Origin of the sequence: Pseudofrankia sp. DC12 (assembly GCF_000966285.1) — a bacterium.
In the GTDB taxonomy this organism is placed as follows: Bacteria; Actinomycetota; Actinomycetes; order Frankiales; family Frankiaceae; genus Pseudofrankia.
In genome coordinates this window covers 708,625-823,967 of record NZ_KQ031391.1, presented here as the reverse complement: position 1 = coordinate 823,967, position 115,343 = coordinate 708,625, and the positions used below count along the sequence as shown (strand labels likewise).

The window sequence follows — 115,343 nt, the reverse complement described above, 5'->3', positions numbered from 1 at the left end:
TCCGCGACGAGCCCGTGCTCGGGGGCGGTGACGACGATCCGGGCGACCCGCATCGGTTCGACGATCTCGATGGAGATCGGGCCGATCCTCGTCTGGGTGCGGTCCAGCGGGATGCGCCCGGAGGCGAAGACTGACCGCTGGACGCCGTCGTGGACGACGCTGAACGCGGCGTCGATGATGCCGCGGTTCGGGTAGAGGCCGAGCGCCACGGCGAAGTACATGTTCTCGTCGTAGCCGTTGAACCAGAACCGGTCGTACTGGTCCGGGTGGCCGTCGCCGGCGTGCGCGAGCGGGAGCGCCGTCTGGTGCACCGGGTAGTCGTCAAAGGGGATGAGCACCAGGGTTCCTCTCAGCGTGCGGGCGCGACGAGCGGCGGCGCCGCGACGGCCTCAGCCGGTCGGCGCTTCGAGTGTCGGCTCCCGGCCAGCGGGCTCCTGGCTACCGGAGACCTCTTCCTGAGCGCGCTCGCTTCCGGGGGCATCGCCGTCGGGGGCATCGCCGTCGGGGGCGCTGCCGTTGGCGGTGGTGCCGTTGGCGGTGGTGAAGAGGGGTTCGTCGGTGACGGTGAAGTGGTGGTCGCGGAGCTGGAAGGCGCGTTTGGTGCCGTGTTGGGCGCGGGTTTTGACGAAGTTGTATTCGTCGTCTTCGAAGCGGAGGTTGGTGCCGTAGGCGTGGAGGAGGTAGCTGGTGGTTTCTTCGCCTTGGTAGTTCTGGAGCTGTTCGATGAGGCGGAAGGCTTCTTTGGCGATGGTGATGCCGTCGGCGGGCATTTTGGCGGCTTTGCGGGCCCAGTGTTCGGCGCGGGTGGTGGCGTCGGTGGTGGTGCCGACGGTTTCGGTGAAGATGCCGAGGTGGGCGAGTTCGGCGGCTTGGATGATGTCGCCGGTGAGCAGGAGGCGGCGGGCGAGGACGGGGCCGAGTCGGTAGAAGAACATGTGCAGGGAGCCGAGGGCGGGGCCGAGGAAGCGGGTGGCGGGCATGCCGATGCGGGTTTCGGCACTGATGACGGCGATGTCGGCCATGAGGGCGAGTTCGAAGCCGCCGCCGAGGGCGTAGCCGTTGACTTCGGCGACGGTGACTTTGGGGTAGCCGAGGAACTGGTGGTAGAAGTCGAAGGTGTGGCGGTCGACGGTGAGGCGGCGGCGTTGGCTGGGCCGTCGGGCGCGGTGTGTCTCGTTGTCCGCGCTGGTGTCGTTGCTGTACCAGGCGTAGGCGTTTCCCATGTCGGCGCCGGAGGAGAAGATGTTGTCGCTGCCGCGCAGGATGACGACTTTGATGGTGTCGTCGTCGGCGAGGGTGTCGAGGTGGGTGGCGAGCTGGGCGCGCATCGCGGGGCCGTAGGCGTTGCGCCGGGCGGGGTTGTCCAGGGTGAGCCGGGCGATGCCGCAGGAGTCGTCCCGCTCCAGCAGGACGCGGCCGTCCCGCGGCTGACCTTCACCCATCGCACGCACTCCTCGTCGCCGCCGTCCACCGGCAGGATGCCCTGCCGCCGGTCCATCGTATATATCTAGACATTACTGCGCCCGCTGGCTAGCATCGCCGCAATGCGAAGCGCTCAGGCCCGACGGGCCGCGGCGCGCCCGGCCTCGATCGGCCCTCGGCGCGGCGTCGCGGCGGCACCAGGCCGGCTCGCGGCGCGCGGATCTCCCGACTGCTTGCGCGGCGTCGTACCCATCGGCGTCAATCGAGGCAACGCCGTGCTCGAGGAGTCCTGGAGGCCGGTCGTGACGAAGACGTTCATCGACTACGAGGTCAGCGACGCGATCGCGACCATCACCCTGGACCGGCCGGAGGCCGCCAACGCCCAGACGCTGGAGCTGCTCGACGAGCTCGACGCGGCGTGGCGGCGGGCCGCGGACGACCCCGAGGCCCGGGTCATCGTCCTGCGTGCCAACGGCAAGCACTTCTCCGCCGGCCATGACATCAAGGGCGTGGGCGGCTCCAACGGCGCGCCGCCGAAGTGGACGCTGGAGGGCATCTACGAGATCGAGTCCCGGCGGTTCCTGGAGTACAGCCTGCGGTGGCGCAACGTGCCGAAGCCGTCGATCGCCGCCGTCCAGGGCGTCTGCATCTCCGGCGGCCTGCTGCTCGCCTGGCCGTGCGACCTGATCATCGCCGCGGACAACGCCACGTTCTCCGACCCGGTCGTGAACATGGGCATCGGCGGCGTCGAGTACCACGGCCACACCTGGGAGATGGGCCCGCGCAAGGCCAAGGAGCTGCTGTTCACCGGCCGCAAGATGGACGCCTACGAGGCCGAGCGGGTCGGCATGGTCAACCGGGTCGTGCCGCTTGCGGACCTGCGCGACGTGACCAGGGCGCTGGCGGCCGAGATCGCCACCAAGCACCCGTTCGCGCTGCGCCAGGCCAAGCGGGCCGTCAACCAGACGCTCGACGTGCAGGGCTTCTACGCGGCGGTCCAGTCGGTCTTCGACATCCACCAGACCGGCCACGGCCACGCGCTGTCCGAGAGCGGCATGCCGATCCTCATGCTGCTCGACGGCATGAAGGAGCAGCTCGCGAAGCCTTCGTCCAACGGCCGCTGACGAGCGCCTCGTGGGAGAGAGCGTGACGACGCAGCTCGAGCATCCGAAGTGGCTCGCCGCCGTGGCGCCGGACCGGCCCGCGGTGATCGCCGATGACGTCACGATCACCTACGCGGAGCTGGAGGCGAGGTCGAACCGGCTCGCGCACGCGCTGCGCGCGGCCGGGCTGGGCATCGGCGCCAACGTCGCGGTGCTGATGGAGAACCGGGCCGAGTACTTCGAGGTCACCTGGGCGGGGCTGCGCGCCGGCCTGCTGGTCACGCCGATCAACTGGCACCTGTCCGCCGCCGAGGCCCGGTACATCGTCGAGGACTGCGGCGCCGACGCGCTGATCGCGTCGGCGTCCTGCGCCGACATCGTGGCCGAGCTGGCCGGCGCCGGCCCGACGATCCGGCTGTCCGTCGGCGGGCCGGTCGACGGGTTCGAGCCGTACGAGCAGGCCGTCGCCGGTTTCGCGCCGACGCCGATCGACGACGAGGCCGACGGCGCGTGGATGTTCTACTCGTCGGGCACCACCGGCCGCCCCAAGGGGATCAAGCCGCCCGCGGTCGGCGGCCCCCTCGGCGCGCCGAGGGGGTTCACGGCGATGGTCCGGTTCCTGTTCGGCGGCGACGAGACCACCCGCTACCTGAGCCCTGCCCCGCTCTACCACGCGGCCCCGTCTGGCTGGACCAACGCGATCCACCGGATCGGCGGGACGGTCGTGCTCACCGAGCGGTTCGAGCCCGTCGAGTTCCTCCAGGCGATCGAGCGGCACCGGGTCACGATGGCGCAGGTCGTCCCGACCCACCTCGTCAGGCTGTTGAAGCTGCCCGAGCAGGAGCGCCTGGGCCACGACCTGTCCAGCCTGAAGACGCTCGTCCACGCCGCCGCGCCGTGCCCGGCCGACGTCAAGCGGGCCGTGCTGGAGTGGCTCGGCCCGGTTGTCTACGAGTACTACGCAGGCAGCGAGGGCGTCGGGTTCTGCTTCATCGGGCCGCAGGAGTGGCTCGCCCACCCGGGCTCCGTCGGGCGCTCCATGCAGGGCGCGGTCCACATCGTCGACGAGGCCGGGAACGAGCTGCCGGCCGGCGCCGACGGGCGGGTCTTCTTCGAGGCGGCGCCCCGCTTCGAGTACCACGGCGACGCGGAGAAGACCGCCTCCATGTTCGACGACCGTGGCTGGGCCACCTACGGCGAGATCGGCCATGTCGACGCCGACGGCTACCTCTACCTGACCGACCGTGCCACCAACATGATCGTCTCGGGTGGCGTCAACATCTACCCGCGCGAGCTGGAGGACGTCCTGATCCGGCATCCCCAGGTCGCGGACGTCGTCGTGATCGGCGTCCCCGACCCGGAGATGGGCGAGTCGGTGCGGGCGGTCGTCCGGCCCGCGAGCCCGCCGGCCGATCCGGCCGCGCTGGAGGCCGAGCTCATCGCGTACTCCCGCGCTCGCCTCGCCCGCTTCAAGGCGCCCCGGTCGGTCCGGTTCCTCGACGAGTTCCCCCGCCTGCCCACCGGCAAGGCCGCCCGCCGCCTGTTGCCGCCGGACGTCCTGGGCTGACCGTCCTGGGCTGACCGTCCTGGTCTGGCCGGTCCTGGTCTGGCCGGTCCGGGTCTGGCCGGTCCGGGCCTGTCCGGTCCGGGCCTGGCCGGGCCTGGCCGGTCCTGGTCTGGCCGGTCCGGGCCTGTCCGCGTCGTGGCGTGCCCCGAGGCCGCCTGCCCCGAGCTGGCGTGGCCACGGCCGGCCCGGGGCGGCCGGTGGCGCCGGGCGACGCGGGGGAATATGACGGAGCCATGCTCCCGGTGACCTGTCGTCGGCGTGTCCGCCGTGACGTCAATACATATAGACATTTAAGCGCAGCCTCGATACGATCGCCCCGGTGAACGGCATGGGATCCGCCACGGGCGCTGGCGTCGTCGTCGAACGCGACGGCGGCGTGCTGCGGATCGGCCTGAACCGCCCGGAGCGCCGCAACGCCCTCGGCCCGGCCGCGGTGCGGCGGCTGATCGAGACGCTGGAGGACGCGGCCGTCGACGACGGCCTGCGCGTCGTCGTCCTGGCCAGCCTCGGGCCCGACTTCTGCTCTGGCGCCGACTGGGCCGCGTCGAACACCAAGGGCGGCGAGCGGCCGCGGACGGGCAGCGTGCAGCGGCGCACGGCCCTGCAGGCGCACCGGCTCGTCCAGCTCATCACCGAGATCCAGCTGCCCGTCGTCTGCGCGGTGCGCGGGCACGCGGCCGGGCTCGGGTTCCAGCTGGCGCTGGCCGCGGACTTCACCGTGGCCGCCGAGACCAGCCGTTTCTGGGAGCCCTTCCTGGCCCGGGGCTTCAGCCCGGACAGCGGCGCCACCTGGCTGCTGCCCCGGCTGGTCGGTGTGGCCCGGGCGAAGGAACTGCTCATCCTGGGGCGCCGGCTGTCCGGTGCCGAGGCCGCGGCCTGGGGCCTGATCTACCGGGCCGTGCCCGACGCCGAGCTCGGCGACGCCACCGCCGCCCTGGTCGCCGAGCTCGGCCAGGCCGCGACCGTCGCCGTCGGGCTGACCAAGCGGTCGGTCAACCGGGGCTTGGAGCTCGGGCTGGCCGAGGCGATGGAGCAGGAGGCCTACGCGTTGGAGCTGTCGTCCCGCACCGGCGACTTCCGGGAGGGGCTCGCGGCCTTCCAGGAACGGCGCGCCCCGAACTTCGGCGGCCGCTAGTGGCGATCGAGACCACGATCGAGGCCGGCGACGGCTTACCGCTGACGGCCGCGGCCCTGCTGCGGGAGCGGGCCGCCCAGTACGGCCCGCGGGTCCTGCTGGTGACCGACGACGACGTCCTCACCTACGCCGAAGCCGACCGGCGGTCGCGGGAGCTGGCCCGGGGCCTGCTGGCGCTCGGCGTCGGCCGGGGCACCCACGTCGGGCTGCTGTTCCCGAACGGGAGCGACTTCGTCGTCGGGTGGCTGGCCGCCGCCCGGGCCGGCGCGGTCACGGTCCCGCTGAGCACGTTCTCGACCAGCGCGGAGCTGCGCGGGCTGCTGTACAACGCGGACGTCGGGGTGCTGCTCGCGGCCCGCGGCTTCCGCGGCCATGATTACGTCGCCGCGCTCGGGGCGGCCGTCGACGATCTTGATCTCCAGGCCGGGCAGCCGCTGCTGGCCGCGTCGATGCCGGTGCTGCGGCGCGTGTTCTTCGCCGCCGGCGCGGACGCCGTCGACGACGGCCGGGTCGGGCCGGCGTGGACGCTGGCCGCGCTGGCGCGCCACGGCGTCGCGGTGGACGACGACCTGGCGCTGGCGGTCGAACAGTCCCTGGCGCCGAGTGACCGTCATGTCATCGTCCACACGTCCGGGTCGACAAGCGCGCCGAAAGGCGTGGTCCACACCCAGGGCGCGCTGATCCGCCATCTGGCGAACCTGAACGACATCCGCCGCTACACCCCCGAGGAGGCGCTCTTCTCGAACTCGCCGTTCTTCTGGGTCGGTGGGTTCGCCTACGCGCTGCTCGGGACCCTGGTGGCCGGTGGCCGGCTGGTCTGCTCGAACGCGTCCGATCCGGCGGATGTGCTCGACGTCCTGGAACGTGAGCGCCCGACCATGGTGAACGGCTACGCGCAGTCGGTGGCGGGCCTGCGGGCCGACCCGACGTTCGCCCGCCGGGACCTGTCCTCGATCCGCCGCGGCAACCTCTACTCGATCATGCGCGCCGACGTCCGGCCCGTCGACCCGCTGCTGCGCCACCAGATGCTCGGGATGACCGAGGCCGGCAGCGTCTGCCTGGTCAGCGCGGACGAGGGCGACCAGCCGGAGCGGCGCCGCGGCTCGTTCGGGCGCCCGGCGCCGGGCTTCGAGGCCCGGGTCGCCGAGCCGGATGGCTCGGAATGTGGCGTCGGCGAGGTGGGGGAGCTGTGGCTGCGGGGCCCGTTCCTGATGGAGGGCTACTACAGCCGGGAACGCCACGAGGTGTTCGACCCCGACGGGTGGTTCCACACCGGCGACCTGTTCGCCGTCGACGACGAGGGCCTCTTCTACTTCCACGGCCGGCGCGGCGACCTGATCAAGACCGGCGGCGCGAACGTGTCGCCGAGCGAGGTCGAGGCGGCGATCCGCGACGTCGCGGGGCTCACAGCGCACGTCGTCGGCCTCGACGACCCGGCGCGTGGGCAGATCGTCGCGGCGGCGGTCCGGGTGCCGTCCGGGGGCGACGTCGACGCCGGCGACCTGCGCCGCCAGCTGGCCGGGCGGCTGTCCTCCTACAAGGTGCCGCGCAGGTTCGTCCTGCTCGCCGACGACGAGGTGCCGACGATGTCCAGCGGCAAGATCGACATGCCCGCCCTCAGGGAGCTGCTGCGTGCCGCCCGCTGAGCCCGCGGCGCTGACGATCTCCGGGCTGCTCGCAGTCCGCCGGCGCGAGGACGGCGGCCTCGGGGCGCTGGTCGGCGACGACGAGGCGGTCACCTACCACCAGCTCGACGACGCGAGCCGGGCGCTCGCGGCCCGGCTGGTGGCCGCCGGGGTCGGCAAGGGCAGCCGGGTCGGATCGGTGATGCCGAACGGCGTCGGCTGGGCGGTGCTCGCGCTCGCCGTGACCAGGATCGGCGCGGTCCTCGTCCCACTGTCGACGCTGCTGCGCCCGCCGGAGCTGATCGCCCAGCTGCGGGCCGCGGCCGTCACCTACCTCGTCGCCGTGCCGGCCTTCCGCGGCCGTGACTACCTCGCCGACCTGGAGGCCGAGGTGCCGGGCCTGGCCGGGCGCCTGCGGGCCGGCCGCCGGCATCCGGGCGTGCCGTCGCTGTGCCAGGCCTGGACCTCGGCCGACCTGCCGACGGCCGCGGTGGCGGCGGCGCTGGTCGACGCCCACGAACGGGCCGTGCGGCCCGCCGACGACCTCGTCGTCCTGTTCACGTCCGGCAGCTCGGGCGAGCCGAAGGGCGTGCTGCACACGCACGGCAACGCGCTGCGCGCCGTCGTCAGCAGCCTGGGCGCCCGGCGCGTCGGCCACGGTGAGCGGCTCTACATCCCGATGCCGTTCTTCTGGACCGGCGGGTTCGGCGCCGGCCTGCTCTCGGTGCTCGTCGCCGGTGCCACGCTGCTCACCGAGGCGGAGCCGGAGCCGGGCCGCACGCTGCGCTTCCTCGAACGGGAGCGGGTCACGCTGTTCCGCGGCTGGCCCGACCAGGCGGCGTGGCTCGCGGCGCACCCGGACTTCCCGGCCGTCGACCTGTCGTCGCTGCGGCCGGGCAGCCTCGGCGCGGTCCTGCCCGCGGCGCAGCGGCCCGCCGCGGGGGCGCGGGCGAGCCTTTTCGGGATGACCGAGTCGTTCGGCCCGTACTGCGGCTCCCGGCTCGACACCGACCTTCCCGAGGACAAGCGCGGCAGCTGCGGCCAGCCCTTCGCGGGCGTCGAGGTCCGCGTCGTCGACCCGGTCACCGGCCGGCCGCTCCCGCCTGGCGCCGAGGGGGAGATCCGGCTGCGCGGGCCGCACCTGATGCGCGGCATCTGCGGGCGCCACCGGGCGGACGTGTTCGACCGCGACGGCTTCTACCCGACCGCCGACGCCGGTGTGCTCGATGCCGAGGGCTTCCTGTGGTACCGGGGCCGGCTCGACGACATGTTCAAGGTCAGCGGCGCGACCGTGTACCCGCTCGAGGTCGAGACGGCGTTGCGCGCCCTGCCCGGGGCGCGCGAGGCCTTCGTCACCGACGTCGCCGACGAGGCGGGTGACCCGCAGGTCGCCGCGCTGGTCGTCGTGTCCCCGGACGCGGCCGGCGGTGCCGGCGACCTGGCCGAGGCGGTCAGGTCCCGGCTGAGCAGCTTCAAGGTCCCGACGCGGTGGCTCGTGGTTACCGACCCGGCCACGGTGCCGCGGCTGGCCAGCGGGAAGGCCGACGTGGGTGCGCTGCGCCGGCTGCTGCGGGACAAGGGTGTCGCCAGATCCCGGAAGGTGAGGCCGACATGAAGGCCATCGACTGCCTGGTCAACGTCCACCTGGGCGACGACAAGCAGCCCGAGTGGATGGTGCGGGTCAAGGAGGACTACTTCAAGGGTGGCGAGTCCTTCTTCCACAGCCCCGAGCTGCCCGAGCTGATCGACGCCATGGACGCCGCCGGCGTCGAGCGGGCGATCCTGATCTCGCGGACCAGCAAGGGGCCGGACCGGGCCGCGAGGTACGCCGAGGCGCGCCCCGACCGGTTCGCGCTCGCCGTCGGCGGCTTCAACCTGCTGCGCCCGATGGCGGCCCTGCGCACGCTGGAGTCCTACGTCCGGGACTACCCCGTCGCGTCCGCCACGGTGGGGCCGAGCTTCTGGGGCGACGGGATGTACCCGCCCACCGACGCGGTCTACTACCCGCTCTACACGAAGTGCTGCGAGCTCGACCTGCCGCTGTGCATGAACACCGGCATCCCCGGGCCGCCGATCCCCGGCGAGGTCCAGAACCCGATCTACCTCGACCGGGTCTGCGTCCGGTTCCCCGAGCTGAGGCTCTGCATGATCCACGGGGCCGACCCCTGGTGGGACACCGCGATCCGGCTGATGATCAAGTACAGGAACCTGCGGCTGATGACGTCGGCCTGGTCGCCCAGGCGGCTGCCCGCCTCGCTGCTGCACTACATGTCGACCCGGGGCCGCGACCGGGTCATCTTCGCCTCCGACCACCCGGTGCTCTCGTTCGAGCGCTGCCTCGCGGAGGCCACGAACCTGGGCCTCACCGACGAGGTCCGCCAGGCCTGGCTCTACGACAACGCCCTGTCCTTCTTCTTCGCCGACCGCGCCAAGGCCAAGTAACCCCCGAACCGGGGAAAACATCTATACATAAGGGGCGGCGGCCGGCTGGTCGGGCGTGCGCGACGACGGAAGGCGATGGGGATGGCCGGGAAGCCGTTTGCCTTTACCGAGGAGCAGCGGGAGCTGCGCCGGACGGTACGCGCGTTCCTGGAGCACGCGGCCCCGGAGCCGGAGGTGCGCCGCCTGATGGAGACCTCGGACGGCTATGACCCGGCGGTCTGGGCGCAGCTGGCCGGCGAGCTGGGCCTGGTAGGCCTCGCGATCCCGGAGGAGCTGGGCGGCTCCGGCGCTACGTTCGTCGAGGTCGCGATCGTCGCCGAGGAGATGGGGCGCCGCCTGCTGTGTGCGCCGTACCTGTCGACGGCGGTGCTCGCCGTCGGGACGCTGCTGCGCTCGGGGGATGCCGGGGCGCAGAAGGCCTGGCTGCCGGGCATCGCGGCCGGCGAGACCATCGCGACGCTGGCCTTCGCCGAGGAGAACGGGCGCTGGGACGCCAGCGGCGTCGCCGCCGTCGCGGCGCAGGCGGGTGACGGCTGGACGCTGGCCGGCACCAAGTCCTTTGTGCTCGACGGCCACACTGCCGACCTGTTGCTGGTCGCCGCGCGCAGTGCGGCCGGCGTGTCCCTGTTCGCCGTCCCCGGCGACGCCCCGGGCCTGACCCGGGCGCCGCTGTCGACGCTCGACCAGACCCGCCGGCTGGCCAGGGTCGAGCTCGCGGGCGCGCCGGCCACCCTGCTCGGTGAGGACGGCGCGGGCTGGCCGGTGATCGAGCACGTGCTGAACCTGGCGACCGTGGCGCTGGCCGCCGAGCAGGCCGGCGGCGCCGAGGCCGTCCTGGACATGGCGGTCCAGTACGCCAAGGACCGGGTCCAGTTCGGCCGCCAGATCGGCAGCTTCCAGGCCGTGAAGCACCGCTGCGCCGACATGCTGCTGGAGGTGGAGTCCGCGCGGTCGGCCGCCTACTACGCGGCCTGGTGCGCGGCCGGCGCCACGGCGGCCGATGGCGGCGACGACGAGCTGGCCAGGATCGCCGCCGTCGCGAAGGCCTACTGCTCGGAGGCCTACACCCAGGTCGCCGCCGACAACATCCAGGTCCACGGCGGCATCGGCTTCACCTGGGAGCACTCGGCCCACCTGTACTTCCGCCGGGCCAAGTCCGACGAACTGCTCTTCGGCGCCCCAGCCACCTGGCGCGACCGGCTGGCCACCAGCATCGGCGTATAGCCGATCATGTCGACGAGGTAGAGCTCGTCACGCCGTATACAGAACCCGAGCCTCCGCAAGCACCCGATCCCGGATGACCCATTTCAGCCGGGACCTGGGTACCAGGTCGACGTGCCGTCAACGATCTTTTCGAGATCGTCCTGGAGGTCGACGATCTCGTAGCCGAGCTTGGAGCCGGGCGCCAACACGTACAGGAGATCGACGTCCGACTCGTCGGTGTCGTCGCCGCAGGCAACTGAGCCGAAGACGGACAGCTCGGCGACGCCGTACCGGCGGCACGCCTCGGCGATCCGGGCATCGCGAAGATCGACGGCCACGTGGTCATGGTCTTCCGCGGCCGGTGCTGTGGGCTGCCTGCCGTCGGCGCGGCTCGCCGCTCAGCCGGCCGGGGCGGCGTCCTCGCGGCCCGCTCGGCCGCGCAGGACCTCGCGGTAGGGGCGGCCGCGGTCGGGGCTGGGCTCGCGGGGGAGGCCCAGGACGCGTTCGGCGGCGATGTTGCGCTGGATCTCGTCGGTGCCGCCGTAGATCGAGGAGGCTCGGGCGAACAGGAACGCCTTGCCGAACCTGCCGCCCTCGGCGGCGTCGTCCCCGGCGAGCAGGCCGCCCGCGTCGAGGATGTCCAGGCCGATCTCGGCGGCGAGCTTGGTGATCCGGGTCTGGGCGATCTTGCCGGTGCTGGCGATGGACGTGCCCGCCGCCGCGTCGCCCGCCGCGGTCTCGGCCTTGGCCCGGGCGGCGTTCCACTGGCCGACCTGCTGGTAGGAGTACAGGCGGGCCAGCTTCTGGCGGATGGCCGGGTCGGCGTCCCGGCCGTGCGCGTGGGCCAGCGCCACCAGGTCGGCGAGGGTGACGGTCAGCCCCTCGGGCGCGCGCAGCTTCGCGGCCTCGCCGGCCGTCATCCCGAGGACGCCGCCGTTCGGGCCGGGCGGGGGGAAGCCGGCGTGCGCGCCGCCGGCGCCGATCCCGGTCCGCTCGAAGTGCAGGGTCGTGTTCGCGGCCATCCAGCCCTTGCCCTCGCCGCCGACCAGGTCCGCGTCGAGGGCCACCGCGTCGTCGAGGAAGACCTCGTTGAACACGGCGTCACCGGTCATCTCCCGCAGTGGGCGGATCGTGACGCCCGGCTGGTCGAGCTTGAAGGCGAACCAGGAGATCCCGGCGTGCTTGGGGACGTCGAAGCTGGTCCTGGCCAGCAGCATGCCGTAGTCGGCCTCGCGGGCCTGGCTGCTCCAGACCTTCTGGCCGTTGATCACCCACCGGTCGCCGTCGCGCTCGGCCCGGGTGGTGAGCCCGGCGAGGTCGGACCCGGCGCCCGGCTCGGAGAACAGCTGGCACCAGCCGAGCCGGCCCTCCAGGATCGGCGGCACGTGCCGGGCGATCTGCTCGGGCGTGCCCAGGGTGAGGATGGTCGGGGCGGCCATCAGCAGGCCCAGGCCGCCAGGGGGCTGCAGGGCGCCGTGCGCGAGGAACGCGGCGCGCACCGCCCGCCCGGCCCGCTGCGGCAGGCCGCGGCCGCCCTGCTCGACGCTGAGGTGCGGGGCCGTCCAGCCGGCCGCGGCGACCACGCTCCACCACCGCTCGACGGTCAGCTCGGGGTCCCAGTGCTCCTGGAGCCAGGCGGTGACCTCGGCCCGCAGGGCCGCTCCCGAGCCTGCGTCGTCCGCCGCGCTGCTGGAGAAAGCCGTGCTCATCGGCGCCAACCCCTTGCGCGTGATCTTTGAAATATCTAGATACTAAGAGAACGGCCTCGATAGTATCGCCGCGGTCCGCGCGGCGCGGCCGATCCAGGAGGAGGCCCGATGGCGGCCATGTTCGTCGAACGCCAGGACGGTCTGGTCACCGTCACGTTCAACCGCCCGGAGAAGAAGAACGCGCTGAACGCCGAGAGCTGGGCCGACCTCGACCGGGTGCTGACCGAGGTCACGACCAATCCGGACGACCGCGCGCTGGTCCTGACCGGCGCGGGCGGGAACTTCTCCTCGGGCGCCGACCTGTCCGGCAGCGGCGACGCCGCCAGCGGGCTGACCGGCCGTGGCCGCCAGGCGATCCTGCACGAGATGCGGGTCGTCGGCGACATCATCAACCGGCTGCACCGGCTGCCCAAGCCGACCCTGGCCGTCGTCGACGGCGTCTGCGTCGGCGTTGCCCTCGGGATCGCGCTGGCCTGCGACCTGGTGCTCGCCAGCGACCGGGCCCGGTTCTGCGAGGTGTTCGCGCGCCGTGGGCTCGCGCTCGACGGGGGCACGTCCTGGACGCTGCCCCGCCACGTCGGCCTGCGCCGGGCCAAGCAGCTCGCGTTCTTCGGCGACATCCTCGGGGCCGAGGACGCGCTGGACTGGGGCCTGATCAACGAGGTCGTGCCGGCCGGCGAGCTGCCGAAGACGGCCGGAGCCTGGGGCCGCCGGCTCGCGGCCGGGCCGACCACCACGCTCAGCCTGATCAAGCGCCAGCTCGACGCCGCCGGCTCGCTCACCTTCGAGCAGGCGCTCGAGGACGAGGCCCGTTCCCAGCACATCGCTTACACGACCAAGGACATGGCCGAGGGCATCCGCTCGTTCCTGGAGCGGCGCGAGCCCCGCTTCACCGGCCGCTGACCGCTCTCGCCCCGGCCCGTCCACGCCGATGATCGCGATCTCGGCTCTCCGGTGGCCGTGAAAAGTGCCTGGTCACGACCACCGGAGAGCGAAACGGCGATCACCAGCCGGCGAGCGGCACCTCCGGGCGGCGCCGGGGTGGTCAGGTGGTCGCCGGCACGGCCTCCAGGGCGGCCGTCCTGGCCCAGGTGTAGTCGGCCTTGCCGGTGGCGTGGCGGCCGATCGTCCCGCACAGCAGCACCGCGCGCGGCGCCTTGAACCGGGCGACGGTCCGGCTGGCGTACTCGCGTACCTCGCTGGGAGACAGCGAGGCCCCTGGCCGGGGCTGGACGAGGGCGACGACCTCCTCGCCGAACCGCTCGCTGGGCCGGCCGACGACGAGGGCGTCGAGGATGTCCGGGTGGCGCCGCAGCGCCTCCTCGACCTCCTCGACGAACACCTTCTCCCCGCCGGTGTTGACGACCATCGCGTCGCGGCCGAGCATGACGATCTTCCCGGAGCCGTCCGGGTCATAGCGGGCCCGGTCGCCGGGGACGGTGATCCGCCGGCCGTCGACGATCGGGAACGTCTGCTCGGTCCGTTCCGAGTCGTTCAGGTAGCCGAGTGGCACCCGTCCGACACGGGCGGTCCAGCCGATCTCGTCCTCGTCGGTGCGCAGGAACCGCGACCGGTCGGCGGACAGCACGGCGCCGCCCGGCCCGAGGGTGAACTGGCGGGTCTGCGCGTTCTTCGTCGAGGCGCCGAACGCCATCCCGCCGGTCTCGGACGCGCCGTAGCCGTCGACGATCGTCAGGTGGGGCAGCAGCTCCAGCAGCGCCTGCTTGAGCGCCGCGCTGGTCGTCGCCCCGCCCGTGCTCAGGCTGGTCAGCGCGGAGAGCTCGTAGGTGCTGGCCCGCAGCTTCTCGACGAGCGGGCGGGCGTAGGCGTCGCCGACGATCGTCATCATCGTGACCCGCTCACGCGCGGCGACGGCGAGGACCGCGCCGGGGTCGAACGGCGTGCTGTCGTCGTGCAGGACCAGCGTGACACCGAGGGCGAGGCCGGCGAAAGCCGTCCACTGCGCGGCGCTGTGCATGAGCGGTGGCACGGCGAACCAGGCACCGCCGCGTGACCTCGCCCCAGCGGGACCGCCGGGCACGGCCACGAGCGCGGCGACCCGCTCGGCCGTGGCGCCCTCGAAGCCACCCATCGCGGCGACGTAGACGTCACCCTGGCGCCACAGCACCCCCTTGGGCTTGCCGGTGGTGCCGCCGGTGCAGACCAGGTAGAGGTCGTCGGGCGAGGGTGCCGGCAGGGCATCGGCCTCGGCGTCGCTCACCGCCGCGAGCGCCTGCTCGTACGGGGTGGAGGCGGGCAGTGGCGCGACTCCCGAGCCGTCGTCGACGTCGAGCAGCAGCCGGCCGCCGAGCGGGGTGGCGGCGGCGAGCAGCGGGCCCAGCCGGCGGTGGTAGACGACCGCCTCGGCGCCGACGGCCGCCAGCAGGGCGCCGATCTCGTGGGAGTTGTAGTGGTGGTTGACGTTGAACGGTACGGCCCGCGCCCGGTAGGCGCCGATCATCGCCTCGACGTACTCGGGGCAGTTGGACAGCAGGACCGCGACCGGGCTCTGGCCGCACTCCCAGCGCTCCAGACCGGCCCGCTCGCGGCGGGCGCCCAGCCCTGCGCGGGCGAGGAAGGCGCCGAGGCGACGGGTGCGGCCGCGCACCTCGGCGTAGGTGCGCCGGACGTCCCCCCAGACCAGCATCTCCCGGTCGGGCGCCGCCGCCGTGATCACGTCCAGCAGCGCGGGGAGTGACCAGTCCGCCGGCGGGGCCGGCTCGTCGGGCGTCGTCCGGGTCTGGCCGGGCGCGGTCACGCCGCGGCTCCGGCTAAGTGGCGCGGGCCGGGGACAAGCTCGTGCTGGGGGCTGCCGGCGTCGAGGGGCGCTGGGTCGGCCATGGTCACCTCCGTGCTGGTGGCCGCCGGCGGGGCAGCCAGGCTGCTGGGGTTCCGGACGCTGACGTCGAGGATGCGTTGACGTTCAAGGGCGGGCTGAGATTCAGGGCGCTGAGATTCAGGGCGCGCTGCCGCCCGGGGCCGCCGGCGCGGCTCAGGACGCCCGGGGCATGCCGAGGATGCGCTCCGCGACGAGGTTGCGCTGGATCTGCGAGGTCCCGGCCGCGCCGCGGCCGCCCTGCTCGACGCTGAGGTGCGGGGCCGTCCAGCCGGCCGCCGGCCTCGGGCCGGCCCCCGGTCACTGGCATTTCCAGACCGGCTGGCGCTTCTGCAGGAAGGCCGCCGGGCCCTCCTTGGCGTCGTCGGTGCGCACGACCCGCTCGCGGAACGTCTCCGCCATCACCTCGGCGTCGTGCGTCGGCAGGTCCAGCCCGCGGCGGATCGCCAGCCGGGTGCCGCGCACCGCCAGCGGGGCGTTGCGGTTGACGGTGGCCGCGATCTCGTAGGCCCGCTCCAACAGCCGGTCGTGCTCGACGACCTCGGAGACGAGCCCCAGCTCGTAGGCGCGCTGCGCGGGCATCCGCTCGTGGCGGCCCATCAGCGCCATCCGCAGCGCGACGGTGGTCGGCAGCGCCCGGGCCAGCCGGACGGTCTCGCGGCCCGCGACCAGCCCGATGCTCACGTGCGGGTCGAAGAACTCGGCCCGGTCGGAGGCGATCACGATGTCGCCGGTGGTGACGAGATCCAGGCCGGCGCCGCAGCACAACCCGTTGACGGCGGTCAGGATCGGCTTCGTCATCGACCGGAACGGCGGGGTGCCCTCCTGTGGCGCCTCCCACTGCGGGAACGTCGACAGGTAGGGCTCGTCGTAGATCACCCGGCCGTCGGCGGGGATCTCGCCGACGTCGGCGCCCGTGCAGAACGCCCGGCCGTTGCCGGTCACCAGCAGCAGCCAGACGTCGTCGTCGGCCTCAGCGTCGGCGTACGCCTGGCGCAGCTCGCGGATCATGGCCGGGCTCAGCGCGTTGAGCCGGTCCGGCCGGTCGAAGGTGATCGTCGCGACGCGGTCGGCGACCTCGTACTGGATCGTCTCGAATCCCATACCGGGAACCTCCCGCTGTGAAGGGGTGGGGCTTCGCGGGCCGCGCCGCCGCTGGGCGCGGCGCCGGGCGCGGTCAGGCCTTCCCGGCTGCCGGGGCCGACCGGGTCACGCCGAGCAGGTCGGCGAGGTTCGTCCAGCTTCTTGCGGCCGTTCAGCTCGACGAACCGGAACAGGTCACGGTGGGCCGCCGGCAGGTGCCGGGTCAGCGCGTCCTCGGTCTCGTACAGGTGGTTGTCCACGTCGAACACAGGGAAGCTGGGCGCCGGTAAGCCGGCTCCCGGGGAGCCCACGTCAATGGTCATGATCGGCCGCACCTCCGCCGTCAGCAGCCCACGGCCCGCCCGCGGGCGCCATCCAGTCGGTCCGCAATATATCTAGATTTATCGCGGACCTGCTACGGGTTGCGCCGAAGGCGCCGGGGGTGCCGCTCAGTAGTGCTGCATGAGGTCGATCACGGTCTTCGCCCGCTGCGCGACCAGGACCCGCCCGACGACCTTCATGTGCTCGGCCCAGTGGGCCTCGGCGGCCGCGGCGTCGCCGGCCTCGACGAGGACGGCCAGCCGGGCCTGCGAGCGCAGGCCGCGGGCGCGGGTCGCGGCGGCGTCCTTGCCGTCGTCCGGCTGGCTGGCGGCGGCGACGGCGCGCGCGACGATCTCGCTCAGCATCTCGGCGACGATGCTCAGGGTCTGGTTCCCGGCAAGCTCGACGAGCTGGGCGTGGAAGGCGGAGTTGGCCCGGCCGAAGGCGTCCGGGTCGTCGATGACCTCGAGCTGCTCGGCGGTGAGCCGCCGCAGCTCAGCCGCCGCCGACCGGCGGGACCGGGACTGGGCGAGCAGCCGGGCGGCGACAGGCTCGATCAGGCCGCGGGCGTCGTAGACGTCGGCGAGCGGCACGTTGCGCGCCTGCAGCAGCAGCGCCGCGGTGCGCGCGGTCATTCGGCCGTTGGGCTGGTGGGCGACGATGCCGCCGAGCACGCCGCGCCTCACGGTGATCAGGCCTTCGGCCTCCAGGATGCGCAGCGCCTCGCGCAGCGACGGGCGGGAGACGCCGAAGCGCTCGACGAGGTCGGGCTCGTGCCCGAGGGACTCGCCGTCGGCCAGCTCGCCGGTGACGATGAGCCGCCGGAGCTCATCGGCGATCTGCTGCGGCTTCTCGCGAAGCCCGGGGCGCTCGCTGCCGCGGGCTCCCTGGCGCTCGGCCACCATGCTCGACCCTTTCTCCATCGGCTGCTTCTCCGTCGGCCGCTCCCGGCCGGCACCGGAAGCAGGACGATCGCCTCAGGGTACCGGCCGGTGCCAGCCGCCTCGGCGCCCGCGGCCGGACCTGCCGACAGTCGGTGGCTCTACGTGACTGAAGAAGATATATCTATGAATAGAGGTGACTATGAGTGGAGGTCGGTCGATGAAGATGACCGCGGCGGTGCTGCGCCAGGCTGACGGGCCGTACGTGCTGGAGGAGGTCGAGCTCGACCCGCCGGGGGCGGGCGAGCTGCTGGTCCGCGTGGTCGGGGCGGGCCTCTGCCACACGGACGTCGTGCCGCGCGGAACCGCGTCGTTCTCGCCACCCCCGATCATCACCGGGCACGAGGGCGCCGGGGTGGTCGAGGCTGTCGGCGCCGGCGTGGACCGGGTGGCGGTCGGCGACCACGTCGTGCTGTCGTTCGACACCTGCGGCGACTGCGCGAAATGCCGCGGCGGCCGACCGCCCTACTGCGACCAGTTCCTGCTCCGCAACCTGCTGGGGCGCCGGGTCGACGGCAGCACGGGGGTCCGGGACGCGGCCGGTGGTGAGATCGCCTCCCGCTGGTTCGGCCAGTCCTCGTTCGCGACCTACTGCGTCGCGGCGGAACGCAACGTCGTGGTGGTCGACAAGGCCCTGCCGCTGGAGAAGCTGGGGCCGCTCGGCTGCGGCATCCTGACCGGCGCGGGCTCGGTGCTGGTCCAGCTGGCCGTGCCGGCCGGCGCGAGCCTCGTGGTGTTCGGCGCGGGGGCGGTGGGGCTGTCCGCCATCATGGCGGCCAAGGCCGTCGGCGCGGCCACGATCATCGCGGTCGACCTGCACGCCCACCGGCTGGAGCTGGCCACCGAGCTCGGCGCCACCCACGTGCTCGACGGGGCCGCGGCCGACCTCGTCCAGCAGGTCCAGGCGCTGACCGGCGGCGGCGCCGAGTTCGGCTTCGACACCACCGGCAACGTCGCCGTCATCGGCAACGCGATCGGAGCGCTGCGCCAGGGCGGCCACTGCGGCCTGGTCGGCATCCAGACCGAGCCGATCACCCTCGACCCGGTCGCGCTGATCGGCAAGACCGTGTCGGGCATCCTGGAGGGCGGCGCCGACCCGAGGGTCGTCATCCCCATGCTGATCGACTGGTGGCGGGCCGGCGAGTTCCCGTTCGACCGGCTGATCGAGACCTTCCCGCTCGACGAGATCAACGCCGCCGAGGAGGCGTCGCTGTCAGGCAAGGTCGTCAAGCCCGTACTGCTCCCGCCCGCGCCGCCGGCCTAGGCCGAGGGCCCGTCGGCCAAGCGGGCCCGGCCCCGGCGCCGAGGCGCGGTCCGCCAGGCCCGCCAGGCCCTCAGCCGTGCGTGGTGAACAGGGCGTGGACCGCGCCGAGGTCGGGCTTGCCGGACGGGGTCCGCGGCAGCGCGTCGAGGATGCGCAGCTCGTCGGGCAGCTCGTAGCGGGCGAGCACGGTCGCTGCCTGGGCGAGCAGCTCGTCCGCGCTGACCGCACCCGCCCCGGGGCGCAGCTCGACCGCGGCGACCGGGACGGCACCGAGCCGGGGGTCGGGCCGGGCGACCACGGCGGCGCCGCGCACCCGGGGGTCGCGTTCGAGCGCCGCCCGGACGTCGCCCGGGTGCACCTTGAAGCCGCCGCGGATGATGGCCTGGTCGGCGCGCCCGAGAATCCACAGGAAGCCGTCGGCGTCGAGGCGGGCGAGGTCGGTGGTCCGGACCCACCCGGCGCCGTCGCCGAGCTGGTGCGCCTGGATCTCCAGCAGGCCGGGGGAGCCGGGCCCGAGCTCGGCCCCGGTGTCGGCGTCGACGACGCGCAGCCGGCAGCCCGCGTGCGCCCGCCCGACGCTGCCGCGCTTGGTCGCCCAGTACCGCTCGTGGTCGGCGAGGTTCCAGCCGGCGACCCCGCCGCCGAACTCGGTCGCGGCATAGGAGGTCAGCACCGGTATGCCGTACCGCTCCTGGAAGGCGTCGGCGTCCTCGGGCGCCAGCGGCGCGGTGCCGGAGATGACCGAGCGGACCGAGGCGAGGTCGGCGCGGTCGAGGCCTGCGTCGAGGACCATCCGCAGCGCGGCCGGCACCAGGCTGACGGTCGCCGGCCGGTGGCGGCGGACCGCGTCCAGCCACTCGTCGACGCGGAACCGTTCGAGCAGGCAGAACGCCCGGCCGTCGTTGACGCACTGCAGCACCCGGAACAGGCCGCCGAGATGCACCAGCGGCGCGTTGACGATGACGGCCCCGGTGCGCAGCCGGACCCGGGTGTCGGTGCCGCGCTCGTAGTGCTTGGCGCCGGCGAGCACGCGGGCGAACGTCTCGTAGCTCAGCGGCACTCGCTTGGGCGGCCCGGTCGTGCCGCTGGTGAGCATCTCGACGGCGACGCCGGGGCGCAGGTCCGCCTCAGCCGTCGCCGCGGGCCCGCCGGTGACGCTGACGGTGCCGAGGGCGCCGCTGGCGAACCAGCGCACCCGAGGGGCGAAGGTCTCAAGGTCCTCGGGTGCGCCCGCGACGGTCGCGACGGCGAGGCCGTCGAGGTCGGCGCGGACCCGGTCGACGCCGCGTCCCGGGCTGGCCGCGACGACGCAGGCCCCGGCCCGCAGCAGGCCGAGCAGCAGGCCGAGCTGGGCGGGCCGGTTGCGCAGCAGCAGCGCGACGCGCTCGCCGGCCGCCACGTGCGGCTCGACCGCGTCCGCGGTGGCGGCCAGCTCGCCCCAGCTGTGCCAGTGACGCTCGAACTCGACCGCGGGAGCCGCCGGGTCCAGTGCGAACACCTGGCCGAGGCGGCCGCTGAGCGCGGGATTCGGGTCGCCCATCAGCGGGACCCCGCTCCGGTCGCCGCGGCGGTACGACTGACGAGACCCGTCACGTTCTGCTCCTTGAGACGATCGATGCAGACGCCGGCGCCGGCCGCACTCACGATCATGGCGCCGCGATCTCGGCCGCCAGGGACTCGGCGAGCCGGGCGGCGTGCCACGACGTGGTGCCGAACTGGTGCTCCAGCACCCAGGCCCGCTTGAGGAAGTAGTGGGGAAGCATCTCCCAGGTGAAGCCCATCCCGCCGAGGATCTGCACGGCGGCCCGGCCCCCGGCGAGGCCGGCCTCGCCAGCCAGCAGCTTGGCCGTGCTGGCGGCCTGGGCGGCCTCGTCCACCGCGGCGCTCTCGGGTGACGCGTCCCCGGGGACGCATCCCCGGGTGACGCGTCCCCGGTCCCGGCGCCGGCGCCGAACGCGCCCACGGCGTCGCGGACCGCCAGCTGGCCCTCGTCGAAGCTGAACCGCATCGGAACGCCGCCACCCACCGTCGACTCGACCGAAACATCTAGAGGTAACAGCGTATCGACGGCCGTTCGGCGGGCGCAACGGACCGGCTGCCGCCACGGCGGCGCCGCCGGCCGTCCCACCGTCGTCGCCGCGTTCGCCGACGGCCAGCTGGACCCGTCGCCGCTGCTGGCCCGCCGGGTCCGCCTCGACCACGTGAACGAGGCGTACGACGACCTGGCCCACGCCAACGCGGGCGCGAAGATCCTGGTCGAGCCCGCCGGGAACCCCTAGGACTCACCGGCTGGCGAGGACCAGCCGAGGTGACGGCCGGGCCAGGTGGAAGCCCTGCGCGTACCGGATGCCGACCCTGGAGACGCGGTCGAGCTGTGCCGCGGTCTCGATCCCCTCGGCGATGACCAACGCCCCGATCTCCCGGCTCAGCGTGACCACCGCGCGGGCCAGCACCTCGTACGCGGGGTCGACGTCGATCCTGGAGATCAGCGCCCGGTCGATCTTGACGTAGTCCGGCCGCAGCTCCAGCATCCGCTGCAGGCCGCAGTAGCCGGCGCCGAAGTCGTCCAGGGCGATCCGGATGCCCTGGCCGCGCAGCTCCTCCCGGATCGTGCGGACCGTGGCGTAGTCGTCGATGCGGGCGTGCTCGGTCACCTCGACGGCCAGGTGCCCGGCGGGGACGGCCGCGAACAGGTCGGCCAGGCCGCGCGAGGTGATCACGGACGGGGAGGCGTTGACCGACAGCACCGCCGGCGCCGGCAGGTCGGGCAGCACGCGCAGGGCGTTGCGGACGGCGGCCGTCTCCAGCTCGCGGCCGAGGCCGACCGACTCGGCGTCGAGGAACCATTGCTCGGGACCGCCGGAGCCGGCCGGGAAGCGGGAGAGCGCCTCGACGACCGCGACGGAGCCGTCGATGACGTCGTAGACCGGCTGGTAGACGATGTCCGGGCCGCCGTCGTCTATCAGCGTCTGGACCCGCAGCCACACCTGGTCCCGGGTCTGGGCGGTCGCGGGGCTTGGCCACAGGCAGTCGGCGAGGACACCGGCGAGCAGGGCGAGAAGATGCGCGTCACGGTCACGCGGGACGGGCAGGTGCGACCGGCTGGCGCAGCCGAGGATCCCGTAGACCGAGCCGTTGCACAGCACCACCGGGGCGCCGGCATACGCACGCGCGCCGTTGCGGCTGGCCAGCTCCCGCACGTCCGGCCAGGCGCACCGGTCGGCCATCGCGACGACGAAGGGCTCGCGGTGGTGCATCGCGTTCCCGGCGGTCGTCCCGGGTGAGCAGTCGGCGAACCCGGGGATGATTCCGGGCGGCGGGCCTGGGGCGTCGACGAGGTCGGTGACGAGGCCGTGGTCCTGGGTCCGCCGGTCCAGCCAGGAGACCTCCATGCCGAGCCGGTGGCGCGCCACGGAAAGCAGGGCCAGCACGCTCTGCTCCGTGCCCGAGCCTTCGGTGGGCCGCGGCGAGATATCAGAATCCATCGTCCTCATGCCCATTTCTTCCCGAGCGGCCCGTCGGGCCGAGGCGGCCTTTTCCTGAATGTCCTCGATATCGTGTTGTCCCGAATGCGACGGGAGCTGTTGTTGATTTCCTCGGAGGTTGACGGCCAATCGGCGGCCAGCCGGCCCGCGTCACCGTTATGCCCGCCCGCTGGCCCCGCTCACTCAAACGTTCAGTTGGCCCCGGGACGCTCGCCGGCTTTGTCGGGCTCATCCGGGTCGTCGCCCGGATTCTCGGGCTCGTCGCCGGCCGGCCGGGCCGCGGCGTCGATCGGCCGGACGGACCCGTCCGCGCCGCCGAGGGCGACGCGGACCCGGCCGTGCCGCTTGGCGTCGTACATCGCCAGGTCGGCGGCCCGGACCGTCCGCAGCGGGCCGGGGTAGGCGGTGGAGACCGCCGCCCCGACCGTCAGCGTGCCCGCCTGGGCCCGCAGCGGCCGGTCCAGCGCGGCGACGATCCGACCGGCCGAGCCGAGCCAGCCGGTCCCGGAGGCCGCCACCATGGCGCGCCTGCCGGCGCCCGACTCGGTGGCGACGATAGCGGGCGTGCTGATCGGCTCCCTGCTCTACCGCGTCCTGAGCCGGCAGGCACCGCCAACCGCCGACGACGCCGACCTGGTCGTGCGTCTCGTGCTCGCCGGCACGGGTGGCGGGCCGGGGTCAGCAGTCGTTGGCCTGGAGCTCCAGGTTGACCGGGTCGGTGGCTGTCTGGGTGGTGCCGGGGGCGGGGGACTGGCGGACGACGACGCCGAGGTCCGTTGAGCCCAGGCACTCGTAGACGTACGGGATGTTGCTGAGGCCGCGGGCCTTGAGGGCGGCGGCCGCGCCGTCGAGCGTCAGGCCGCGGACGTCGGGCACCGTCCCGCAGTTGTTCGCCTCCAGGTAGAGGTGGACGGGGTCGGTGCGCGCCGCGCGGGCGCCGGACGCCGGATCCTGGCGGACGACGGTGCCGGCGGGGCTGTCCGAGTAGCAGCCGTACAGGTAGGGAATGTTGTCGAACCCGGCCTGTTTCAGGGTGGCCGCCGCCTGGTCGAGGGCCAGCTTGCGCACGTCGGGCACGGTGGCGCGGCTGTCGTCGGCCGGCTGGACCTGGCCGGGCGCTGAGGCGCCGGCGGCCGGCGCGTCGTTGGGCCGGTCGGTGGGACTGGCGGCGACCGAGGCGCTCGGCCCAACGGCTGGCACCGCGGCGCCAGCCGAGGCCGCCGTCGGCGGGCTCGTCGTGGCGGCGCGCGTGGCGGCAAGGGGAGTGGTGCCGCCCGAGCCGTGGCGGCTGCCGACGGCCGCCGCGAGGGCCCACGAACCGGCGGTGAGCAGGACGGCCGCCGCGACGACCGCGACCGCGGTCAGCCGGGCGGGGCGCTTCGGGCCGGGTCGCCGCGCGGCCGCGGGGCCGGCCTCGGCGTCGAGGGCCGCGGGTGCCATCGACGCGAACTCGGTCCGCGACGTGACCTCGCCGAGCGGCGGCGGGAACCCGTCGGGCCGGGGCGAGAGGATCGTCTCGTCGTGCTGGGGTGTCAGGCCGGGGGTGTCCTGCACCGCCGTGTCGCGCCGCGGGGCGGATCTCGCGGCCGGGTCGGCCGCGGAGGCGGCGCGGCCGGGGCTGGGGGTCGCGGTGAGCGCGGTCGTGAGCTCGGCGCGGGCGTCGCCGGCCGTCGCCGGGCGGTCGGCCGGCGACTTGGCGAGCAGCCGCGCGAGCGTCGGCCACAGCGTCCCGGGCAGGCCGTCGAGCGGCTCGGGCGCCTGCTCCAGGTGTGCCCGCAGGATCGCGACCGGGTGGTCGGCGTCGAAAGGCGCCCGGCCGCTGAGCAGCTCGTAGAGGACGATGCCGAGGCTGTACAGGTCGGCGGCGGGGGTGGCCCGCGTCTGCCCGGACAGCTCCGGGGCCATGTACCGCGGGGTACCGATCAGGCCGGTGCGCCGGGTGATCGCGGCGCCGTAGGTGAGCCTGGCGATCCCGAAGTCGGTGAGCATCGCCTGGGGGCGGCCCGGGTCGGTCGTGTCGACGAGGATGTTCTCCGGCTTGACGTCCCGGTGGACCACGCCCTGGCCGTGCACGACGGTGAGCGCGTCCAGCACCTGGTCGGTCAGCGTGACCGCGGCCACCGGGTCGAGCGGCCCGGACGCGCGCAGGTAGCGGCGCAGGTCGGTGCCCTCGACCAGGTCCATGACGATCGCCAGGGTGCCACCCTCGGCGACCAGGTCGCGGACCCTGACGAGGTGCGGGTGCTCGAAGCCGAGCAGCACCCGGCGTTCGCGCAGGAACCGGTCGACGACGTCGGCGTCCTCGGTGAGCTCCGCGCGTAAGATCTTGACGGCGACCGGGCTGCCGTCCGCCTCACGGCTGCCACGCCAGACCTCGCCACTGGCGCCCCGGCCCAACGGCGTGTGCAGGACGTACTGGGAACCAAGCCGGCGCACAGGCGACACCCCCGCTGTCTCTGGTGGCCGGGGACAGTCTACGAGGGGTGGCGCAGGCCGGGGCAGGTGGTGTCAAGCCGGCTCCTACAGGCCCGGCTCCCACAGGCCCGGCTCCCACAGGCCCGGCCGTGAGTATCGACGGGACGGTCCGGCGCGCAGGGGCTGGCGCCGCGAGCTGGCAGCGTCGCGGCGGCGCGCGGCCGCGGCGGCCCGGTCGTTCTGTCTCCCAGGCCCGGGCCTGGGCCGACCGCCCGGCGCCGCGCCCGTCTGGGGCTGGGTGCCAGCGAGCACGCGTGGCCGTCAGGAGCTCCAGCGTCTGCGGCGGCCCGATCAGGCTGCCCTGCCCGAAGCCGCAGCCGGCCGCGCGCAGGGCGTCCAGCTGCGAGGACATCTCGATGCCGCCGGCGCCCACCTTCAGCCCGGTCGCGATGGCGAAGTCGATGACGGCGGCGCGGGCACACGGCAGGCTGGGCCAGTGCGCCCGCCGCGGGGCCACCAGGTCGGCGGACAGGATCGCGTCCAGTTTCAGGAGGCGGACCGGCAGCTGGTAGAGCGCGGCGAGCGACGTGTCGGCGACGCCGACCTCGTCCAGCGCGACGTCGACGCCGGCGTCGGCGAGCTGGCGCAGCGTCGTCCCGGCGGCGGCCAGGTCCGGGATGTGGGCGGTGCCTGCGACCTCCAGGACCAGCGCGGCGGCGTCCAGGCCGTGGCGGCGCAGCGCGCGCTCGACGTGATCCGCGAGCTCCCGGTTGCCCACCCGGCTCGGGGACACGTTGACGTGCATCCGGACCGGGGCCCCCAGGCGGTCGCGGACCGCGGGCAGATCTCGGCAGGCCCGTTCGAGCAGATGGGTGTTCAGCTCGTCGATGGAGCCGTCCCGCTCGGCGGCAGTGAGCAGCTCGTGGGCCGGCATGGGGTACCCGGAGGGCCGCACCCTGCACAGCAGCGCCTCGACCCCGAAGTCCTGGCCGTCGCAGAGGCTGCTGATCGGCTGGTAGCAGACGGCGAGCTCACCGGCCGTGGCATCGGTGGCCAGCCTGAGCGTGAGCGACGGCCCGCTCGTGGCCACGGTCCTGCCGCCACGCGACAGGACGAGACCGCCATGGTGGCCGTGCTTCGCGGTGTACATCGCGGTGTCCGCGCGGTGGAGCAGCTGCTCGGCGTCGTCCACTGGCTCCTGGCTGTCGGCGACCGCGAGGCCGATGCTGATCCGCAAAAGGCGCCGGTTCCCGCGGACGGTGAACGGCTGGCGCATGGCGGCGAGGATCCGCTGTCCGGTGCGCTCGCCGGCGATCCGCGGTTCGCCCGCGCCGGCCAGGTCGGTGAGCAGGACGGCGAACTCGTCGCCGCCGAGCCGGGCCGCGAGGTCCTTGTCCCGGACCGCGCCGTGCAGCCGGCCGGCGACGGCCCGCAGCAGGTCGTCGCCGGCGGCGTGCCCCAGGGTGTCGTTGATGTTCTTGAAGCCGTCGAGGTCGCAGAACAGCACGGTCACCGCCCGCCGGTCGGCGCGGTGGGCCTCGACGGCGCGCTCGAGCTCGCCGGTGAACAGCGCGCGGTTCGGCAGGCTGGTGAGCTGGTCATGGAACGCCTGGTAGCGCAGCCGCTCGTGCGCCGTCTGCAGGGTGGCAAGCAGCCGGACGTTCTCGGCCATCGTGACAAGCTGGCGGAGCGTGACCAGCGTCGCCAGCAGCAGGGCCAGGTAGAGGGAGGCGCCGCCGAGCGCCGTTCCGCTGACCGCCAGCCCGACGATGAGCAGCGCGGCGGCGCCGAGCGGGAGGTACGGCACGTAGACATGGGCCCAGGGCCAGGCCAGGCCTCGCCGCAACGGCGTCGTCGCGGTGCTCTCCTCGTCACCGGCCCGTCCGCGGCGCTCCGGAACGACGACCGCCAGCGCGACCAGGGGCAGTCCGACGGCCACGCCGATCCAGTAGGGTGCCGTCCGCGCGAGGCTCTCCGTACTGCCGAGGGTCAGGGCGACCACGGCGGTGTCCGGGGCGACCAGCACGGCGAGCCCCGCGATGAGCAGTGCCATCGACCGCCCGTTGCGCGGCCGGCGGAAGGCCGCCAGCAGCAGCGCCAGCACCACGATGAGCATTCCCCACAGTGGGAGGGCCATGGCGAGGAAGAACGCCATCCCGCCGACGTCGCTGGCGACGATCCTGCTGAGCGTGGTGGTCCAGATGATCAACAGCGTGGAGACCACGACCACCAGGCCGTCCAGCGCGACGAGAGCGTTCGAGTACCGCGGCCGGCTGCCGGGATCGCGGGCCAGGCCCCGCTTGTCGCGGTCCGGCTCCATCGGGATCAGCAGCAGCGCGACGGAGAGGATAAGGAAGGGCACCAGATAGAGGATGTCGGCCGGGCCTAGCGCGACCCGCCGGAGATGGTGTACCGAATAGTGGCCGATCCAGTCGGCGGCTGCGCCGAGCTGGCACACCAGCGTCACCCAGGTCAGCAGCCGCCAGCGCTGATCGGCGCCCCTGGTGCGGACCACGCCCACGCCGGCGATCACCGCCGCGGCGAGGCTGGACGCCGCCACCGAGACCGCCTGGGCGATCAGCCGCTGCTGTCCGTCCAACAGCAGCGGCACGAAGGCCAGCACGATCAGCGCCGCGACGCCGGCCGCCACCATTCGGAATGCACCCTCCGAAATCGGGCGAACCTCCTGCGTGTCCAGACTCCCGGGGTCGACGTTGCTGGATCGCATGGGCGGCCCCCCCTCCGGGCCAGTATTGCCGGCGGCGTGACAGGTCACACGCCACCGGCGCCTGGCGCCCGCCCGGGCTACCCGGCCGTGACCCCGCTGCTGGCCCGCCGCTGGCTGGGCAGCCCCGCGTCGGTCCCAGGCCCCGCCGGCTCTTGGGCGGTGCCGTCGGCCTGGGCGGCGCGCCCGTGCGGCCCGGCGGCCCCGGACGGCTGGTCGACCCCCGCGGTGGCGGGTCCCGTCACGCCGACCAGACGCTTGCCCTCGACGTCGATGTCCGGCAGCAGCCGGTCCAGCCAGCGTGGCAGCCACCAGGCGCGCCGGCCGAGCAGCGCCATCACGGCCGGCACGAGGGTCATCCGGACCACGAAGGCGTCGACGAGCACACCGAAGGCGAGCGCGAAGCCGATGGACTGGATGATCGCCTCGCTGGACAGGATGAAGCCGGCGAACACGCTGATCATGATGATCGCGGCCGCCGTCACGACCCGGGCGCCGTGCCGGAAGCCCAGGGTCACCGCGTCGTCCGGGCCTCGCCCGTGCATGTACTCCTCACGCATCCTGGTGACCAGGAAGACCTCGTAGTCCATGGCGAGACCGAACAGGACGCCGACGAGGAAGATCGGCAGCATGCTCACGATCGGGCCGGTGGAGCTGACCCCGAACAGGTCCTTCAGCCAGCCCCACTGGAAGACGGCGACGACGGCGCCAAACGTCGCGACCACGCTCAGCAGGAACCCGAGGGTCGCCTTGAGCGGTACCAGGACGCTGCGAAAGACCAGCAGGAGCAGCACGAAGGCGAGGCCGACGACCACCGTGAGGTAGGGGATGAGCGCGGCCGAGAGCTTCTCGGAGATGTCGATGTTGACCGCGGTCGCTCCCGTCACCATGGTGATGGCCCCGGTGGTGGCCGCGAGCGTGCCGGCCTGCGCCCGGATGTTGTGCACCAGGTGCTCGGTCGCGGCCTCGCTGGGACCGCTGCCGGGGGTGACGGAGAACGTCGCCGTGTCCCGCGCCGCGTCGAAGCTCGCGGGCCCGACCGACGTGACGTCCGGCAGCGCTCGGATGGTCGCGGCCACCTGGGCCACGGCCGCGGTGCGGTCGCCGGCGTGGGTCAGGTCGACGACGAGCAGCAGCGGCCCGTTGAACCCGGCGCCGAAACCGGAGCTGAGCTGGTCGTAGGCGACCCGCTGGGTGCTGGCCGGCGCCGCCGTGCTGTCGTCGGGCAGGCCGAGGCGCAGGCTGGTGACCGGGGCCGCGACGAGCCCGAGCGCGAGTACCGCGGTCGCGACCACCCAGCCACGGTGCCGTACCGCGAGCCGGGCCCACCTCTCGCCCATCGTCGGCCGGTTTCCGTCGGTCTCCGGGTCCCGGGACCGCAGGCCGGCGAAACGGCGGGACAGGTGGCGCCCGCGCCGCCGGGTGCCCTTCGTCGTGTCGTTCGCCGGCTGTGCGGGCGCGAGCCGCCGGCCCGCGAACCCGAAGACGGCCGGCAGCAGGGTCAGCGCGATCGCGACGGCGACGGCGACGGTCGCCGCGGCGGCGAGCCCCATCTCGGTGAGGAAGGGAATGCCCGCCACCGTGAGCGCGGCCAGCGCGATGACGACGGTGAGGCCGGCGAAGACCACGGCCGACCCGGCGGTGCCGGCCGCGCGCCCGGCGGCCTGCTCACCGTCCTGACCCGCCGCGAGCTCGTCGCGGAACCGCGAGGTGATGAACAGGGCGTAGTCGATGCCGACGGCCAGGCCGATCATCAGGGCGAGCGTCGACGTGCTGGCGCTCAGGTGCAGGAACCCGGTGGCGATCGCGATCCCGCAGACGCCGATCGCCACGCCCAGCAGTGCGGTCAGCAGTGGCAGGCCGGCGGCGACGAACGACCCGAACGTGACCAGCAGGACGACCGCGGCGACGGCGATGCCGATCACCTCGGTCGCGCTCTGGGCCGCCGAGCCCTGCGTGGCCGTGCCGCCGAACTCGACGCCGACGCCGGCTGCCCGCACCGGGCCGGCCGCCGCGAACAGCGCGTTGCGGGCGGCGTCGGTGACGTCGCGCTGCTGGACGGTGTAGCTCACTCTCGCGTAGGCGGTCCGGCCGTCGGGGGACACGGCCGCCCACTTCCCGCCGACGGCCGTGAACGGGTCGGTGACCCGGCCGACCTGCGGCGCGTGGGACAGCTCTTGGACCGCGTGCTCGATCGCCCGCTGCCGGGTGGGCTCGGCCAGCGTGCCGGTCGAGCCAGCCGGGACGGTGAAGACGACCCGGGCCGCGGCGGTGTCCGCGCCGGCGCCGGGCATCCGCTCGTTGAGCAGGTCGATGGCCTTCTGGGACTCGGTCCCCGGGATGGACAGCGCGTCCGAGGTGGGCCCGGACAGCGTCGCGGCGCCGACCCCCGCGAGGGCGAGAAGCAGGACCCACAGCGCGACCACCAGGCGCCGGCGCCGGTACGCCGCTCGCCCTAGCCGGTACAGGTAGGTGGCCAACGGATGTCTCCTCGGGTCGGCGGCGAACAGCCGGTGGGTAGTAGTCCTTCGTCCCGCCCAACGCTAGCCGATCGACTAGGAGTTGACCAGCCGACCGGCTAGGATCTGCCTTGTCGTTCGGCTAACACTCGGAGGCGGGATCAAATGCCCGGTCCGCGGCGTTCCGCGCTCGCCTGAGGCCGGTGGCCCTCGTCACGTAGGCTGCCGTGACCGGTGACACGACAGCGGAGGCGCGCATCGGTCCGGCCTTCCGCCATGGCCCGCCAGCCGATCCGCGGTGGTGAGCGAGGGGGAACGCGATGACCACGCAGCTGGACGCCACGACGCACCGCGCCGGCGCCGGCCGCGAGAAGGTGGTGGCCGCGGCCCTCGACCTGTTCGCGGAACGCGGCGTCAGCGGCACCTCGCTCCAGATGATCGCGGATCGCCTGGGTGTCACGAAGGCCGCCGTGTACTACCACTTCAAGGCCAAGCGGGACATCGTCCTCGCCGTCGTGCGGCCCGCGCTCGCGGAGCTCGCGACGGTCGTCGAGGACGCCGAGCGGGAGCGGTCCCAGGCCGTGCGGACCGAGTTGCTGCTCGTCGGCCTCGTCGACCTGCTGATCCGCAACCGGCGGCTCTACGCGATCCTCGAGGGCGACCTCGCCGTGGCGCAGATCCTCGCTACCGACCCCTTGCTCGCCCCGCTGGGCGAGCGGCTCGTCGAAGCGCTCGTCGGCCCGGGCCCCGATCCCGGCCAGGTCGTGGCCGCCAACCTGTTCCTCGCCGGCCTCAAGAGCGTCGGCTCGGGCGGGGCGGCGGGCATCGCCGACGCCGAGCTGCGCACCTACATCCTCGACTGTGCGCACCGGCTGCTGCGCCGCCGCCGCCAGCCCACTGGCCGTCCTGCGCGGTCCTGAGCGCCTGCGCGGTCCCGGCGCTGCCGCTGTGAGGCGGTTCGTCGCGAGTGGGCGGCCGTGGTGCGGGCCGGCCGGCCAGGGCCGGCCCGCCAACGGCTAGAACCACTGCTGGATGTTTCGCAGCCAGCTCATCGGGTTCCAGAACGAGGTAGCCGGGTCCCCCTGGCCGGAGAGCCAGCCTGGCAGGCCTGACCAGGGCAGGGCCTGGCCGGTCGGGTCGCTCTGGTCGGTCGGGCCGCCGGCCATGCTGGAGGTGGGCGCCTCCGGGTCGGTCTGGTCCGTGGACGAGTCGCTGGAGTTCGACGACGGGACGCTCGTGTCTGTCTGATCCGTCGACGTGCCCGTCGAGCCCGTGTCCGTCGGGTCAGTGCCGGTTGAGTCGGTCTCGGTCGAGCCGGTGTTCGTCGGGTCAGTCGCCGGTGTGCCGGTGCCGGTCTGGCTGGTGGGCCAGCCGGTGCCGTAGGGCCACTGTGTCGAGGCCGGATCCATCGCGGTCGGGTCGGTGGGCCAGCCTGTGTTGTACGGCCACGAGGTGGATGCCGGGTCCGTGCCGGTCTGGCCGGTGGGCCAGTTGCTGTACGGCCAGGTCGTGGTCGACGGGTCCGTGCCGGTCTGGGCGGTGGGCCAGCTGGTGTACGGCCAGGTCGTGGATGACGGGTCCGTGGCGGTCTGGCTGCTCGGCCAGCTCGAGGCGTACGGCCACGTCGACGACGGGTCCGTGCCGGTCACGCCGCTGGGCCAGGCCGTGCTGTACGGCCAGGCCGTGGACGAGGTGTCCAGCCCGGTCTGACCGATGGGCCAGCCGGTGTCATACGGCCATCCCAGCGACGACGCTCCCGCGCCGGGCACGGTCCTGGGCCAGCTGTCCAGCCCTACCGGCGATCCGGCGGCGAGCGCGGGCGTCGCGAGCGGGATGATCGTCCCGCAGGCCAGAAGTACTCCGCCAACGGCGGTCGCAAATCTTGCCGGTCGCATTCCCTCCACACCCCTTCGAATTGCGTAGAAACATTGATGGTGTCCGCCACGGCGAGCTCCGGCGGTCGATATTCGCGCCGAGCCTCACATGGGCGGGCGATCGACTGTCGCAGCGACACAGCCGAAACAGGTCCCGGTGAATCGTGTTGCCGGCCCAGGCCGCTCGGCCGATAGTTCCGCCGCGGCCGGCGGTCCGATGTCCGCGGCCTGTCCGCGGTCATGCGGGATGCTCGCGTGATGGCGCCGCGCCGTGGTGCCTGGGAATGGTGAATGCCATCGCGCATTGCGGCACAGCGCCATCGAGTCCTACGCGGTGGTCGCGAGATCGCCTGGTACAGCCACCACGAGGCAGGACTCGATGGGAGATGGCGGAGGTGCCCGGCGTGGTGCCCCTGGCCTTGGAGGTGACGCGCTTGGCCGCGGCGGGGGCGAGCCGTCAGACCAGCGGGGAACCGGTCTGTGCGGACCGGCTTCCCGGCCCCGCTGCCGCCGTCCTGGCGAGCAGCCGTCCTGGCCGCTGAAGGCGATCGTTCGCGGCCGATGGGGATCCCGGCCGGGTTCGCGCCGGTCTGGCGACCCTTGCCCCAGGGCTGTTCGGCCGGGGTGGCTGGAACGGTACTGTTCGGTCGCATGGTGGACGATCGGGAGATTCTCGACTGGCGAACCTTCGGCGACGCCTCGCGGCAGCTGGCCCGGACGGTGGCCGCCGACGGGTACCGGCCGGACCTGATCCTGGCGATCGCGCGGGGTGGCCTGTTCGTGGCCGGCGCGCTCGGCTACGCACTGGCGGTGAAGAACCTGCACGTGATGAACGTCGAGTTCTACAACGGAGTAGGTGCGACCCTGGATATGCCGGTGATGCTGCCACCGGTGCCCAGCACGGTGGACTTCTCGGCGAAGAAGGTGCTGATCGCCGACGACGTCGCGGACACCGGCAAGACCATCGAGCTTGTACAGGACTTCATCCAGGACCAGGTGGCCGAGGTGCGTACGGCGGTCATCTACGAGAAGCCGCGTTCCCTGGTGAAGTGCCAGTACGTGTGGCGGCGGACCGACCGGTGGATCAACTTTCCGTGGAGCACCGAGCCGCCGGTCGTCGACCTGTGAGCCGGCCTCGGCCCCGGCCTGTGCCCGCTTGACCGGGTGAACCCAACGGTGCTGTTCATGTGCCAGCATCCTGCTGGGCGGCCGCACAGTGTCGGCGGCTTGCTGTCGCCTGACTGAGCGTCTGGGCGGCATAGCTGCCAGGCGGCTTAGGTGCGACAACTGAGGCGTGGGGCTGCCGCGGCGCCGGTGAACTGATGTGCCGAGTGGCTAGCTTGCTGATTGACTAACACGCCAACACGCCAGGCAACTGGCGGGCCGGGCAACGAATGCGCTGGATAGCCGAGCCGGATAGCATGTAGAGGTAGCGAGCAGCTAAGACCGTGGTACCCAGAGCGTGAAGTAACCGAGACATACAGTGACTGGCGCGTGTCGCGCCCGAGGACGCGGGCCCACCCGGACGCGCGTTTTCGCCGGCCTGCGGTCGTCCCGACATATCGCGCCTTTCTGCGTCCAATCTTTTGGCGCAGAGCAGCCAGGCAGAACAATATATCCGGCCGGTCGTCCGGGTGCTTTGGAGTGCCGTCCCGCCGGGGCTCCGAACATTCGGCATGGTTTGGGATCTGCGGCGCCCGCGAGCCTGGTCTGGGCTCGCCGAGCGACGAGGTGGGGCCGGGGCTGCGCCGATGGGTCCGGCAGTCGTCCGCGCGGCCGCCAGAGGGCACTTCTGGCACGGTCGGCCGCGCGCGGTGAAGCCCTTTGCTGGCCCGCGCCGACCCGCGCCGCGCCGGTACCGGCCGTCATCCCCGCCGACCGCCCGCTCCGCCCTTCGCCGTACTCCGAAGCAATGCACTTCTGGGCAACGCGGAACCTCGCACCAGCCCGCCGCGTCCAGCCCGCGGCGGGCGAGCCTGGGCCCGCGCGCCTGATGACCTGAGGGAGGTACCAGCTGAGCCCGCCAGACCAGCTGTTCGCCGTCGTCGCCCTCGCCGAGGACGATCAACCCGAGGCCGCGAGGGTGATCGTCGCGTTCGAGTCCGCCGAGGCCGCCGCCGCCTTTGTGTACCGACATGAGCTCGGCCGCCACGTCATCAGCCCGATCGTCTTCGACACCGGCTGCCCGGCCGACCCCGCCAGCCGTACCCCGCTTGCCGGCGCCGGGCTGGCCGCCGGTGCGGGCCCGGCCTGGGGCGGGCGCCGTCCCGTCGCCGTGCCCGGCCCACCGCGAGTGGGCGAGTGCCCGGTGGCCGGCGGCGCGACCGGGCCCGCCGGGCCGGACCGACGTGGCCGTCCCGTCGCCGCGCCCCCGTCCGGGCCGGCTGGCCCTGCTCAGGGCGACACCCAGCACGCGGACGTCGCGGCCGGCGAACGGGCCAGACTGCTGGCCGAGTACCGGCGCGCGATCATCGCGCTGCTCGCGCTGGAGCCCGTACCCCTCACCGGGCTGCACGGCGGCGGGGTGACGCCGGGGGAGGCCCGGGCCTACGAGCTCGGCCAGCTCCGGCACGCCCAGGCCGTGCTCGCCGAGCTTGCCCGGGCCTGGTCTCCCGTGCCGGATCGAGGTCAGCGCATCGCCCAGTGAACCCCGACGGGAGCGACGGCCGGGTGAGCGCCGGGGTTCCGGCACGGCCTGGGTGGTTGCCGGAGTTGCACAAGACTTGCGGCGACACATAGCCTTTGGCGTCCAATGCGTGGGATTGCTCGGGTCTACTGGCGGTTACTGGGGGCCGGGTTCCGGCGCCAGTCCACCTATCGGCTCGCGGCGGTCGGCGGGGTGGTGGCGAACGCGACGTTCGGCCTGCTGAAGGTGGCGGTGCTCGTCGCGACGGTGCACGCGGCAGGCGGTGAGCTGGCCGGGTACGACGTCGGGCGGATGAGCACCTACATCTGGCTCTCCCAGGCGATGCTCGGCTCACTCAACCTCAACGGCCGCACGGACATCGCCGAACGGATCAAGGATGGTCGGGTCGCGGTCGACTTCCTGCGCCCGCTCGACGTGCGGGCCGCCGAGATCGTGACCGAGGTCGGGCGATCCATGTTCGCGCTGATTCCGCGCGGGATCCCGATGCTCGTGATCGGCGTCTTCGTCGGCATGGTGCCGCCGGGCTCGCTCGCGGCCTATCCACTCGGTGCCGGCAGCCTGCTGCTCGGGATCGTGATCTCCGTGGGGACTGCCTACCTGGTCGGGGTCGCTGGGTTCTGGCTGGTGGAGACCCGGGGCCTGCAGGTCTTCTACATGGTCATCTCGGGATTTCTGGCCGGGCTGTTCGTTCCCATCGGGCTGTTTCCGCGCTGGCTGTTGGTCATCGCCGAGGCCACGCCGTTCCCGTCGATGATGATGTACCCCATCGACGTCCTCGCGGGTCGGGTCGATCTCGCCGGCGCGCTGGGGCTGCTCGCGGTACAGGTCGGCTGGCTGGTCGGCGTCGCCGGACTCGGCCAGGTGCTGACCCGGGCCGGCCGGCGCCGCCTGGAGGTGCAGGGTGGCTGCGGCGCAGACAGCCGACCTTCCGCGGACCCGGCTACGGCCCTATCGGATGGTGCTCGCCTCCCGGGTGCGGTCCCAGACGTCCTACCGGTCGAACTTCGCGCTCGACCTGGTGAGCTCGCTGCTGGCGGCGTTGGTCGAGCTGGCCGAGGTCTGGGTGCTCTTCCACGCGGTGACCCGGCTCGGCGGTCTGGAGTTCCACCAGATCCTGCTCGTGTTCGGCCTGGCCGACCTGGCCTTCTCGGTCGCCGACCTGGCCGTCGGTCATTGTGACAACCTGCCCGTCTACCTGCGCGCCGGCACCCTGGACGGCGGAATCAAGCGGTCATGGCGACACATGACTTTCCAGCAGCTCGGTAAAGACCTCGAGCGGCGTCGCCCATTTGAGCGTCTGCCGTGGCCGCCCATTCAGCTGCGTGGCCACCATATCAAGTTCTTCCTGCGTGTGCAAGGACAGGTCTGTGCCCTTCGGGAAGTACTGGCGCAGCAACCCGTTGGTGTTCTCGTTCGAGCCGCGCTGCCACGGTGAGTGCGGGTCGCAGAAATACACGGGAATACCGGTGCGGACGGTGAAATCGGCGTGCCGGGCCATCTCCTTTCCCTGGTCCCAGGTCACCGAGTTCCGCATGAACTCGGGCAGGGTCTCCATCTTCTTGCCCAGCAGGTAGGCGACCTTGTCGGCGTTACGGTCGTACGGTATTCGCACCAACATCACGAACCGGGTCGTGCGCTCGACCAGCGTGGCGATCTGCGACTCGTTGCCCTTCCCGATGATCAGGTCGCCCTCCCAGAAACCGGGGACGGCGCGGTCCTCGGCCTCCTTCGGCCGCTCGCTGATGTTGACCATGCCGACGATCCCGCCCCTGGTCAGGGTGCTGCGCGACCGGTTGACCCGCCTGGCCCGGCCCTTACGCAGCGCGATCTTCAGTTCCGTCCGCAGCTCGCCGCGCGCCTGGAGGTAGAGGCACTCGTAGATTGTTTCGTGGCTCACGCGCATGCTCTCGTCGTCGGGAAAGTCCGTGCGCAGTCTCTCGCTGATCTGCTTCGGCGACCACTTCTCGACCAGGCCGGTGTTCACCGCGTCGTGCAGCTCCTTCGACGCGACGAGTTTCCGTTCCTTCGGGCGGGCGCACATCAGATCACACCGTGCCTGCGCATCCACCGCCCGATACGCCGCGGCACCGCCGTTACGCTCGATCTCCCGGGAGATCCCCGAATGATGACGACCGAGCACAGCGGCGATATACCGAGCCGAACGCTCCTGACTCAACTCCCGCGAGATGACCTCGCGGTCCTCCACCGTCAACCGCTCCCGTACGCCCATCCACCATCCAGCCCCTCGACACCATCGCGATCATCCTATCGGGGCGTCGCTACGACCGTTTGATGCCGCCGCTTCGCTGCAGACGCGCGGTATCGACCCAGCCATAAATCGTCACAGACTGGTTGATGTGCGCGGCCAGATCACGCACTAGCGTTCGCGCCACTTACGGTGTCCTCTCCAAGGAACGATGTGACCATCGCAGTCTGACATCAGCCACAGCCTTCGCCAGGCCCGCTTCACCGGTGATGTCGGGGTACCTAGAGTGCACAGCTTAGCCCAGGGCGGCCCGGCCAATCATGATCATGGACGGCGCGCTGGCGGAGGTGTCGGCCGCCTTTGCTGAAGGTGAGTCGACACCGCCACCTGTTGTTGTTGCCGAGCGGCGGGAGAACGGGCGCGACCGGCCGTGGTCAGGGTGGCGCAACGGCATGCACGCGGTCGTGCCGGCACAGCCTTTGGGGGTCGTGTTCGGGCAGCGGTCCCAGCTGTGGTGGGACCTTCCGGCGCGCGAGTCGTTCCGCATCCTGGCCGCCATCCACAGCCTGACCGCCGCTACCGAGCGGGCCCGGACCGACGAGCTGGTCGAGTGCCTGGAGCTGGCCGACTTCCTCGCCACCCCGGTCCGTCAGCTCTCCCTGGGCCAGCGGATGCGTGCCGAGGTCGCGGCCGCGCTGCTGCACGCTCCCCGGCTGGTCATCCTCGACGAGCCCACGATCGGCCTCGACGTCCTGTCCAAGCAGCGGCTGCGGGAGTTCCTCATCGCCGAACGGCGCACCCACGGTACGACGCTGCTGCTGACCACCCACGACATGGGCGACGTCGAGCGGCTGTGCGACCGGGTTCTCGTCATCGACCGCGGCCGGCTGGCGTACGACGGTGACCTGGCTGGCCTCGGGCGGACCACCGGCGCCGAGCGGGTACTCGTCCTCGACCTCTCAGAGCCATCGCCGGATCTGGCCGGGATCCCCGCGACCCGCCATCTGTCCAGCGAGGCGCACGGCCTGCGCCAGCGGCTCGCGTTCGACGCGGAGGCGACCACCGCCGCCAGGGTCTTCGCGGCGGTCGCCGAGCGGGCCGAGGTCCTCGACTTCACCGTCGAGGAACCTGACATCGAGGACGTCGTCCGCCGGATCTACGCCGCCCGCCGCTGACCACCGGACCGGCCGCCGGCACACAGATCAGTCGGTCGCCGGGCTGGGCGGGAAGGGGTGGTAGACCACCAGACGGGAGCGGTCGACGAAGCTGAGATCGCCGACGAGGTGGACGAATCGCTCGAGAAGCCGGTCCGACGCGGTCCGCTGCCCGTTCGGCAGCACCGCCGCCACGGCCGCCGAGGGATAGAGCGTGAGGATCTCGATCGCGAGCGTCCGGATGTTCTCGCGGCTCATGCGGTCCAGCCTCGCCAGAGCGTTGCGGACGACCGGTCGCGCCGGGCTCGTCGCGGCGAGCTGGGTCCCGGCATCGGCGAACCGGCGCAGTACGCCAACCAGGACCAGGGCGATCTCCTCGATGCTCATGGAGCGGACCAGCTCCACGAGCAGCGCCGAGGTCCGGGAGACCCCACGCCCGAGCAGCCGTCCCTGCGGGCTGACGATGTCCACCACGTCGCCGGGCCGGAAGGTGCCGCGGACCCGTTTGATCCCGGAGGCGAACAGGCTCGACCCCCAGCCGATGCCGGTCTCGGCCGCGAGGTTCACGACGAGCGCGCCGTGACTGACCGCCACGCCGGCGATCCACCGCCTGTCGGCGTCGAACCTTTTGTTGGTCGGCCGCACCCGCGTCCCACGCGGTTCGTCCTTGATGAAGTCGATGACCGCGCTCGGTCGGCGCGCGCTGGCGATCATGGTTTCGATCCCGTTGTGGGCGGCCAGCTCGGCGGCCCGGACCTTGGAGCGCATGCCGCCCCGTCCGGTGCCGCCGCGGTAGGTGGTCACCTCATGGATCTCATGGGCATTGATCTCGGGGATCGGCGCCCCGTCGACCGCCGGCGAGTGCTCGTAGACCCCGTCCACGTCCGTGAGCAGCAGGAGCTTGTCCGCGCCCGTCATCACCGCGACACCGGCCGCGATCGCGTCGTTGTCCGAGGCGGCCTCGTCGGTCGCGTCGTTCCCGTTGACGATCGGGATGACGCCGTTCTCGACGGACTCACGCAGCACCTGTGCGATGACGGCCATCTTGCGCGGATTGCGCAGGTCCTGGTCGGCCAGCAGGATCTGCGCGACGTTGCGCCCGGACATGTCGGCGACGGACCGGTAGATCGCGAGCAGATAGGGCTGCCCGACCGCCGCCGCGAGCCGGCCGCTGAACTCCGGTACCCCGGTCCTGGCCAGATGGGCCGTGCCGGACGACACGGCCCCGGACGAGACGATCACGACACCCCAGCCGAGGCCGTGCGCCTCCAGAGCGGAATCGAGCGTGTTCGTGAGCAGCCGGGGGTCCGGGCCGCTCGCGCGCGTGACAGAGCTCGAACCCAGCTTGACGACCAGGATCTTCATCCTCGGCTGCTCCTCGTGGCCTGACGGTCTCCATCAAACCCGGCGTGCGAGCGACCATTGGTGGCCAGCCCGTCATGACAGATACGGAGTGAGATGAAAGACGGAGTGAGATGAAAGATCGTCTGGTGGACGTGGCGGGGGCCGGCGGTCTCGGTCTCGGGACCGGGGCTCCGGCCGGCTCGGGCGGGCGGCCGATCGTCGTGCTGCGGCCCGCGCCGCGTCGCCACGACGAGCTGTTCGACGCCGCTGCGCGCGCCGAGCTGGATCAGGTCTTCCAGATCGTCGATCTCCCGGGGATCGATCGCGTCGCGGACGAGGAGCTGCTCGACGTGGCACTGCCGGAGGTGTTCGCGATCGTGGGGCAGCCGGCGCTGCCAAGGGAGCGGATCGCGCGGGCGCCCCGGCTGCGGGCGGTGCTCAACGTCGAGGGCAACTTCCTGCCGAACGTCGACTACCGGGCCTGTTTCGAGCGAGGGATCCACGTCCTGTCCGCCGGCCCGGCGTTCGCGCAACCGGTCGCCGAGTACGCCCTCGGGCTCGCGCTCGACCTTGCCCGCGGCATCAGCCGGGAGGACCGGGCCTTCCGGGCAGGCGAGGAGGGCCGGGTGACGTACGGCGGGTCGAGGGGAGTGCTGCTGCGCGGCGCCGATATCGGCCTCCTCGGGTTCGGCAGCCTGGGACGTGCGCTGCACCCGCTGCTCGCTCCGTTCCGACCGACGATTCGGGTGTACGACCCGTGGCTGCCGGCCTCGGTGCTGCGCGAGCGCGGCCTGGCGCCGGCGAGCCTGGACGAGACGGTGAGCCGGAGCCAGTTCCTGTTCGTGCTCGCGGCGGCGACAACGGAGAACAGGCACCTGCTCGGGGCCGCCGAGCTGGCCCTGGCGCCGCTCGGCGCCCGGCTCGTCCTGGTCAGCCGAGCCCCGGTGGTCGATTACGAGGCCCTGCTCGAACGTGTGGCGGGAGGTCACCTGATGGCGGCGGTCGACGTCTGGCCCGAGGAACCACTCGCTCTGGACCATCCGGCCCGGGCGCTCGACGGACTCGTGCTGTCCGGGCATCGGGCCGGCGGCATTCCGGCCGCGTTCCGGGAGATCGGCGAGATGGTCCGCGACGACCTCCTGCTGCTCGCGCGCGGTCTCCCGCCAGTGCGGATGCAGCCCGGCGCCCGTGAGCTGGTCGAGCGCTACCGTAACCGGCCGGTGACCGGCCAGGCCGGCTGACGCCGGTCCCCGCCGTCCAGCCACCAGCCACGCCGCCGCAGGTCGCCGGGACGCCAGACCGCTGGTCCCTTTGGGGCCCGGTCGCGCACCGTCACCTTCGTGCGGGTGACCGTCGTCTTGGCCTTCGGGTGGTTTCAGGCACGCCCTGATCACGACCACGCCAGGGCCAGATCGGCGACCGGCATCCTGGGCACGGGCGGGCGCGCCTGACGCGGGACCGTCTGTCCGCGGGGACTGGGTTATGTGGGCCGGGGCGGTCTGCGACGCTTGCGGCTATGAGGCGGTTCGGCGCGCTGGTGCGGGCCTGTCATCCGGAGCCGACCGTCGCGGTGACGTTGTTCGCCACGGCGCTGGCGATCTCCGTCGGGCGGGCCGCCGTGGGTGTGGTGGCGGTCGCCGCGGCGGTCCTGGCGGGCCAGCTGTCGGTCGGCTGGAGCAACGACTTCATCGACCGTCGGCGGGACGAGACCGGCGGGCGGGCCGAGAAGCCGATCGTCGCCGGCGGCGTGCGGCCCGCGCTGGTCGCCCGCGGCGCCGCGGGCGCGTTCCTCGCGTGCGTGCCGCTTTCCTTCTGGTCGGGCTCACCGGCGGGCTGGGCCCACCTCGCGGCGGTCGCGAGCGCCTGGGCGTACAACCTCGGGCTCAAGGCCACGCCGCTGTCGGTGCTGCCCTATGCGGTCTCGTTCGGGCTGCTGCCCACCTTCGTCGTGCTCGGGCTGGCGGGCCACCCGCTGCCGCCCTGGTGGCTGCCGCTCGCCGGGGCCCTGCTCGGGTGCGGCGCGCACTTCGCGAACACGCTGCCCGACCTGGCGACGGACGAGTGGACCGGGATTCAGGGGCTGCCGCACCGCGTCGGAGTCGGTGGGGCGCGCTGGTCGGCCGTGCTGCTGCTCGTGGCGGGCTCGGTCGTCGCCCTGCTCGGCCCCGCGGGCGTCAGCGCCTGGCGGGTGGCCGTGCTGGTCGCCGTGGCCGCGCTGACCGTGGCCTTCGGCCTGCGGCCGAACGACCGCCAGGCCTTCCGTGTCGCGATGGCGATCGCCGCCGCGGACGTGATCGCGGTCGTCATCAGCGGCACGCGCCTGCGCTAGCCGCCGCGGCCCGGCCGGCGGCGCCGCGCGCCCCGCGGCCGTGGGGCCCGGCGGCGGATCAGCTCAGGGGGTCGCGGCGTTGGTGCCGTCGGCGCGCAGCACGCCGCGCCGGGTCAGCTCGCGGATCAGCGCTTCGGCGGCGGCCCGGGCATCCGCGAGCCTGGCCGTGGAGGCCCGCTGGTCTCGCCGGCGGCGATGGCGTCGATGACGCGCCGGTGGGCGTCGACGAGGTCGCTATGGCCGCGCCGGTCGCTCTGACGGGCCGCCCACTCCAGGAAGCCGCCCAGCCCGCGCAGCTCGGCGAGCAGGCGGGGCGTCGCGCCGGCCTCGTGCTGGACGCGGACGATCTCGGCGGCCAGGTCGTGGCTTCGATCGGGCGTGGGGTCGCCGGCCGCCAGCTCATCGAGGAGGCCCCGCAGTTGGGCGAGGACGACCGGGTCACGGTTCATCGCGGCTCGCGCGGCCGCCACGCCGCCGAGCAGGCCGAGGACGTGGAAGTCCGCGCGCAGCGTGCGGGCGTCGAAATGCTGCACGGACGCCGCGCGGTGCACCCGGGTCGCGACCAGGCCGTCGCGTTCGAGCAGACGAGGGCCTCGCGGACCGGGGTGGGGCTCACGTCGAGGGCAGCGCCGATCCGTTCGACGTCGACCCGGTCGCCGGCGCGCAGCCGCCCGTCGAAGATCTCGCGGTGGACGTACTCGACGACGACCGCGCTTGTCTTCGTCCGTCGCACCATGGGCTCGGCCAGCACGTCGCCCATCGTGGCGACAACGGCCTTCTTTCGTCAATGAGAACCATTCCCGGCTGCTGCTCAACAGCGCGTACTCCCGGATGTTCGACCGGTTCCCCAACCTGAAATTGGTCTCCGTCGAGAGCGGCGCCGGTCCGGCGACATCGGCCGGTCCCAGAAGCGGGCCTGGCCACGCGACAGCGGCCGGTTCCAGGCCGATGGCCGGTCCCGTGCCGATGGCCGGTTCCAGGCCGACGGCCGGTCCCGTGCCGCCAGTACGGGACCGGCCCTGCTGTTTCCAGCCGAGGCCGGCCGCGCTGGACGCGGCCTCCTCCGATCCGTGCGACGCCGGGCCCGGCCTCGCTACCGTGAGGCAATGCTGCCTTTCCGCCAGGTCGATGTGTTCTCCCGCGAGCGGCTCCTGGGCAACCCGGTGGCGGTGGTGCATGACGCAGGCGAGCTGACCGACGCGGAACTGGCCACGTTCGCGCGCTGGACCAACCTGAGCGAGACGACCTTCCTGCTCACGCCGACCGTTCCCACGGCCGACTACCGGCTGCGGATCTTCACTCCAGGCGGCGAGCTGCCGTTCGCCGGGCACCCGACCATCGGCAGCGCCCACGCCTGGCTGGAGGCCGGCGGCGTGCCCCGCGGCGAGTACGTCGTCCAGGAGTGCGCCGCCGGGCTGGTGCCGCTGCGCCGGCTCGCAGCCGACCCGGCCGGCGGAACGCAGCCGGCCTCGCCGCCCGGTGGCACGACCCCGGTGCCCGGCGGAGTCAGCCGGCTCGCGTTCGCCGCGCCGCCGCTGCTGCGGGACGGTCCGGTCGACGACGATCTTCTCGCCCGGCTGACCGCTCCGCTCGGCATTGAGCCCGCCGACGTCGTCGACGCGAAATGGTGCGACAACGGCCCCGGCTGGGTCGGACTGAGGCTGGCCTCCGCCCGCCAGGTCCTCGCCCTGGCTCCCGACTTCGCGGCGATCGAGCAGGACACCGGGGTGGTCGGGCCCTACCCGGAAGGCGGCGAGTGCGCCGTCGAGGTACGGGCGTTCTGCGCGCCGCACCTGGGCATCACCGAGGACCCGGTGACCGGGAGCCTCAACGCGAGCCTGGGCCAGTGGCTCGCGGGCGACGTGCTGCCCACGTCCTACGTCGCCTCGCAGGGCACCGCCCTCGGCCGCCGCGGCCGGGTCCATGTCGAGAAGGCCGAGGACGGCACCATCTGGGTCGGCGGCGACGCCCACACCACGATCGCCGGCACCGTCAGGATCTAGCCCAGCGCCCAGTCCCGCCCGGCACCGTCCGGGTCCTACGCCGTGGTTGCGGCGGCGCTTCGCATCGCGACCAGGAGGTAGGTCTCCGTCGGGGACAGCGGGGTGTCAGGCCAGGCGAGGCCCGACTCGGGCGTGTGGGGCTCGAGTCCCACGTCGTGGTTGTGGCATGGCTTGGTCCCGCGGCCGCAAAGCAGGACGAGGCCGGGGCCAGTGAAGTTGCCGCGTCAGGCCAGGCTGGCCTCGGGGGTGGCGGGCTCGGCCAGCTCGGCCTCGGTCGCGGACTGTGCGAGGTCGGGGTCGGGGGTTCTGCTGGCGGCTCGGGGGAGGAGCAGACCGAGCAGGGTCGTGGCGATGGCGCACGCGGCGCCACCGGCGAAGGCCCAGCGCAGCCCACCCACCGTGGCCTCGGCGGACGCCACGCCCGCGTGGATCAGGCTGCTTTGGCGGGCCTGGGAGATGACGACCAGCAGGGCCGTGCCGATGGCGCCCGAGACCTGCATGATCGTGCCGAACAGCGAGCTGCCGTGGGCGTAGAGGTCGGCCGGCAGGTCTCCGAGGCCGACCGAGAAGACCGGCGTCATGACCGCGGCCAGCGAGGCCATCAGCACGATGTGCGCGGCCAGCACCAGCAGGTACGGCGTGTGGGTGCCGATCTGGCTGAGTGTGCCGAGCGCGACGACCGAGCAGGCGGCGCCGGGGATGACCAGTGGCCGGGCGCCATACCGGTCGTAGAGGCGACCGACCGGAGGGCCGAGCACACCCATCGCCAGGCCGCCGGGCATCACCAGCAGGCCGGTCTCCAGCGAGCTGAGGTGGCGAGTGTCCTGCAGGTACAGCGGCAGCAGGAACATCGACCCGAGGAACGCCATGTCCACGGCGGCCAGCAGCAGCAGCGAGGCGCTGAACGTGCGGTGTTTCAACGTGCGCAGGTCCAGCAGCGGGCTGCCGACCCGCTGCAGGCGCAGCTGCTTGCCGATGAACGCCGCGACCAGCGCGAGCCCGCCCGCGATGATCAGGCCGACGTAGACGCTGTTGAGGGCGCCGGCCTCGCTGAGCCCGAACAGGAAGCCGCCGAAGCCGGCCGCCGCGAGCACGACGCTGACCCAGCTGACCGGGGTGGCCTGGGTCTCGCCGATGTTCTCCAGCAGGCGCAGCCCGACGAGGCCGACGACGGCCGCGATCGGCAGCATGAAGACGAAGATCAGCCGCCACGACCCGAGCTGCAGGATGACGCCGGACACGGCCGGGCCGAGCGCGGGGGCGCAGGACATCGCCATGGTCACGGTGCCCATCACCCGGCCGCGGTCGCGCTCGGGGACGACGGTCATCAGCGTCGTCATGAGCAGCGGCATCATCACGGCGGTGCCGGCGGCCTGCACGACCCGGCCGACCAGCAGGACCGCGTAGATGGGCGCGGTCGCGCCGATCACCGTCCCGGCGCAGAAGGTCGCCATCGCGACGCCGTACGCCATCCGGGTGGTGACCCGCTGCAGGAACCAGCCGGTCACCGGGATGAGCGCGGCCAGGGTCAGCATGAAGACGGTCGAGAGCCACTGCGCGGCCCGCGGGCTGATGTCGAAGTCGACCATCAGTCGCGGCACGGCGTTCGTCATGATCGTCTCGTTGAGGATGACCGTGAACGTGGCGCCGACCAGGAGCTTGATCACGAGCGGGGTGCGACCGCGGGCGTCATCAAGACCGGCGGCCGGCGCGGCCGGCGCGAGGCCGCCGGCGGAGCTGGTGGGGCCGTCGGTGTCCAGGGAAGCGGTCAACTCGGGTCCTTCAGATCGGAGGGCTCGGATGGCGCTGCGAGGACGAACGGCCCCACAAGAGCCGCCGCAAACTCCGGTGGAACGCTCGACCTGTGCCGATGTATTCCACACATCGTTTGTTTTCCGCACATCGTCGTCCGGCGGCCGCGTGGCGGTCAGAGCGAGTCGGCGACGCGGCCGGCGCGCCGCACGTGTACGGCCCCGCCGACGCGGGTCGCGATACCGCGGGTGGTCCGGGCCGCGGTCGCCCGCACCGTCGACGGATGGCCGAGCGCGTCGCCCTGGTCGACGGTGACGGCCGGGCCGCGGCCGGTGGCGAGGAGATGGGCGGCGAGGCAGCCGGTGCTGTTCGCGTTCGCGACGTCCTCGGGCACCCCGATCGCGGGGGCGAACATGCGCGCCGCCGCCGGCTGCCCGGCGGAGGGCGGGACGTAGACGAAACAGCCGAGCTGGCCGTGACGGCGGCTCGCGGCGGCCAGCCGGTCCTGATCGGGACGCAGGGCGGCCAGGGTGGCGCGACCGGCGGCCGGGACCATCAGGCGTTCCCGGCCGGGGGAGGCGACCGACACCTCGTCGTCGGGATGCAGCGCGTCGGGGGACAGCCCGAGTGCGGCCAGGAACGCGTCGCGTTCCGGCGCCGTCGCGGCACGGGTCTCCACCGCGCCCTGGTCGAACCAGGCGTCGACCAGGAGCGGGCCGTCACCCCCGGGCGGCGGTCGGACGGTGCCGGCCGCCTCGAACTCCCGACCGGCCGCGCGTAGCGGGCCGTCGAAACCGTCGCGCGGGTCGGCGAGAGCCAGCACGGCGACCGCGGCGATCGTGCCGTGCCCGCAGTTGGGCAGCTCGCCGGCCGTGGTGAAGAAGCGGAGCTCCCGGACGCCGTCACCCGGGCGGACGACGGCGAGGTGTGAGGCGCCCAGCCGGGCCGGAATGCGCGCGAGGTCCGCGTCGCCCAGGTCGTGGCTGCCGGTGAGGACCGCCGTCGGGCTGCCGCCGGCGCCGTCGCGGACGCAGGCGGCGGCAGTCAGGACGTCAAGGGTCTTCGCCACTGGCCCATCGTGCGGCATCCGCGCCCATCCGTGTAGTCCTATTGCGCCATGGGTCGGCGCAGGACGGCCTGGACCTGCTCGCCCACCGCCGGGTCGGTGCCGGGCTCCGACATCCGGCTCAGCGACACGTTGTGCGCCCAGAGGATCTGGAGGATCTCCATGATCGGGCCGGTCTGGCCGGTCAGGTCGCGGACCCCGCCGCCGGACAAGGCGAACCGCGCGGGCACCAGCCCGTTCACGAGGGCGCTGCGGTCCCAGTCGATCTGGTACCCGCGGCTGGCCGGGTCAACGAGAACGACAAGCTGCCCGGCGTCCACGTTGGCCCGCCGGGCGCCCCCGACGGCGACGCGGGCCGCGGTGGCGAAGGTGAGGCCCGGCCCGGTCACCTGGAGGCTGAGCCTGACCTCCGGCTGGTCGTTGAGGACCGTGCCGGTCTCGGCTAACTCCGCGATCCGGGCGAGGCCCAGCACGCCTTTTCTCCTGGCCGCGGTCCCGGCGGTCGCGTCTCGCCGCTGCTCAAGCGCGATCATCAGCCTGCTCCTGTCCCGCGCGGGCGTACCGCCGACCGTGACCCGGCCGGCCTGCGCCGCCTCGATCCGACTGCCATCTCGATCCGACCGGACCGAGGTTAGCTACGTCACACGACATCTATAACCGGATCGGCCCCGCGGGCAAGAACAAGTTCCTGCGCAGGTCAGCCGTGGTGCGTGGGGGTGCCCCGCAGCGCGCGCGGGAAGTACGCGGCACCCGGGCCGTTGCCGGCCATGATGTCGCCCGGGTTCGAGATCGCGCACCGGTCCAGGGACAGGCAGCCGCAGCCGATGCACGACTCCAGGCCGTCGCGCAGCTTGCGCAGGGCGACGATCTGGTCGTCGAGCCGCTGGTGCCAGGCCCGGGAGAGCCGGGCCCAGTCGTCCCGGGTCGGGGTGCGGCCGTCCGGCAGCGCCGCCAGCGCGGACCTGATCTCCTCCAGCGACAGGCCGACGTTCTGCGCCGCCCGGATGAACGACAGCCGGCGCAGCACATGGCGCGGGTAGCGCCGCTGGTTGCCGGTCGTCCTGGTCGCCGCCAGCAGGCCCTGGGCCTCGTAGTAGCGCAGGGCGGACGCCGCGACGCCGCTGCGCTCGGACACCTCGCCGACGGTCAGCAGATCGGCCGCCTGCATGCCATCTCCTCGCCTCCGACGGAGCCGCCCCGCCCGCTTGACTTCAAGTTAACTTTAAGAATGACGATCGCGGCATGCCAACCAACCCAGTAGCACTGATCACCGGAGGTTCCCGGGGGCTCGGCCGCGCGCTGGCCGGCGCGCTCGCCGACGGCGGCTGGCGGGTCGTCATCGACGGCCGGGACGCCACGCGGCTCGACGAGGCGGTCCGCGCGCGACCCTCCCTCGTGGCGGTCGCCGGCGACGTGGCCGACCCGGCGCACCGGCAGGCCGTCGTCGACGCGACGACCGGCCTCGGCCGCCTCGACCTCGTCGTCGCCAACGCCAGCGACCTGGGCCCGAGCCCGCTGCCGGCGCTCGCGGCCGCGCCGCTGGAGGCGGTCCGGGCCGTCTACGAGACCAACGTCCTCGCCGCGCTAGCGCTGGCCCAGCTGACGCTGCCGGCGCTGCGCGCGAGTGGTGGGACGTGGCTCGCGATCAGCTCGGACGCCGCGGTCGAGGCCTTTCCCGGCTGGGGCGTGTACGGGCCGTCGAAGGCCGCGCTCGACCACCTCACCGCCGTCCTCGGCCAGGAGGAGCCGGCGATACGCGCCTACGCCGTCGACCCCGGCGACATGCGGACCGAGATGTACCAGCGGGCCTTCCCAGGCGAGGACATCTCCGACCGGCCGCGCCCGGAGCAGGTCGTGCCGGCCATCCTGCGCCTGCTGGAGACCCGCCCACCCAGCGGCCGCTACCGCGCCGGGGCCCCCGCGGAACTGGAGCCGATGGGGGCGGACCGATGACCGGCCCGCGCACGCCCGCGGTCGCCAGGACGCCGCGGGACCGGGCTGAGCACGACGTGGCCGAGCAGGCCCGGGACGCGGCGAGCGCGGTGGTGTTCGAGCTGCCCGCGGGCCTGGAGGCGGCCGCTCCGCCGCCCCGGCGGGACGGCGTTCGGCTGCTCGCCGCCCGGCCAGGCGACCTTCGGCACGCCCGGTTCAGCGAGCTCGGCGACCACCTCGCCCCGGGCGACCTGGTGGTCGTCAACACCTCGGGGACGCTGCCCGCGGCGGTCACCGGCGTTCGCGCGGGCGGCCAGACGGTGGCCGTCCATTTCGCCACGGCCCTGGACGACGGCGACTGGGTCGTCGAGGTGCGCCCGGCGGGCGAGGCGGTCACCGGCCCGGTCACCGACCTGCGCCCGGGGGAGCAGCTCGCGCTGCCGGCCGGTGTCCGGCTGACGGCCGTGGCCCAGCACCCGGCCGGCCAGCGCCGGCTGTGGCAGGCGCACGTCCCGGTCGAGGGTGGTGTGGTCGCCTACCTGGCCCGGGTGGGCCGGCCGATCCGCTACTCCTACGTTCCCGAGCCGCAGCCGATCGAGGCCTACCGCACGGTGTTCGGCCGCGACCCGGGCAGTGCGGAGATGCCGAGCGCCGGGCGCCCGTTCTCCGCCGAGCTGGTGACCGACCTCGTCAGCCGGGGCATCGGTGTGGCGCCGGTCCTGCTGCACACCGGCATCTCCTCGCAGGAGCCCGGCGAGCCACCGCAGCCGGAGCGGTTCCAGGTCGGCCCGCACACCGCGCGGCTGGTGAACGCGGCCCGCCGGTGGGGCGGCCGGGTGGTCGCGGTCGGCACCACCGTCACCCGTGCGCTGGAGTCGGCGGCCGGGCCGGACGGGTCGGTGCGCCCGGCGGCCGGCTGGACCGGCCTCGTCCTCGGGCCGGACCGGCCCGCCCGCGCCGTCACCGGGCTGGTCACCGGCTGGCACGTGCCCGGAGCGTCGCACCTGGAGCTGCTCGTCGCCGTCGCCGGCCGGGACCTGGTCGCCGACGCCTACCGGGAGGCGGTACGGGCCCGCTACCTCTGGCACGAGTTCGGCGACAGCTGCCTGTTGCTGCCCTGATCCCGCGCGAGGCGCGGCAGGCACGGCGCCGGGGTGGCCGGTCAGCCGGGAGCGTCGGCCTCGCCGGGTGGCGTCGCCGGCATCGGGTGGGCTCTGGTCCGCCGGGCCGGGTCGGCCTTCTCCCGGACCCGGCCGGCGGGGAGAAGGGCCACGGCCCCGACCGCGCCCAGCAGGAGGACCACCATGGCCGCGTCGGCGACCACGGTCAGGCCCAGCGGCCGCACGGCGACGCTGGACAGGGTGGCACCCAGCAGCGCCGCGATCATCTGGCCGGCCGCGAACGCCGAGCTGATCCGCCCGAGCAGCGCCGACGGCGTTCCGCGCTGCAGCTCGACCTGGACGACCAGGGCGAACGCGCCGCCCGGCACGCCCACGATCCCCATCGCGACGAGCGCGACGACGAACGCGTGGGTGTGGAAGAACACCGCGAGGCACGCATCGATCACGGCGAGGCACCCGGCCAGGCCGACCCGCAGCCGCCGGGCCTCGGCCACCCGCCGCCCCACCGGGGCGCTCAGCAGGAAGCCGACGCCCAGCGCGGCGAACAGCAGGCCGACTCCGCCGGAACCGCTGCCCAGGGTGTGGACCGCGTAAGGCACGAACAGGACGTTGAGCGCGCCGTCCACCCCTTCGAAGACGGCCGAGACGAGCAGCAGCCCCGACAGGACGCGGTGGCCGCGCAGGAAGTCGACCGCCTCGCGCAGGTACACCGCTGCCTGGCCGGGGCCGGGCGCCGGCGCGACGGGGCCGGGCCCTGGGCACCCTGGGCGCCGGCTCAGCGCGCGCACCCCGACGAGCGTCGACGCGGAGATGGCGTAGGTCGTGCTGTCGGCGAGCACGGCGGCGTGGAAGCCGGCCGCCGCGTAGACCAGGCCGCCCAGCGGGGCGCCGGCGAGCCGCATGAGCCCGCTGGACAGGGAGAACCACGCGTTCGCGCGTTCGAGCTCCCGGCCGCGCCCGACGACCTCCGGGATGACGGCCTGGCGGGCCGGCAGGAAGAACTGCGCGAACGACGCCTGTACGAGCAGCACGACGTAGACCAGCCAGAGCCGGTCCCCGTCGGCGAGGACCAGCAGGGGCATGATCCCGGCGCGGGCCACGTCGGCGACGATCATCACGGTGAACCGGTCCATCCGGTCCACCAGGACGCCCGCGACCGGCGGCCAGATGAGGGCCGGCAGCATCTGGGTGACGAAGGCGAGCCCGGTGCCCAGCGTCGAGCCGGTCAGCCCGAACACGTACACCGGGACGGCGACGAGGAGGAACCAGTCGCCGATGTTCGACAGCAGCTGGCCCGACCACAGGAGCCGGAACCTGCGGTCGCGCAGCAGCGTCACACCGGCCCCCGGGGTCCGGTCACGCCCTGGCCGTTCGGCCCCGGCGCGCCACTACGGGCGTCGAGCCGGCGACGTAACCGTGGGGATCGTGCCTTTACCAGACCGCAAGCGGCAACAAGAACGGCGAAGACCGCCCCTACGGACGGTTAGCGTCAGGAGGGCTCGGTCCGCTTGTCCTCGGTGCTGGCGCGGCGGAACCGGGCGGCGCGGGAGCCGCCGAAGTAGTCGGCGTCGGTCTCCCACCAGGGCCGGGTCCGCTCGGCCTCCTGGGCCGCGGCAGCGCTGACGGTCTCGCCGTCGCCCGAGAAGGGCGACCCGGTGGAGGCGGGCCGGGCCAGCGCCAGGGCGTCGAGCTCCCGGTCGACGCGGGCCGCCTCCTCGGCGTCCACCTTGATCCAGCGCCGGACCAGCAGGACGAGGAAGGGCAGGTCGACGACCTCGGCGACCGTCCAGAGGATCGTCCCGCCGACATGCTGGTCGTTCAGCGGCGACGGTCCCCAGGGCCGGTGCACGGAGGCGTAGTAGCCGGGCGCGAGCAGCCCATGGCGCAGTCGCACGAAGATGCCCGGGGCGGCGTCCAGCAGCAGCTCCAGCACCCCGAAGAACATGCCGCCGGCGATCGCCAGGCTGGTCGTCGAGGTCGCCAGGTCGTCACCGGCCAGCGGCAGCGCGACGACGAAACCCACGAGGACAAGGGCGATCTGGACGGTCTCCCCGACCGCGACGTCCCGCTGCGCCGCCGTGAACAGCCCGGTGAAGTACACGGCGAACACGACGATCGGGACCAGCAGCGGCCCGAACGCCGGATGGGACGCCACCCGGAACGGGCCACTCGCGCGCACCCGGCCGACGAACCGGCCCGGCCGGCCGCCGGCCGCGTACACGAGCGACAGGGGCCGGCCGAACGCGAGGAAGATCGGCGCGACCAGCAGAAGCAGCAGGACCTGCACGGTGAAGTCCCAGAACAGCACCTGCGCGTACGCGCCGACCCACCACACCCCGGCGAGCGCGGCCAGGCCGACTCCCGGCACGAGGAAACTGACCGTGCGGGCCACCGGCCAGCGCCCACCCGCCCGGTGGACCCGCGCGACGGCGAGCAGGTAGCCCGTCGCGGCGGCCGCGGCGAACACCACCAGCGCCGGGTCGAACGTCCACCGGCCCGCCGCCGACGGCCAGCCGAAGGCCGGCGGCCCGTGGTACGCGGCGAGGGCGGCCGGCAACGGGACGCTCGGCGTGACGGGCATGTCCGTAACTCTCACACAGCCCACCCCGCCGCGACGCGGCCCCGCCCATGCCCCCGCCCATGGCCCCGCCCATGCCGGCTGCCGGCGGTCAGGCCTCGGCCGGCGGGGGCTCCCGGTAGAGCTGTACCTGCTTCTCGGTGTCGGTGAAGCCGAGCGCCCGGTAGAGGCGGAGCGCGTGGTATTCGGGGTCGGCGACGATGACCAGCGTGCGGGCGCCCAGCTCGGTGCGGCCCCAGCCGCCCAGGCGGTGGACCAGGGCCGAGGCGAGGCCACGGCGGCGGTGCTCGGGATGGGTCTCGACGCTCTGGAAGCGGCCCAGGCCGTCGGCGTCGGCGAACAGCCCGGCGCTGGCGCCGAGCCGGCCGTCGACGAACACCCCGAACCAGACGCCGTGGCCGGCGTCGCAGAGCGCGCGTTCCTCGGCGAGCTTGCGCCGCACGTACTGGCGCTGGTCAGCGGGTGCGTCCTGTTCGCCGTGGGCGGCCAGCCGCAGCTCGAAGGCCGCTCCCCAGTCGTCGTCACCGGCCAGCGGCCGGATCGTGGCGCCGGCCGGCGGCCTGGCGGGCGGGGTCAGCCGGGTGGCGGTCAGAACCGTGTCCACCTCGACGGTCACCCCGAGCCGGGCCAGCTCGGCGGCGTCGCCCGCGTCGCCTTCGGTGCCGTCCACGCCCAGCGTGAGGTGGGTGGCGCCGGGGATCTCGCGGGCGAAGACGTCCGCCCAGCGGTCCGCGTCGCCCGGCCCGAACGGCCGGTCGACCAGCACGAAGTTGCCCCACCAGAAGCCGGGATTGGCCGGGGTGCGGACTGCCAGGTAGGACGGCTGCTCGGTGATGACGGCGCCGGCCAGCCGGCGCAGCATCAGGTCGGTACGAAATCCGAGCGAGACCACATGCACCGGGCGGATTCTACGGGCGCGGCTCGTCCCATCCCGGACTACGGATGTCCAAGATTCGATGACAGACAGTAGTCTGCCGGCATGGATGGTCGCCACCGCAGTGAGCCCGGCACGCTTGGCGCCGTGACCTGCACGGTTACCGACGAGGTCGCGACGCTCACGATGACCACGCCCTCCCTTACGGGCGCCGCGAGGATCGCGCTGCGCGAGGCGGTCGAGCGGGTCGCCCAGGACGACGCGGTGCGCGCCGTCCTGCTCACCGGCACCGGCGGGGTCTTCTCGGCGGGACGGGACCTGCGTGAGCACACCGCCGCCGTGCGCGCCGAGGGCCGCGACGCCTTCGACACCACCGCCGACCACTACGGCACGGTGGTCGCGGCCCTCGCGACGATGCCGAAACCGGTGGTCGCGGCGGTCAACGGCACGTGCGCGGGCGCGGGCCTGGGCCTCGCCCTGTCCTGCGACGTCCGCCTGGCCGCGGCCGGCGCCCGGTTCACCACCGCGTTCACCGGCAGCGGCCTCACCCCGGACACAGGCCTGTCTGCGAGCCTGGTCAAGGTGGTCGGCGCCGCCCGGGCCAGCGAGCTGGTGCTGCTGGCCGAGCCGTTCACCGCCGACGACGCGCTCGGCTGGGGGCTGGTCGGGCGGGTCCTGCCCGCCGAGGAGCTGCTGCCCGCCGCGGCTGCTCTGGCTCGGCGGCTGGCCGGCGGCCCCGCCCGTGCCTACGCGATCGCCAAGCACGCCATGCGGCAGGCCTGGGCCGCCTCGTTGGCGCAGGTCCTGGCCGCCGAGGGCCGGGACCCCGCGGCGCAGGGCGAGGCCGATGACCACCGGGCCGCCGTCGAGGCCTTCCTCGCCAAGCAGCCGCCCCGGTTCACCGGGCGCTAGGCCCGTTCGCGCCGTCCCCTGAGTTCTCTGCGCCCTGACAACTAGCGGACACGATCCACCCGCACGGCGACCGGAAGGTATGGTTCGCCACGAAGTTGGCGCCACAGGTGGTGTGGCGACAGGCGCCGAAGGCTCCGGGGGTGGTGCGAACGTGGATATCATGGGCCGGATCCGCGGCGAGTTCGTCGACATCATTGAATGGACCGACGACAGCCGGGATACCATTGTGTGGCGTTTCCCGCGCTATGAGAACGAAATCAAGATGGGCGCCAAGCTCACCGTGCGGGAGTCGCAGGCGGCCGTCTTCGTCAACGAGGGCCAGATAGCCGACGCGTACCCGCCCGGCATGTACACCCTCGAGACGCAGAACATGCCGGTCCTGTCGACCCTCAAGGGCTGGAAGTACGGCTTCAACTCGCCTTTCAAGGCCGAGGTCTACTTCGTCACGACACGGCAGTTCACCGACCTGAAGTGGGGCACCCAGAACCCGGTGATCGTCCGGGACCCCGAGTTCGGCATGGTCCGGCTGCGGGCGTTCGGGGCCTTCGCGATGCGGGTGGTGAGCCCTTCGCTGCTCCTCAAGGAACTGGCCGGCACCGACCCGCAGTTCCGCACCGAAGAGGTTTCCGAGTTCCTGCGCCAGCTGATTGTCGGCCGGCTCGGCGGCGCGCTCGCGAACGCCCACGTGCCGATGCTCGACCTGGCCACCCGGCAGGACCAGCTCGGCGGGACGCTCGCGAAGGCGCTGACGGAGGAGCTCGCTCCGTACGGCATCGCCATTCCCAAGTTCGTCATCGAGAACATCTCGCTGCCGCCCGAGGTCGAGGAGGCCATCGACAAGCGCAGCCAGATGGGCATTCTCGGGAATCTCGACCAGTACACCCAGTTCCAGACCGCGAACGCCATCGAGGCCGCGGCGCAGAACCAGGGCGGCGCCGGCGAGGGCCTCGGGATCGGGCTCGGGATGGCGCTGGGCCAGCGCGCCGCGGGCGGCGTCGGCCAGCCCGGGTTCCAGCAGCCCGGGTTCCAGCAGCCCGGTTACCAGCAGCCTGGTCAGCCGCAGGCGCCGTCGGCGCCGCCGCCGCTGCCGACGCCCGAGCAGTGGTTCCTCGGCGTCGGTGGCCAGCAGCTCGGCCCGTTCGACCGCGCCCAGCTCGCGCTTCAGGTCTCCGGTGGCCAGCTGCGGCCCGACACGCTGGTCTGGAAGAACGGCATGGCGGCCTGGACGGCGGCGGCGCAGGTCGCCGAGCTCGCGCCGCTGTTCGGCAGCGTCCCCCCGCCGCTCCCGCCGCAGGCCTGAGCGCGTCACCACAGCTGAGGAAGCAATGACCGATCAAGGGTTCCAGCAGGCATCGGTCGCGTCGGCGACCTATCCCTGCGGTGGGTGTGGCGCGCGGCTCGAGTTCGCGCCGGGCTCGACGTCGATGCAGTGCCCGTACTGCGGTTTCCGCCAGGAGATCGCCGCGGGTGACCGGGAGATCCACGAGATCGCGATCGAGAACCTGGCGACGCTGCCCCGCAAGCCGGTCGGCAGCATCGGCGCCTACGTCTACGTCTGCCAGCGCTGCGCGGCCCGCAGCGAGTCGAACGAGACGGCGACGCTCTGCCAGTTCTGCGGCTCGCCACTGGTGATCGACCCGGCCGCGACCGGGCAGATCGTGCCCGAGGGCGTGCTGCCGTTCGGCCTGGACCGAAGCGCCGTCCGCGACGCCGTCCGCAAGTGGACGTCGTCCCGGTGGTTCGCGCCGAAGGCGCTGAAGAAGGTCACCGAGACCGAGTCGATGAAGAGCACGTACGTCCCGCACTGGACGTTCGACTCGCAGACCTTCTCCGGCTACGACGGCGAACGCGGCGATCACTACTGGGTCACCGAGTCCTACACCGACAGCGAGGGCAGGCAGCAGACCCGCCAGGTGCAGAAGACCCGCTGGCACCACGCGCAGGGCAACGTCGACCGGGTCTTCGACGACGTGCTGGTGCCCGGCAGCTCGGTGCTGCCGCCGAAAAAGGTCGACGACCTGGCGCCCTGGCCGCTGGACGCCGCCCAGCCGTTCCAGCAGCAGTTCCTCGCCGGGCATTTCGCGCTGCGCTACGACCTCGAGCCGGAGTCCGGCTTCGAGGAGGCGAAGAACCGGATGGCCAAGGTCATCGCCGACGACGTCAGGCACGACATCGGCGGCGACGAGCAGCGGATTCACCGCGTGAACACGCAGCACAACAACGTCACGTTCAAGCTGATGCTGCTGCCGCTGTGGATCGCCACGTTCCTCTACGCGGGGCGCAGCTGGCAGATCCTCGTCAACGGCATGACCGGGGAGATCCAGGGCGAGCGGCCGTACAGCAAGCTGAAGATCTTCTTCGCGGTGGTCGCCGCGCTGGTCGTCATCGGCGTGATCGGTTTCCTCGTCGCCGGCCACGGCGGTCACCACACGGGCACCACGAAAAGACACTGAGAACGTTCGGGAGGGCATTCGGGAACGTTCGGGAGGGCATTCGGCGCGGGCCGGCGAGGTACGCCCGCCCGCGCCGAGACGCCCCTTCTCGGACCGGGCGCCAGCCTCAGGCGCGGGCGCCGGTCTTCGCTATCCGGGCGTACTCCTCCTCGAGGACCTGCTTGGTGAGCACCTCGTCGGACACGTCGAGTGCCTCCGGGCCCGCGTCGGCCAGGTCGCTGCGGCGGGCGTACGCGTCGAACTCGACCCGCTTCGCGGCCAGGATCTCGACGAGCCGCTGGTCGACACTGTCGGTCGTCAGCAGCCGGTGCACCTGCACGGTGCGGATCTGGCCCATCCGGTGCAGGCGGGCGATCGCCTGCTCCTCCAGGGTCGGCTTCACCTGCGGCTCGCACAGGATGACCACCGACGCCGCCTGCATGTTCAGCCCGGTCCCGCCGGCGGCGATCTGGCTGAGCAGCACGGCCGGCGCGGGCTGGGCGCCGAAGTCGTCCACCAGCTGCTGGCGTTCCTCGGCGGGGACCGAGCCGGTGATCGGCCCGAACACCGCGCCGCAGCCCGGGTCCGCGCGCAGCCGCCGGCCGACGACGTCCAGCACGTCGAGGAAGAACGAGAAGACGACCACCCGCTGGGCGTTCTCCGCCGCCTCCCTGGCGATGTCGACCAGCCGGTCGAGCTTCGCCGAGTGCTCCGGGTCGCCGGTGAACGCGACCCGGCGCATCGCCATGAACTGCCGGTCGAGCACCGCCTTGCGGTACGCGGCCTGCTCGGCGCGTGAGCCAAGCTCGACCCACTCGTCGGTCGCCACCCGTTCGGGCAGCTCGGACAGCACGTCCTGGGTGTTGCGGCGCAGGTAGACCGGCGCGACCAGGGTCCGGAACCGGGCGGGGGACAGCTCGGGGGCGTCCCGCGGCCGGCGGGTGGCGGGGTTGACGGGCAGCAGGCTCGGCTGCAGGTAGCCGACCAGCCGGCGGAACTCCTCGACGCGGTTCTCCATCGGCGTGCCGGTCAGGAACAGCACCCGGTCCACGAGGTCGGCCCGGTTGACCAGCGCCCGCAGTGCCTCGGCCCGCTTCGTCGCCGGGTTCTTCACATAGTGGGCCTCGTCGGCGACCAGCATGGCGATCCGCGGCCCGGCCGGCCCGGCGGCGACGGTCCGCCTGCGGCGCACCCGGTCCCGCTGCGTCGGCACCTCGACGCGGGACCGCAGCGCCGTCGGGAGCGCGAGCGCGGCCAGGGTGTCGAACGTGGTGACGCCGACACCGCCCTCGGCCACCCAGCGCCGCACAGCGTCGGCGCGGTCCGGGCCGTGCAGGCGGTGCGCGGTCAGGGTGCTGTGCCGGGCGGTCTCGCGCAGCCAGTTGACCAGCACCGACGTCGGGCAGACGACCAGGAAGTGGGTCTGGTCGAGCGCGCGCAGGTGGGCGAGCGCGGCGATCGCCTGGACGGTCTTGCCCAGGCCCATCTCGTCGCCGAGGATCACCCGGCGTTGCGCGAGCGCGAACTTCGCGCCGAAGGCCTGGTAGCCACGCAGCGACACGGTCCGGAACTCGCCGTCGAGGCGCTGCTCCCGGACCCGGGCCGCGATGTCCTCCGGCAGCTGCCCGGCGGCCGCGTCGGCGGTGTCCCGGATGCCGACGATCTCGCCCAGCAGCCCGTAGTACCGGACCGCCGCCCGCTCGAAGCCGCCCCAGACGCCGGTGTCACCCGGGGCCGAACTGGCCAGCCGGTCCGCCGCCGTCAGCCGCTCGGCGATCCCGCCGGCCGTGGCGTCGGCCAGCAGCCGCTGGACCCGGTCGAGGGCCTGGCGGGCCGCGACACGGCGGCGCTCACCGGCCAGCAGCATCCGGGTCCAGCCGCGGGCCGGCGCCGCCGCCGCGAGCAGGGGTGGCAGACCGTTCGCCAGCACCCCGGCCGGGCCGCGCACGTCGTCGAGCGCGTCCGCGAGCGCCACCACGCGGCGCAGCCAGCGCAGCAGGTCGGTGGCCCGCTCGTCGCTCGGGTCCAGCGCGACCCGCAGGCCGAGCCGTTCCCGTGCGGCCGCCTCGAGCGCTCGCGCGGCGCCGATCGCCCGGGTCGCCGACAGCCCGCCGACGCCCGGATGCGTCGCAAGAGCCTCCGGCCGCTCGTCGACGAGGTCGGCCACCGTCCGGTAGCCGGCCCGGCGCAGCGCCGGGAACGGCAGCCTGTCGCTGGCGGTGTCCTTCAGCCGCTCGACGTCCATGGTCGCCAGGTCGCGCCGCGCGAGCGACGCGCGCACCGCCTGGAAGCGCCGCGCGACCTCGGCGCGGGCGTCCTCCTCCTGGGCCAGGGCCTCGTCCGCCAGGACCCGCAGCGCGGCGGCGTCGTCCAGCAGCCGCCGCGCCTCCGCGCTTCCGGGCGGTACCGGGCCCGGAGCGTCGGCCGGCGCCGGGCCGCCGGCGGACGGGTCGTCGTCCGGCGGCGTCGGTACGGCCGAGTCCGGTCTTTGTCCGGCGTCCTGGCGCGTCGGCGCCGTACGCAAGGGCAGTCGAAACGCCATCCCCAAAACCCACCTCATGTGCTCAGGACCGACCGCACCGCGACTCCCCTGCGGCGCGCCGTCGACATACCCACCGAAGACCGCTTTTCCCGCACTTCCGTTGAAATTCGGTCTTCGCGCGGGTCGCGATCCCGAATTATCCTCGAACACCCGTTCGCTCGCCGAGGCGCCCCCGGGCGCGGCTGGAGGAGGCGATCGCTGATCCGCCGGAACCGGTGCCGCGTGGGCGGCCGCTGATCGTCAGACGGGCCCGCCGAGCGTCACGCCCTGAGCGCCCCGCCGCACAGCCCTCCCCGCGGGCCGCGCTGCTTCACTCATCCCGCCATGACTGTGGTGCGTGATCGGTGACCAGACGGTATGAGCCGAGGCTGGGTCCGTTCCAGGGCACGTGGAACGTGCGGGGCGAGCTCCGGGCGACGCCTGATTTCCGTGTGTCCTGTGCCGCCCTCGGCTCGCCCACACACCGTGGCCACGGGCTGGCCCAAACTAGCGACCACGAGGCCTGAACGGACGGCGGGCCCGTCAGGCCGACGCACTCTCAGAGACGGGCGCTCAGGAGGACGTGAGACTGGTCATCGACGGCCCCGGCCGCGGCCGGCCGGAGGCAGGCTCGCGGTGTGGAGCTGGCAGATGACACGTCGCCGGCGCGGGAGGCCGGGCAGGAGGCCGGGCCGGACCCGCGGCTGGATCAGGCGATCTTGCGGCTGGCGCTGCCTGCGTTGGGCGCGCTGGTCGCCGAGCCGCTGTTTCTGCTGGCCGACACCGCGATGGTCGGGCATCTGGGAACCGCGCCGTTGGCCGGGCTGAGCCTCGCGTCATCGGTCCTCGGGACGGCCGTCGGCCTGATGGTCTTCCTCGCCTACGCGACCACGCCGACGGTCGCCCGGCTGCGCGGCGCCGGTGACGAGCAGGCCGCGGTCACGGCCGGGCTGGACGGGCTGTGGCTTGCGGCCGGGCTGGGCACGGTGCTGGCGCTGGTGGGCTGGTGGGTGACGCCAGCGCTGGTCGGTGCCTTCGGCGCGGACCAGGCGGTCGAGGCGCAGGCCGCCCGCTACCTGTCGATCTCGATGGCGGGCCTGCCGGCGATGCTGCTCGTCTACGCCGCGGCCGGCCTGCTGCGCGGCCTGCACGACACCCGCACGCCGCTCGTCGTGGCGGCCCTCGGTTTCGGCGCGAACGCCGCGCTGAACGCGGCCCTCATCTACGGCGCGGGCTGGGGGATCGCGGGCTCGGCGACCGGGACGGTGCTCGCCCAGTGGGCGATGGCCGCCGCCTACCTGGGGGTGGTCGCCGGCCACGCGCGCCGGGTCGGCGCGAGCGGCCGCCCGCGCGGGGCCGGGGTGCTGCGCGGTGCGCGGGCCGGCTGCTGGCTGCTGTTGCGGACGGCGAGCCTGCGGGCCGGGCTGCTGCTGGTCACGTACACGGCGGCCGCGCTCGGGTCGGACGAGCTCGCCGCGATCCAGGTCGCGATGACGCTGTTCACCACCACCGCGTTTGCGCTCGACGCGCTGGCGATCGCGGCGCAGGTGCTCGTCGGCGACCGGCTGGGTGCCGGTGATGTCGCCGGTGTGCGGGTGGTGCTGCGCCGCTGCGTCGCCTGGGGGGTGGGCAGCGGCGTCGTCCTGGGCGCGGTCCTCGCGAGCCTGGCCTGGGTGCTCGGGCCGGCGTTCACCAGCTCGGCCGCGGTCGCCCGGCTCATCGTTCCCGCGGTGCTGGTGCTCGCCGCGGCCCAGCCGCTGGGCGGCCTGGTCTTCGTACTGGACGGCGTGCTCATCGGCGCCGGTGACAACCGCTACCTCGCTTGGACGAGCCTGACCAACCTGGCCGCGTTCGGGGTGCTGGCCGGCGCGGTCCTGCGTTGGGCGCCGCACGGCCAGTGGGGCGTGATCTGCCTGATGGGCGCCAACGCGGCCGGCTTCCTCGCGGCCCGCGCCGGCACGCTCTCACTGCGCGCCTTCGGCTCCCGCTGGCTCGTGGCCGGTGAGGCCAGCGTCTGACGCCGTTCCCCGGCCGTGGCGGGCGGCCACGGCCGCGGCATGGCGGCGGAAGCTGGCGAGAACGCGCCGGACGGCGAGGCGCTCGGCCCGGTCCGGGCGCAGCAGCGCGAGCAGGTGGCGGCCGGTGTCCAGCCCGGCGAGCTCCCGCAGCGCGAGGCCGGCGCCGGTCGGCGTCGTGAACCGGGGGAGGACCGCGACCCGGTCGCCGTGGGCGACCAGCGCCTCGACCAGCCGGTTGTCCCGCAGCCGCTGGACGACCGTGACCGGCCTCCCGGCTGCCGCCTCGACCGCCAGGCGAACGACGTCGAAGGGGTAGCCAAGCGGCACGCCGTACCACTCGACGTCGACCAGCTGGCCGGCCGTCACCGTGGGTCCGCCGGCGAGCGGATGGCCGGCCCGCATGGCGATGTCGAGCGGCTCCCTGGCCAGCGGCTCGGTGACCAGGCCGCCCGCGCCGGGCGGCGGGCCCGCGCGCAGGCTGTGCCCGATCACGATGTCGTAGTCGGTCACCAGCCGGCCGTACTCCTGCTCCGGCAGGTCGACGTCGTCACACTCCAGCCGGATCGCCGTCGTCTCCAGCTCGGCCAGCACCCCCGGCAGCAGCAGCGTCGCGGCGCTCGGCAGGGCGGCCACCCGCACCAGCCCGGCCGGCTCGCCGCAGAACTCGTCGAACTGGGCCTGCACCTCGGCGAGCACCCGGGCGACGCCCCGGCCGGCCTCGGCGAGCAGCCGGCCGGCCTCCGTCAGCCGGACTCCGCGCCCGTGCGGCTCGACCAGCCCGACGCCGAACTCGCGCTGGGCGGTGCGCAGCTGCTGGGAGACCGCCGACGGCGTGCGATGGGTCGCGGCGGCGACGGCGGTGACGCTGCCGCGTTCGGCCAGGTCGCGCAGAAGCTCCAGGTGACGGACGTCCATGTAGGCAGCCTACAGAGACGATGAACTATATTTCAATTGTCCTAATATGAGGGCTTCGGGGACAGTCGCGGTATGCCGCCGCGCCACCGCCTGCTCGCCGTCGTCGTCGCTATTGCCTGGGGCCTGAACTTCCTCGCCATCGACGCCTCACTCCGGCACTTCCCGCCGTTCTTGTTGGCGGCGGTGCGATTCACCGTCATCGCCATCCCGACGCTGCTCCTGGTGCCCCGGCCCGCCGTCCCGGCGCGCCTGCTGCTCGGCTATGGAATCGGCTTCGGGACGCTGCAGTTCCTCTTCCTCTACTGGGCCATGCACACCGGCATCCAGCCGGGGCTCGCGTCCCTGGTACTGCAATCCTCGGCGCCGTTCACCGTGCTGCTCGGGGCGGTCGGGTTCCGCGAGCGGATCACCCCTCGCCGGCTGGCCGGGCTGCTCGTGGCCGCCCTCGGCCTCGGCGTCGTCGGCTGGACCCGGGCGCACGACTCGGCTGCGCTCGGCCCGTTCCTGCTGGTGCTCGCCGGCGGCTTCGGCTGGGCCATCGGGAACGTCTGCAATGCCCGGGCGCACGCGCCGAACCCGTTCCACCTCACCTTGTGGATGTCGGTTGTCCCGCCGGTGCCGATGCTGGCGCTGTCCCTGGTCGTCGAGGGGCCGCAGCGGGTCGCCGGCGCGTTCACCACGGCCGGCCACCTCTGGAGCTCCCTCGCCGGCCTCGCCTACACGGTCCTGATCGGCACGTTGCTGGGCTCGGGCATCTGGAGCTGGCTGATGGCCCGCCACCCCGCCGGCCTGGTCGCGCCGTTCTCGATGCTCGTGCCCGTCGTCGGGCTGTCCGCCTCGGCGGTCCTGGTCGGCGAGCGGCTGTCGGCCGTCGAGATCGCCGGTGCTGTCCTCGTCGTGGGTGGTGTGCTCTACGGCGCGACCTCGAGGTCTGGCGCGCTGTCGGCCGATGGGGCCCGGCGTTCCGCCGGCCGCGAGAGCGGTCCCGCGGCGGCGCCCGGCGAGCTGGCCTAAGCGGGAGGCCCCTCCCGGACCTACCTTGCTCCCTCGCGGGCCGTGTCCGTGCCGCCGGCCGCACAGCGGCGCCGCCCGAACGCTTCGGATGGCGGATGTTCCGGACCACGGGAAAGCCGCTGTCGGCTTCCGGACATTGGCGTGACCTGGGTTCGCGCTCTGAAAGTCTCACCCCAACCGCACGAGAAATGCCCGTTTGGTACGTTGTGGCGCTCTCGTTCATGGGGGCGGGCTTGGGGGGGGCAGGACGCGGCACGGACCGGTCCTGGCGGGCTGGCCATGGGCCGAGCGAGCACGCCCACATCGTTCGTCGCTAGTGAAGAGGGGTTTTCACGTTATGGCACGCATCGGAGGTCGCGATGTCGCGACCTACGACATCGGGGTTCTAGGGGCTGGCCTCGTCGTCTTCATCTCGAGCTTCCTGCCGTGGTACGGCGTGAAGATCGACCACCACAACTTCACCGCGAGCGGCTGGCACTCCGGCTTCCTCGCGTGGTTCCCCATCCTGCTGTGCCTCGCGATCGCGGGGCTGGTCGCCGCCCAGGCCCTCGGGCGCTTCCGGATGCCGGCCGTGGGACCGATCCCGCCGGCGCTCGTGTTCACGATTGCCAGCGCGTTCGCGCTGCTGCTGATCGTGATCCGTTGGGCCACGCTGCCGGATGTGCCGAACTTTCTCGACTCCGACGTCAAGTCGGGCGCGCGCGCCGGGCTGTTCCTCGGACTGTTCGCGGCGCTCGCGCTGACCGCGTTCACCGCGCTGCGCCACGTGTCCGGCGCCGGCCAGACCCCACCCGCCGGCCCGCCCGGGTACCCGTACGGCCCGCCGCAGCCCGGTTGGCCGCAGGGCCAGCAGCCGGGAGCCCCGCAGCCGGGAGCCTGGCAGCAGCCGCCGCAGGGTGGGTGGCAGCAGGGGCAGCCGCAGGGCCAGGCGCCCGCTGGCTGGCAGCAGGGCCAGCCGCAGGGCGGCGACCCGCAGACCGGCTGGCAGCAGTACCCGCCGCAGCAGGGCCAGCAGCAGGGCGGCTGGCCGCAGTACCCGCAGGGCTGAGGTCCGCTGGCCGCGGTCCCGCTCAGGCGGGACCGCGGCGGCGGCATGCACCGCGCGACAGCAACGCCGGGTGCTGCACCCGTGCCGGCTCCGACGCGCGATGTCCGGCCTCCGGGGCGCGGTGTCTGTCGTCACAGTGACCGACGTTGGGTGAGCGTCTCGTCGCCGGGGCGTGCCCGGTGCAGGCGGCCTGGTCACGCCCCGGTGCGTCCGTCGGCCTGGGTGCCGGGCCGGTGGCGGTGAGTGGCGAGGGCGGCGGACCGTGTCGGGATTTGTCCGGCCGCTGATTCCCCGGTTCTGGTCTGTGAGCCGGGTTACCGGGATTTTCGGGGTTTGCCAGGGCTGGGTTCTGGCTGCCATGGTGGTTCTCGTGCCGCGCTGGACGGTGGGGCACACGCCGGGCGGGACGCCTTTCTTTGCCCCCGCGTTACGGCGTTTTTCTTCGGACCTGTTTGGCAGGGACCGGGAAGCTGTACTCCATGTCCGGCACCAGCCCGTGGTACGCCTCGAAGGGCTGCTGGGGCCACAAGATCTGAGCCTCGCGCCTAGTCGGCGCCGACCGGACATTCACGAAGCCCCGCGTCTCCCGACGCGGGGCTTCGTGCCGTGCTGGGCGGCCTGCCGTGCCGGGCGGGCTGACTCAGCCGCCGACGACCGGCAGGACCGGGACGCAGATCAGCGGCTTGGGGTGTTGGGGATCGAGCGCGTTCTCGACGAAGCGCAGGGCCACGCGGTCATAGGCGATCGAGATGTGGTCGGAGCCGTCGAGGATGCAGGTGTCCTGCAGGGTGATGTTCTTGACGTTGGAACCGGACAGGAACGCCGAGGTATAGGGCGTGACGATCTCGTCGTACCTGGTCTCGATGACGGTGTAGTGGACGCTGGCCCGGGTGCCGCCGTCGGCGTTGAGCGCCGTGAGGAACTGTGATCCGATGATCTGTTCCGCGCACGAGGCGCAGGCCGAGGCGACGGTGCTGGACAGGCCGAGGGCCTGGGCGATCTGGGCCAGGCCGTTGAGGGTCGTGCCGTGGTTGGAGGGTGCGAGGCCGATCAACGAGTTGGCCTTCGCGTCGCCGCCGAGGTTGTTGATGTAGTAGCGCGGCAGCATGCCGCCCTGGGAGTGGCCGACGAGGTCGACTTTGGAGGCGCCGGTGGCGGCGAGCACCTGGTCGACGAAGGTGGCGAGCTGGGCCGAGCTCTGTTCGATCGGGGCGGCCGCCTGGATGTAGGCGTCTGGCGAGGCGCCACCGATGTTGGGCGCGAAGACGCAGTAGCCGTCGTTCTTCAGCAGCGGCGCGAGGGCCTGCCATTCGTTGGTCTTGTCCGCGAGCGTGCCGTGGACGAGGACGACCGGCCTCGGATGGGCCGCGCTCGGCCGGCAGGAGAAGTCGTTGGCGCCGGGCGGGTCGGCGTTCGGCTTCGCCAGCGAGATCGCGACCGCCGCCGGGAAGTTGTAGAGGACGGGCAGCGGCGCCGCCGCCGATGCGGCCGTCGACGCTCCGCCGGCGAACAGGGCCGTGACCAGCGCCGCCGGCAGCGCGATCAGCGCGGCGCGTCGGGGTAATCGGCGGCGAAGGCGGTTGACCAGCATGAGTGACCTCCCGGGTGCTGCCGCCCGGGCGGGGCCCCGGGCCGGTGCGGGTCTGGTGGGTGGACATAGTTACCTACTGGTAGGTAGGAAATGTCCAGGAAATCTTGCTGCCGCGTCGTGGCCCGCGGTCGGCCTCGTTCTCGGTCGCCGGAGGCTGACCAGGAAGATCTGGCGGGCAGCGGTCCGGTGAACCAGTCGCTGGACCGCCTATTTGCGCGCTGGATGTCCCCAAATCCCTGGCACTTTGGTGCCGGGTGCCGGGTTCCGGTGCCGGGTGCCGGGTTCCGGTGCGGGCGCCGCGGCCGTGCCTGCCCGCTCGGCGGGGATCGCCATCGGCTCGCGGGGATGACCGCCCGCAGGCCTCCGTCGCCGCCGGGTCCGGCGATGGCGGCGGCGCGCGGGACGTGAAAGCTCCGCTATCGTTCACCATGAGGAGCCTGAATAGCGCTACTTCGCGCTGGTGGGTATCGGGCCGCGTTCTCGGCGGCGCGGGGGTGCTGGCGTTCAGCATGTCGCTGCCGGCGACCCGGGTCGCCGTCGAGGACCTGAACCCGTGGTTCGTGGCCTTCGCGCGGGCGGTGGGCGCGGGCCTGCTCGGGTCCGGCTACCTCGGGCTGACCGGGTCACCCCGGCCGACCCGCGACCAGTGGCGGCGGCTGGCGGCGGTGGCGCTGGGCGTCGTGTTCGGGTTCCCGCTGCTGACGTCGCTCGCGCTGACGTCCCAGACCGCGGCGCACGCGGCCGTCGTCATCGCGGTGCTGCCGGCGTCCACGGCCGTGTTCGCGGTCCTGCGTGGCCGCGAGCGTCCGCCGCCGCTGTTCTGGGCCGCGGCGTTGGCCGGGCTCGTCGCGGTGCTCGCGTTTCTCGTGGCCTCGGGAGCCGTGTCGGGTGGCGTCGGGCCGGCGGACGTGGCTCTGCTCGGAGCCGTCGGCCTGTGCGGGCTCGGCTACGCCGAAGGCGGCCGGCTGGCCCGTGAGCTGGGCGGCGCTCGCACCATCTGCTGGGCGCTGGTCGGTTCACTTCCGCTGACCGTGCCCGCGACCGTGGTCGTGATGATCATCGACCCGCCGCGCGCCGCGCCGGTCAGCTGGCTCGGGTTCGCCTACGTGACCGTCGTGTCGATGTTCCTGGGCTTCTTCGCCTGGTACGCGGGCCTTGCCCGCGGTGGTGTCGCCCGGACCGGCCAGCTCCAGCTCGCCCAGCCGGTCCTCACGCTGGCCTGGTCGGCGCTGCTCCTGCGTGAGCACGTCAGCCCGGCCGCGCTCGCCGTCTCAGCGCTCGTCCTCGCCTGCGTCGCCCTGACCCAATACACGCGGTCCGGGGACGCCAGGAGAAACGTAAACGGAGCAATCGGCGCTCAGCGCCAACGGGAACGCCAGTGCCAACGCGTGGGCGATTTTTCGAACGCTCGCAAACAATGAGATGTACGGACAGGCCCACCATGTGGGACGCTGGTCGCGATGCCGCCCGCGGCCGCACGGCCTAGCCCGGACGGTCACGGCCAGGCGGTGCGCGGCGCCTCACAGCGGAGTGTTCATGGCCCCCTCTGCCGACCGGACCGAGATCAGCGCGCGGCTCCTGATCCTCACCGAGGACCGGGTGCTGCTGGCCGGTCATCGCGGCCGGAGCTGGTATTTCCTGCCAGGCGGCCAGCTCGGGCCGGGGGAGACCGTCGAGCACGCGCTGCGCCGCGGGACCGGTGCGGAGACCGGCTTCGACATCCGCGCGCTGGATTTCGTCGGGTGCGTCGAGCACGACTACTCCGTCGGCCCGGACAAGGTCCACGAGCTGATGACGGTTTTCGCCGCGCCGTTGCCGTGGGCCGCGCAGATCATCAGCCACGATCCAGAGCTGCACCTGTTCGCCGTCGGCCTCGGCGAACTCGATCGCCTCGATCTGCGCCCCGCCGCGCTCAAGAATATGATCTTCGACTGGATCCTGGACGCCCGGCCCGCCTGGCGGAGCAGCCTGCCCGCCGGGTGACGGCCCGGGGCCGGCCGGCGCTCACGCGGACGCGGACAGCCGCCGGCAACCAGTCAGACGCCTGCACCTGAGAGAGGGGACATGGCCATGCCACCCGCCATCCGGCTCGACGTGAGACTCGTCCTGCTCATCGAGGACAAGGTGCTGCTGACCCGGCCGGCGGCCGAGCTCTGGCATGCCCTGCCCGGCGGGCCGGTCGGGGCGGCCGAGGGCGCGGAACGGGCGCTTGCCCGCCACGTCGACGGGCTGCTGGCACCCGCGGCCGGGTCCTTCGCCTTCGCGGGCGCCGTCGAGCACACCGGTGACGCGGGCGAGGCCGCGGCTGGCTCGTCCGGGCCCGGCGAGGCCGCCACCGAGCGGGCCGATCCGGACCCGGCTGGCGGCTCCTGGGCCTACGGCACCCCGGGTGTGGAGCATGTACTGACCCTGCTCTTCGCGGCCGAGTGGCCCGCCTGCGACGAGCTACCGCCGACCTGGCGAAGCCGGCAGGTGAGCCTCGTCGGCGTCGACGAGCTGGCGGTGACGCGGCTCGCGCCGCTGCCCGTGGCCTGGGCCGCGCGGCACTGGCTCGCCAACGCCCGGCCAGGCTGGCGCCGGCTCGCGCCGGCGGCGGCCGAGGCGGCCTGGTACGGCGGCGGCCGGCCGCCGGTCGCGGCCGTCCGGGCCCAGCTGGCCGCCCGGCGCGACCAGCTGCGCGGCCGACGGTTCCGGGACGCGGCGGTGGCGATGTGCGCCCTGGTGGCCGCCGCCGACGGCCGGATCGACCCGGCCGAGTGGGAGGGCCTGCGGGCGTTCCTGGCGACCGACCCCGTGATGGCCTACTTCCCGACGGACGAGCTGGAGCGGGTGTTCGACCAGCGGCTGGCCGCGTTGGCCGCCGACTTCGAGGCGGGCAAGCGCGCCGCGCTCGGCGAGATCGCGAAGGTGCGCGGCCGGCCGGCCGAGGCGACCGCCGTCCTGCGGCTCGGCGAGGTGATGGGACGCGTCGACGGGGCCTTCCCGCCCGTCGAGCAGGAGGTCCTCGCCGAGGCGGCCGCCGTCCTCGGCCTGGACGCCGCCCACAGCGCCTGAGCCGCGTCCGGCCCGCGCCGGGCTGGCGTCAGCCCACCGGCGGCTGGCGCAGTCGGGAGAGCGGGATCTCGTGTGGCTGCCAGCCGGCCAGCTTGGAGACGCCGTCGAGGCCGCGCACGGTACGGCCCAGCTCGACGAGCAGCGACAGGCTGTAGGCCACCCGGCCGGTCAGCTCGTCGGGGGAGCAGGTCGCCAGTGCCAGCGCGGCCTCGGCCATGGTCTCCACCGGCTCCGGGCTCGCCTCGGGCGACGGCCAGTCGTCTCGCGTCCGCACGGCCGCGTCCGGCGCGAGCACGTTGACGGCGATGCCGTCGGCGTACGCCTCGGCGGCCAGCGACATGGTCAGCCGGTGCAGCGCCGCCTTCGAGCTGCCATAGAGCGAGCTCTGGAGGTCGACCACGCTGTCGCCGTACGGCGGGCCGACCGGTGCCTCCGCCGCCGCGCTGCCGATGTTGATGATCCAGCCGTGCCCGCGGGCGCGCATCCCGGGCAGCGCCTGGTGGCACAGCTCCCAGGGGGTGCGCAGGTTCACCTCGAAGACCGTGTCGATCCGCTGGTCGGCGATGTCCAGGAACGGCATGTAGCCGCCCATCCCGGCGTTGTTGACCAGGATGTCGAGCGGCCCGAGCCGCCGTTCCACGGCGGCGACGAGCCCGGCCCGGCCGCCGTCCGGCCGGGACAGGTCGGCGGCCAGCGCGATCGCCGTTCCGCCGGCCGCCGAGATCCGGGCGAGCACCCCGGCCAGCGACCCCGGGTCCCCCGGGTCGCCCTCGTGTGCGGCCTGCGCCGTCAGCGCGACCGCCGCGCCCTCGGCGGCCAGCCGGATCGCGATGGCGGCGCCGGTGCCACGGCTAGCGCCCGTGACCAAGGCCACCCGCCCGTCGGCGTCCCCCATGCACGTTCTCCTCTGTGCCGCCCGTGGCGCGCGACCAGCCGGCGTCGCGCGCCGAGGGCCCGCTCCGGCCGGCGCGCGGCCCTGAACTGTTGCGCTCCGCCGGATCCGGCCCCGGGCAGGTCGGGATCGTGTGGATGTTCCGGACATGGCGGCATCGCGACGCGCAGGCTAGCACCGCGTAGTTGACTTGCGCTGCGTTCTTCGCTGATTCCCGGCCACCCCCCGGCCACCCCCCGGCCCCGCCGATGGGTGGTTCACTCGGGTCGGTGCCGGTCTGGGAGTGGGACAAGGCAGACTGGCGGGCGTGGGTGCAACCGACGAGGGCGAGCAGGTCACGGTGCGGCTGACGGGGGAGGCCGCTGAGCTGGTGCGCTCGGCCGCCGACAGCCTGGGCGTGACGCTGGAGGACTTCGGCGCGGAAGCGATGCGGCGCCACGCGGCCGACACGCTGGCGGACCGGCGGCTGTTCGGGGCCACCGACGTCGCCTGGAAGGAGCTCGCCGAGCTGCTCGGCGGCCCGGCGCCCGACGAGGCGGGGCGGCTGCGCGAGCTGCTGGAGGACGGCCCGGACGAGGAAGCCCGGTGAGCGGGCGCCCGGCAGGCTCACCGACCAGGCTCACCGACCAGCACGACACGAGGGGCTTCCGCGGCGGCGAGGAGGTCCTCGACAGCTGGCTGCGCCATCACGCGCTGGAGCAGCAGGAGGAGGGCGTGACGACGTTCGTCCTCGCGGCCGACGGTGGTCGGGTCATCGGCTACTACTGCCTCACCCGTGGCGCGGTCGAGCCCAGCCGGGCACCGTTGGCGTCACGGTGGCGCTCGCGCCGGCCGCCGGCCGCCACGTTCGGACCGCTGCCGGCACTGGTGGTCGGCCGGCTCGCGGTCGACGAGACCGCGCAGGGCCGCGGCGTCGGGGCCCGGCTGCTGAGGGACGCGGTCATGCGCGCGGCGACCGTCTACCGGACCGCCGGCCTGCCGCTGCTGCTGGCGCACGCCGTCTCCGGCCAGGCCAGGAGCTTCTACCGGCACTTCGGTTTCGCCGCCACCCGCCTCGACCCGTACGTCCTCGCGTTGGCGGTGCGGCACGCCACCGCGGGCACGGGGCCCGGCCTCGGCGGCTGACGCCCCAGCCCGGCAGAAAACGGGACGGTCCGGCCGGAAATGCCGCGGCCGCGTGTCCGGCCTGGTTTCTGCGCGCCGGAACTCGGGGAGTTCCCCTACGCCACCTCGCGGTTTCAAGCTGACCCGAAACGATGGTGGACGGCTCGATCGAGGAAACCCTCCGACCACGAGCTTCCGGGCACGGCGAGAGCCGACGCCAGAAGATGGCTCGGGAGAGACGAGGTTGTCGTCAATGGCGAATATGGCCGGTCGCGGTCCTGCGACCCATGATGGCCCCGGAACCACCGCGACCAAGGCCGGCCGCGGTAAGGGAGACGGTGCCGCGTCCCATGACATCCCGATTATCGGCCTCGGGATTCTTGGTCTGATCTTCAGTTTCCTGCCGTGGTTCGGCACGAGATACCGGGGATATACCTACGACAATTACGGCTACGGCACACTGCACAGCTGGAGCGGCAGCCTGAACGCGTGGCATTCCGGCGCGCTGGCGTGGATCCCGGTCGTGCTGATGCTCGTCGCGGCCGGGCTGGCCGCGGCGCACCTGATGGGCCGCGGCAAGCTGCCCGGTGGCCGCATCGGTAGCTCCACCGCCATCGCGGCGCTCAGTGCGCTCGCCGCGCTGCTGATCGCGGTGCGCTGGATCTCCCTTCCGCACGTGGACGCCAACTACGGCTACGTCGCCGTGGCCTCGGGCGCGCGCGTTGGCCTGATCCTGAGCCTCATCTGCGCGCTCGCGATGACGCTGCTCGCCGTCCTTCGGGCCAGGGCCAGCGGTGAGCACGTCCCTGGCAAGGGCCAGGTCGAGCGGGACGCGTCGATGTCGGGCTACTCGGGCCGCGGCGCCGAGCGCGCCCGGGTCATCGGCCGGGACCGGGAGTACGCCGGTCAGGACAGCCAGCCTCAGGAGGTCGGCCGCACCGGCATGACCGGTGAGCGGCCCCGCTCCGACAGCCAGGGCGGCTACGACAGCCCTGGCGGGTACGGCTCCGAGGGCCGTGGTGGCCCGGGCTCCGAGACCCGCGGCGCCTATCGAGGCCCGGAGAGCGGCGGCGGCTACGGGGAGGAGGAGAGCCGCGGTGGCTACGGCACCGGCCCGAGCACGGATCCGGATGCCGTGAGGCGCGACAACCCAGGCAACGAGCAGCACTGGGACCGGTGACCTGAGGCGGTGAGCCTGACCGGTACCCGGGGACGCCGGCCCGCTCGGGTGCGCCCGAGCGGGCCGGCGCCGTCCGTCAGCCGGTGGCCGCACAACACACGGCGGGTGTCATCCGGTTGCCGGGGCGTGCTCCGGCGGTCAGCGCCAGCCGACGCGCACTCCGTCCGTCAGCCGGTGGCCGCCGCCCGCGCGTGCCGCTCGCGCTCCACGCCGGCGGCGGGGTCTGGAGCCGCGGCGGGCGAGGCCGGCAGGTCGAGCGCCACCAGCAGCCCGCCCGACTCCGTCTCCACCAGCCTGACCTGGCCTCCGTCGGCCGCCACCAGCGCGTGCACGACAGCGAGGCCGAGGCCGTTCCCGCGCCGGTCGGCCCGGACCGCGCGGGACCTCGCCAGGTCCGTCCGGAACCGCTCGAAGGCCCTGGCCCGGGCGGCCGCGGGCATTCCCGGCCCGTCGTCGGCCACCGTGAGCCGCAGCATCGGTGCCTGTCCTGCCGGGGCCGCGACGGTCGCGACGACCACCCGGCCGCCGGGCGGGCTTGCCTCCAGCGCGTTGGCGAGCAGGTTGTCCAGCACCTGCTCCAGGTGGCCGGGGGTGAGCAGCGCCGTGCTCGGGTCACGCACGTCGGTCCACAGCTCGACGCCGGCGGCCTGGGCGACCGGCCACCAGATCACCGCGCGCTGGGCCACCACCTCGTCGACGGCCACCGGCAGCCGGGCGGTGTCCCGGGCGTGTGCCCGGGCCATCGCGAGCAGGCCGTCGACCATCCTGGACAGGCGGTGCACCTCGGTCAGCGTGCCGTTGACCTCCATGGCGGCCACCGGGTTGTCCAGCAGGTCCTCGGTGAGCAGCTCCAGGCGCAGCCGCATGGCGGTCAGCGGGGTGCGGATCTGGTGGGAGACGTCGGCGAGGAAGGCCCGCTCGCTGCCGACCAGCTCCTCGATCCGGTCCGCCATCGCGTCGAAGCTCGACGCGAGCTGGCGCACCTCGCTCGGGCCGCCGACCGCCCGCGCGCGAGCCGACAGCTCGCCGTCGCCGAGCGTCGCGGCGGCTCGCTCCAGCCGCCGTAGCGGCCGGCTGACCCACTGGGCGAGCAGCACCGACAGCGCCAGGGCGACCAGGCTCGCCAGACCCGCGCCGCCGAACAGCCGGATCCAGCGGTTGCGGATCGCCACCTGGGTCGCGTGGTCGGACCGGGCCAGCACCAGGATCGACAGGACCCCGGTGTCGCCGGTGACCGGGGTCAGGACGATGACGCGCCGGCCGTCCGCGGCCGACGGTGACAGCACCACCCGGCCGGTGCAGGCCGAGCGCAGCTGGGCGGCCGTCAGCGGGATGGGCCGGCCGGACGAGGAGGTCAGCTTGCTGTCCGGGCTGTAGAGCGCCAGGTCGTCGTCCTCCTCGCTGGGCAGTGTCGACGTCCCGGTGGACAGCCGGCGCCACTTCACCTCAGAGGCGTAGGCATCCGCGGCCGCCACCGCGCGCGCCGTCAGCAGGTCACGGTCGTGCTCCGCCGCGTCCATGCCCAACGGGATGCACACGCCGACCAGCAGCAACGCGATCAGCAGGAGCTGGATCGCGATGACCCGCTTGCTCACGGCCTCCTCCTCCCCGGCTCAGCCGGCCGGCTCGGCCGGGTCCGCCAGCCGGAAGCCGACGCCGTAGACGGTCTCGATCAGCTCGGGGCGGCCCAGCTTGCGGCGCAGCGACCCGATGTGGACGTCGAGCACCTTCGTCGAGCCGAACCACGGGCCCCAGATGGCCTGGAAGATCTCCCGGCGGGCGCGGACCCGGCCCGGGTCAGCGGCCAGGTAGGCGAGCAGGTCGAACTCCCGCGCCGTGGCGGCCACGGGCCGGCCGGCCAGCGTGATGCGCCGGGTCCGCCGGTCCACGACCAGTGCGCCATGGCGGATCACATCCGGGTCCAGGCCCCCCTCGTTCCCGCGCCCGCCCGTGCCGCCTGGCTCACCGGTGCCGGGTGCCGGTGTCGCGTCGGCCGCGGCCAGCACGGCGACGAAGCCGGTGGCCCGCGCCGCGCGGGCCGCGTCGGCGAGCGCCTCCGCGCGGGCGAACCGCCGGCGGACCGCCCGAATCCGGGCCAGCAGCTCGGCGAACCCGAACGGCTTGACGAGGTAGTCGTCGCCGCCGAGGTCGAGCACCTCGACCCGGTCGGACTCGTCGCCCCGGGCCGTCACGACGATCACCGGGATGTCGCCGTGTGCGCGGACCCGCCGGCAGACCTCGGTGCCGTCCAGATCCGGCAGGCCCAGGTCGAGCAGGACGACCTCCGGTGGCGTGGGCCCCTCGAGCGCCGCCAGCGCGGCGGCCCCGGTGGCGACCCGCGTCGCCGTGTAGCCGGCGCGGACCAGCCCGCGCACCAGCTGGACGCCTACCGCGTCGTCGTCCTCGACGACCAGCACCGCCGCGTGGCCCGCGGCGGGCTGCGGCGGCGCCAGATCCAGCACCTGACCCGTCACCGTCACGGTCGGTCCTCCTCGCTCGGCCGCGCGCCGCCGCGCGGGGTGGCCATGGTTGCGTGCCTGTCGGATTCGGTCCCGCCCGCCGCCGCGCCGACGCTCACGGCGCCGGCGACCTGAGCGCTGGCGCCGCCGGCGTCGGTGATCAGCGCGTCGGCGCTGCGGGCCACGGCGGTGAGGACGGCGCCAAGCGTCCGGCGAGGCAGGTCGACCAGCCGGCCGGCCAGCCCGTCGGCCGCGGCTGGCGTGCTGGCCACGGCGGCGGCGACCCGGTCGCCGGCCTCGCGGCGGGACAGCTCGGTGCCGGCCGCCTCCCGCGCGAGCCGCACGAGGCCCTCCCGCCAGACGTTGCCGACCCGGCCGTGCGCGCGGTCCAGCAGGTAGCGCGCCAGGCGGCCCGCGTCCAGCCCGGGAAGGTCCCGGGGGTCGCCCGCGTCGACGGCGGCGTACGAGACCACCCACAGCGGCTCGGCCCGGTCCTGGCCCGAGCCGGCCGGCCGGGGCGGCAGCGGCCGCCACTTCGCCGCCAGCAACGGCTGGCCGCCCAGCAGGGCGATCTCGGCGCCGCTCAGGGCGCTGAGATGCTCGGTGACGGCCGGGCTCGCCGAAGCCAGCTCGCGCCCGGCCGGCCGGGCGAACGGGCGGGTCCCGCCGGCCGCCAGGACCGGATGGCCGGCCCGGACGAGCGCGGCCACGCCGTCGGCGTTGGCCGCGAGCAACAGCCTGGCCAGCCAGCCACCCGGGTCGTCGGTCAGGTCTGCGGCGACGGCGACCCGGCGTGGCCCCTTCGCCGCCGGCAGGCCCTTCGCGAGCACCGTCGCCAGCCGAGTGTGGCCAGCGGTCGCGAGCTCGGCCGGTGGGGCGTCCGCGACGACCACCAGCCGAGGCTCCCCGCCGGGTGCCGCACCGGTCGCCTCGGCCGCCGCGTCGCGCAGGATGCCGACCGGTTGGCCGGCCAGGGCGCCCGGTGCCGCGGCGGACTCCAGCGCGGCCCGGCCTCGGGTGTAGATCGCGGTCTGGCCGGCCCAGGGCCCGGTGGCCCGGTCGAGCTGGCGCCAGGTCTGCGTCGTCGGCCGGCAGACGTAGTGGTCCGCCCGGGCGCCGATCGCCTCGGCTCCGTCGTAGGCGTGGAACGCCGGGAGCATCGCCTCGATCACGAACCCGGCGTCGGACAGCGCCCGCTGCACCTTCCAGCCGAGCGTCGGCGTCCGGTCGGAGAACCCGTAGGCCAGCAGCACCCGGCCGCGCTCGCGGTCGCGCAGGCCCTCGGCGCCCCGCGCGCAGAACAGCGCGACGCCGTCCGCGGTGTACGGCGGGTCGGTGAAGACGAGGTCCGCGTCGCCGGCGACCGACGGCGGCAGGCCGAACCGCAGGTCGGCGAACAGCGTCCGGACGGGCAGCCGGCGGTGCGCCGCCTGCTCGCCGACGAAGTCGAGCAGGTCCTCGTCGACGTCGACGACGGTCACCCGCAGGCTCGGGATGACGCTGGTGGCGGCGAGCGAGGTCAGGTCATGATCGCCGACGCAGAGCAGGTGAGCCCCGGCGAGGTCGTAGCTCTCGCGCAGCCAGACCGCCCTGGCCAGCAGGGTCGGCGCGGTCGCCGCCACGTGGTCGAGGTCGGCGCGCGGCCGCGGTGCCGCGGCGATCAGCGCGCTCAGGTCGTCGACCAGGGCGTGCTCGTCGGGCTGTGGCCCCGGCGCCCCGGCGGCTTGCCCGTCCGCAGGACGCTGGTCCGGGCCGAGCAGCTCGCGGTAGGCGTCCGCCCGGTCGGGCCGCAGCCGTGGCCCGCCGGCCGGGCCCTCGATGACGTCGTCGTCGAGCGCCGCGAGCACCTCCTCGACGGTCCGCCGGGGAAGCCCCGCGTCCCGCACCAGCCGGCCGACCCCGGTCGAGCCGCCGAGCGCAGTCGGGGTGACCAGCCGTGCGAGCAGGGACCGCAGGGGGCGCCCGTAGGGGCCACAGGCGCCGAGCAGCTCGGCCAGCCGGCCCGGACCGTCCGTCGGTGGCTGGTCGGTGGCTGGTCGATCGCCGGAGGTCACCCATCCAGCGTGCCACCCCCGCCGCCGGGACAGGTGCCGAGTGCCCGCACCGCGCGTCGGATACCCGACTTCTCCCAGTGCCACGGGATTGGGGGCCTCTCGCGGTGGCGGCGGAAGGTCGACCGGTGCCCGCTTGGAGACCACTGTGTGATACCGCTGCGCACGAGAACCGCGTTTCGCGCGCGCCGGCCGATACCCTCGTGTGCGTGTGGAGAAGGCTGGACCTGCGCGGCGACGCCGCCACCGTGACCAAGCTGTCACCCGTCGAGATCCGGAGGCGGCTGCCGCGCGCCGCGCTGGACGTCGACGTCGCGGTCGAGACGGTGCAGCCGATCTGTGACGACATCCGGGACCGGGGCGACGCCGCCGTCCTGGAGTACACCGAGCGGTTCGACCAGGTTCGCCCCGCGAGCCTGCGGGTGCCGGCCGAAGCGCTGCGCCGCGCGCTCGACGAGCTCGACCCGGCGGTTCGGGACGCCCTTGTCGAGGCGGTCCGGCGCACCCGTGTGGTCCACCGGGCCCAGCTGCGCGAGGCCGTGACGGTCGAGGTCGCCCCGGGTACCACCGTCACCGAGAAGTGGGTGCCGGTCGACCGGGTCGGGCTGTACGTGCCGGGCGGGCGGGTCGCCTACCCGAGCAGCGTGGTGATGAACGTGGTGCCAGCACAGGAGGCCGGGGTCGGCTCGCTCGCCGTCGCGTCGCCTCCGCAGCGTGACCTGTCCGGCCCTGGCGGGTCGCCCGGCCCCCGGGACGGCCTGCCGCACCCGGTCGTCCTCGCCGCCTGCCAGCTGCTGGAGGTCGACGAGGTCTACGCCGTGGGCGGCGCCCAGGCGGTCGCGATGTTCGCCTACGGCACCGAGGGCTGCCCGCCGGTCGACCTGGTCACCGGCCCGGGCAACGTGTACGTGGCCGCGGCCAAGCGGCTGTTGCGCGGGATCGTCGGCATCGACGCCGAGGCCGGGCCGACCGAGGTCGCGATCCTCGCCGACCACACCGCCGTCCCGGCCTATGTGGCGGCCGACCTGATCGCCCAGGCCGAGCACGACCCGCTGGCCGCCTGCCTGCTGGTCAGCTCCTCGGCCGGCCTCGCCGACGCCGTCGAGGTGGAGCTGGGCAAGCAGGTGCCGGCGACCCGCCACCGCGAGCGGGTCGAGGAGGCGCTCGCCGGCCAGGGCGCGGTCGTGCTCGTCGACGACCTCGACGCCGGCCTGCGCATCGTCGACGCCTGGGCCGCCGAGCACCTGGAGATCCATACGCAGGACGCGGCGGCGGTCGCCGCCCGGGTCCGGCACGCGGGCGCGGTGTTCGTCGGCCCGTACTCGCCCGTCCCGCTCGGCGACTACCTCGCCGGCTCCAACCATGTGCTGCCCACCGGCGCGACCGCCCGCCACTCCAGCGGGCTGGCCGTCGGCGCCTTCCAGCGCCAGGTGCACGTCGTCGAGTGCACGAAGGAAGCACTCGCGGCCGTCGCGCCGCGCATCGCCGCGCTCGGCGCGGCCGAGGACCTGCTTGCCCACGTAGACGCGGTGGAGGTGCGCTCTCAATGACGAGGCCCACGACCAGTTCCCGAGTCCAGGCCACCGGCGACGCGGCGGCGACGCCGCCGCCCGCCCAGCTCGGACCTCAGCAGACGCAGGCGGTGGCCCGGTGAGCTCCTTGAGCCACGGAAACGTGGATGTGTTCGGTTCGGGCCGCCCGGTGGTGCGGGTCAGCGCCCGGCGCCCGGACGAGACGACGTCGACGGGCCGGCCCTGGCGTCCGGTGACCCTCGACAGCCTGCCGCTGCGGGACGACCTGCGCGGGCGTTCGCCCTACGGCGCGCCTCAGCTGGACGTCGCGGTGCGGCTGAACACCAACGAGAACCCGTACAGCCCGTCGGCCGAGCTGGTGGACGCGCTCGGCAAGGCGGCGACGCTCGCCGCCACCGAGGCCAACCGCTACCCGGATCGGGAGGCGGAGGCGCTGCGCGCCGACCTGGCCTACTACCTGACGCCGGATGCCGGCTTTGGCCTGCACACCAGCCAGCTCTGGGCGGCGAACGGCTCCAACGAGGTCCTCCAACAGCTCCTGCAGGCATTCGGCGGCCCGGGCCGGCGGGCCCTCGGCTTCGAGCCGTCGTACTCGATGCACCGGCTGATCTCGCTGGCCACGGCGACAGCGTGGGTCGCCGAGGACCGGTCCGGCGACTACACGATCGACCCGGTCGCGGCGGCCGACGCGGTCCGCCGCCACCGGCCGTCGCTGGTGTTCCTGTGCTCGCCGAACAACCCGACGGCCACGGCGCTGCCGCTCGACGTGGTCAAGGCGGTCTGCGTCGCGGCCGAGGAGATCGGCGGCTGCATGGTCGTCGTCGACGAGGCCTACGGCGAGTTCCGCCGCGAAGGTGTGCCCAGCGCGCTGACGCTGCTGCCCGAGCAGCCGAAGCTGGTCGTCACCCGGACGATGAGCAAGGCGTTCGCGCTGGCCGGGGCCCGGGTCGGCTACCTGGCCGCCCACCCGGCCGTCGTCGACGCCCTGCAGCTCGTCCGGCTGCCCTACCACCTGTCGTCGTTCACCCAGGCGGTGGCGCGGACCGCGCTCGCGCACGCCGACGAGCTGCTCGGCACGGTCGAGGCGGTCAAGGCGCAGCGCGACCGGATCGTCGACGAGCTGCCGGCTCTCGGCGTGCGGGTCGTCCCGTCGGACGCGAACTTCGTGCTGTTCGGGCTGTTCAGCGACCAGCGGGCGGTCTGGCAGGGGCTGCTGGACGCCGGAGTGCTGGTCCGTGACCTCGGCCTGCCCGGCTGGCTGCGGGTCACCGCCGGCCTGCCCGGCGAGATGGACGCCTTCGTCAACGCGCTGCGGGCCGTGCTGGCGGCGAGCCCCTCGCTGCTGGCCGGGGAGTAGCGGACATGGCTGGAAAGCGGACCGCCCGGATCGAGCGCAGGACGCTGGAGTCGGACGTCCTGGTCGAGCTCGACCTCGACGGAGCCGGCGTCTGCGCCGTCGAGACCGGGGTGGGCTTCTACGACCACATGCTCGCCCAGCTGGGCAAGCACGGCGGCTTCGACCTGACCGTGCGGACCAGAGGCGACCTGCACATCGACGCCCACCACACCGTCGAGGACACCTCGATCGCGTTCGGTGAGGCGCTGCGGGCCGCGCTCGGTGACAAGGCCGGCATCCGCCGGTTCGGCGACGCGATGGTGCCGCTCGACGAGGCGCTGGTGCAGGCGGCGGTCGACCTGTCCGGGCGGCCGTACTGCGTCCACGTCGAGCCCGACCTGGCGCCGATGATCGGCAGCTACGACACGACCCTGACCCGGCACATCTTCGAGTCGGTCACCGCGGCGGCCCGGATCGCGCTGCATGTGCGGGTGCTCTCCGGGCGCAACGCCCACCACGTCGTCGAGGCGCAGTTCAAGGCGGTCGCCCGGGCGATGCGGGACGCCGTGGCGTTCGACGCCCGGGTGACCGGGGTGCCCTCGACCAAGGGCGTCCTGTGACCCGTCGGCCGGCCGGGACGGCGCGGTGAGCCAGCCGAACGTCGTCGTGCTCGACTACGGGTCTGGCAACCTGCGCTCGGCCCAGCGGGCCGTCGAGCGGGTCGGCGCCGCCGTCACCGTCACCTCCGACCTGGCCGCGGCGGCCGACGCGGACGGCCTCGTGGTGCCGGGGGTCGGCGCGTACGCGGCCTGCATGGCCGGCGTGGAACGGATCGGCGCCGGGCCGGCGGTCCGGGCGCGGGTGGCGGCCGGGCGGCCGGTGCTCGGGATCTGCGTCGGCATGCAGATCCTCTACGAGCTGGGCGACGAGCACGGCGTGCGGACCGAGGGCCTCGGGCTGCTGGCTGGCGAGGTGCGCCGGCTGGCCGCCCCGATCCTGCCGCACATGGGCTGGAACACCGTCGCGGCGCCGGCCGGCTCCACGCTGTTCGCCGGGCTGCCCGCCGAGACCCGGTTCTACTTCGTGCATTCCTACGCGGCCAAGCCCGACCTGTCGGCCAGGGACACGACCGCCGAGCACGGCGAGCCGTTCGCCGCCGCCGTCGAGCGCGGCGCCCTGTGCGCCACCCAGTTCCACCCGGAGAAGTCCGGTGACGCGGGCGCGCACGTCCTGGCGAACTGGCTGCGCACGCTGGCCTAGCCGTCGCCGCAGGCCGGTGGTCGGCCCGCTACAGGCGTACGCCGCTGTGCGCGAGCCAGGTGTCGGCCGCGACGACGGGCCAGAGCGCGGCCAGCCCGTGCTCGGGCACCGGCGGCGGCTGGCCGCGGCGCAGCGCGGCCACGGCGGTGTCCCAGCAGCCGGTCGCGGCCTCGACGTCGACCCAGCCGGCGTTGTCCAGCGGCCCGCCGGCCAGCAGCGCCCGCAGCCCGCCCGCGCCGTCCACCGCGTCGGCCAGCGCGTGCAGGAAGTGCGTCCGGCCCGCGCGGTGGCGGACCCGCGCGGGCAGCACCTCACCCGCCGCGGCGCGCAGCACCGGCTTGGTCAGGCCGCGCCGGTACATCGTCGCGCCGGAGGTCGACAGCGCGGCCTCGATCACCCGGCGGTCGTGCAGCGGATGGCGCCAGTCGAGGCCGGCGCTCGCGTAGAACGTCCGCGCGGTGTCGATCAGGGGCGCCGCGGCCCGGTAGGCCGCTGGGACCCAGCGTGCCCGGTGGTCGCGCGAGGCGAACGCCGCCGCGTCGGCAGCGGTCGCCATCGCGAGCCGGTCGGTCAGGTACAGCGGGCGCAGCGATGCCGGCCGGATCCACGGCGGCGCCACGGACTGCGGCCCGGCGGCGTGGGCCGTCGACGCGGCGGCGGCCAGGGCGCGGGCCGTGCGTGCCTTGGCCAGCAGCCCGCGTGGCCCGCCGACCGGGCCGATCTGCCGGCGCAGCAAGCCCAGCCGGCCGGCCCGCAGCAGGTCCGGCCAGTGGCCGCGCCAGCCTCTGAACCAGTCGTCGCCGCCCTCGCCGGACAGCAGGACCGCGACACCCTCCCGCCGCGCGGCCGCGCGGACGGCGTCGGCGAGGGCGAGGTTGGCCCAGGGCGGCAGCTCGCCGGTCGCGGCCGTCCAGGCGCGCCAGCGGTCCCAGTCGTAGGGGTCCGGCTTCACCCGCAGCACGGGCACCCCGGTGTGCTCCTCGACCGCGTCGATCCAGCGCGACTCGTCGTGCGGCTCGCCCGGGAAGACCATGCTGATCGGGACCAGCCGCGCCGAGCCGCCGGGGCCAAGGCGGCCTGAGCGGGCGAGCTGGGCGGCGATCCCGGTCACGACGCTCGAGTCCACCCCGCCGGAGAGCCCCACGCCGACCGAGCCGGTGCCCGCCCCGGCGAACCGGGGGCTGGTGCTCGACCCCGCCGGCGGCGGGCTGGTGCTCGGCGCCGCCAGGTCGGGGCCGGGACGCTGGTCCGGCCCGGCGGGCGCCTCGACGCACCGCGCGGCGTCCGCGACCGCGGCCCAGAGGGCTGGTCGGGCCCGCCTGGCCGCCGCTTCGACGGGCTCGGCCGCGAGCGGCGGGACGAGCGCGTACAGCGAGCTGAAGGCCCGGCGCCTGGGCCGCTCGCCGGCCCGCGCCTCGATCTCCACGAGGTGGCCGGCCGGCACCCGCTCGACGCCGCGCACCAGCGTCTCGTGCTCGGTGGTCGGGCCGTGCAGGAGCATCTCCGCGAGCACGGTCTGGTTCGCCTCGAACGGCGGCCCGGCCGCGCACAGCTGCGCGAGGCCGGTGGCGACCAGCAGCCGGCCGGCGCCGTGGCGCAGCACCAGGGTGCGCATGCTGCGCGGTGACCGGGCGAGCACCAGCCGGCGGGTCCGTTGCTCGAAGACGAGCGCCGCCCAGTCGCCGAGCAGCCGGTCGAGGCCGAACGCCCTGTACCGGGTCCACGCGGCGGAAAGCTGGCCAGACGCGGACCGGGGCTGCGTCGCCGCCCCGCTCTGGTCGCCCGGCGCGGGGGCCGCGAGCCCGCCTGCGGGCGGTGACCACCCGTCGACGACGGCGATCAGGCCGCCGGCGGTGTGGGTGAGGTCCGCGGCGGGCCCGAGCGCCGGGCCCGCCGCCGCCGCGACCGCGAGTGGCCCGACGACGAAGGCGTGCACGCTGGGGCCGACGGGGGTCGCCGAGGCGGCGAGCATCCGCTCGACGAGCGCGGTCGTCGGCGGCTGGCCGTCGAGGCGCAGCTCGGCGCAGAACGTCATCTAGGTGGCCTCCGCTGGTCGGTGAGCGGATAGCTGGCGACCGGGTGGTAGACGAGGGTGGGTTCGCGCTCCTCGGCGTGCACCGCTCCGTCGACCTCCAGCCAGGTGTGCGCCGCGAACGCCCGCCTGCGGCGCACGCGGACGACGAGGTCCACGCTGCGACCGGCGGTCGCGGCGAGCCAGCCGCGCAGCAGCGACCGGGACAGGCAGGCGGAGTCGCCGCGCCAGAACGCCCCGGCGTCCGCGGCGAGCTCGTCCAGGCGGGGGCCGGTGAGCGCCAGGCGCCCCGCCGGGTACCAGCGCGCGGCGGGCGATCCGGCGGCGTGGCCGGCGGCCATCACGAGGTCCGGCACCCGGCGGTGGCGCAGCGCGGTCTCCAGCAGGCCGGCCGCGAACCACAGCTGCGCCCGCACCACCCGTTCCACCCCGCCAGCGCGCGGCCCGGCGCCAAGGTGCCGGCCGTGCTCATGGCGCCGGTCGGGGGGTGACCTTGACGAGGCGGCGGCGCGCCAGCTCGTCCAGCGGCTCGCTCAGGTCGCGCTCGGCGTGCGGCGCCTCGACGAGCCAGCCGTCGCTGACCGTCGCCGCCGCCTGGCGGACGGCGGCGCCACGGGGCACCCACGTCGGGCTCAGCTGCCGCCAGAGCTGGGCGCCCGTCTCGTTCAGCGCGAAGTACGCGCCGTCGTCCGGGTGCAGCAGGACGATCTCGCCGCCGATGTCGGCGGCCTGCACGCCGGGCCCGATCCGGATCTCGTCGTGGTCGTCGGCCCGTGCCGGGCCCGGGCCCGCTGGTGCCTGCTGGCTGGCATCCGGCATCCGGACCTCCGTCACGGTGGCAGGGACGGCGCACGCATGGCCGCCGCGGTAACTGCTGGCAGCGAGAATGAAAGCATCCTGGATGCGGAGAGTGAGGCACCGACACTCGCCATCGGCGTATCGGCGCGAGGCCGCGTCACACCGCTGCCGAGGCCAGCTCTGCATCGTTGATCTGATACTTTTAGTCATCGATTATGTCGTAAAGTGACATCTGAGGGTCGGCGGGCGGGGCCGGCGAGCTGAGGTCGCCGTGACGACGCGGGCGGACCCGGCCGGGGGCTGGCGACCAGGGAGCGACGATGTCCGTGCCAACAGTGCCGACCGCCGCCGGCGAGGCTGCCGCCGAAGGTGAACCCGGCGGCCCCTTGCCCCGCTCCGGCCCGGGCCGAGGGCGCGCCGTCTGGCTGACAACGGTCGACAGCGCGCAGTTCGGGAGAGTTGACTACCCAAACGAGGCGCTCGGGCGCGTCAGGTAATCGCCTTTGCGTGAATCCGGCCACGCTGATCCCCATGGGGACCGGATGAGGCCCGCATGACCCAACCAGGCCCGCGTTTGGCCACGGACGATGCGGGCCCGCGTTTGGCCACGGACGATGCGGGCCCGCGTTTGGCCACGGACGATGCGGACGGCGCCGCCATCCGGTCGGACGGGGACGTGGACATCGCGGATGCCGAGACGTTGACGTCGTTGGTGCTCGACCGGGGCCGACTGCCCTGGCTCGGGGCCGACGCGGGCCCGGCGCGCCCCGGCCTGGCCCCGGCCCCGGCGGCGCGCCCCGGCCCGGCGCAGGCCTGGTCGGGTCCGGCCCGCCCCGGTCCAGTGCCGGGTCGGCCCGATCTGGACGTGGTCGTGCCGCGTCCCGCCCAGATCGCCTCCGCGGGTGAGCCTCGGGCGCCGCACCTGTTGGCCCGGACACCGCCAGACCGACCCAGCGAGCGGCCGCGGCCCGCTCGGCCGCGGCCCGCTCGTCGGCATCGGCTCAGCTACGGCGAGGTCGCACTGCTGGCGGCCGCCGCCGGGATCGTGCTGTGCCTGGCCGGAATGTGCGCGGTCGCGGCCTGGCAGCGCGCGGGGACCAACGCCGCACCCAAGGGCCTGCTGCCCTCGGTGGCCGGCCCGGGGCCGTCGCCGACGATCAGCAGTCCGGGAGCCTCGGCCGCGCCGTCCGCGCGGCTCGCCCCGACGCCCGAACTGCTGCGGGCCGCTGGCTGGAACGACTCACTCGACCCGCGCCCCAGCCTCGCCGACGGCTCGGTCGCCCTCGAGGCGGACCGGGCGGCGACCCGCTCCGGCGATCCCCGGGAGCCCGGCTCGCCGGCCGTGACGCCCGCTGGGCCCGGATCGGTGGCCAGCTCGGCGGCCGCCTCGACGCCTTCGACGACGGTCGCGCCGCCTGGTCCAGCGACGACACCGGCGCGGAGCTCAGCCGATGCCACCCCGCCACCGGCCTCGCCTCGCCGACCGGCCACCAGCCAGCCGGGCAGCACCGCGGGCGCGGCCGAGCCCACCGCGACCAGACCGACCGCCACGGCCACCCGTCCGGTGGCCACCACCGGGCCGGCCGCCTCCGCCCGGCCGTCCCCCACCGGATCACCGGCCGCCACGCCGCGGCCGGTGACGGACTCGGCATCCGCGGCCGCCTCGGCGCCGGCCACCACCCCGGCGCAGGCACCGTAGGCTGGGCGGGTGACGTTGACGTTGTTGCCCGCGGTGGATGTGGCGGACGGAGTGGCCGTCCGGCTGGTGCAGGGTGAGGCCGGGTCGGAGACCGTCTACGGCGACCCGCGCGAGGCGGCGCTCGCCTGGCAGCGTGACGGCGCCGAGTGGATTCACCTCGTGGACCTGGATGCCGCCTTCGGGCGTGGCTCCAACCGGGACCTGCTCGCCGCGGTGGTCCGATCCCTCGACGTCGCCGTGGAGCTGTCCGGCGGCATCCGGGACGACGCCTCGCTGGACGCCGCGCTCGCCACCGGGGCCGCCCGGGTGAACGTCGGCACGGCCGCGCTGGAGAACCCAGACTGGGTCCGCCGCGCGATCGACCGGGTCGGCGACAAGATCGCCGTCGGGCTGGACGTGCGCGGCACCACGCTGGCCGCCCGCGGCTGGACGAAGGAGGGCGGCGAGCTGTTCGACGTCCTCGCCCGCCTCGACGCCGACGGCTGCGCCCGGTACGTCCTCACCGACGTGCGCCGCGACGGCACCCTCACCGGTCCGAACCTGGAGCTGCTGGCCGCCGTCACCGCCGCCACCGGCCGGCCTGTCGTCGCCAGCGGCGGCGTGTCCTCGCTCGCCGACCTGACCGCCATCGCCGGTGTCCCCGGCGTCGAGGGCGCGATCGTCGGCAAGGCGCTCTACGCCGGCGCGTTCACGCTTCCCGAGGCGCTCGCCGTCGTGACCGGCGCGGCCGGCGTCGCGCGGTGAGCGCAGGGGTGAGCGAGCGGAGTGGGCGTCCGACGGAGGAGGACGGCCGCGAGCAGGGCCCCCGTTCGGCGCGGATGCGACGAACGGGGGGGGCGATGAGTGAAGCCGGACCCATCGGATCGGTTTCGCCGATCCGGCAGGAACCCCGGGAGCGAGCTCGAAATTCTGTGAGCGTCGCCGTCCGCGTCATCCCCTGCCTCGACGTCGACGCCGGACGGGTCGTCAAGGGCGTCAACTTCCTGGACCTGCGCGACGCCGGCGACCCGGTGGAGATGGCCCGGCTCTACGACGCCGAGGGCGCCGACGAGCTGACCTTCCTGGACATCACGGCCTCCAGCGGCAACCGGGAGACCACCTTCGACATCGTCCGGCGCACCGCCGAGCAGGTCTTCATCCCGTTGACCGTCGGCGGCGGGGTGCGGGCCGCCGACGACGTGGACCGGCTGCTGCGGGCTGGCGCCGACAAGGTGGGCATCAACACGGCGGCCGTCGCCCGCCCGGAGCTGCTGCGTGAGTGCGCGCTGCGGTTCGGCAGCCAGTGCGTCGTGCTGTCGGTCGACGCCCGCCGCTGCCCGGACCCCGACGGCCCGCGGTTCGAGGTCACGACCCACGGCGGCCGCCGCGGCACCGGCATCGACGCGGTCGGCTGGGCCGCGAGGGCCGTCGAGCTCGGCGCCGGGGAGATCCTGCTGAACTCCATGGACGCCGACGGCACCCGCGACGGCTACGACCTGGAGATGATCGCCGCCGTCCGCGGGGAGGTCGACGTCCCGGTGATCGCCAGCGGTGGCGCCGGGCAGCTCGCCGACTTCGCGCCGGCGGTCGCCGCCGGCGCCGACGCCGTGCTCGCGGCGAGCGTCTTCCACTTCGGCCAGCTGCGGATCGCCGAGGTCAAGGCCGCGCTGCGGTCCGCCGAGGTCCCCGTCCGCTGACTCCACGCCCGGCTCGGCGGCCGGCCGGGAGGCCGAGTTGCGCGCCGGAAATCTCTGGCAGCGGGTTCGCGTTGCGGCTTTGATGACATGAACCTGTCGCGACGCTGTAGCACCTCGCCGGGCCGGCACCCCATGACACCTGCACCTGACGGGCTGCCCGCGCGGCGCGCGCGGTGACCTGTCGAGAGGAGAACGGTGTCCGCATCCGGTGACGCTCCGGACGGATCGGAAACCTTCACGGGCTCCGGTTCCAGCGGTCCAGGCTCCGCCGGTCCCGGTGGCTCCGACGTCAACCCGCCGTGGTTCGCGGACTTGGCGCGGGCGGTCGACGCGTCCGGGTCGGTGATCCGGCGGGGCCTGCGGGTCCTGGGCCTGGCGGTACGCGAGGAGCCCCGGCTGTTCGCGCTGTCGGTCGCCGGCAGCGCGCTGTTCGGCCTGGCCACCGTCGCGAGCTCGTATGTCCTCGGCGAGGTCACCCAGCGGGTCGTCGTCCCGTCGCTGCGCAGCGGGCATGCCGGCTGGGGCGGCGTCGTCGGCGCGGCGTTGCTGGTGTTCGCGGTCGGCGCCGCCCGCGCGGTCGGGATGTTCTTCCGCCGGTTCGCCGCGGGGATCCTGCAGTACCGGATGCAGGCGCACTACCGGCGCCGGATCACCCGCCAGTACCTGCGGCTGCCGCTGGCCTGGCATCAGCGGCACTCCACCGGCGCGCTGCTGTCCAACGCGAACGCCGACGTCGAGGCGCTCTGGGCGCCGATCGCGCCGTTCCCGTTCGCGGTCGGTGTCGTGGTGATGCTGGCCGCGGCGGTGGTTCTGCTGGTGGCGACCGACCCGGTGCTCGCCGCCGTCGGGTTCGTCGTCTTCCCGGTCGTCGGCGTGCTCAACTACCTCTACTCACGGCGGGTGTCGCCGCTGTTCGCCCGGGTGCAGGGGCTGCGCGCCGAGGTGAGTGCTGTCGCGCACGAGTCGTTCGACGGCGCCCTGGTCGTCAAGACGCTCGGCCGGGAGGCCGACGAGACGGCCCGGTTCCGCCGCGCGGCCGAGGAGCTGCGCGACGCTATGATCCGCGCCGGCCGGGTCCGCGGGGCCTTCGACCCGCTGATGGAGGCGCTGCCGAACTTCGGGGTGCTCGCGGTGCTCCTCGTCGGGTCGCAGCGGATCGCGGGCGGGCACCTGTCGGTCGGCGACCTGGTCCGCGTGGCCTACCTGTTCACGCTGCTGGCCTTCCCGATCCGGGCGATCGGCTGGGTGATCAGCGAGCTGCCCCGCTCGGTGGTCGGCTGGGGGCGGGTGTCGGCGGTGCTGACCGCCGGCGGCGAGCAGAAGTTCGGGTCAGCCCGGCTGGCCGGCACCGGCGCCGCCGCGCTGCGCCTGGAGGGCGTCGGGTACCGCTACCAGTCCGCCGCGTCCGACGCGCTCGCCTCGACCGACGAGGGCGACGCGCCGGCGGGCGAGCCCACCCGGGGCGCCGCCGCGCTGGCCGACGTGGCCTTCGACGCGACCCCGGGGAAGATCATCGCGATTGCCGGGCGGACCGGCGCCGGGAAGTCGACCCTGGTGGGCCTGCTGGCCAGGCTGGTCGACCCGGACGCCGGCTCGGTCCGCCTCGACGGCACCGACCTGCGCGCGCTGGCCGCCGGCGAGGTGACCGGCGCGGTCGCCCTGGTGGCCCAGCAGGCGTTCCTGTTCGACGACACGGTCCGGGCCAACATCACCCTCGGCGCCGACCTGTCCGACGACGACGTCTGGGACGCGCTGCGCCGCGCCCAGGCGGAGCGGTTCGTCGCGGCGCTCCCGCACGGCCTGGACACCGAGGTGGGGGAGCGCGGCACGACCCTCTCCGGCGGCCAGCGCCAGCGGGTCGCCCTGGCCCGCGCCCTGGTTCGCCACCCCCGGCTGCTGGTGCTGGACGACGCGACCTCCAGCGTCGACCCGCGGGTCGAGGCGTCGATCCTGTCCGGCCTGCGCGGGCTCACCGCGTCGACCGTCGTGGTCGTGGCCCATCGGCGGGCGACGATCGCGCTCGCCGACGAGGTCGTCTACCTGGAGGACGGGCGGGTCGTGGCCCAGGGCCGCCACGACGAGCTGCTCGTCGGCTCGCCCGGCTACGCGGAACTGCTCACCGCCTACGAGCGGGCCGCGCGGCTGGCCGTCGGCGCCGACGCGGTCCAGGACGCCGACGGCGTCGACGAGGAGGTGCTCTCGTGACGGCTGACGTCGCGATCCCCCCGCAGCGCGGCTCAGGGCCGGCGGCCGCGGCGATCGAGGACCGGGACCGGGCCGGCCGCCGGGAGGGGCTGTGGGGCACGGCCAAGCGGCTGCGCCGGCTCGCCCCGGAGGCGACCCGCGGCCTGTCGGTCACCCTTCTGCTGGCGCTCGTCGCCACCGTCGGCAAGATCGTCATCCCGCTCACCGTCCAGCAGACGCTCGACCGGGGCATCTCCGGCGACCAGGGCGTCGACCTCGGCGTCGTACGCACGGCCGTCATGATCGCCGCCGGCACGATCGTCGTGACGGCCATCGCGACCTACCTGATGAACGTCCGGCTGTACCGGATGTCCGAGGGCGCGCTCGCGACGCTGCGGGTCCGCGCGTTCCGGCACATCCACGACCTGGCGATGCTCACCCAGGCGACCCAGGCGCGCGGCGGGCTGACCGCCCGGGTCACCACCGACGTCGACCAGATGTCGCAGTTCCTGCAGCTCGGCGGCGTGATGCTGGTCGTCTCCATCGGCCAGATGATCGTCGCGACCTGCCTGATGCTGGTCTTCTCCTGGCCGCTGACCCTGCTGGTCTACGTCTGCTTCGTCCCGATGGTGCTCGCCACCCGGGGCTTCCAGCGCAGGCTGGCCGTCCGGTACGCGATCGTGCGCCGCCGCGTCGGGGAGCTGCTCGGCGCGGTGTCCGAGGCGGTGGTGGGCGCGCAGGTGGTGCGGGCCTACGGCTCGCAGGCCCGCACCGCCGCCCGGATCGACCAGACGGTCGAGGCCCATCGCTCTGCGCAGAGCCGGGCCCAGGTCCTGGTGGCCGTCGTGTTCTCGGCGGCCGAGCTGGTCTCGGCGGCGGCCCTCGCCGGTGTGGTGCTGCTCGGCGTGGCGCTCGGGGCCGGCGGGCACCTGTCGACCGGCCGGCTGGTGGCGTTCCTGTTCCTGATGACGCTGTTCGTGATGCCCGTGCAGACCCTGACCGAGGTCCTCAACGACGGCGCGAACGCGCTCGCCGGCCTGCGCCGGGTGCTGGACATCCTCGACACCCCCAGCGACATCCGCGACCCCGCCGATGCCCCGCGAACCGCCGACGGCACGCCCGGCGGCCGCGACCTGGCCCCCGGCCCCCTGGACGTGACCTTCGAACGGGTGACGTTCCGCTACCCGACCGGGCCGCCCGTCCTGCACGGCATCGACCTGCACGTCCCGGCCCGCTCCCGGGTCGCGGTCGTCGGCGAGACCGGGTCGGGCAAGACGACGATCGCGAAGCTGCTCACCCGGCTGATGGACCCGTCCGAGGGCCGGGTCCTGATCGGCGGGGTGCCGCTGACCGAGGTGCGCTTCTCGTCGCTGCGCGGCCGGGTGGTGATGGTCCCGCAGGACGGCTTCCTGTTCGACGCGACGATCGCCGCCAACGTCCGCTACGGCCGGCCGGCCGCGACCGACGAGGAGATCGTCGCGGCCTTCGCGCGCCTCGGCCTGGCCGACTGGCTCGCCCGTACCCCGGCCGGGGTGCTGACCCAGGTCGGCGAGTCCGGCGGGCTGCTCTCGGCCGGCGAGCGCCAGCTCATCGCGCTGGCCCGCGCCGAGCTCGCCGACCCGGACCTGCTCGTCCTCGACGAGGCCACCTCGGCCGTCGACCCGGCCACCGAGGTCCGCCTCGGCGCCGCGCTGCTGGAGCTCACCCGCGACCGCACCTCGGTGACGATCGCCCACCGCCTGTCGACCGCCGAGACCGCCGACCTCGTCGTCGTCGTCGACGCCGGCCGGATCGTCCAGCAGGGCACCCACGCCGAGCTGGTAGGCGAGCCCGGCGTCTATCAGCGCCTCCACGCCTCCTGGTCCGCCGGCGTCGCCGCGCTCTGACCTGGGCCGGCGCCGGCCCGCTCAGTGGGCCCTGGCGTCCTGGACGAGGAGGATGCGGCTGGTGGGGCCGGCGAGCTGGCGCCAGCGGTGGGGGAGGACGCCGGGGTAGTAGAGGGTGTCGCCGGGGGTGAGGACGAACAGGCCCTCGTCCTGCACCTCGACCTCGATCGAGCCGGCGATGACGTGGACGAACTCGTCGCCCGGGTGGGTGTAGGCCTGGCCGAACGCGGTCGGCGCGCCGTCGAAGAGGACCGGGTAGATGGCCCGGGCGCCGGCGACGAGCGAGCGGGCGACCCCGCCGGGGTTGTCCACGGGCACACCGCTGCCCGCCGTCACGAGGCTGACCCGCCCGTCCGGAGACAGGGCGGCGCCGTCGTCCGCCGCCATCGACATCAGCGCTGGCTGGGTGGTCCCCAGAGCCTGCGCGAGCCGGTGCAACGACGCCATGCTGGGCCGGGCGAGGCCGCGCTCCAGCTGGCTGAGGAACGGGTGCGACAGCTCGGCTCTCGTGGCCAGCTGGACGAGGGTCAGCCCCTGGCGCTGGCGCAGCACCCGGATCGACCGCCCGATCCGGGTGCTCAGATCCTGCCCGGCGGCTCCGGCGTCGATTGCCATACCGGCCATGGTCGCATCACCGCCCGCGTCCCCGCCCGGTCGCCGCCGGCAGCCCCGGCGGCGCTAGGTCACGACGGGGACTGATCCGTGCTTCGGGCCTGCGGGGGCGGGCAGGCCGCGCCGGCGCTGGTAGCCAGGGCGAGCAGTGCGCGGTCCGTTCCGGTGGCGCCGATCAGGGCGACGCCGACCGGGCGGTCGCGGACCCGGAGCAGCGGCAGGACAACCACCGGAAGGCCGGCCAGCCCCGCGGCCGAGCTCAGCGTGAGGGTCGCGGTCCGGACCCGGTCCTTGACGTCGATGGCGAGGTCCAGCGGCGGGGCCGGGCTGCTGGCCGCCGGCGCGACCAGGACGGACCCGCCGCCGAGCGCCGCGGCGAGGGTGTCCCGGACGTGGGCGCGCATGCGCTGGGCTGTCCTGAGCTGGCCTTCGGTGACGGCCGCGGCGACCGCGAAGCGGCCGGCGATCCCCGGCCCGAGCGCGCCCGGGTGCGCCGCCACCCAGGCGCCGTGCGTGGCGTTGGCCTCCCAGCCCTGGTTCTGCCGGAACGCTGTGATCCACTCGTCGAGCTGGCCGCCCGCGACCCGGGGGATGTGCCGCGCCGGCAGCCCAACCGCCGCGGCCAGCCCGGGCAGTGCCGCGGCCAGCGCCGCCGCCACCTCCGGCTCGGCGAGGGCGACGAGGTCGTCCGCGACCAGCAGCCGCGCCGGCGGTGGGGAAGCCGGGTCCGCCGGCGGCAGCAGCACCGAGCCGACCCGGGCGAGTACGCCCGCGTCACGGGTCAGCCAGCCGACCGTGTCGAAGCTGGGCGCGAGCGGGACGACCCCGGCCGCGGAGACGGCGCCGTGGGTCGGGCGGATCCCGAACAGGCCGCAGTAGGAGGCCGGAACCCGCACCGAGCCGCCCGTGTCGGTCCCGAGGCCGACGTCGACCAGGCCCAGCGCGACGGCGCTCGCCGGCCCGCTGGTGGAGCCGCCGGGGGCGGCCCCGGGCGCGGTGGGGTTCGGCGGGGTGCCGTAGTGGACGTTCGTCCCGGACAGGCTGTAGGCCAGCTCGTCGGTCTGCGCGATCCCGGCGACGTCGGCACCGGCGGCGAGCAGCGCGGCGACGGCCGGCGCGTGCTCCGGCTGCGGGGCGGCCTCGGCGAGCCACGCCGGATTCCCGGCCCCGGTCCGGTGTCCCTGGACGGCGAACAGGTCCTTGACGGCCACGGTGAGCCCCCGAAGCGGGCCCTCGGCCGCGCCGGCGACCAGCGGAGCCCCGCGGACCCGCCACACAGCGCTCGTCTCGTCAGGCGCGGCACCGGCACCGGCCGCCGGCGCGCCCGAGCCGGCCGGTGCCGACGCCCCCGCCGGGGAGCCGCTGACATGCGCCGCAGCCGCGCGCCACCGAGCTTCGCCACCGTCGGCATCGAGGGCTGTCCAGAGCTGGGTCTGCAGGCCGCGGCCGCCGTCCTGCTCCCGGCGCACCTCGGCGACCAGCAGCGCCGACGCCGGCCCGTGTACCTGGACGTGCAGCCGTTCGACCGTCCGCGGCCCGGGCAGCCCGGCCCCGACGCCTCGGGGCCGGCGGAACAGGCCGATCTCGGCGTGCCCGACGAGGACACCTGCGCTGTCGGCACGCAGCGTCCCCGGCTCGTCGAGGAACAGCTCGTCCAGCACGTCCAGGCCGTTGGCGAGCAGCGCGTGCTCGTACCGCCAGAACGCGGCCTCGAGCCCCGCGCGCCACCCAGGATCGTCGGCTGGGGCGGCCTCCGCCTGGCTGGTGGGCTGGCCGACCGCGTAGTAGCGGACGTCGGTGGACACAGGCATGCTCCTTCGGGCACCCGGCTGCCTCCCTGGGTACCCGGAGGCCGGCGGCCTCAGTAGACCACCGCGAAAGGACAGTTCACTACCTCGCCTCGGCCCCGGCGGGGCCCCGTCTGGGCTGTTACGGGCGTTTGACGGCGCTGAAATACGTGGCCGGCAGTGTTGATGACACCAACAGGCAACCGCCTGCCGTCCCGGCCGGCCCGGTCGCGGGCCGCGCGGCACCGCGAGGCCGCACCCACGGCCCCGTCCGGACACAGGGGAGCGCGATGCGCGTCGGCGTCTTTCTTTTCGGGGCCGTGGAGATGGGCGACACGCTCGGCGCCGGTGGCCCGGAGCCGACGTCCCGCCGCTACGGACAGGCCGAGGTGCTGGGTGCGACGCGACGCCTCCTGGGCACCGGGGCGCTCGCCGACGAGCTCGGCTTCGACTACTTCTGGCTGACCGAGCACCACTTCCAGCACGAGGGCTACGAGATCGTGCCGAACGGCCTGCTGTTCGGCGCGTTCCTCGCCGAGCGGACCAGCCGGATCAGGATCGGCACGATGTTCAACGTCGTCGGCCAGTGGCACCCGCTGCGCCTCGCCGAGGACTTCGCCATGCTGCACAACCTCTCCGGTGGCCGCGCGGTACTGGGGCTCGGCCGGGGCACGGTGCCGCGCGAGATCGAGCCGCTGTCCCTCGGCCGGGTGTCGATCGGCTCCACCGACAACCCGGACGCGCAGGCCGCGGACACCGCCAACCGCGAGGTCACCGCGGAGGCGGTCGACCTGCTGCTGACCGCGCTGGACAACGAGACCTTCACCCACCGCGGCCGCTACTTCCAGGCCCCGCCACCGGGCATCCCCGACCGGGGCGGCGAGGTCGAGGAGCTCACCCTCATCCCGCGGCCGGTGTACCCGTACGACGTCTGGCAGGCGATCAGCAGCCCCGGCTCGCTCGTCGAGGTCCCGACCAGGGGTTTCGGCGGGGTCTTCTGGCTGGTGAGCCGCCCGCTGCTGCAGGCCAGGTGGGAGCGCTACGCCGAGGTCTACGCGGCCGCCCACGGCGGCGCGCCCGGGCCCGGCGAGAAGCGGATGGTCGTGCTCAACACCTACATCGGTGACAGCCGGGCGCAGGCGATGGAGCTGGCCAGGCCAGGGCACGACGAGTTCTGGCGCTTCCTCGGCCCCTACGGCTGGACCAGGGCCTACCTCGGACCTGACGGTGGCATGCCCCCCGCCGGCTGGGTGCCGACCCTGGAGGACTCCGTCGAGCAGGGCGTCTGGGCGGTCGGCACCGCCGAGGATGTCGCCGCCGCGATCCTGAAGCTGCGCGACGACCTCGGCGGCCTGGCCGACCTGACGATCTTCCCGAGCGGCCCGGGCGAGAGCTACGACGCCACCGACGACCAGCTGTGCCGCTTCGCCAAGGACGTCCGCCCGCTGCTTGAAGCCGCGCCGTAGATGCTCGCCCGATGACCGGCCCCGAGGTAGCCGACCCGACCGTCCCGCCCGCTGCCAACAGCTGGCAGGTGGGGCCGGGCGAGGACCTCGCGGTCCTCCACGCCGCCACCGGTTGAGCATGGCTCCCGCAGCCCCGGCGGGCGGGAGGTGCAGTGTCCCGCCGGGGTGGCACTGTGTCGCTGGGTGCCGCCCCGGCGGGCGGGAGGTGCAGTGTCCCGCCGGGGTGGCACTGTGTCGCTGGGTGCCGCCCCGGCGGGCGGGGAACAGCAGCATCCCGCCGGGCCGGCACAATGGCACCGTGAGTAACTCGTCCCCCGGGCTTGATCCCGCCGTCGCCGGCCGGTTGAAGCGGGACCGGGCCGGGCTGGTCGCGGCCGTCGTCCAGCAGTACGACACCGGGAAGGTGCTGATGGTCGGCTGGATGGACGACGAGGCGCTGCACCGCACGCTGACCACCGGCCGGGCCACCTACTGGAGCCGCAGCCGCCGGGAGTACTGGGTCAAGGGGGACACTTCCGGGCACGTCCAGTGGGTCCGCTCGGTGGCGCTCGACTGCGACGGGGACGCGCTGCTCGTCCAGGTCGACCAGGTTGGCCCGGCCTGCCACACCGGGACGCCGACCTGTTTCGACGGGAGCGACCTGGCCGCGGCCGTCGGCTCGCCCGGCGGGCCGACGCCACCGACCGCCCCGGCCGGCGCCGTGGGCACGAACCCGGGAGCCCGGCATGACCACCGGTGAGATCAGCCCGACGCGGACCGAGTTCCGCGCTCTGGCCGCCGAGTACACTGTTGTCCCCGTGGCCCGCCGGCTGCTGGCCGACGGCGAGACCCCGGTCGGGATGTACCGCAAGCTCGGCGGCGGCCCCGGCACGTTCCTGCTGGAGTCGGCCGAGCACAGCGGGATGCGCTCCCGGTACTCGATCGTCGGCGTGCGGGCGGCGGCCACCCTCACCGAGGTTGACGGCGAGGCCTGCTGGACCGGCGGTCCGCCGCCGCCCGGCATACCGACCGGCGGCAGCCCGCTGGCCGCGCTGCGCGCCGTCGAGCGGTCGCTGCGTGCGCCGCGGCTGGACGCGCTGTGGCCAAGCGCCGGCGCGGCGGGGATGCCGCCGCTGATGGGTGGCCTCGTCGGCTACCTGTCGTACGACTTCGTCCGCCGGATCGAGCGGCTGCCCGAGCACGCCGTCGACGACCTGCACATGCCGGAGCTGCGTCTGCTGCTGTGCATGGACCTCGCCGTGCTCGACCATGCTGACGGCTCCTGCCTGCTGGTCGCCAACGTCCTCACCCACGCCGCCGCCCCGCCAGGGCCGGACGGGGCGCCCGCGACCGTCCCGCTGGACGAGGCCGCGCTCGACGCCGCCTACGACGACGCGGCCGGCCGGCTGGAGCTGATGACGGCCGAGCTGCACAAGTGGACCGAGCCGACTGTCGCCGCGACCCGCGCGGTCGCGCCGCTCGACATCGGCCAGTTCACCTCCGCGATGGCGCCCGGCCAGTTCCAGCAGGCGGTCGAGCGCTCGATCGAGGAGATCCGCGCGGGCGAGTGCTTCCAGATCGTGGTGTCGCAGCGCTTCGAGCGGGCGACCACCGCCGACGCCCTCGACATCTACCGGGTGCTGCGCGCGTCCAACCCGAGTCCGTACATGTATCTGCTGCGGTTCGGCGACTTCGACGTCGTCGGCACCTCGCCCGAGGCACACGTCAAGGTCACCGGCAGACGCGCGCTGCTGCACCCGATCGCCGGCAGCCGGCCGCGCGGGCAGACCCCCGAGGCCGACGCGAAGCTCGCCGCCGAGCTGCTCGCCGACCCGAAGGAACGCGCCGAGCACGTCATGCTCGTCGACCTGGTCCGCAACGACCTGGGCCGGGTCTGCGTGCCGGGGACGGTGCGGGTGGTCGAGTTCGCCACGATCGAGCGTTACTCGCAGATCACCCACATCGTCTCGACCGTCATCGGCCAGGTCTCGCCCGAGCGCACCGCGATCGACGTGCTCGCCGCGACCTTCCCCGCCGGCACGCTGTCCGGCGCCCCCAAGGTGCGGGCGATGGAGGTCATCGACGAGCTGGAACCGACCCGGCGCGGCCTGTACGGCGGCGTCGTCGGCTACCTCGACTTCGGCGGCGACCTCGACACGGCCATCGCGATCCGCACCGCCCTGGTCCGCGACGGCCGCGCGTACGTCCAGGCCGGTGCCGGCGTCGTCGCCGACTCGGTGCCCGACGCCGAGGACCACGAGAGCCGGACCAAGGCCGCCGCCGTGCTGCGCGCGATCGAGATCGCCGAGACCCTGCGCGCGCCGGGCTGACCACCATCGCGACAGACGGGAACACAGGCATGAGCGCGGACACCGGGCAGATCGCGTCGAGCGGGCTCGCGGCCGAGGCGGCGACGCCCGCGCGGGCCGACCGGCCCGGCCACCGGCTGGCCGGGCGAACCGGGCTTGGGGTGGCCGTCGGCGGCTGCCTGCTGGGCGCGGCGGTGGCGCTGCTTGCCGCGTCGGCGACCTGGGTCCACACGGACGTGCGGGACGCGGCGACGGCCGGTAGTGGGGCGAGCACGGCTCCGCTCGCGGTGAAACTCGGCGCCGGTGACCTGGCTCCCGCGGTCAGCGCCTTCGGGCTGCTGGGCCTGGCCACGGCCGTCGCGCTGGTCGCGACCCGAGGCGTGGCCCGGCGCGTCGTCGGGGCGCTCGTCGCCGCGGCCGGCGTCGGGGTGATCGTCTACGCGGCCCGGGTCAGCCTCGACCCGGCGCCGGTCGTGCGGGCCGCGCAGCACGTCGTCGCCCTCGCCCCCAGCGGTCACCCGAGCCTCGGCCCGATCGAGGTGTCGGCCGCGCCGTGGCTCGCGTTGGTGGGCGGGGTGGCCCTGCTCGGCGCCGGCCTGCTGGCGGCCGCGTTCGGCCGGTCCTGGCCGGCGATGGGGGGCCGCTACCAGACCAGGTCGCCGCGCCCGCTGGACGCCTGGGAGGCCATCGAGCGTGGCCAGGACCCGACCGTCTCGGCGGACTGACGGCCGCGAGGGCGGCTCTGTGGTGGCTGGCGGGCTGCGGACAGCTGGCCGGATGATGGCCGGAAGGCGGCCGAGCGACACGCCGAACGGCGCGCCGGCCGGCCCGTCCGGATTGCCGGAGGTGGCGCGCTAGACACGAATGTCGCTGAGTGGCGGACCCGTCGCGGGCCGTCGCCGGGCGTGTGTGCTGGGCAACAAGGGGACAACCACGCTGCGTGACCGGTGCGAGTGTGCACCCTGCTGGGTATGGCCTGTTTGGCGGTTGATCGGCCCGACGGTTCCGGCTCGGACAATCGGTGGGCAACTACGGACCGTCAGAGGGCCGATGCGGCCGTGGGGGGCGATGTGCGATGTCCAGCTGGGGGCCTACCATCGGCGCCATGGCAGCGAGAGCCGCAGGAGCCGAGCTGTGACCGTCCTCGACGACATCATCGCCGGCGTCCGTGCCGATCTGGCCGAACGCGAGTCCCAGACCCCACTTGACGTGCTCAGACAACGCGTCGAGAAGGTCCCGGACCCACGGGACGCGCTGGCGGTCCTGCGCGCCCGGCGGGTCGCGGTGATCGCCGAGGTGAAGCGGCGCAGCCCGTCCAAGGGGGACCTGGCCAACATTCCCGATCCCGGGAAGCTGGCTGGCATCTACGAGACCGCCGGCGCCGCGGCCGTCAGCGTGCTGACCGAGAAGCACCGGTTCGGCGGGTCGCTGGCCGACCTGGACGCCGTCCGGGTGGCGGTCGACGTGCCCGTGCTGCGCAAGGACTTCATCGTGGCTCCGTACCAGATCTGGGAGGCGCGGGCCCACGGCGCCGACCTGATCCTGCTGATCGTCGCGGCGCTCGACCAGCCCCGCCTCGTCGGCCTGCTGGAGCGGACCGAGTCGCTCGGGATGACCGCGCTCGTCGAGGTCCACGACGAGGAGGAGACGCAGCGGGCGCTGGACGCGGGCGCCCGGCTGATCGGCGTCAACGCCCGTGACCTCAAGACGCTCGAGGTCCGGCGGGACACCTTCGCGCGGCTGGCGCCGATGGTGCCGCCCGGCATCCTGAAGGTCGCCGAGTCCGGCATCCGCGGCCCGCGTGACCTGCTCGGCTACGCGGAGACGGGCGCCGACGCGGTGCTCGTCGGCGAGGCCGCCGTCAGCGGCCCCGACCCGCGCCAGACCGTCGCCGACCTCGTCGCCGCCGGCGCCCACCCAGCCACCAAGGTCGGCCGTTAACCTGTCTGGCACGCCGAAAAATCGGTTGGCGTAGGCCGATAGAGTCGGGGTGTGAGCGCTCCTAACGCCGGGTCGACCGGCTTCGCCGTCTCGCCAGCCGCCGCCGACCTGGGCGCCGGGGAGTGGGCCAGCGTGCCGGACGGGCTGGGGCACTTCGGGCCGTTCGGCGGGCGGTTCGTGCCGGAGGCGCTGATGGCGGCGCTCGACGAGCTGACCGCGGCCTACGAGCAGGCCCGCAACGACCCGGCTTTCGTCGCCGAGCTGGACGGACTGCTCGCCAGCTACGCCGGCCGGCCGACGCCGGTCACCGTGGCGCACCGGCTCACCGAGCGGATCGGTGGGGCCCAGTTGCTGCTCAAGCGCGAGGACCTCGCCCACACCGGCTCGCACAAGATCAATAATGTCCTCGGCCAGTGCCTGCTGACCAGGCGGATGGGCAAGACCCGCGTGATCGCCGAGACCGGCGCGGGCCAGCACGGCGTCGCCACCGCGACCGCGTGCGCCCTGCTCGGCCTGGAGTGCGTCGTCTACATGGGCGAGGAGGACACCCGGCGCCAGGCGCTCAACGTCGCCCGGATGCGGCTGCTCGGCGCAACCGTCGTCCCGGTCACCTCCGGCAGCCGCACCCTCAAGGACGCCATCAACGAGGCCCTGCGGGACTGGGTGGCCACCGTCGGGCACACCCACTACTGCATCGGCTCGGTGATGGGCCCGCACCCGTTCCCGATGCTGGTCCGCGACTTCCAGCGGATCATCGGCGTCGAGGCCCGCGAGCAGGTGCTGGAGATCACCGGACGGCTCCCGGACGCGGTCGTCGCCTGCGTCGGCGGCGGCTCGAACGCGATTGGGATCTTCCACCGGTTCATCCCCGACACCCCGGTCGCGCTGATCGGCTGCGAGGCGGGCGGCGACGGCCTGGCGACCGGCCGGCATGCCGCCGCGATCGCCGGGGGCGGCTCCGGCGTGCTGCACGGGATGCGCTCGTACTTCCTGCAGGATGAGGACGGCCAGACCCAGGTCTCGCACTCGATCTCAGCCGGGCTGGACTATCCCGGCATCGGTCCCGAGCATGCCTGGCTGCACGACACCGGCCGGGCGAGCTACCGGGTCGTCGACGACGCCGCCGCGATGGAGGCTCTCTCGCTCGTCGCGAAGGCCGAGGGCATCCTGGTCGCGATCGAGAGCGCGCACGCCTTCGCCGGCGCGTTCGAGGTCGCCCGTGAGCTCGGCCCGGGAGCGACCGTCCTGGTCAGCTGCTCGGGCCGCGGCGACAAGGACGTCGACACCGCCGCCCGCTGGTTCAACGTGCTCGACGGCGTCGACGGGACCGCCGGGAACGGCTGACCGAACCGGCCCCACGCGCTCCCGCGAGCGCGGGGCCGCGGCCAGGTCGGGCGGGGCCCGACCGGCACGAGGCCGGCGAGGCCCGAGGCGACACGCAGACAGCACACGACGACGCGCGCCCTGGGCGACCGGGCTTGCCGAGGTCGGCCGGGCCAGCCGGCCGGGAGAAGGACAGCAACGTGGGCGGACAGGGTACGAACGGGCGGCTCGCGGACAGCTTCGCCGCCGCGCGCAAGGAGGGCCGCGCTCTCCTCGTCGGCTACCTGCCGGCGGGCTACCCGTCGGTCGACGGCGCGATCGAGGCGATCCGCGCGATGGTCGAGGCGGGGGTCGACGCCGTCGAGCTCGGCCTGCCGTACTCGGACCCGACGATCGACGGGCCGGTCATCCAGGAGGCCGTCGACGCAGCGCTGCGGGCCGGGGTCACCACCGCCGACGTGCTGCGCACGGTCGAGGCGGTCGCCGAGACCGGTGCTCCGACGCTGGTGATGACGTACTGGAACCCGATCGAGCGCCACGGCGTCGAGCGCTTCGCGGCTGATCTCGCCGCGGCGGGCGGCGCGGGCACGATCACCCCGGACCTGCCCCCCGAGGAGGCCGGCCCGTGGCTGGAGGCCGCCGGCCGGCACGGACTGGACTCGGTGTTCCTCGTCGCGCCCAGTTCCTCGGACGAGCGGCTGCGCCGGGTGACCGGCATCGCCAGCGGCTTCGTCTACGCCGCGTCGCTGATGGGCGTCACCGGTGTCCGCCAGTCGGTCGGTGCCGCCGCCGAGGGCCTGGTAAAGCGGGTGCGGGGGGTGACCGACCTGCCGGTGGCGGTCGGACTGGGCGTCAAGGACGGGGCCCAGGCGGCGACCGTCGCGGGCTTCGCCGACGGCGTGATCGTCGGAACCGCGCTGGTCGGGTGCCTGGTCGACGCCGAGCGTTCCGGCGCCGGCCTCGACGCGGGCATCTCCGCGGTCCGTGCGCTCACGGCGGACCTCGCCGCCGGCGTCCGCGCCACCACCTGACTGGCCCGGTCGACGGCGAACCCGGGCGTCAGGTCGGCCGGGCCGGTGCTGACCCCTGGGCCGGCTGGCCCTGACCAGGCATTCCGCCGGCGACGTTCGCCACGTCGCCGGGATGGCTTGCCGGAGTTGTCAGCCTTTGTTCGAGGACGGGTAGACGACAGCGGGTCCCGGCTAGGTAGCCTTGGGCCGTGGTCCTAGCCGCGATCCCTAGCCCCTCCCGAGGTGTGCTGCACCTCGGGCCCCTGCCGCTGCGCGCCTACGCCTTTATGATCATTATTGGCGTCATCGTCGCCGTCTGGCTGACCGGCCGCCGGCTGCGGGCCCGCGGCGTCGACCCGAACTTCGCCAGCGACGCCGGCGTGGGTGCCGTGCTGCTCGGCATCATCGGCGCCCGGGTCTACCACGTCCTCACCAGCCCGCAGGCGTACTTCGGCAAGAACGGTGACCTGGTCCACGTCCTGTATGTGTGGAACGGCGGGCTGGGGATCTGGGGAGCGGTCGCGGGCGGCGCGCTCGGGGTGTGGCTCGCCTGCCGCCGGGCGAACGTGTCGTTCCTGCTGTTCGCCGACGCCGCCGCGCCCGGCCTGATCTTCGCGCAGGCGATCGGCCGCTGGGGCAACTACTTCAACCAGGAGCTCTTCGGCCGTCCCACCACGCTGCCGTGGGGGCTGAAGATCGACCTGGCCCACCGGCCCCTCGGCTACGAGCAGTACACGACCTTCCACCCGACGTTTCTCTACGAGTCGGTCTGGAACGTGCTGGTCGGCGTGACGCTGCTGGTCATCGACCGGCGGGCCCGGCTTGGCCGCGGCCGGCTGTTCGCGATGTACATCATGCTGTACACCTTCGGCCGGGGCCTGGTCGAGGCGCTGCGGATCGACGACGCCGAGCACTTCCTCGGCCTGCGCCTCAACGACTGGACCAGCATCGTCGTCTTCCTGGGCGCCCTGGCGATGTACCTGCTGATCCGCAAGCCCGTCGACGAGGACGTCAGCCCGGCCGACGGTGTGGCGGCGGCGGGCGACGAGCCGGCCGAGGTCGCCGCGGGTGACGCCGTCGACGAGCAGGACGACGCCCCGGTCACCGCCGGCGCCGTCAGCGGGCGGCTCGGGGCGGACACACCCGCGACCGTGGCCGCATCCCCCGCATCCGCCGCATTTCCGGCAGCGGACGGCGGTGACGACACGGCTGCGCCTGGCCGCGGCGATGGCTGACGGGGGCCCGGCCCGCGAAGGTCCCGCTGATGGGGACCAGGCCGACGGGAGCCCGGCTGTCGGCGACCCGGCAGACGAGGGCCTGGCCGGTGCCTGGGCCGCTCGGCCGGCCTCCCGGCGGTCCGAGGCCGTGTTCCGGCCCGGGATGCACCAGCACCACCATGACGCCCATCGCGACGTCTCCGGCGGCTGGCTGCGCCCGGCGGTGTTCGGGGTGATGGACGGGCTGGTCAGCAACGTCGCGTTGCTGTCCGGGTTCGCCGGCAGCAACGCGTCCCGCTCGACGGCGGTGCTGGCCGGCCTCGCCGGGGTCGCCGCCGGCGCGTTCTCGATGGCGACGGGGGAGTACACCTCGGTCCGGTCCCAGAACGAGGCGATGGCCGCGGAGATCGAGGTCGAGCGGCAGGCGCTGACGGAGTTCCCGGTCGACGAGCGGGCCGAGCTGGCCGCGTCCTACGCCCGCAAGGGCGTCGACCCGGCGCTGGCCGATGCCGTCGCCAGCCAGCTGCACGGCGACCCGGAGGTCGCGCTGGCCGTGCACAGCCAGGAGGAGCTGGGCGTCACCCCGGGCCGGCTGCCGAGCGCGATGCTGGCCGCCTTCTCGTCGTTCGCGGCGTTCGCCGTCGGAGCGCTGGTGCCGGTGCTGCCCTACCTGGTCTCACGCTGGGTGCTCGGCGGCCACACATTCGTCGCGAGCGCGGTGCTGGCCGGCTGCGCGCTGTTCGGGGTCGGCGTGGCCGTCAGCCGGTTCACCGGCCGTTCCCCGTGGCTGTCCGGTGGCCGCCAGCTCGTTCTTGGCGCGCTGGCCGCGGCCGCCACGTTCCTGGTGGGTGCCCTCGTCGGCGGCGTGGTCCACTGACGTCCGCACGGGCGGCCGGCGGCCGGGTTACCTTGCGTTCATGCGCGGGGGGCGGCCCTGGACCGGGGCGGGGCTGGTGCCCGCCGGCTGGCTGGCAGCCTCGGCGAGTGCTGTGACGTCTGGTAGGTGGGCCTTCGGCCGGCCGGAACCCGCAGGCAGAGCAGTGCTGGGCCCCAGCGGACAAGAAGGTTAGCAAAGGCAAGGCTCGCCCGCTTGGAACACTGCTGTCACATTCATGTGACCTGCCGGACGCTGACGATCTCAGCGAATCGGGCGGGGACATGGCACACTCGGTGGAGCGCAAGACGCGGCTGGCTCACCGCGCCCTGTCCCAGCTGTCTCGGCTCTGGCCGCGCGCACCCGGACGCCCGGCACCCGGGCTGGCGGGACGCCCGAGCGCCGGCTGGCCGGGGTGTTCTGGGGCAAGGCTGCGGTGCGCGGCGCCGGTGCCGCCTGGTCGTCGTCGACGCGCTCCCGGACAGCGTCGTCCGCACCCTTCAGGCCCTGAAGACGGACAGGACATGCCGGATGCCGACTAAGCAAGGTCTCTACGACCCCTCGTACGAGCACGACGCCTGTGGTGTCGGCTTCGTCGTCGACGTGCACGGCCGCCGCAGCCATGAGCTGGTCGACCAGGGCCTCACAGTACTGCGCAACCTTGACCATCGTGGCGCCTCCGGCAGCGACCCGGACACGGGTGACGGCGCGGGCATCCTCGTCCAGGTCCCGGACGTGTTCCTGCGTGACGTGGCGGGTTTCCCGCTGCCTGCTGCCGGCCGGTACGCCGTCGGCATCGGCTTCCTCCCCCAGGTGGCTGGCGACCGCGACGAGGCCGTCCGCACCATCGGGCGGCTGGCCCGCCAGGAGCGCCTGCGGGTTCTCGGCTGGCGTGAGCTGCCCGTCGTCAGCCACATCGTCGGGCACGCGGCCCGCGAGGTCGAGCCCCGGATGCGCCAGCTGTTCGTGACGCTGCCGGGCACCTCGGTCAGCCCCGCGGTCGGCGCGCCCATCGACGACGACACCGCATTCGACCAGCTTGAGCTGGAGCGCCGGGCATTCTGCCTGCGTAAGCGGATCCAGCGCGAGACTGGCGTCTATTTCCCGTCGTTGTCGGCGCGCACCATCGTCTACAAGGGAATGCTGACTACACACCAGCTGTCCGCCTATTTCCCGGACCTGGACGACCCGCGGTTCGCGAGCGCTATCGCGCTGGTGCACAGCCGGTTCTCGACGAACACCTTCCCGAGCTGGCCGCTCGCGCATCCCTATCGCCTGATCGCGCACAACGGTGAGATCAACACCGTCCGCGGCAACCGCAACTGGATGCGTGCCCGTGAGGCGCTGCTGGAAAGCGACCTGGTCCCCGGCGACCTCGCCCGGCTCTTCCCGATCTGCGCCGACGGCGCCAGCGACTCGGCCAGCTTCGACGAGGTGCTGGAGCTGCTGCACCTGGGCGGCCGCAGCCTGCCGCACGCCGTGCTGATGATGATCCCGGAGGCGTGGGAGAACCACGCCGAGATGGACCCGAAGCGCCGCGCCTTCTACCAGTTCCACGCGACGCTGATGGAGCCGTGGGACGGCCCGGCGTCGATCGCCTTCACCGACGGCACGATGATCGGCGCGGTCCTCGACCGCAACGGCCTGCGCCCGTCGCGGTACTGGGTCACCGACGACGGGCTGGTCGTCATGGCCTCCGAGGTCGGCGTCCTGGACATCCCGCCGCACCGGGTCATCCAGAAGGGCCGGCTCCAGCCGGGCCGGATGTTCCTGATCGACACGGCCAAGGGCCGGATCGTCAGCGACGACGAGATCAAGTCCGAGCTCGCCTCGGCGGCGCCCTACGACGAGTGGCTGCACGCGGGCGTCATCGCGCTGGCCGACCTGCCGGAGCGCGAGCGGGTCGTTTACAGCCACGAGTCGGTCACCCGCCGCCAGCAGGTCTTCGGCTACACCGAGGAGGAGCTGCGGGTTATCGTCGCCCCGATGGCGCGGTCCGGCGCGGAGCCGATCGGCTCGATGGGCACCGACACCCCGGTCGCGGTGCTCTCCGAGCGGCCCCGGCTGCTGTTCGACTACTTCCAGCAGCTGTTCGCGCAGGTCACCAACCCGCCGCTGGACGCCATCCGCGAGGAGCTGGTCACCAGCCTGGGCCACTACCTCGGCCCGGAGGGCAACCTCCTCGACGCCGGCGCCGCGACCTGCCGCGTCGTCCAGATCCCCTACCCGGTGATCAGCAACACCGAGCTGGCGAAGATCATCGGGATCAACGACGACGGTGACATGCCCGGCTTCGCCGCCGTCACCGTCCGCGGCCTGTACGAGGTCGCCGGCGGCGGCACCGCGCTGGTGGCCCGGATCGAGGAGATCTGCGCCGGCGTCAGCGCGGCGATCGCCGACGGCGCCCGGATCGTCGTGCTGTCCGACCGGGACTCCGACGCGAGGCTCGCGCCGATCCCGTCGCTGCTGCTCACCTCGGCGGTGCACCACCACCTGATCCGGGAGAAGACCCGGACCAAGGTCGGCCTGATCGTGGAGAGCGGCGACGCCCGCGAGGTGCACCACATCGCGCTGCTGAATGGCTTCGGCGCCGCCGCGGTCAACCCGTACCTGGCCTTCGAGTCGGTCGAGGACCTGATCCGCCGCGGCGACATCGCCGGCGTCACCCCGGAGCAGGCCGAGAAGAACATCGTCAAGGCGCTCGGCAAGGGCGTCCTGAAGGTGATGTCCAAGATGGGCATCTCCACGATCGCCAGCTACACCGGTGCCCAGGTCTTCGAGGCGATCGGGCTGCGTTCCGACCTGATCGACCGGTACTTCACCGGTACCGCGTCGCGGATCGACGGCGTCGGCATCGACGTGCTCGCGGCCGAGGTCGCCGCGCGCCACGCCCGGGCCCATCCGCGGGTGGCCACAGAGCTCGTGCACCGGCCGCTGGAGACCGGCGGCGAGTACCAGTGGCGCCGCGACGGCGAGGTGCACCTGTTCAACCCGGAGACCGTGTTCCTCCTCCAGCACGCCACCCGGACCCGCCAGTACGAGGTCTTCAAGGAGTACACGGCCAAGGTCGACGACCTCTCGAAGCGCAACGCGACCCTGCGGGGCCTGTTCGAGCTGCGCCCGGGCCTGCGCCGGCCGATCCCGATCGACCAGGTCGAGCCGGTCTCCGAGATCGTCAAGCGGTTCGCCACCGGAGCGATGTCCTACGGCTCGATCAGCGCCGAGGCGCACGAGACCCTGGCGATCGCGATGAACCGGCTCGGCGGCAAGTCGAACACCGGCGAGGGCGGCGAGGACGCCGAGCGCTTCGTCCCCGACGCCAACGGCGACCTGCGCCGCTCCGCGGTCAAGCAGGTCGCGTCCGGCCGGTTCGGCGTGACCAGCGAGTACCTCGTCAACGCCGACGACCTGCAGATCAAGATGGCGCAGGGCGCGAAGCCGGGGGAGGGCGGGCAGCTGCCCGCCCACAAGGTCTACCCGTGGATCGCCAGGACCCGGCACTCGACGCCGGGCGTCGGCCTGATCTCGCCGCCGCCGCACCACGACATCTACTCGATCGAGGACCTCGCCCAGCTCATCCACGACCTGAAGAACGCCAACCCGACCGCGCGGGTGCACGTCAAGCTCGTCGCCGAGGTCGGGGTCGGCACCGTCGCCGCCGGCGTCTCCAAGGCGCACGCCGACGTGGTGCTGATCTCCGGCCACGACGGCGGTACCGGCGCCTCGCCGCTGACGTCGCTCAAGCACGCCGGCGCGCCCTGGGAGCTGGGCCTGGCCGAGACGCAGCAGACGCTGCTGCTCAACGGCCTGCGCGACCGGATCGTGGTGCAGGTCGACGGCCAGATCAAGACCGGCCGGGACGTCGTCATCGGCGCGCTCCTCGGCGCCGAGGAGTTCGGCTTCGCGACGGCGCCGCTGGTCGTCGCCGGCTGCGTGATGATGCGGGTCTGTCACCTGGACACCTGCCCCGTCGGGGTCGCCACCCAGAACCCGGCGCTGCGCGCGCGGTTCAACGGCAAGCCGGAGTTCGTCGAGAACTTCTTCACCTTCATCGCCCAGGAGGTCCGGGAGTACCTGGCGCGGCTGGGTTTCCGGACGCTGAAGGAGGCCGTCGGCCGGGTCGACATCCTGGACGCGGCCCTCGCCGTCGAGCACTGGAAGGCCGCCGGGCTGGACATCAGCCCGCTGCTGCACACTCCGGAGACCCCGTTCGGCGGCTCGCTGTCCAACGCAGCGAGCCAGGACCACGGCCTCGACAAGGCGCTGGACAACTCGCTCATCCAGCTGTGCGAGGGCGCCCTGGAGGACGGCCGGCCGGTGTGGCTGGAGATGCCGATCCGCAACGTCAACCGCACCGTCGGCACGATGCTCGGCTACGAGGTGACCCGCCGCTACGGGGCCGTCGGCCTGCCTGACGACACGATATCGCTGCGGTTCACCGGCTCCGCCGGCCAGAGCTTCGGCGCGTTCGTTCCGCGCGGCATCACGCTGACCCTTGAGGGCGATGTCAACGACTACACCGGCAAGGGCCTGTCCGGCGGGCGGATCATCGTCTTTCCGCCGAAGGAGGCGCCGCTGCGCGCCGAGGAGAACACGATCGCCGGCAACGTGCTTCTCTACGGCGCGACCGCGGGCGAGGCGTACTTCCGGGGCGTCGTCGGTGAGCGGTTCTGCGTCCGCAACTCGGGCGCGACCGCGATCGTCGAGGGCGTCGGCGACCACGGCTGCGAGTACATGACCGGCGGCACCGTCGTCGTGCTCGGCCAGATCGGCCGCAACTTCGCCGCCGGCATGAGCGGCGGCGTCGCCTACCTGTACGACCCGGTCGTCGAGCGGGTGAATGCCGAGATGGTCGACATCGAGCCCCTCGACGCCGAGGACCGGGCGCTGCTCGTCTCCCTGCTGACCCGCCACCGCCGCGAGACCGGCTCCACCGTCGCCGCCGGCCTGCTCGCCAGCTGGGAGGACGAGCAGGCCAAGTTCGTCAAGGTCATGCCCCGCGACTACAAGCGGGTCCTGACCGTGATCGCGCAAGCCAAGGAGCAAGGCATCCCAGCCGATGAACTGATCATGACAGCGGTCCGCGCCTGACTGTGTCTCTTTGTTCGTGGCGTCCGGGCGCGAGCCTCCGGCCCCGACCTCCGCTTCGCTGCGGTCGGGACCTACGGCTCGCGTCCTCCGCCACGAACAGGGCTTCGCTCCGCGCGGTGGGCCAGTCGGGCCGGTCGCTTCGCTCCGGCCCGCTGGCCCACCGGGCTACGCGAAGCCATCAGGTCGAGGCCGATCATTCGAGAGAACCGCGAGTGGAGGCATACCGATCAGGCTGTACCCAGAGGCTTCGCGTGGCTCGGTGGGCCAAGGGCCCGCGAGCGAGGCGAAGCAAGTCCCGATGAAGCTGTACCCAGAGGCTTCGCGTAGTCCGGACGGCCAGCGGCCGCGAGCGAAGCGAAGCGCCCGATCACCACCGCTCCACCGATCAGGCTGTACCCAGAGGCTTCGCGTAGTCCGGTCGGCCAGCAGGCCGCGAGCGAAGCGAAGCGGCCTGACTGGCCGACCGGACGGAGCGAAGCCCCGTTCGTGGCGGAGGACGCGAGCCGGAGGCCACGACCGGAGCGAAGCGAGGATCGGGGCCGGAGGCTCGCGCCCGGACGCCACGAACAAAGAGATAAGGATTGGAATGGCTGACCCGACTGGGTTTCTCCGGCACCACCGGGAGCTACCGGCGCGCCGGCCCGTGGACGTCCGAATCCAGGACTGGCGGGAGGTCTACCAGGACTTCCCGGCGCCTTCGCTGACCGCTCAGGCGTCCCGCTGCATGGACTGCGGCATCCCGTTCTGCCACAACGGCTGCCCGCTGGGCAACCTGATCCCGGAGTGGAACGACCTCGCCCGCCGGGGCGAGTGGCAGGAGGCCATCGACCGGCTGCACGCGACGAACAACTTCCCGGAGTTCACCGGGCGGCTGTGCCCGGCGCCGTGCGAGGCGGCCTGCGTGCTCGGCATCTCCGACGATCCGGTGACGATCAAGCAGATCGAGGTCTCGATCATCGACCGGGCGCTCGCGGAGGGCCGGGTCGTCCCGGTGCCCCCGTCGGTGCGGTCCGGCCGGAAGGTCGCGGTCGTCGGCTCCGGGCCGGCGGGGCTCGCTGCCGCCCAGCAGCTTACCCGCGCCGGTCACGACGTGACCGTCTTCGAGCGGGCCGACCGGATCGGCGGCCTGCTGCGGTACGGCATCCCCGAGTTCAAGATGGAGAAGGCCGTCCTCGACCGGCGCCTCGAGCAGATGGCGGCGGAGGGCACGACGTTCGTGACCTCCTGCGACGTCGGCGTCGACCTCTCGGTCGAGGAGCTGCGTGCCACCTTCGACGCGGTCGTCCTGGCCGGCGGCTCCACGATCGGACGTGACCTGCCGGTGCCCGGCCGTGAGCTCAGCGGCGTCCATTTCGCCATGGAGTTCCTGCCGCTGGCCAACCGGGTGCAGGAGGGCGACCTCGCCGAGCCGCCGATCACCGCGAAGGGCAAGCGCGTCGTCGTCATCGGCGGCGGCGACACCGGCGCGGACTGCCTTGGAACCTCGCATCGCCAGGGCGCGGTCTCGGTGCACCAGCTGGAGATCATGCCCCGGCCTCCGGAGACGCGGCCGGCGGCGAACCCCTGGCCGACCTACCCGATGCTCTACCGCGTGACCTCGGCGCACGAGGAAGGCGGCGAGCGGGTCTACGCCGTCTCCACCGAGGCGTTCCTCGGTGACGACGAGGGCCGGCTGCGCGGGCTGCGCATGTACGAGGTCGAGTCGGTCGACGGGAGGTTCCAGAAGGTCGAGGGCAGCGAGACCGAGCTCGAGTGCGAGCTGGTGCTGCTCGCGATGGGCTTCGTCGGCCCGCAGCGCGAGGGCCTGGTCGAGGGCCTCGGCGTCGAGCTGGACGGCCGGGGCAACGTCGCCCGCGACGCGGGCTGGCAGTCGTCCGTCCCCGGCATCTTCGTCGCCGGTGACATGGGCCGTGGCCAGTCGCTGATCGTCTGGGCGATCGCCGAGGGCCGCTCGGCCGCCGCCGCGGTCGACCGTTACCTCAGCGGCGCGACCGACCTCCCGGAGCCGATCACCCCGACCCGGCGCTAGGGCGAAGCGGCTGACGGGCGCTGGGCGCCCGTCGGCCGCTTCGCCGGTTCGGGCGCTGTGCGCCCTCCCCTGGGTGGTTCGGGGGTGGTGTTGAGGTGTGGGGTGGGTGCCTGTCCAGGGTTGGGATGTTGGCTGCGTTTCGTGGCGGTGTTGCTGGGCGCCCGTCGGCCGCTTCGCCGGTTCGGGCGCTGTGCGCTGCGTTTCGCGGCGGTGTCGCTGATTCGCCCGCGGCCGTGGCCGGCCTGCGTGTTGTCCAACACGGCAAACCGGGCCACCCGTTTGTTTGCGGAGCGCGCTGTGCGGATCTGAGAATGGGATTTTCGGCCTGATGTCAGCGGCTGGCGGGTCACGTGGGCGACCTGTGTGGATCTCGGGTCGATGGTGGCCGTGGGCATTGATCCCGTCCCCGGGTGAAGTCCGGGTGGACGTATGACGACGCTGACGGATAGGCTGCGCGGGCCGCGGCAGGGCAGGTCGACCACGCCGGCGGACGCCGTCGGTGCGGACCTTGGCCGCGCCCCCAGGCAGGGCCGCCAGACGCCTGAGACGAGTTCAGTTGACTGTCTCCTTTAGGCGCGGAGTTTGGGCGATTCCGGCCGTTGTTCCCGCGAAGTCAGGTCATATTTCTTACAGGTCATCCAGCTATGTGGGGGATTGGTGCGCGGTAGCGTCCATTCGGTGAGAGTCGTGCTGCTCGGACCTCCGGGCTCAGGAAAAGGCACGCAGGCCGCACGGGTCAGCTCCCGCCACGGCATCCCGGCGATCTCCACCGGCCGGCTGCTCGACGCGGAGATCGCCGCTGGTTCACCGCTCGGCCGTCGCGCCGAGGAGTTCGTCCGCTCCGGCGAGCTCGTCCCCGACGAGCTCGTGCTCGACCTGGTCGCGGAACGCCTGTTCGGCTCCGCGGCCGCCGCCGTGCTCGACCACGAGCCCGTGGCCGCCCTCGCCGCGAGTACCCCGGTCGCCGCCGCCGCGCCTGTGTCCGCCCTGGCCGGCCCCGGTGGGTTCGCCCCGATACCGGTCGCCGCCGACGCCTGCCGCGGCTTCCTGCTCGACGGTTTCCCGCGCACGGTCGCCCAGGCCGTGGCGTTCGACGCCCGGTTCGGCGACGCGCTGGCCGCCCACCAGCTCGCGTCGGAACGGCTTCGCCTGCCCCCGGCCAAATGCGCCGAGAACGCCCGCGCGGTGGACGTCGTCCTCGACCTCGACGTCGACGAGTCGACCGTGCTGCGCCGGATCAGCCACCGGTCCAGCACCGAGGACCGGCTCGACGACAACGAGGAGACGGCCAAGCGCCGCCTCAAGGTCTTCGCCGAGCGCACCGCCCCGCTGCGCGCCTACTACACTCGCGCCGGCCTCCTGCGCACCGTCGACGGCTCGGGTACGCCCGACGAGGTGGCCGCCCGCATCGAGTCGGCCCTCGCCTCGCTGGCCTGAATCTGCCCTTCACCACCAGGGGTGCCGCCATCGTGGTGTAGCCCACGGAGACCTCGGTAGGTTGGGGCATGTGCGGCTCGGGCAGCGGAACGGGACAAAGGCGTCGCCGTCGACGGGAGAGCCGCCAGCGGCGGGTCGCGAGCAATCGGACCGGCCCGACGCATCCGCCCGCAGCGCAGACCGGCCCCGACGCGGACCGGCCCGCCCGTCCGACCAGGGCAACGCCGGATGGTGGCTGCTGGCCCAGGTGGCGCTGACTCTGCTCGTGGTGCTGGCGTGGCTGCCGCTGCTGGTCATCCTCACCGTGCGCGCCACCGTGCTGTCGCCGAACTACTACACCCAGGGCCTCACCCGGGTGCACGCCTACGACCGGATCTACACCGAGATCCTGCCCGACCCCGCCGTCGACGACCTGATGGCCGGCCTCCCGATCGACCGCACGCTGATCACGGCGAACCTGCGGACGGTGCTGCCGCCGTCCACGGTCGAGGGCCTGACGGACGAGCAGATCGACCGGATCGTCGGCTACCTGCGGGGCGACCAGAACAACGTCGTGCTCACCGCCGACCTGCGCCCGTTGTTCGCGAACATCTCGGGCCTCGCCAACCGGTACATCGCGGGTGAGCTCGGCGCCGGCGCCACCTACCAGGTGTCGAGCGTCTCGGACTTCACCGACGGTGTGCTCGCCGCGCTCGATGCCGTCGCCGCGGGCAAGCCGCCGAAGAACCTCCCGACGATGCGGCTGCGCCCGCAGGACGTCGACCTGGTCCTCGACGCGGTGCTCACCCGGCTCGACCCGGCGACGCGGGCGACGGTCGAGGCACCCGCGCGGGCGCTGCTGCTGCAGGGCGATGTCGCCGGGGCCCTGGCGGTGCTCGGGCCGCCGCTGTTCCGGGGTGACGACCAGGCCATCGCCCGGCTGCGGGGCAAGCTGGTCGACGGCACCGTGCTCGACCTCGGGGTCTCGCTGTCGGACCTGAGCCACAAACCGACCATCCGCGCCGTCGAGCGGCTGCACGACCTGTCCCAGCGACTGCCCGTGATCATCCTGGCCAGTGTGCTGGCGATGTTCGGCGGCCTGGTGGGCGTGGTCACGGTCGCCCGAGGGCGCGGGCGGTCACCGGTCCGGGCCGTCGGCTACACCGCCCTCGCGGCCGGCGCCGGCTCGCTGCTGCTGGGCGTCGTGATGCGCCTGACGCTGCCGAACCCGCTGACCGCGCTGGACAAGCCCGGCTCGAAGCTGCCGCCGGGCGCCGCGCACGTGCTCACCGACTTCGGCGCGACCGCCTACCGGGGAATCGAGAGCGACTTCCTGCGGCTGACGATCTGGATGCTGGTGATCGGAGGCGTGATCACCGGCGTCTCACTCCTGGTCGCGCTCTCCACCCGCCTCGAGCGTCATGCCCGGTGGCGGCGGGTGGTCGCCACCACCGTCGTGGTCATCCCGACGCTGGTCGGGGTCACCTGGGCCGCGTTCCCGGGTGCGGCGGCGGATGCCCGCGTGGTCTGCGAGGGCTCGGCCCGGCTGTGCGACCGCCCCTACGACCAGGTCAGCTACGCGGCCAGCCACAACGCGATGGCGGACAGCGAGGACCGGTTCCTCGGCCCCGGGCAGGACCCGTCGATCGTCCACCAGCTCGATCTCGGCGTGCGCGGCCTGCTGATCGACGTGCATCACTGGACGACCCCCGAGGAGGTCCAGACCGCCCTGGACGGGCTCACGCCGTCGGAACGGACCGCGCTGGAGCCGCTGACCCGAGGGGCGCTGTCGACCCGGCCGGGGCTGTGGCTCTGCCACGACATGTGCCAGCTCGGCGCGATCGACCTCACCACGCAGCTGCGCGCGATCGGGGACTGGCTCAACCGGAACCCGGCCGAGGTTGTCACGGTCATCATCCAGGACGAGGCGCCGGCCAGTGAGATCATCGGCGCGGTCGAGGCTGCGGGGCTCGGGCGGACCGTGCTCACGCCACCCGCGGACCCGGGCGGCGCCTGGCCGACGCTGGGGCAGATGATCAGCTCCGGCCACCGGCTGGTCATGTTCACCGAGAGTCAGGACACGCCCGGTAGCTTCCTTCGGTCCTTCTACCGCTATGGCTCGGACACCCCCTTCGACGCCCGCACCGCGTCCGACCTGACCGGCTGCGCGGTGAAACGCGGGTCGGCGGAGGCCCGGCTGCTCCTGGTCAACCACTGGCTGACGACGGCCGCCCCGAGCCGGCGGGCCGCGCTGGCCGACAACGCCAGCGCCACGGTCGTCGCCCGGGCCCGGACCTGCGAGGACGTCCGGCACCGCAGGGTCAACTTCGTCGCCGTCGACTTCGTCAACATCGGCGACCTGACGCACGCGATCGACATCCTCAACGGCCTCGCGCCCGCGTCGGGCCGGGCATGACCCGGGCGATCTGACCGGGACCGGAGGCGCAGGGGAGAACACCGCCGTGCCGGGACCGGTGGGTTGCGCTGGCCGCTCGGCACGTCCGGTGACAATGCCGGCGCGGTGACGCCGACCGAGATGGAAAGGGCCACAACGGCGGCACGTCTGCCACTGTGATCGCGCAGGTACAGGGTATCTTCCGGTATGTCCAACCGGGCGGTTACCTGGGTCTGACCACTGGCCGTCCCTCAGCCAACGCGGACATCACGCGCCGTCCGCCGAAGGGCGGCAGACCCTGTCCATGCACCGCACGCTGATCGTCGCGGACAAGTTCCCGCCGGTGATGGGTGGCATCCAGACCTTCGCGTACTGCTTCGCCGCCATGCTCCCGCGGGACAAGGTCCTGGTCGTCGCGCCGCCGCATCTGGACGCGCCGAAGCTCGACGCCGACGCGCCCTTCGAGATCATCCGCCACCCGGCGGCGAACCTGCGGCTGCCGGGCGTCGGCCCGGCGATCGGCCGGATCGCGCTCGCGGAAGGCTGCACCGCGGCCTGGTTCCCGGCCGGCACGCCTCGCGGGATGATCGCCCCGGCGCTGCGCCGGGCCGGCGTCGAGTGGGTGGTCTCGTCCACCCACGGCCACGAGTACGGCTGGTCTCACCTGCCCTACGGCTACCAGCTGGTCCGCTCGGTCGCGGGCAAGGCCGACGTCGTCACCCACCTGACCGACGTGACGCTGCGCCGGCTGCGCAAGGTCGCCCCGGCCGGCACGCGGTTCGAGCGGCTCACCGGCGGCGTCGACGTCGACCGTTTCCACCCGGGCGCCGGCGGTGAAGAACTCCGACGCAGGCACGGCTGGGGTGGACGGCCTATCGTGACGTGTGTTGCCCGTCTGGTGCCGCGCAAGGGCCAGGACGTCCTGATCAGGGGGTTGCCGTCGGTGTTGCGCCACCATCCGGACGCGCTGCTCGTCGTCGTCGGCAAGGGCCGCGACGCCGCTCGGCTGCGTCGGATCACGGCGTCGGCGGGGGTCGCCGGGAATGTCGTCTTCACCGGCCCGGTTGCTGAAGAGGATCTGCCAGCCTACCTGGACGCCGCTGACGTCTTCGCGATGCCGTCGCGTCCGCGCAAGGGCGGGCTGGACCTGGAGGGGCTCGGGCTGTCGTCGCTGGAGGCGGCGGCCGCCGGTAAGCCGGTCATCACCGGCCTGCACGGGGGTGCGCCCGAAGTGGTGATCCCCGGTGAGAGCGGAGTGGTCGTGGACGGGACGGATGTCGCCGCGGTGGCCCGCGCCGTCGACGAGCTGCTCGCGGACCCGGACCGGGCCCGCCAGCTGGGCGCGGCCGGCCGGCAGTGGATGAGCTCGGCCTGGACCTGGGAGCACCTCGGTGCCCGCCTCGCGACGCTGCTCAGCGACCAGCCCGCGCCGCGTGAGCCAGGCGCTCCGCTGGTCGGCTCCGCGCCGGGCGGCGAGCCCGCGCCCGTGGACCACGCGTAGGCCGGGCGATGGAGCCTGTCGAGGCGGCCCAGCCCGCGACCGCCCTGGTCGCCGCGGCGCCATCCGCCCGGCCGTTCGCGGAGCTGACGGACGAGCCGCTGGTGGAGGTGCTCCTCACCGACCTGCCCGCCGAGGACGACGCGGAGCAGTCCGCCGGGAGTTCCACCCGGTCACGGCGGAACAA

92 protein-coding genes and 1 pseudogene (2 of these 93 only partly in view) are annotated in these 115,343 nt (G+C 73.8%); 56 read left to right on the top strand and 37 right to left on the bottom strand.

Annotation, left to right across the window (positions count from 1 at the left end; all coding sequences use genetic code 11):
* Positions 1-338, bottom strand: partial view of an Rv3169 family protein gene (locus tag FRADC12_RS03280; RefSeq protein ID WP_045875498.1) — the 5' end (the start) only. The gene continues 778 nt to the left of window position 1, outside the view; the window shows 338 of its 1,116 coding nt (coding positions 1-338); it begins with the start codon at positions 336-338; its stop codon lies off the left edge, out of view.
* A 51-nt stretch (positions 339-389) separates the two neighbouring features.
* Positions 390-1,442: an enoyl-CoA hydratase/isomerase family protein gene (locus FRADC12_RS03275; RefSeq protein WP_045875497.1), complete on the bottom strand. Its 1,053-nt coding sequence runs from the start codon at positions 1,440-1,442 to the stop codon at positions 390-392.
* A 282-nt stretch (positions 1,443-1,724) separates the two neighbouring features.
* On the opposite strand from FRADC12_RS03275, the gene FRADC12_RS03270 reads away from it, so the two are divergent.
* The 7 genes from FRADC12_RS03270 to FRADC12_RS03240 all read left to right on the top strand — a co-directional run bounded on the left by FRADC12_RS03270 (position 1,725) and on the right by FRADC12_RS03240 (position 10,518).
* Entirely contained in the window at positions 1,725-2,546 is an 822-nt protein-coding gene (locus FRADC12_RS03270; protein ID WP_045879027.1) for an enoyl-CoA hydratase, read from the top strand.
* A gap of 22 nt (positions 2,547-2,568) precedes the next feature.
* Positions 2,569-4,092, top strand: a complete 1,524-nt coding sequence (locus tag FRADC12_RS03265) for an AMP-binding protein (protein WP_232303586.1) — start codon at positions 2,569-2,571, stop codon at positions 4,090-4,092.
* Between the two features lie 328 nt (positions 4,093-4,420).
* The gene (locus FRADC12_RS03260; RefSeq protein WP_045875495.1) at positions 4,421-5,227 is read left to right on the top strand and encodes an enoyl-CoA hydratase/isomerase family protein; all 807 of its coding nucleotides are present in this window, start codon (positions 4,421-4,423) and stop codon (positions 5,225-5,227) included.
* Entirely contained in the window at positions 5,227-6,873 is a 1,647-nt protein-coding gene (locus FRADC12_RS03255) for a class I adenylate-forming enzyme family protein (protein WP_232303585.1), read from the top strand. The genes FRADC12_RS03260 and FRADC12_RS03255 overlap by 1 nt, the downstream gene beginning before the upstream one ends.
* Positions 6,860-8,467 carry a class I adenylate-forming enzyme family protein gene (locus FRADC12_RS03250; RefSeq protein ID WP_045875494.1) on the top strand — a complete coding sequence of 536 codons (1,608 nt, stop codon included), beginning with the start codon at positions 6,860-6,862 and terminating at the stop codon, positions 8,465-8,467. The genes FRADC12_RS03255 and FRADC12_RS03250 overlap by 14 nt, the downstream gene beginning before the upstream one ends.
* Positions 8,464-9,294, top strand: a complete 831-nt coding sequence (locus FRADC12_RS03245) for an amidohydrolase family protein (RefSeq protein WP_045875493.1) — start codon at positions 8,464-8,466, stop codon at positions 9,292-9,294. The genes FRADC12_RS03250 and FRADC12_RS03245 overlap by 4 nt, the downstream gene beginning before the upstream one ends.
* 81 nt (positions 9,295-9,375) lie before the next feature.
* Positions 9,376-10,518, top strand: a complete 1,143-nt coding sequence (locus FRADC12_RS03240) for an acyl-CoA dehydrogenase family protein (protein ID WP_045875492.1) — start codon at positions 9,376-9,378, stop codon at positions 10,516-10,518.
* Positions 10,519-10,601: 83 nt separating this feature from the next.
* Here the strand turns inward: FRADC12_RS03240 and FRADC12_RS03235 are convergent, their stop codons facing one another.
* Both FRADC12_RS03235 and FRADC12_RS03230 read right to left on the bottom strand, forming a co-directional pair.
* Positions 10,602-10,835: a nucleotidyltransferase family protein gene (locus FRADC12_RS03235; protein ID WP_232303584.1), complete on the bottom strand. Its 234-nt coding sequence runs from the start codon at positions 10,833-10,835 to the stop codon at positions 10,602-10,604.
* A gap of 60 nt (positions 10,836-10,895) precedes the next feature.
* Entirely contained in the window at positions 10,896-12,206 is a 1,311-nt protein-coding gene (locus FRADC12_RS03230; RefSeq protein WP_045875491.1) for an acyl-CoA dehydrogenase family protein, read from the bottom strand.
* Between the two features lie 108 nt (positions 12,207-12,314).
* On the opposite strand from FRADC12_RS03230, the gene FRADC12_RS03225 reads away from it, so the two are divergent.
* Positions 12,315-13,109: an enoyl-CoA hydratase/isomerase family protein gene (locus FRADC12_RS03225; protein ID WP_045875490.1), complete on the top strand. Its 795-nt coding sequence runs from the start codon at positions 12,315-12,317 to the stop codon at positions 13,107-13,109.
* A 142-nt stretch (positions 13,110-13,251) separates the two neighbouring features.
* Here the strand turns inward: FRADC12_RS03225 and FRADC12_RS03220 are convergent, their stop codons facing one another.
* The 3 genes from FRADC12_RS03220 to FRADC12_RS03205 all read right to left on the bottom strand — a co-directional run bounded on the left by FRADC12_RS03220 (position 13,252) and on the right by FRADC12_RS03205 (position 17,351).
* Positions 13,252-14,964, bottom strand: coding sequence for an AMP-binding protein (locus tag FRADC12_RS03220; protein ID WP_045875489.1), 1,713 nt, complete (start codon positions 14,962-14,964; stop codon positions 13,252-13,254).
* Between the two features lie 378 nt (positions 14,965-15,342).
* Positions 15,343-16,146 carry an enoyl-CoA hydratase/isomerase family protein gene (locus FRADC12_RS03215; protein WP_045875488.1) on the bottom strand — a complete coding sequence of 268 codons (804 nt, stop codon included), beginning with the start codon at positions 16,144-16,146 and terminating at the stop codon, positions 15,343-15,345.
* Positions 16,147-16,574: 428 nt separating this feature from the next.
* Positions 16,575-17,351 (bottom strand): FadR/GntR family transcriptional regulator, encoded by a 777-nt coding sequence (locus FRADC12_RS03205; RefSeq protein ID WP_045875486.1) that lies wholly within the window; start codon positions 17,349-17,351, stop codon positions 16,575-16,577.
* Between the two features lie 178 nt (positions 17,352-17,529).
* Between FRADC12_RS03205 and FRADC12_RS03200 the strand changes: the two genes are divergently transcribed.
* A complete protein-coding gene (locus tag FRADC12_RS03200) occupies positions 17,530-18,651 on the top strand; it encodes an NAD(P)-dependent alcohol dehydrogenase (protein WP_232303583.1) in 1,122 nt (373 codons plus the stop codon).
* Between the two features lie 70 nt (positions 18,652-18,721).
* On the opposite strand, the gene FRADC12_RS03195 is transcribed toward FRADC12_RS03200, so the two are convergent.
* The 7 genes from FRADC12_RS03195 to FRADC12_RS03165 all read right to left on the bottom strand — a co-directional run bounded on the left by FRADC12_RS03195 (position 18,722) and on the right by FRADC12_RS03165 (position 29,756).
* Positions 18,722-20,191, bottom strand: a complete 1,470-nt coding sequence (locus FRADC12_RS03195) for a class I adenylate-forming enzyme family protein (RefSeq protein WP_045875484.1) — start codon at positions 20,189-20,191, stop codon at positions 18,722-18,724.
* A gap of 106 nt (positions 20,192-20,297) precedes the next feature.
* Complete coding sequence (locus FRADC12_RS32755; protein ID WP_045875483.1) at positions 20,298-20,528, bottom strand: acyl-CoA dehydrogenase family protein; 231 nt, start codon at positions 20,526-20,528, stop codon at positions 20,298-20,300.
* 405 nt (positions 20,529-20,933) lie between these two features.
* Positions 20,934-22,145 (bottom strand): EAL domain-containing protein, encoded by a 1,212-nt coding sequence (locus FRADC12_RS03185; protein ID WP_198152761.1) that lies wholly within the window; start codon positions 22,143-22,145, stop codon positions 20,934-20,936.
* Positions 22,146-22,327: 182 nt separating this feature from the next.
* On the bottom strand, positions 22,328-22,654 hold the full coding sequence (locus FRADC12_RS32750; RefSeq protein ID WP_084010419.1) for a GGDEF domain-containing protein: 327 nt from the start codon (positions 22,652-22,654) through the stop codon (positions 22,328-22,330).
* A 160-nt stretch (positions 22,655-22,814) separates the two neighbouring features.
* The gene (locus FRADC12_RS03175; RefSeq protein ID WP_045875481.1) at positions 22,815-24,572 is read right to left on the bottom strand and encodes a serine/threonine-protein kinase; all 1,758 of its coding nucleotides are present in this window, start codon (positions 24,570-24,572) and stop codon (positions 22,815-22,817) included.
* Complete coding sequence (locus tag FRADC12_RS03170) at positions 24,490-27,204, bottom strand: putative bifunctional diguanylate cyclase/phosphodiesterase (RefSeq protein ID WP_045875480.1); 2,715 nt, start codon at positions 27,202-27,204, stop codon at positions 24,490-24,492. Before FRADC12_RS03170 ends, FRADC12_RS03175 begins: the two co-directional genes overlap by 83 nt.
* A gap of 152 nt (positions 27,205-27,356) precedes the next feature.
* Positions 27,357-29,756 carry an MMPL family transporter gene (locus FRADC12_RS03165; RefSeq protein ID WP_045875479.1) on the bottom strand — a complete coding sequence of 800 codons (2,400 nt, stop codon included), beginning with the start codon at positions 29,754-29,756 and terminating at the stop codon, positions 27,357-27,359.
* Positions 29,757-30,055: 299 nt separating this feature from the next.
* Between FRADC12_RS03165 and FRADC12_RS03160 the strand changes: the two genes are divergently transcribed.
* Complete coding sequence (locus FRADC12_RS03160; protein WP_045875478.1) at positions 30,056-30,655, top strand: TetR/AcrR family transcriptional regulator; 600 nt, start codon at positions 30,056-30,058, stop codon at positions 30,653-30,655.
* 96 nt (positions 30,656-30,751) lie between these two features.
* On the opposite strand, the gene FRADC12_RS03155 is transcribed toward FRADC12_RS03160, so the two are convergent.
* A complete protein-coding gene (locus FRADC12_RS03155; protein ID WP_045875477.1) occupies positions 30,752-31,144 on the bottom strand; it encodes a hypothetical protein in 393 nt (130 codons plus the stop codon).
* 58 nt (positions 31,145-31,202) lie between these two features.
* Here FRADC12_RS03155 and FRADC12_RS03150 point away from each other — a divergent pair, with 58 nt between their 5' ends.
* The 4 genes from FRADC12_RS03150 (at position 31,203) to FRADC12_RS03135 (ending at position 35,435) form a co-directional block, all read left to right on the top strand.
* A complete protein-coding gene (locus FRADC12_RS03150) occupies positions 31,203-31,445 on the top strand; it encodes a hypothetical protein (RefSeq protein WP_198152760.1) in 243 nt (80 codons plus the stop codon).
* Between the two features lie 815 nt (positions 31,446-32,260).
* Positions 32,261-32,737, top strand: coding sequence for a phosphoribosyltransferase (locus FRADC12_RS03145; RefSeq protein ID WP_045879024.1), 477 nt, complete (start codon positions 32,261-32,263; stop codon positions 32,735-32,737).
* Between the two features lie 955 nt (positions 32,738-33,692).
* Complete coding sequence (locus tag FRADC12_RS03140) at positions 33,693-34,256, top strand: hypothetical protein (protein ID WP_045875475.1); 564 nt, start codon at positions 33,693-33,695, stop codon at positions 34,254-34,256.
* A 105-nt stretch (positions 34,257-34,361) separates the two neighbouring features.
* Positions 34,362-35,435: an ABC transporter permease gene (locus FRADC12_RS03135; protein WP_232303582.1), complete on the top strand. Its 1,074-nt coding sequence runs from the start codon at positions 34,362-34,364 to the stop codon at positions 35,433-35,435.
* Between the two features lie 52 nt (positions 35,436-35,487).
* On the opposite strand, the gene FRADC12_RS03130 is transcribed toward FRADC12_RS03135, so the two are convergent.
* Positions 35,488-36,486, bottom strand: coding sequence for an IS30 family transposase (locus FRADC12_RS03130; protein ID WP_045875474.1), 999 nt, complete (start codon positions 36,484-36,486; stop codon positions 35,488-35,490).
* 428 nt (positions 36,487-36,914) lie between these two features.
* Between FRADC12_RS03130 and FRADC12_RS03125 the strand changes: the two genes are divergently transcribed.
* A complete protein-coding gene (locus tag FRADC12_RS03125; protein WP_232303581.1) occupies positions 36,915-37,637 on the top strand; it encodes an ATP-binding cassette domain-containing protein in 723 nt (240 codons plus the stop codon).
* 27 nt (positions 37,638-37,664) lie between these two features.
* Here FRADC12_RS03125 and proB read toward each other — a convergent pair whose 3' ends face one another.
* Positions 37,665-38,981: a glutamate 5-kinase gene (proB, locus tag FRADC12_RS03120; protein ID WP_045875473.1), complete on the bottom strand. Its 1,317-nt coding sequence runs from the start codon at positions 38,979-38,981 to the stop codon at positions 37,665-37,667.
* Positions 38,982-39,106: 125 nt separating this feature from the next.
* Between proB and FRADC12_RS03115 the strand changes: the two genes are divergently transcribed.
* Complete coding sequence (locus FRADC12_RS03115) at positions 39,107-40,201, top strand: NAD(P)-dependent oxidoreductase (RefSeq protein WP_232303580.1); 1,095 nt, start codon at positions 39,107-39,109, stop codon at positions 40,199-40,201.
* 275 nt (positions 40,202-40,476) lie between these two features.
* Entirely contained in the window at positions 40,477-41,289 is an 813-nt protein-coding gene (locus tag FRADC12_RS03110) for a UbiA family prenyltransferase (RefSeq protein ID WP_045875472.1), read from the top strand.
* A gap of 63 nt (positions 41,290-41,352) precedes the next feature.
* Here FRADC12_RS03110 and FRADC12_RS03105 read toward each other — a convergent pair.
* A pseudogene (locus FRADC12_RS03105) lies at positions 41,353-42,025 on the bottom strand (GntR family transcriptional regulator).
* A 370-nt stretch (positions 42,026-42,395) separates the two neighbouring features.
* Here FRADC12_RS03105 and FRADC12_RS03100 point away from each other — a divergent pair.
* The gene (locus FRADC12_RS03100; protein WP_045875471.1) at positions 42,396-43,292 is read left to right on the top strand and encodes a PhzF family phenazine biosynthesis protein; all 897 of its coding nucleotides are present in this window, start codon (positions 42,396-42,398) and stop codon (positions 43,290-43,292) included.
* Positions 43,293-43,516: 224 nt separating this feature from the next.
* Here FRADC12_RS03100 and FRADC12_RS03095 read toward each other — a convergent pair whose 3' ends face one another.
* The 4 genes from FRADC12_RS03095 to soxR form a co-directional block, all read right to left on the bottom strand.
* Entirely contained in the window at positions 43,517-45,064 is a 1,548-nt protein-coding gene (locus FRADC12_RS03095) for an MDR family MFS transporter (protein ID WP_084010418.1), read from the bottom strand.
* A 155-nt stretch (positions 45,065-45,219) separates the two neighbouring features.
* Entirely contained in the window at positions 45,220-46,113 is an 894-nt protein-coding gene (locus tag FRADC12_RS03090; RefSeq protein ID WP_084010417.1) for a PhzF family phenazine biosynthesis protein, read from the bottom strand.
* A 38-nt stretch (positions 46,114-46,151) separates the two neighbouring features.
* On the bottom strand, positions 46,152-46,643 hold the full coding sequence (locus FRADC12_RS03085) for a hypothetical protein (RefSeq protein WP_052710661.1): 492 nt from the start codon (positions 46,641-46,643) through the stop codon (positions 46,152-46,154).
* Positions 46,644-46,807: 164 nt separating this feature from the next.
* Positions 46,808-47,278 carry a redox-sensitive transcriptional activator SoxR gene (soxR, locus tag FRADC12_RS03080; RefSeq protein ID WP_045875469.1) on the bottom strand — a complete coding sequence of 157 codons (471 nt, stop codon included), beginning with the start codon at positions 47,276-47,278 and terminating at the stop codon, positions 46,808-46,810.
* Between the two features lie 74 nt (positions 47,279-47,352).
* Between soxR and FRADC12_RS03075 the strand changes: the two genes are divergently transcribed.
* Together FRADC12_RS03075 and FRADC12_RS03070 are read left to right on the top strand one after the other, a co-directional pair.
* Positions 47,353-48,063 carry an SDR family NAD(P)-dependent oxidoreductase gene (locus FRADC12_RS03075; protein ID WP_045875468.1) on the top strand — a complete coding sequence of 237 codons (711 nt, stop codon included), beginning with the start codon at positions 47,353-47,355 and terminating at the stop codon, positions 48,061-48,063.
* Positions 48,060-49,163: an S-adenosylmethionine:tRNA ribosyltransferase-isomerase gene (locus FRADC12_RS03070; RefSeq protein WP_232303579.1), complete on the top strand. Its 1,104-nt coding sequence runs from the start codon at positions 48,060-48,062 to the stop codon at positions 49,161-49,163. The genes FRADC12_RS03075 and FRADC12_RS03070 overlap by 4 nt, the downstream gene beginning before the upstream one ends.
* A gap of 41 nt (positions 49,164-49,204) precedes the next feature.
* Here the strand turns inward: FRADC12_RS03070 and FRADC12_RS03065 are convergent, their stop codons facing one another.
* From FRADC12_RS03065 to FRADC12_RS03055, 3 genes are all read right to left on the bottom strand, one after another.
* Positions 49,205-50,500, bottom strand: coding sequence for an MFS transporter (locus FRADC12_RS03065; RefSeq protein ID WP_052710660.1), 1,296 nt, complete (start codon positions 50,498-50,500; stop codon positions 49,205-49,207).
* Between the two features lie 152 nt (positions 50,501-50,652).
* Entirely contained in the window at positions 50,653-51,744 is a 1,092-nt protein-coding gene (locus FRADC12_RS03060) for a cytochrome c oxidase assembly protein (RefSeq protein ID WP_045875467.1), read from the bottom strand.
* A gap of 88 nt (positions 51,745-51,832) precedes the next feature.
* On the bottom strand, positions 51,833-52,639 hold the full coding sequence (locus tag FRADC12_RS03055) for a GNAT family N-acetyltransferase (protein WP_045875466.1): 807 nt from the start codon (positions 52,637-52,639) through the stop codon (positions 51,833-51,835).
* A gap of 123 nt (positions 52,640-52,762) precedes the next feature.
* Between FRADC12_RS03055 and FRADC12_RS03050 the strand changes: the two genes are divergently transcribed.
* From FRADC12_RS03050 to FRADC12_RS03040, 3 genes are all read left to right on the top strand, one after another.
* A complete protein-coding gene (locus FRADC12_RS03050; RefSeq protein WP_232303578.1) occupies positions 52,763-53,527 on the top strand; it encodes an enoyl-CoA hydratase/isomerase family protein in 765 nt (254 codons plus the stop codon).
* Between the two features lie 160 nt (positions 53,528-53,687).
* Entirely contained in the window at positions 53,688-54,827 is a 1,140-nt protein-coding gene (locus tag FRADC12_RS03045; protein WP_232303577.1) for an SPFH domain-containing protein, read from the top strand.
* A gap of 25 nt (positions 54,828-54,852) precedes the next feature.
* Entirely contained in the window at positions 54,853-55,980 is a 1,128-nt protein-coding gene (locus tag FRADC12_RS03040) for a TFIIB-type zinc ribbon-containing protein (protein ID WP_045875463.1), read from the top strand.
* A 106-nt stretch (positions 55,981-56,086) separates the two neighbouring features.
* Here FRADC12_RS03040 and FRADC12_RS03035 read toward each other — a convergent pair whose 3' ends face one another.
* Positions 56,087-58,501: a DEAD/DEAH box helicase gene (locus tag FRADC12_RS03035; protein ID WP_232303576.1), complete on the bottom strand. Its 2,415-nt coding sequence runs from the start codon at positions 58,499-58,501 to the stop codon at positions 56,087-56,089.
* A 617-nt stretch (positions 58,502-59,118) separates the two neighbouring features.
* On the opposite strand from FRADC12_RS03035, the gene FRADC12_RS03030 reads away from it, so the two are divergent.
* Positions 59,119-60,498, top strand: a complete 1,380-nt coding sequence (locus FRADC12_RS03030) for an MATE family efflux transporter (protein WP_157488674.1) — start codon at positions 59,119-59,121, stop codon at positions 60,496-60,498.
* Here the strand turns inward: FRADC12_RS03030 and FRADC12_RS03025 are convergent.
* On the bottom strand, positions 60,445-61,413 hold the full coding sequence (locus FRADC12_RS03025; RefSeq protein WP_045875462.1) for a LysR family transcriptional regulator: 969 nt from the start codon (positions 61,411-61,413) through the stop codon (positions 60,445-60,447). The genes FRADC12_RS03030 and FRADC12_RS03025 overlap by 54 nt on opposite strands.
* 72 nt (positions 61,414-61,485) lie before the next feature.
* Between FRADC12_RS03025 and FRADC12_RS03020 the strand changes: the two genes are divergently transcribed.
* Together FRADC12_RS03020 and FRADC12_RS03015 are read left to right on the top strand one after the other, a co-directional pair.
* On the top strand, positions 61,486-62,427 hold the full coding sequence (locus tag FRADC12_RS03020; RefSeq protein ID WP_052710659.1) for an EamA family transporter: 942 nt from the start codon (positions 61,486-61,488) through the stop codon (positions 62,425-62,427).
* Positions 62,428-62,764: 337 nt separating this feature from the next.
* A complete protein-coding gene (locus tag FRADC12_RS03015) occupies positions 62,765-63,475 on the top strand; it encodes a hypothetical protein (RefSeq protein ID WP_045875461.1) in 711 nt (236 codons plus the stop codon).
* Between the two features lie 640 nt (positions 63,476-64,115).
* On the opposite strand, the gene FRADC12_RS03010 is transcribed toward FRADC12_RS03015, so the two are convergent.
* A complete protein-coding gene (locus FRADC12_RS03010; RefSeq protein WP_045875460.1) occupies positions 64,116-65,066 on the bottom strand; it encodes an esterase/lipase family protein in 951 nt (316 codons plus the stop codon).
* Between the two features lie 428 nt (positions 65,067-65,494).
* On the opposite strand from FRADC12_RS03010, the gene FRADC12_RS03005 reads away from it, so the two are divergent.
* The 3 genes from FRADC12_RS03005 to FRADC12_RS02995 all read left to right on the top strand — a co-directional run bounded on the left by FRADC12_RS03005 (position 65,495) and on the right by FRADC12_RS02995 (position 68,120).
* A complete protein-coding gene (locus FRADC12_RS03005) occupies positions 65,495-66,487 on the top strand; it encodes a DMT family transporter (protein ID WP_232303575.1) in 993 nt (330 codons plus the stop codon).
* 115 nt (positions 66,488-66,602) lie between these two features.
* Positions 66,603-67,049 carry an NUDIX domain-containing protein gene (locus tag FRADC12_RS03000; RefSeq protein WP_045879014.1) on the top strand — a complete coding sequence of 149 codons (447 nt, stop codon included), beginning with the start codon at positions 66,603-66,605 and terminating at the stop codon, positions 67,047-67,049.
* Positions 67,050-67,130: 81 nt separating this feature from the next.
* The gene (locus FRADC12_RS02995) at positions 67,131-68,120 is read left to right on the top strand and encodes a tellurite resistance TerB family protein (RefSeq protein ID WP_045875458.1); all 990 of its coding nucleotides are present in this window, start codon (positions 67,131-67,133) and stop codon (positions 68,118-68,120) included.
* Between the two features lie 28 nt (positions 68,121-68,148).
* Here FRADC12_RS02995 and FRADC12_RS02990 read toward each other — a convergent pair whose 3' ends face one another.
* Entirely contained in the window at positions 68,149-69,015 is an 867-nt protein-coding gene (locus FRADC12_RS02990; protein WP_045875457.1) for an SDR family NAD(P)-dependent oxidoreductase, read from the bottom strand.
* 304 nt (positions 69,016-69,319) lie between these two features.
* Here FRADC12_RS02990 and FRADC12_RS02985 point away from each other — a divergent pair, with 304 nt between their 5' ends.
* The 3 genes from FRADC12_RS02985 to FRADC12_RS02975 all read left to right on the top strand — a co-directional run bounded on the left by FRADC12_RS02985 (position 69,320) and on the right by FRADC12_RS02975 (position 71,296).
* Positions 69,320-69,601 carry a type II toxin-antitoxin system TacA family antitoxin gene (locus FRADC12_RS02985; protein ID WP_045875456.1) on the top strand — a complete coding sequence of 94 codons (282 nt, stop codon included), beginning with the start codon at positions 69,320-69,322 and terminating at the stop codon, positions 69,599-69,601.
* On the top strand, positions 69,598-70,137 hold the full coding sequence (locus tag FRADC12_RS02980) for a GNAT family N-acetyltransferase (RefSeq protein ID WP_045875455.1): 540 nt from the start codon (positions 69,598-69,600) through the stop codon (positions 70,135-70,137). The genes FRADC12_RS02985 and FRADC12_RS02980 overlap by 4 nt, the downstream gene beginning before the upstream one ends.
* Positions 70,138-70,369: 232 nt before the next feature.
* Complete coding sequence (locus tag FRADC12_RS02975) at positions 70,370-71,296, top strand: DUF5336 domain-containing protein (protein ID WP_157488673.1); 927 nt, start codon at positions 70,370-70,372, stop codon at positions 71,294-71,296.
* 167 nt (positions 71,297-71,463) lie between these two features.
* Here FRADC12_RS02975 and FRADC12_RS02970 read toward each other — a convergent pair whose 3' ends face one another.
* Genes FRADC12_RS02970 through FRADC12_RS02960 form a run of 3 tightly spaced genes read right to left on the bottom strand, consistent with a single transcriptional unit; the run spans position 71,464 to position 75,809 of the window.
* Positions 71,464-72,891 carry a sensor histidine kinase gene (locus FRADC12_RS02970; protein ID WP_045875453.1) on the bottom strand — a complete coding sequence of 476 codons (1,428 nt, stop codon included), beginning with the start codon at positions 72,889-72,891 and terminating at the stop codon, positions 71,464-71,466.
* Positions 72,892-72,909: 18 nt separating this feature from the next.
* Entirely contained in the window at positions 72,910-73,776 is an 867-nt protein-coding gene (locus tag FRADC12_RS02965; RefSeq protein ID WP_084010415.1) for a response regulator transcription factor, read from the bottom strand.
* The gene (locus FRADC12_RS02960) at positions 73,773-75,809 is read right to left on the bottom strand and encodes a bis-aminopropyl spermidine synthase family protein (RefSeq protein ID WP_052710658.1); all 2,037 of its coding nucleotides are present in this window, start codon (positions 75,807-75,809) and stop codon (positions 73,773-73,775) included. Before FRADC12_RS02960 ends, FRADC12_RS02965 begins: the two co-directional genes overlap by 4 nt.
* A gap of 200 nt (positions 75,810-76,009) precedes the next feature.
* Here FRADC12_RS02960 and hisD point away from each other — a divergent pair, with 200 nt between their 5' ends.
* The 4 genes from hisD (at position 76,010) to hisH (ending at position 79,934) form a co-directional block, all read left to right on the top strand.
* The gene (gene hisD, locus FRADC12_RS02955; RefSeq protein WP_045875452.1) at positions 76,010-77,356 is read left to right on the top strand and encodes a histidinol dehydrogenase; all 1,347 of its coding nucleotides are present in this window, start codon (positions 76,010-76,012) and stop codon (positions 77,354-77,356) included.
* 151 nt (positions 77,357-77,507) lie between these two features.
* Positions 77,508-78,695 carry a histidinol-phosphate transaminase gene (locus FRADC12_RS02950; RefSeq protein WP_045879011.1) on the top strand — a complete coding sequence of 396 codons (1,188 nt, stop codon included), beginning with the start codon at positions 77,508-77,510 and terminating at the stop codon, positions 78,693-78,695.
* 5 nt (positions 78,696-78,700) lie between these two features.
* Positions 78,701-79,294: an imidazoleglycerol-phosphate dehydratase HisB gene (gene hisB, locus FRADC12_RS02945; RefSeq protein WP_045875451.1), complete on the top strand. Its 594-nt coding sequence runs from the start codon at positions 78,701-78,703 to the stop codon at positions 79,292-79,294.
* Between the two features lie 25 nt (positions 79,295-79,319).
* Positions 79,320-79,934 carry an imidazole glycerol phosphate synthase subunit HisH gene (hisH, locus tag FRADC12_RS02940; protein ID WP_045875450.1) on the top strand — a complete coding sequence of 205 codons (615 nt, stop codon included), beginning with the start codon at positions 79,320-79,322 and terminating at the stop codon, positions 79,932-79,934.
* Positions 79,935-79,962: 28 nt separating this feature from the next.
* Here the strand turns inward: hisH and FRADC12_RS02935 are convergent, their stop codons facing one another.
* The 3 genes from FRADC12_RS02935 to FRADC12_RS02925 are packed head-to-tail and all read right to left on the bottom strand — an operon-like array spanning position 79,963 to position 82,785.
* Entirely contained in the window at positions 79,963-81,969 is a 2,007-nt protein-coding gene (locus FRADC12_RS02935) for an asparagine synthase-related protein (protein WP_045875449.1), read from the bottom strand.
* Entirely contained in the window at positions 81,966-82,382 is a 417-nt protein-coding gene (locus FRADC12_RS02930; protein WP_198152759.1) for a lasso peptide biosynthesis B2 protein, read from the bottom strand. The genes FRADC12_RS02935 and FRADC12_RS02930 overlap by 4 nt, the downstream gene beginning before the upstream one ends.
* A gap of 52 nt (positions 82,383-82,434) precedes the next feature.
* Entirely contained in the window at positions 82,435-82,785 is a 351-nt protein-coding gene (locus FRADC12_RS02925; RefSeq protein WP_084011256.1) for a PqqD family protein, read from the bottom strand.
* A 607-nt stretch (positions 82,786-83,392) separates the two neighbouring features.
* On the opposite strand from FRADC12_RS02925, the gene FRADC12_RS30830 reads away from it, so the two are divergent.
* From FRADC12_RS30830 to FRADC12_RS02900, 5 genes are all read left to right on the top strand, one after another.
* Positions 83,393-84,463 carry a hypothetical protein gene (locus FRADC12_RS30830; RefSeq protein WP_157488671.1) on the top strand — a complete coding sequence of 357 codons (1,071 nt, stop codon included), beginning with the start codon at positions 83,393-83,395 and terminating at the stop codon, positions 84,461-84,463.
* A 9-nt stretch (positions 84,464-84,472) separates the two neighbouring features.
* On the top strand, positions 84,473-85,207 hold the full coding sequence (gene priA, locus FRADC12_RS02915) for a bifunctional 1-(5-phosphoribosyl)-5-((5-phosphoribosylamino)methylideneamino)imidazole-4-carboxamide isomerase/phosphoribosylanthranilate isomerase PriA (RefSeq protein ID WP_045875446.1): 735 nt from the start codon (positions 84,473-84,475) through the stop codon (positions 85,205-85,207).
* Positions 85,208-85,374: 167 nt separating this feature from the next.
* Entirely contained in the window at positions 85,375-86,139 is a 765-nt protein-coding gene (gene hisF / locus FRADC12_RS02910; RefSeq protein ID WP_045875445.1) for an imidazole glycerol phosphate synthase subunit HisF, read from the top strand.
* 195 nt (positions 86,140-86,334) lie between these two features.
* On the top strand, positions 86,335-88,344 hold the full coding sequence (locus FRADC12_RS02905; protein WP_052710656.1) for an ABC transporter ATP-binding protein: 2,010 nt from the start codon (positions 86,335-86,337) through the stop codon (positions 88,342-88,344).
* A complete protein-coding gene (locus FRADC12_RS02900) occupies positions 88,341-90,209 on the top strand; it encodes an ABC transporter ATP-binding protein (protein WP_084010414.1) in 1,869 nt (622 codons plus the stop codon). The genes FRADC12_RS02905 and FRADC12_RS02900 overlap by 4 nt, the downstream gene beginning before the upstream one ends.
* Before the next feature lie 21 nt (positions 90,210-90,230).
* On the opposite strand, the gene FRADC12_RS02895 is transcribed toward FRADC12_RS02900, so the two are convergent.
* Both FRADC12_RS02895 and FRADC12_RS02890 read right to left on the bottom strand, forming a co-directional pair.
* Positions 90,231-90,833: a helix-turn-helix domain-containing protein gene (locus FRADC12_RS02895; RefSeq protein ID WP_052710655.1), complete on the bottom strand. Its 603-nt coding sequence runs from the start codon at positions 90,831-90,833 to the stop codon at positions 90,231-90,233.
* A 59-nt stretch (positions 90,834-90,892) separates the two neighbouring features.
* Positions 90,893-92,626, bottom strand: coding sequence for an amidase (locus FRADC12_RS02890; protein ID WP_084010413.1), 1,734 nt, complete (start codon positions 92,624-92,626; stop codon positions 90,893-90,895).
* A gap of 272 nt (positions 92,627-92,898) precedes the next feature.
* Here FRADC12_RS02890 and FRADC12_RS02885 point away from each other — a divergent pair, with 272 nt between their 5' ends.
* The 15 genes from FRADC12_RS02885 to FRADC12_RS02815 form a co-directional block, all read left to right on the top strand.
* A complete protein-coding gene (locus FRADC12_RS02885; protein WP_045875443.1) occupies positions 92,899-94,074 on the top strand; it encodes an LLM class flavin-dependent oxidoreductase in 1,176 nt (391 codons plus the stop codon).
* Between the two features lie 298 nt (positions 94,075-94,372).
* Positions 94,373-94,813, top strand: a complete 441-nt coding sequence (gene hisI / locus FRADC12_RS02880) for a phosphoribosyl-AMP cyclohydrolase (RefSeq protein WP_045875442.1) — start codon at positions 94,373-94,375, stop codon at positions 94,811-94,813.
* Positions 94,800-96,383, top strand: coding sequence for an anthranilate synthase component I (locus FRADC12_RS02875; RefSeq protein WP_045875441.1), 1,584 nt, complete (start codon positions 94,800-94,802; stop codon positions 96,381-96,383). Before hisI ends, FRADC12_RS02875 begins: the two co-directional genes overlap by 14 nt.
* A gap of 29 nt (positions 96,384-96,412) precedes the next feature.
* The gene (locus tag FRADC12_RS02870; protein WP_045875440.1) at positions 96,413-97,087 is read left to right on the top strand and encodes a Trp biosynthesis-associated membrane protein; all 675 of its coding nucleotides are present in this window, start codon (positions 96,413-96,415) and stop codon (positions 97,085-97,087) included.
* 409 nt (positions 97,088-97,496) lie between these two features.
* A complete protein-coding gene (gene trpC / locus FRADC12_RS02865; RefSeq protein ID WP_045875439.1) occupies positions 97,497-98,303 on the top strand; it encodes an indole-3-glycerol phosphate synthase TrpC in 807 nt (268 codons plus the stop codon).
* 51 nt (positions 98,304-98,354) lie between these two features.
* Complete coding sequence (trpB, locus tag FRADC12_RS02860; protein WP_084010412.1) at positions 98,355-99,647, top strand: tryptophan synthase subunit beta; 1,293 nt, start codon at positions 98,355-98,357, stop codon at positions 99,645-99,647.
* Between the two features lie 179 nt (positions 99,648-99,826).
* Positions 99,827-100,657, top strand: coding sequence for a tryptophan synthase subunit alpha (trpA, locus tag FRADC12_RS02855; protein ID WP_045879005.1), 831 nt, complete (start codon positions 99,827-99,829; stop codon positions 100,655-100,657).
* Positions 100,658-100,845: 188 nt separating this feature from the next.
* Positions 100,846-101,871 (top strand): prolipoprotein diacylglyceryl transferase, encoded by a 1,026-nt coding sequence (gene lgt / locus FRADC12_RS02850; protein WP_045875438.1) that lies wholly within the window; start codon positions 100,846-100,848, stop codon positions 101,869-101,871.
* Positions 101,834-102,730 carry a VIT1/CCC1 transporter family protein gene (locus FRADC12_RS02845; RefSeq protein ID WP_502685223.1) on the top strand — a complete coding sequence of 299 codons (897 nt, stop codon included), beginning with the start codon at positions 101,834-101,836 and terminating at the stop codon, positions 102,728-102,730. The genes lgt and FRADC12_RS02845 overlap by 38 nt, the downstream gene beginning before the upstream one ends.
* 528 nt (positions 102,731-103,258) lie before the next feature.
* A complete protein-coding gene (gltB, locus tag FRADC12_RS02840; RefSeq protein ID WP_045875437.1) occupies positions 103,259-107,818 on the top strand; it encodes a glutamate synthase large subunit in 4,560 nt (1,519 codons plus the stop codon).
* 586 nt (positions 107,819-108,404) lie between these two features.
* Entirely contained in the window at positions 108,405-109,847 is a 1,443-nt protein-coding gene (locus tag FRADC12_RS02835) for a glutamate synthase subunit beta (RefSeq protein ID WP_045875436.1), read from the top strand.
* Between the two features lie 657 nt (positions 109,848-110,504).
* Entirely contained in the window at positions 110,505-111,284 is a 780-nt protein-coding gene (locus tag FRADC12_RS02830) for a nucleoside monophosphate kinase (protein WP_084010411.1), read from the top strand.
* A gap of 247 nt (positions 111,285-111,531) precedes the next feature.
* Positions 111,532-113,679 carry a phosphoinositide-specific phospholipase C-related protein gene (locus FRADC12_RS02825; RefSeq protein WP_232303574.1) on the top strand — a complete coding sequence of 716 codons (2,148 nt, stop codon included), beginning with the start codon at positions 111,532-111,534 and terminating at the stop codon, positions 113,677-113,679.
* A gap of 283 nt (positions 113,680-113,962) precedes the next feature.
* A complete protein-coding gene (locus FRADC12_RS02820) occupies positions 113,963-115,159 on the top strand; it encodes a glycosyltransferase family 4 protein (RefSeq protein ID WP_045875435.1) in 1,197 nt (398 codons plus the stop codon).
* 8 nt (positions 115,160-115,167) lie between these two features.
* On the top strand, positions 115,168-115,343 hold the beginning of the coding sequence (locus FRADC12_RS02815) for a lysylphosphatidylglycerol synthase transmembrane domain-containing protein (protein WP_045875434.1). 910 nt of this gene lie beyond the right edge of the window; 176 of the gene's 1,086 nt are visible here — the first part of the coding sequence; its start codon is at positions 115,168-115,170; the stop codon falls past the right edge of the window.

Excerpts from the sequence above, each read along its gene's own strand:
- FRADC12_RS03145 (WP_045879024.1), top strand. The coding sequence starts at position 32,261 with ATGGTGGACGATCGGGAGATTCTCGACTGGCGAACCTTCGGCGACGCC.
- FRADC12_RS03130 (WP_045875474.1), bottom strand. The coding sequence starts at position 36,486 with ATGGGCGTACGGGAGCGGTTGACGGTGGAGGACCGCGAGGTCATCTCG.
- FRADC12_RS03070 (WP_232303579.1), top strand. The coding sequence starts at position 48,060 with ATGACCGGCCCGCGCACGCCCGCGGTCGCCAGGACGCCGCGGGACCGG.
- FRADC12_RS02975 (WP_157488673.1), top strand. The coding sequence starts at position 70,370 with ATGGCGAATATGGCCGGTCGCGGTCCTGCGACCCATGATGGCCCCGGA.
- FRADC12_RS03170 (WP_045875480.1), bottom strand. The coding sequence starts at position 27,204 with ATGGTGGCGGCCGGCGTCGCGGCGCTGATCGTGCTGGCCTTCGTGCCG.
- proB (WP_045875473.1), bottom strand. The coding sequence starts at position 38,981 with ATGAAGATCCTGGTCGTCAAGCTGGGTTCGAGCTCTGTCACGCGCGCG.
- FRADC12_RS03200 (WP_232303583.1), top strand. The coding sequence starts at position 17,530 with ATGAGTGGAGGTCGGTCGATGAAGATGACCGCGGCGGTGCTGCGCCAG.
- FRADC12_RS03245 (WP_045875493.1), top strand. The coding sequence starts at position 8,464 with ATGAAGGCCATCGACTGCCTGGTCAACGTCCACCTGGGCGACGACAAG.
- FRADC12_RS03000 (WP_045879014.1), top strand. The coding sequence starts at position 66,603 with ATGGCCCCCTCTGCCGACCGGACCGAGATCAGCGCGCGGCTCCTGATC.
- FRADC12_RS03110 (WP_045875472.1), top strand. The coding sequence starts at position 40,477 with ATGAGGCGGTTCGGCGCGCTGGTGCGGGCCTGTCATCCGGAGCCGACC.
- FRADC12_RS02835 (WP_045875436.1), top strand. The coding sequence starts at position 108,405 with ATGGCTGACCCGACTGGGTTTCTCCGGCACCACCGGGAGCTACCGGCG.
- FRADC12_RS03160 (WP_045875478.1), top strand. The coding sequence starts at position 30,056 with ATGACCACGCAGCTGGACGCCACGACGCACCGCGCCGGCGCCGGCCGC.
- FRADC12_RS03020 (WP_052710659.1), top strand. The coding sequence starts at position 61,486 with ATGCCGCCGCGCCACCGCCTGCTCGCCGTCGTCGTCGCTATTGCCTGG.
- FRADC12_RS03185 (WP_198152761.1), bottom strand. The coding sequence starts at position 22,145 with ATGAGGACGATGGATTCTGATATCTCGCCGCGGCCCACCGAAGGCTCG.
- FRADC12_RS03275 (WP_045875497.1), bottom strand. The coding sequence starts at position 1,442 with ATGGGTGAAGGTCAGCCGCGGGACGGCCGCGTCCTGCTGGAGCGGGAC.
- FRADC12_RS02895 (WP_052710655.1), bottom strand. The coding sequence starts at position 90,833 with ATGGCCGGTATGGCAATCGACGCCGGAGCCGCCGGGCAGGATCTGAGC.
- FRADC12_RS03125 (WP_232303581.1), top strand. The coding sequence starts at position 36,915 with ATGCACGCGGTCGTGCCGGCACAGCCTTTGGGGGTCGTGTTCGGGCAG.
- FRADC12_RS02990 (WP_045875457.1), bottom strand. The coding sequence starts at position 69,015 with ATGGGGGACGCCGACGGGCGGGTGGCCTTGGTCACGGGCGCTAGCCGT.
- gltB (WP_045875437.1), top strand. The coding sequence starts at position 103,259 with ATGCCGACTAAGCAAGGTCTCTACGACCCCTCGTACGAGCACGACGCC.
- FRADC12_RS03135 (WP_232303582.1), top strand. The coding sequence starts at position 34,362 with ATGCGTGGGATTGCTCGGGTCTACTGGCGGTTACTGGGGGCCGGGTTC.
- FRADC12_RS03060 (WP_045875467.1), bottom strand. The coding sequence starts at position 51,744 with ATGCCCGTCACGCCGAGCGTCCCGTTGCCGGCCGCCCTCGCCGCGTAC.
- FRADC12_RS03205 (WP_045875486.1), bottom strand. The coding sequence starts at position 17,351 with ATGGTGGCCGAGCGCCAGGGAGCCCGCGGCAGCGAGCGCCCCGGGCTT.
- FRADC12_RS03025 (WP_045875462.1), bottom strand. The coding sequence starts at position 61,413 with ATGGACGTCCGTCACCTGGAGCTTCTGCGCGACCTGGCCGAACGCGGC.
- soxR (WP_045875469.1), bottom strand. The coding sequence starts at position 47,278 with ATGCAGGCGGCCGATCTGCTGACCGTCGGCGAGGTGTCCGAGCGCAGC.
- FRADC12_RS03195 (WP_045875484.1), bottom strand. The coding sequence starts at position 20,191 with ATGGGCGACCCGAATCCCGCGCTCAGCGGCCGCCTCGGCCAGGTGTTC.
- FRADC12_RS03045 (WP_232303577.1), top strand. The coding sequence starts at position 53,688 with ATGGGCCGGATCCGCGGCGAGTTCGTCGACATCATTGAATGGACCGAC.
- FRADC12_RS02925 (WP_084011256.1), bottom strand. The coding sequence starts at position 82,785 with ATGCCGGATGCCAGCCAGCAGGCACCAGCGGGCCCGGGCCCGGCACGG.
- FRADC12_RS03075 (WP_045875468.1), top strand. The coding sequence starts at position 47,353 with ATGCCAACCAACCCAGTAGCACTGATCACCGGAGGTTCCCGGGGGCTC.
- hisB (WP_045875451.1), top strand. The coding sequence starts at position 78,701 with ATGGCTGGAAAGCGGACCGCCCGGATCGAGCGCAGGACGCTGGAGTCG.
- FRADC12_RS03010 (WP_045875460.1), bottom strand. The coding sequence starts at position 65,066 with ATGCTGGTCAACCGCCTTCGCCGCCGATTACCCCGACGCGCCGCGCTG.
- FRADC12_RS02885 (WP_045875443.1), top strand. The coding sequence starts at position 92,899 with ATGCGCGTCGGCGTCTTTCTTTTCGGGGCCGTGGAGATGGGCGACACG.
- FRADC12_RS03015 (WP_045875461.1), top strand. The coding sequence starts at position 62,765 with ATGGCACGCATCGGAGGTCGCGATGTCGCGACCTACGACATCGGGGTT.
- FRADC12_RS03005 (WP_232303575.1), top strand. The coding sequence starts at position 65,495 with ATGAGGAGCCTGAATAGCGCTACTTCGCGCTGGTGGGTATCGGGCCGC.
- FRADC12_RS03215 (WP_045875488.1), bottom strand. The coding sequence starts at position 16,146 with ATGGGATTCGAGACGATCCAGTACGAGGTCGCCGACCGCGTCGCGACG.
- FRADC12_RS02870 (WP_045875440.1), top strand. The coding sequence starts at position 96,413 with ATGAGCGCGGACACCGGGCAGATCGCGTCGAGCGGGCTCGCGGCCGAG.
- FRADC12_RS02935 (WP_045875449.1), bottom strand. The coding sequence starts at position 81,969 with ATGACGTTCTGCGCCGAGCTGCGCCTCGACGGCCAGCCGCCGACGACC.
- FRADC12_RS03085 (WP_052710661.1), bottom strand. The coding sequence starts at position 46,643 with ATGATCGCGCTTGAGCAGCGGCGAGACGCGACCGCCGGGACCGCGGCC.
- FRADC12_RS02820 (WP_045875435.1), top strand. The coding sequence starts at position 113,963 with ATGCACCGCACGCTGATCGTCGCGGACAAGTTCCCGCCGGTGATGGGT.
- FRADC12_RS03260 (WP_045875495.1), top strand. The coding sequence starts at position 4,421 with ATGGGATCCGCCACGGGCGCTGGCGTCGTCGTCGAACGCGACGGCGGC.
- FRADC12_RS03100 (WP_045875471.1), top strand. The coding sequence starts at position 42,396 with ATGCTGCCTTTCCGCCAGGTCGATGTGTTCTCCCGCGAGCGGCTCCTG.
- FRADC12_RS03225 (WP_045875490.1), top strand. The coding sequence starts at position 12,315 with ATGGCGGCCATGTTCGTCGAACGCCAGGACGGTCTGGTCACCGTCACG.
- FRADC12_RS03155 (WP_045875477.1), bottom strand. The coding sequence starts at position 31,144 with ATGGATCCGGCCTCGACACAGTGGCCCTACGGCACCGGCTGGCCCACC.
- FRADC12_RS03240 (WP_045875492.1), top strand. The coding sequence starts at position 9,376 with ATGGCCGGGAAGCCGTTTGCCTTTACCGAGGAGCAGCGGGAGCTGCGC.
- FRADC12_RS03230 (WP_045875491.1), bottom strand. The coding sequence starts at position 12,206 with ATGAGCACGGCTTTCTCCAGCAGCGCGGCGGACGACGCAGGCTCGGGA.
- FRADC12_RS03035 (WP_232303576.1), bottom strand. The coding sequence starts at position 58,501 with ATGGCGTTTCGACTGCCCTTGCGTACGGCGCCGACGCGCCAGGACGCC.
- FRADC12_RS02875 (WP_045875441.1), top strand. The coding sequence starts at position 94,800 with ATGACCACCGGTGAGATCAGCCCGACGCGGACCGAGTTCCGCGCTCTG.
- FRADC12_RS02995 (WP_045875458.1), top strand. The coding sequence starts at position 67,131 with ATGGCCATGCCACCCGCCATCCGGCTCGACGTGAGACTCGTCCTGCTC.
- FRADC12_RS03040 (WP_045875463.1), top strand. The coding sequence starts at position 54,853 with ATGACCGATCAAGGGTTCCAGCAGGCATCGGTCGCGTCGGCGACCTAT.